The organism is Kribbella sp. ALI-6-A (genome assembly GCF_001984195.1).
GTDB lineage: Bacteria > Actinomycetota > Actinomycetes > Propionibacteriales > Kribbellaceae > Kribbella.
In genome coordinates this window covers 789,937-905,279 of the sequence record NZ_MTQN01000012.1, presented here as the reverse complement: position 1 = coordinate 905,279, position 115,343 = coordinate 789,937, and the positions used below count along the sequence as shown (strand labels likewise).

Sequence of the window (115,343 nt, the reverse complement as noted above, 5' to 3'; positions counted from 1 at the left end):
CACCCGAGCCCCCAGCCCGGCGCGGTGTAGCTCCAGGCGTTGGACACCGTGTGCGAGACCCAGCCCGGCGCGCCGTACATCTCGGCGGCCGTCTTGCTCCCGCTGGCCCGAAGCCCGTCGATCAGTCCGAACAGCGGCTGGTGACACTCGCCGAGGTTGGTGATCTCGGCCGCCCAGTAGTTCTGCTGGGTGTTGATGTCGAGGTGGAAGTCGTTCGTCCAGGGGCCGCCCGAGGCGCGGCCGTCGTTCCACAATCCCTGCAAGGCAAGGGGAAGTGGGGAGTTGGCTCGTGAGCCGGCGATGGTGAGGTACCGCCCGTACTGGAAGTACAGGGCAACCAATTCGGGATCCTCGCCACCCTTCGCGAACAGCTCGCGCCGCTCGTCCGTCGGCAGTTCCCGGACCGCTGGGTCGCTCGAGCCGAGATCCACTCCGACTCTGCCCATCAGTGCCGCGTGGTCTTCCCGATGCTCCTGCTTCAGTACGTCGTAGGCCGGCAGGTCCTCGAGCAACGCCCGCGCCTGTGCGGTCGGGTCTGTCCCGCGCCAATCGGTGCCTACAGCAACAATCGCCGTGACGGTGGTGGCGCCGTTCACCGTCAGCTTGTCCTCGCCGGCCTCGACGTCGCCGTCGGTCAGCACCTTCGCGTGGATCTCGACCGTGCTCCCGACCATGCCGTTGCTGTGCAGGCTCTCGTACGCGTGCCCACGCAGTACCAGCGTCTCGCCCTCCACCGTCACCTCAGCAGGAATCGCATCCGCACTGAAGCCGACCGTGTGCTGCACCGGCGCGCTGCTCCTGATCTGCGCCACCAGCACTCCGGCGACGTTGGTGGCAAACACCTCCCGCTCGAAGCTCACGCCACCCTTGACGAACCGCGACCGCACGATCGCGTCGTCCAGCTCCAGCGACCGCTCGTATCCGCTGATCTCGCCATCGGCCCGGTGCTCGACCACCAGTTCCGGCAACGGAACATTCGTCCCGAACGACGACGGCCGCCCCGGCAGATGCTGATCAGCCAGCGCCTGCGCCTCGGCGTACTCGCCACTCAGCAACAACCGCCGAATCTGCGGAAGGTACTTCAACGCGGTCGAGCTGACGTCGCTGTCCCCCGGCGCCCCGGACCAGGCAGTGGCCGCGGACAACCGAACCCGCTCGGCGTGGTTTCCGGAGAAGACCATCCCTCCGACGTTCCCGTTTCCCACCGGCAGCGCTTCGAACCACCGCTCCGCGGGCGCGTCGTACCACAACCGCCCCGCTCCCCGGCCGCCCGTTTCGTCCTTCTGAACCACCTCACGCTTGAGCACCCGCCAACCCTAGATCCCGGGAACGGCTCAGTGCGAGCCTTTCCTATATCCGAGACGATCTGTCGTCGGCGAAGGCGGACAGCCCGGCCCTGACGGCCGGGCCGCCCACGGTGCTATCGCGTCTCGCAGGGCAGGCCGCCACTCTCGTAGCTGCCGTCGGACTTGTGCCGCCACACCTGGGCGCAGACCTTCGTGCCAGGGGTGGGAATCCGGTTCCAAGTCGTGCGCTTGATCCCGCCGTTCCAGTAGTACGCACCGCTGGAGTCGTGCACTCCCGGGTAGAAGATGTCCATGTGGTAGGTCCCGGAGACGCATCCGGACTGGTGCTGGGTCACCACGCGACCGCCGCCGTCGAAGCCGATCCAGACGCAGCCGTTCGCTCCCGCGGAGGCCGTCGTCGCCGCGGTCAGGGCCGAGGTCGCCACCACTGCACTAGCCAGCGCGGCCCGGAAAAACGTCTTCATCATCTCTGTGCACCCTTCAGTTCACTGGTGATCGTGGAAGTTCACCGCAGAAACTAGGGCGCACTGCGCCTGGGCAGCCATCACTTCCCACCGTTATCGAAGCAACCGAACCGCAAGGCGACCGAGCGGAATCCGTCACAATCAGCTGATCGGTAATTACGGAACGTATGCGAACGTTCTCGTCCAGAGGCCATCGGCTTTTGCGCGCAGCCGGCCGAGGATCAGGGCGCGGCGCTCGCCTGCGTCGATCCCACCGGCGAGGGACCGCGGCTGTTCTTCCAGAGGGTCCCCGAGGGCAAAGGTCGTGAAGAACCGGGTGCATCTCGAGGGCAACGAGTTCTGCCTGGACTGAGCGCTGCGACGCGGTTAATGCAATCTCGTGGGGCGTCGGCGCCCTCGACGCGGGTTGAGCCGGACGTGCACCACTCATCAACCACTCGCTAGGCGCTTGTCGCGAGACGGTTCACGCCTCAGAACAGCTCAAGGCGACGGGTCGGTGAGTGCTGCACGTCCGCCTCCGCGCCGCCCCGGCAACTGCGCGGACGACGTCGACCTTCGCACCGAATCACCTGTCGTCAGCCAGAACGGGCGAGGCCGCCAGCCGTGGGCGAGTCGGCCCGGATCGACGCGCCGGGGCATGGTCCGACTCGCGTACCGCATCCGATCCGGCGCGGCGGGATTTCCTGCAGTCAGTCAGGGCGCTAAGCCCGCACCCCAGGGCGCCAAGCTCGCACCCGGGCGGGTGGGAGCGGACTGCGAAGCCCGCGACGAAGGAGCGGGCGTAGTCGGCCGCGTGGGAGAACTACCCCAGCGGATCGTGCAGGTCAGGCCGTTCCGTCGGTGTGGTGATGTCGACGTCGAGCGGCTGGGGCTTCACCGGTGCCGGGACCTTGCCGGCGGTCACCGGGAGGTTGAGCTTGCTGTGCGCCAGGTCGATGTCGACCGTCGCGCCCGTGTCGTTGGGCGTCGTCCACTCCGTGTCGGACAGGGTGACAGCCAGCCCAAGGGTCCGACCCTTGGGGATGACCTCGTCCTGCGCCCGCAGCGGCACGGTGACGGTGGTCCACTTACCTGGGGTCAGCGGCTTGGGGTGGGCGGGGGAAGAACTGTGAGCAGCGTCGATCCAACCCCGGCTGACAATCCCATGGTCGCTCTTCTCGGTGGTCTTCTCGACCGTGAAGTAGCAGCTGTCGTCGTAGTCGGTGCTGGCACCCTCGCACGTACTCGTGTTGGTCCGACGAACCCCCGAGTACCGCTCCGCCTCGCCGTACTCGATCAGCCGCGCGGTGACCGGAGTCGTCGTGGAGTCCGACTTCACCCGCAGGGTCACCGACGGCGTGCCGCTGATCCGGATCGGCGCCGGCAGCGGCGCCGACAGGAACATCTGCCGCCCGGCGATCTCCTCCGAAGGCGTCGAGACGATGGTGTCCTCGGTCAGCGACGGATCGTCGGTGACGGTCACCGTTCCCTTGCCGTAAGCACCCAACTTCCCCGCGGCCAGCGGCACGCCCACGGTCTTCGACACGGCCGGCCAGGTCGGATAGTCCCGCCACACGTCCGGCGCGACCTCCACCGAAGCCTGCGGCGAGCGCATCACGTTGTTCTGCAAACCCTGCAGCCAGTAGTCGAACCACTCGTGCAGCTCGTCCACCCACGCGTCCCGCCGGAACTCGAACGGATCGACGTGGTCCTCCAGCCCGAGCCAGATCTTGCGCGGGACCCGGTTCTTGGCCAGCGCGTCCCACCACTGGGCGAAGTGGTTGGTCTGCACGTTGTAGTCGCTCAGCCCGTGCGTGACGAACACCGAGGCCTTGATCTTGCGGGCGTCCTTCACGTAGTCACGCTCGGCCCAGAAACGCGTGTAGTCGCCGGTCTCGTCGTCGTCGGACTCGCCGAGGTCGGCCCGTACGGCGTCGCAGGCGGGCGTGTCGTGGCCGACGTACTCGCCGAGCCAGGGCATGTAGTCGATCGAGTACGGCACCCCGCCGGAGCGCGAGTAGTCGTACCACGACGAGATCGCCGAGATCGGCACGATCGTCTTCAGCCCCGGTACGCCGGTCGCGGCGACCGCGTTGGCCAGCGTTCCGTCGTACGACTTGCCGATCATGCCGACGGCGCCGGTCGTCCACGACGCGCGCACGGCGGTTCCGTCGGACGTACGGGCCGTGTTGCGGCCGTTCAGCCAGTCGATCACCGCGACGACCGAGTCGACCTCGTCCTCGCCGCCGACGTCGCCGCAACCGGTGGAGCGGTTGGTGCCGACGATGTCGACGCCGACCACGGCGTAGCCGCGCGGTACGAAGTAGTTGTCGTAGTAGAGCGGCATCTTCTGGATGACGCCGTTGGCGTCGTAGCTCTTCTTCTCGCTCTCGTTGCCGCGACCGCAGCAGGAGTAGTACGGCGAGGCGTCCATGATCACCGGGATCCGGACGCCGTTCGCGTCGGTCTCCCGGGGGCGGACGATGTCGACCGCGATGACGTCGTTCACACCGTCGGAGTCGGTGTCCATCCGCGTGTCGACGTAGACCGACTCGCGGATCGCGCCGGCGTAGTCGTAGACCGGCCGGGTGCTCTTCGTCTGTGCGTCGACGTGGTCCGGCAGGCCGCCGGCCAGGCTCGCCTCGAGCGCGGGGGCAGGTGCCGCGGGGACTGCTACGGGCGAGCCGTCGGGTGCCGGGGCGGCCGTGGCGGTGCCGATCGCGGTGGTCAGGCAGAGCACGGTGGACGAGGCCAGGACGGTCACCCTGGCGCTGACGGTCGTCATGGCTGGGAAGGCTAGTCAACCCGGGCCGCAGAAGCCAGGCTCTGACGACATTGCGTGACTCTTCCCGCACCGCTTCTGCGCCACCTGAAGGTCACTTCCAGGCCACTTGGCCGCCACGCAGCGTGAGCGGCACCACAGGTCCGATAGTGTGACCGCCACCCGGGGGGAGGCAACGGAAGGTGGGTGGCCAGTGAATCTGCGAGCGCCGGTGACATTGCTGGACGTCGCGCAGCGGGCGGGCGTGTCGGTCGCGACCGCCTCCCGCGTGCTGAACGGCGGCGACCGGGTGCCACGCCCGGAGCTGCAGGAGCGCGTCCGCGCGGCGGCCGCCGAGCTCGGCTACACGCCGAACGCGCAGGCCCAGGCGTTGGCCAAGTCGTCCACCAACGTGGTCGGGATCCTGGTGCACGACATCGAGGACCCGTACTTCGCCGCGATCGCGAACGGCGTGATGCGTGCCGCGGACGAGCGCCACCTGCTGGTGATGATGGCCAGTACCTTCCGCGACGCCGAGCGCGAGATCGCCTATCTGTCCTCTTTGCGCGCACAGCGGGCACGCGCCGCGGTGATGATCGGCAGCCGCCGGACCGACGCCGACCAGCTCGCCCGTACGGCGACCGAGATCGAGGCGTTCCTCGCCTCGGGCGCGGGGCTGGCGCTGGTCAGCCAGTCCGGTATGCCGGCGCACACGATCGAGCCGGACAACCGCGCGGGTGCCGCCGACCTGGCCCGCGAGCTGGTCGAGCAGGGCTGGCGCAAGTTCGGCGTACTGGCTGGGCCGGAGGAGCTGGCGACGGCGCGGGACCGGCGGGACGGGTTCGTCGCCGGGCTGGCCGAGGCCGGGCTGGAGCCGGTGGCGGTGCAGGCGGGCGAGTTCACCCGGGACGGTGGGCATGCCGCGGCCGGCGAGTTGCTGGACCGCGAGCCGGGGCTGGACTGCCTGTTCGCGGTGAACGACGTGATGGCGGTCGGCGCGATGTCGGCGCTGCGCGAGCGCGGCATCGACGTACCGGGTCAGCTCGGGGTCGCCGGGTTCGACGACATCGCGACGCTGCGGGACGTATGGCCGGGGCTGACCACGGTGCGGCTCCCGCTGGAGCAGATGGGACGGCGTGCGCTGGAGCTCGCGATCGAGGGCGGTGACCCGCGGACCGAGACCTTCGCCCCCGAGGTCGTGCTGCGCGAGAGCACCAGCAAGCGCTGAGCTCGTCCTGCGCGAGAGCCCCGGCGAGCACTGAAATATGCTCGGCCGGGTGACCGAGTCCGCGAACGTCAGTGAGATCTTCGACCCGTCGGCCTGGAAGGCGGTCGACGGCTTCGACCTGACCGACATCACCTACCACCGCGCGGTGGACGCCGGGGTGGTGCGGATCGCCTTCAACCGGCCCGAGGTGCGCAACGCGTTCCGCCCGCAGACCGTGGACGAGCTGTACCGGGTGCTGGACCACGCGCGGATGTCGAGCGACGTCGGCTGCGTGCTGCTGACCGGCAACGGGCCGTCGCCCAAGGACGGTGGCTGGGCGTTCTGCTCCGGCGGCGACCAGCGGATCCGCGGCAAGGACGGCTACAAGTACGCCGAGGGAACGACCGCGGACACGATCGACCCGGCCAAGGCCGGCCGGCTGCACATCCTCGAGGTGCAGCGGTTGATCCGGTTCATGCCGAAGGTCGTGATCTGCGTCGTTCCGGGCTGGGCCGCCGGGGGTGGGCACAGCCTGCACGTGGTCGCCGACCTGACGCTGGCCTCGGCCGAGCACGCGCGGTTCAAGCAGACCGACGCGGACGTGGCGTCGTTCGACGGCGGGTTCGGTTCGGCGTACCTGGCCCGGCAGGTCGGGCAGAAGTTCGCCCGCGAGATCTTTTTCCTCGGCGACGAGTACTCGGCCGAGGACGCGTTCCGGATGGGCATGGTGAACAAGGTCGTCCCGCATGCCGAGCTGGAGCAGGTGGCGCTGGACTGGGGCCGCAAGATCTGCGCGAAGTCGCCGACCGCCCAGCGGATGCTGAAGTACGCGTTCAACCTGATCGACGACGGGCTGGTCGGTCAGCAGTTGTTCGCGGGTGAGGCGACCCGGCTGGCCTACGGCACCGACGAGGCCGCCGAGGGGCGCGACGCGTTCCTGGAGAAGCGCCCCGCCGATTGGTCGCCGTACCCGTACGCGTTCTGATCTGCCAGGCCTGGCAGATCAGGCCTTGCGCCACTTCTGGCTCGGCGTCCCGTTGCAGGACCGCAGTGTCAAGCGGGCGCCGTTGCCGGTGCCGTCGGCCGTGACGCACTTGTTGGCCTGTGGGTTCACCAGGTCGTGTGAGCCGTTCAGCGTGAACTTCTGCGCCCAGCCGCCGTTGCAGTTCACCAGCTGGATCGCGGTGCCGTCGTCGGTACTGGCCCAGGCCAGATCCATGCACAGGCCGAGCGAGCGGACCGTACCGTCGCTGCTGAACGTCCACTTCTGGTTCGCGCTGCCGGCGCAGTCCCACACCTGCAGGGGCGTGCCGTCCTTGGCCGTGCCGCCCTGAGCGTCCTTCACGTCGACGCAGCGGTTGGAGCCGAAGTTCTGCACCAGGACGCCGGTGGCCCGGGGCGCGTCCTGCACCTGCGGCGGATTGCTGGTCGTGGTGGTTCTCGGCGGCAACTTCGGGGGCGGCGCCTGGGTGCTGTCCGCGCGCGGCTTCTGCGGCTGGGTGGTGGTGCCGGGCTTGGTCGTCCCGCCGCCGCCGGTCCCGGTCCCGGACTTCGTCGTGGTGGTCGTGGTCGTCGTCGCGCCGGGCTTGCCAGGCATCGTCACGACGGCCGGCGGCTGGGTCACGGTCACCCCTGGCCGCTGCACCACCGTCGTACCGGGCTTGCTGATCGGCTGTCCGGGGGGCGTGGTGGTCGGGTTTGCCGATGGCAACTTTTCGCCACCGCCGCTCTTCACTCCAGCGGGGGTGCTGGAGCTGATCGGTGTGCCGGCGGCGACGGTCGTCTGGTCCCCTCCGCCGCCGATCCGCCCGAGCAGCGGCACGCTGAGCGCGATCGCGGCCACGACGGCGGCGGCCACAGCGGTCGTCGCCCACGCCCGTGCGCCCGGAAACCGTGTGATTCTTGGGGTTTCGGGGCGCTTGGCGAAGGTCTCCGCGAAGCGCTTCGCGGGCGCGGACGAGTCGTCGGGGCGGTCGGATCGCACTGCGGCTCCAGTGGACGCGGGACAACGGGCTGCGCCGAGAACGGGCCTCGGTGGGCAGAGGGCAGAACCGAGAATCGCTGCTCGGACCGCCGCAGTCAAACCCGGAAGGCGTTGTGTACATACTGTTCAGGGCTGTGACCCGGCGGTCGGCCGACGTTCACCGAACGTCCGTTGCGACTCGGTGCGGTCTTCAACTAACTTGATCGGCTGTCCCGTTTTCGGTCCGGCCTTCGGCCATGCCATGCCCGGCTGGCCCGAGCTGTGTGAGGTAGTGACATCGACGATTCGCGTGCCCGCCGGTCCCAGGCCATGGACCTGTGCCTGGCCGAGCGGGACAGCCTCCGGCGTTACGTGACCAGCTTGCTCGGTCGTGACGCGCACTCCGCCGAGGACGTCGTGCAAGAGACGTTGCTGCGTGCCTGGCAGCAGGCCGACCGGCTCGACTTCGAGCACCGCCCGGTGCGGATGTGGCTGTTCCGCGTGGCCCGCAACCTCGTCGTCGATCAGCATCGCCGCGACGGCCGGACGATCGCCGTCGGTCTCGGCCCGTCCGACTACGCCGACGCGGTGACCGAGCCCGACCCGGCCGACCGGATCACGGATCGCCGCGTGCTGGTCGACGCGCTCCGGACCCTGCCGACGGCGCAGATCGAGGTGCTCGCCCGGGTGCACCTGCTCGGCCATCCCGGCGAGGTGGTCGCCGACGTGCTCGGCGTACCGGTCGGGACGGTGAAGTCCCGGACACACAAGGGTGTTCGCTCGGCACGGGCCGCGCTGGCTCGCCACGGCTGTGTCGGGGTCGCCGCATGAGGTTGTTCGGTGGCGGCCTGACCAGCTGGCTCGGGTACGCCGGGATCCTGCTGCTGTTCGTTGTCCTGATCCACCTGCTCGTACGGCGTACCGGCGGCTGGAAGCTGTTGTTCCGGCGCATCCGCCGCGAGCTGACCTCGGCCGCGCGCGCCTTCTACGACCCGGTCGCAGCCCGGCTCCGCTACCGCAAGCGGGTCGCTTTCCTCGCCGGACTGCTGCGCTCACCGGGCGCCTGGAGCGATGCGGAGCACGCGATCGGGCACGCCGCGGCGCTGACCGGCAAAGCCGAGCCGTACGGCGTGGTCGTCGCCAAGGACCGCGTCGGCGTACTGGTCGCCGGCGGTACGCCGGACAGCCCGTTGCCCACGCCGTGGCGCCGTGACGACCACGATCCTCGGCTGTGGTGGATCGAGCGCTCCGACCTCGACGGCTACCCCGTCACCACCCGGACCGAGCGCCGGCAGGCACCGCTGCTGGTCTGCGTCGGCATCGACACCACCGGCCGGACGGCAGTCCTGCTGGACCTGCTGGCCGGCCCCACCACCGTCTCCGTGTACGGCGAACCACGCGCCGCGCGCGCCATGGTCCAGTCGATCGCCGCACAGCTCGACGTCCGGCTCCCGGCCGGTGCGGTGGAAGTTGCCGACGGCATCCACAAGGGTCATCCGGGGATGACGCTGCCCGAGGCGGTCAAGCGGCTGGGCGCGTGGTTCGTGATCGGCGCCGAGCAACTGACCGTCCCGCTGCCCGCCGGACTGCGCCTGATCAGCCTCGGCGTCGCCCGCGGCAGCTCACGCCTGCTCGAGGCGCTGCCCGACGGCACCCTGCGGCTGTACGGCGCGGCCGACTGGCTGCGGGTCGATCCGTTGCCCTTGGCAAAGGCCGTCGCGCGGTCGGTCCGCCGGCTGCCGGCCCACGACTTCGACGGCCCGCTGCGAGGCGCGCCCGCCGCGGCCACGTCCGACGACCTCGACGACCTGGACCTCGGGATCACCGCGACCGGCGTGTCCGCCCGGTCGGCGGCCGATGCGGGGACCGACCGGAAGGCGCCCTCGTGGACCTGACCCTGACCACCGTCGACCGGCTCGGCGAACGCACCGACCGGGCGCTGCGGCTGCCCGCCGGCGCGACCGCGGGCGGTCTGGCCGAGAGCCTCACCGGCGCACCGGACGCCTTGTACCTGGGCGAGAAGAAGCTCGACCCCTCGACCCCGCTGGCCGGTTCGGGCCTGCGGGACGGCGGCGTGCTGGGCCTCGGCGCTCCGGTCCACGAGCCGAACCTGATTCAGGCGCTCGACGGTGCCGGTCCGGTCACCGTCGAGGTGCACGCGGTCTCCGGCCCGCAGGCCGGACGAGTCTGGCGGGTCGGTCCGGGCAGTCACGAGATCGGCGCGGACCCGCTCTGCGCGATCCGGCTGACCGGTGCCGACGTACCGGAGCGAGGGCTGTGGCTCACCGTCGGCCCGGACGGTACGGCGACGTGGCACCGGACCGAGGTGGTGCCGGGCTCGACCGCCGGTCACCGGATCGGACCGCCGGCCGAGGACGCCGCGACGGCGGCGATCAAGCACCGCGACGAGGACGAGGACGAACCCGCCGGACGCCGGCAGCGCCGGATCGCCGCGGCCGGTGAGATCGCGCAACTCGTCGTACCGCGGGTGCACGAGTGGCCGGTCGACGAGGACCTCGCGGTCGGTCAGGTGCTGTTGCGGCTGAGCGGGTCCACCGAGACCACCGCGGCGGTGCGTCCGTCCGCGGACGGGTTCGGCATCGACTACAACCGGCCGCCGCGGATCGCGCCGCACCTCGACGACGAGAAGCTCCGCCTGCCACCGCCTCCGGTGCCACAGGGCAAGCGCCCGTTCCCGTGGCCGATGATCCTGGCGCCGGTGGTGCTCGGATTGGTCATGGTCGGCATCTTCCACTCCTACTTCTACCTGGTCTTCACGCTGCTCAGCCCGGTGATGCTGGTGATGAACTGGCACTCCAGCCGCAAGTCCAACCGCAAGCAGCACCTCGAGGCCACCCGCCGGTACGTCGCTCGCAAGGCCGCGCTGGAGGACGAGATCCGGGCCGCGGTCGCCCGCGAGCGCGTCATCCGCAACGTCACCTCCCCGGACCCGGTCCGGGTCGCCCAGCTCGCGATGATGCCCGGCAGCCGGCTGTGGGAGCGGCGCCGGACCGACCCCGACCACCTGCTGCTCCGGCTCGGCACGGCCGACCAGCCGTCGCTGAAGGAGCTCGACGACCAAGGCCGGGAGGAGAACCACCGCACGATCCGCTGGACGATTCCGGACGCGCCGGTGGCCGTCCCGGTGCCGGGGCACGGCGTCCTGGGGGTCGCGGGCAAGGACCCGGCGACGCAGGCGGTCGCGCGCTGGATGACCTTGCAGGCCGCGGTTCTGCACTCGCCGCGGACGCTGCGGATCGTGCTGCTGACCGAGAACGACCGGATGGCGGACTGGGGCTGGGCGCGCTGGTTGCCACACCTGCGGCCGTCCGACGGCCCGGCCTCGGTGCTGATCGCGAACGACGAAGCGTCCACTGCCGCCCGGGTCGGCGAACTGGTCTCGCAGGTGCAGTCCCGGCAACGGCAGCGCGCCGCGTCGGGCAAGCCCGATCTGTCCGACCCCGACATCCTGGTGATCGCCGACGGGTCGCGCCGGTTGCGGGACGTGCCGGGCTTCATCCAGGTTCTGACCGACGGGCCGGCGTACGGGATCTACAGCGTGTGCGTGGACACCGACGAGCGGCTGCTGCCCGAGGAGTGCAGCGGCGTCGTCCTCGTCGAAGGCGACCGGCTGACGGTACGCCGTCCCGGCCTGCCGGATCAGTCGTCGGTCCGCGCCGACCAGGTCGCGCCGGACTGGTGCGAGCAGGTCGCCCGCTCGCTCGCGCCGATCCGCGACGTGAGCCCGGATCACGACGCCGGTCTGCCCAAGCAGGTCAAGCTGCTGGACCTGATCGGCCACCAGACCCCCGACCCGGACAAGCTGGTCGCGGACTGGAAGCGCCGGCCGGCCAGTACGTCGTTCGTGCTGGGCAGCGACTACGACGGCACGTTCTCGGTCGATCTGGTCGGTGACGGCCCGCACGGCCTGATCGCGGGCACCACCGGTTCCGGCAAGTCGGAGCTGCTGCAGACGATGGTCGCGTCGCTCGCGGTCGCGAACCGGCCCGACGAACTCACCTTCGTGCTGGTCGACTACAAGGGCGGCAGCGCGTTCAAGGAGTGCGCGGGGCTGCCGCACACGCTCGGCATGGTGACCGACCTGGACTCGCACCTGGTCGAGCGGGTGCTGGAGTCGCTGGAGGCCGAGCTGCGCCGGCGGGAGCGCGTGCTGGCCGCGGCCGGCGCCAAGGACCTGCCGGACTACCACGCCAAGCGGGCGGTCGACCCGGAGCTGGCCCGGTTGCCGCGACTGCTGCTGGTGATCGACGAGTTCGCCACGATGGTGCGGGAGATCCCGGACTTCGTGCCCGGCCTGATCAGCATCGCGCAGCGCGGCCGGTCGCTCGGCCTGCACCTGATCCTGGCCACCCAGCGACCGGCCGGTGTGGTGACCGGCGACATCCGGGCCAACACCACGCTGCGGATCGCGCTGCGGGTGACCGACCAGTCCGAGAGCCAGGACGTTGTGGACGTCAACGAAGCCGCGTCGATCGCACCCGACCTGCCCGGTCGTGCGCTGATCCGGCGCGGCCCCCGGCTCGCGGACCTGTTCCAGACCGCGTGGGTCGGCGCGGAACGCCGGACCGGCGAACCGGTCGCGGCCGTCGCGGCGCCGGCGAAGATCCAGGTTTCGGATCTTTCGGTGGACGAACTCGGGCGGACGCCGAAGCTCACCGTCGTACCGGATGAGGTCGTCGAGGGACCGGCCGAGCCGGCGGTGACCGACCTGCAGGTGCTGGTCGAGGCGCTGCAGCAGGCCGCTGCGCAGTTGGACGACTTCGTGCCGCAGCCGAGTCCGTGGCAGCCGGCGCTGGGCGACCAGATTCTGCTCGGCGACCTGCCGGACACCAGCGACCGGGAGATGTTCATCCCGTATGCGCTGGAGGACCTGCCGATGCTGCAGCAGCGGCGGGTGGCGGGGGCCGACCTGAACACCTTCGGCCACCTGTACGTGATCGGCGCACCGCGGTCCGGGCGGACGCAGATGCTGCGCACGCTAGCCGGCTCGGCGGCGAGGTACCTGAGCAGCGCGGACCTGCACATCTACGGCATTGACGCCGGTGGTGGCGGGTTGTCGGCGCTGGCCGCGCTGCCGCACTGCGGAGCGATCGTCTCCCGGCACGACATGGAGCGGCTGACGCGGCTGCTGCGCAAGCTGAACGTCGAGCTGACCGAGCGGCAGGACCTGGCCGGGCAGCACAACGCGACCGGTCTGCCAGAGCTGCGCAAGATCCTGCCGAAGGGTGAGCGGCCGGCGCACGTGCTGGTGCTGATCGACGGCTGGGACTCGCTGGCCGGCATCCTCGACGAGCACGACCACGGCCAGCTGCTGCAGGACGTGATGCGGCTGATCCGGGAAGGTGCCGGGCTCGGCATCCACGTCGTCGCGACGTCCGAGCGGTCGTTGCTCGGTGGGCGGCTCGCGTCGCACAACGACCACAAGTTGCTGCTGCGCCAGGCGGACCGGACCGACTACCAGGCGGCCGGACTGCGGCTGCAGAAGGTGCCCGCGACGGTTCAGGCCGGTCGCGGCTGGCACGTGCTGTCGGGGACCGAGACGCAGGTCGCCGTGCTCGCGGCCGGTGGTGGCGCGGAGCAGGTCGAGGCGTTGAAGGCGATCGCAGCGGACGCCCGCACGCGGGACGCGAGGGTGCCGGCCGGGCGTCGCCCGTTCCAGATCGCGGAGCTGCCGACGGCGGTCGAGTTCGCGGAGGTGTACGAGAAGGTCGCGCCGGAGGACCGGCGGCCGCAGTGGGGCCTGATCGGTGTCGGCGGCGACGACGCCGGAGCGGTGGGCGTCGACCTGGCCGCGGCGGGTTCGTCGTTCGCCGTGCTCGGGCCGCCCGGCTCGGGCCGGAGCAACACGCTGGCGTGTCTGGCGGTCTCGCTGCTGGCCGGCGGCTCGTCGCTGGTCGTGATGACGCCGCGGGACTCGCCGTTGCGGGCGCTCGAGCGGCACGCGCAGGCCGTCGTCCTGACCGACACGGATCCGTCCGAGGACCTGCTCCGGGCCTCCCTGGATCGGTTGCCGGGGGCAAAGGTTGTGCTGATCGACGACGCCGACCTGCTGATGTCGCCGGCTGCCGACCGGGTGCTCAAGGAGATCGTGGTGTCGGGCCGGGACAACGGGCTGGGCCTGGTCTTCGCCGCCAGTACGGACGGTTTCCAGTCCGGGATGAGTGGCTGGGCGGCGTCGGCCCGCCGGGCCCGCCGGGGCGTTCTGCTGGAGCCGCGGCAGATCGGCGAGGGCGAGCTGATCGGCGTCCGGCTCGGTCCGAACATCGTCCGGGCCACGCCGCGGGTCGGCCGCGGCTGGACCACCGGACCGGCTGCGACGCCGTCCGCCGTACAGATTCCGCTCACCACGCTGCGCGGCTGATCCGGCGGCACGCAGAAGGCCCCAGGCGGATCGCCTGGGGCCCTTCGCGTGGCAGCGGACCGGACTATTTGGTCTGGTTGAGGCTGTTCTTGATGCCGGCGTCGAACTCCTCGGCGTTCTTCTTGATGCTGTTGAACATGTCGGCGAAGTCCTGGATGCCCTTGACCGCGGACTTCAGCGAGGTGTCGAAGTTGTTGTAGGTGTTGCGGATCACCTCGCTGGACTGCTGGAACACCATGCCGTCGTCGACCAGGTTGTTCACCCGGGTGCGCAGGTTCTCGATCGTCGGGACGATCTGCTCGTGCGCGTTGGTCATCAGCGTGGTGACCTCGAGGATCTTGCCGTAGTCGAGGTTGATGCCGTCGTAGGCCATCGGGGTGCGCTCACTTTCGGGTTGGGTGGGGTGGATCAGATCTTCGCGCCGACGCCGTCGGCCGGGTCGTTGTGCGGTACGTCGCGGGGCGGCCGGTCGTCGCCGCCACCGTCGTCGTTCGGGTTCTTGCTGCCGCTGTCCCAGATCCACTCGGCCGGGCTGCCGTCGGGATTCTTGGGGCCGCGGTGGTAGTTGCTCCACGACCCGTCGCTGCCGCGCGTGTACATGGTGCCGCTGCCGTTGTCGGGATTCAGGTACGTCTCGTTCTTCACCGTGCTGCCGTCGGGGTACGTGGTGTTGGTGACGATGGTGTTGCCGGCGTTGCTGTAGTCGGTGACCGAGTGGTAGGTCTTGCCGTCGTAGGTGACGGTGGACTCCTCGCGGATCACCTTGTCGTTCTCGTCCAGCGTGAGGTGGGTGTGCACCTCGCCCCGGTCGGTCTTGATCACCTGGTCCAGCGGCGGCGGCCCGGGGTCCTTGGCGGAGCAGAAGTCCGGCATCGATCCGTCCGGGCCGGGCACGCACTCGTCCTTGTGGGCCTGGTAGTAGTCCCACTGCTGCTTGTCGTTGAGGTAGTTCTGCAGACCGAGGTTGCTGCCGGTGATGCCCATGCCCTGGGCGATCTCGGAGTCGAACTGCAGGAACGCCTCGCCGACCGAGCCGAACGAGTTGCCCAGCTCGATCAGGCCGTCGTGGGCCCGGCCGAGCGTGTTCCGGGCGTTGCCGTGCAGACCGGTGACGGCGGCGTCGACGTCGGCGCTGCCCAGGATCGCCGAGCTGTCCTGACTGGCCAGCGTGTTGAACAGGCCCTCGTCGAGCATCGGCTTGATGTTGCCCGCCAGCTCGTGCAGGTCCCGCTTCGCGTCGTTGAGGATGTTGTAGTCGATCCTGAGCTTGTCCGGCACGTGGCCTCCTGCCGATGGTCGGTTCCCACCCCGACCACGGCGCAGGCCCCGATCCGGTTCATTCCGGCCCGCGGTGAACCGGATCGGGCGCCCGTGCGTGGTCTGCGCGGAGGGTCTTCACGGTGAGGAGGGTTCGGCATGCCACGCCCCGGTGACTGGGACGCGATCGGGCTGTCGTCCGACCCGACCCCCGGCGACCCCGACACCATCAACCAGCTGGTCGACATCTTCCAGCACCTCGGCGGCAAGGCCCGCGAGATCTACGCCGCGATCGAGGCGGTGATGAACTCCGCCGACGACAGCGTGTTCTCCGGCGAGACCGCCGACGCGCTGCGCGGCAAGGTGGACCAGCGGCTGCGCGGTCACGTCGAGGACGTGGCCTGGGCGTTCGAGAGCGCCGCCGGTGCCCTGCGCGACTGGCACGGCGTGGTGATCGAGCAGCAGGCCCGCGCCGACGCCGCGCTGAACGCCGGCCGCGGCCTGCCCGAGGACGACCCGGAGCGGCAGCGGCAGCAGGACATCGCGCGCCAGGCCGGCGAGTACCAGGCCGAGCAGGGGCGGTCGGTGTCCGGCCGGATCCGCAGTGTCTCCCACATCGCGCTGCCGATCTCGGCCTGCGAGATCTTTTGGGAGGCGTTCGAGTGGCTGGCGATCATCCTGATCATCCCGGCCCTGGTCTTCGGCGGCCCGATCGCGCTGCTCGCCCTCGGGGTGAACCTGACCCTGTTCCTCAAGACCGTGGTCGACTTCGCCAACGGCGACGCGAGCTTCCTGGACCTGTTCCTGGCCGGACTGGGCATGATCGCGCCGACCACGAAGGCACTGCCGATCTTCAGCATCCTGAAGAGCGTCGGCAGCGCGGTGGCCGGTGGTGCGAAGGCGTTCTTCCAGGGGTTCAAGCAGATCTTCAGCCGCGAGTTCCTGTTCTCCAGGCTGCTGCCCGGCCTGTCGCACCTGCCGATGCTGGCCTCGATCGCGATTCGCGAGACCGGCCTGCTGGTGGTGAGCGGGATCAAGAACCTCTCCGGATTCAGCGGCACCGTCCTGAACGCCGGTGGGCTGGCGCTGACCGGCCTCACCCGGCTGCCCGGGGCGATCGCCAAGCTGCCCGGCGCGATCGGCAGCGGTCTCGCGGCCGGCTGGCAGGGAGCGAAGAACTGGTTCCAGATTTCCAAGAACTTCTACACGGTGCACTTCGGGGGCAGCAAGATCTTCCGGATCCTGCTGCCGGTCGACGCCGGTGAGATTCGGGCGTACGGGTTCTGGAACGCCCTGAAGATCGGTGTCTTCAATCGAGGCGTGCTCGGTCAGTACCGGTTCGGCGCGCCACTGCCCGGCACGATCGGCCGGACGATCAGCGCGATCCCGGTCAACCCGGCCGGGGTGCCCACCGGGATCGGCGACGGGTTCACCGGCCTGTCGCACGTGAACCTGCCACCGGCACTCGACCTCGGCGGGATCCGGATCGGCGGCGACCTGGGCTCGGTCAGCTCGTCGGGATTTCAGGCCGCCAAGCAGATCGACAGCCTGGACGGGATCCGGCTCAACGACCTCGTCGACGTCCGGACCGGCGATCTCGGCATCAGCGTCACCGGCGGTACGACGATCAGCGCGTCCGGTCTGCACATTCCGGCGACCGCGGGGACGTCGGTCCCGGTCAACGGCGTGGTCAGCGGGCTCCCGACGCCCGGTCAGACCGGGCTGCACGGTGCCCACGTCTCGGTGCTGCCGACCTCGACTCACTTGCCTGGGGCAAACGTCTTGCCCGCCGGCACGAACTTGCCGGGGGCAACTCCGCTGGCGGGGGCGACGCACCTGCCCGGGACCAACGTCGTCGGCGTCGGTTTCCACGCCGTACCAGGGGAGGGCGTGACCAACCTGGCCGCGCACCTGCCGCCGCCGGCCGCCGCGAGTATCGGAGACCTGATCGCGCCGTCGGTCCGCGGTGCGACGCCGACCGTCTCGCCCGGGACCGGCCTCAAGGTCGGCGAGGGAACGACGCACGGCTTCATCGCCAACCAGATCCGGCAAGGCCTGGACGACCTGAGCCTGCCGAACACCCACCTGTCGACGACGCCGGTCCAGGCGCCGACCGTCGACCGGCTGAACGCCGCGATGCAACTGGTCGACCACAAGCCCGCCGGAGCCCAGTCGCTCACCTCGCCCAACGGGCTGCACACCACCCGGCCCGCTATGCCCGACACCGGCCTGCACACCACGCGTCCGGCGACTCCCGACACCGGTTCGCACGCCGTACCGTCGCCGGGGGAGGCCGGTCGGCCGGCGCCCAACGGGTTCCACGGCGACGAGATCGCCGGGGCCGGGTCGGCCGGTGGGGCTCCGCTGCACACGGTCACGAACCAGCCGGTCAACGTCCCGGTGAAGCCGGTTGATCTACCCGGTCACCAGCCGTTCCCGGCCCACGTCGGCAAGAGCGGACTGCCAGGGGACGCTGGGGTGCCGACCACGCCGGGGCGTACCGCGCAGGCCGACGTTCCGCTGCAGGGTGTTCCAAATCGGCCCGGGCTGTTCGTCCGGGTCGAGGACCACGGGCCCAAGATGTCGACGTACCAGATGTTCGGTGGTGGGCCGAACGGACGGATGGACGTGCTGCCGGGCGACCACGTGCGGTTCACCGACAGCGGGACCGGGCAGACGTTCCGGTTCGACCCCAACGGCAAGCTGGTGGACCAGGGCATCCGGCTGACCCGCGGTGACGGTGTGCTGCGGCTGGACGACCGGGTGGTGGTCGTCCGCCCGGACGGTTCGCACCGGGTCACCACGCTGGCGGGCGACGCCGTACCGGAGAACCTGACAGTCAAGGCGCTGGAGGGTGGTGGTGTCCAGGTCGTCGCCAAGGACGGCGTCAGCTGGAACTACGGCGCGAACGGCCGGCTGGAAGGCCAGTCGGTCGGCGCGACCTGGGAGCAGGACCTCGCCGCCCGCGCTGGAGTGTTTCGCAAGCCGGGCGACACCGACGCGGCCGTGCAGGCGAAGATGGACGACTTCGGTCAGGTCCGCAAGGCCGAGTTCGACCTGGCCAAGGTGCAGCGCGACCTCGACCTCACAGGTCCCGGCGGCCCGTCGTCCAAGCCGCTGGGCGACTCCACCGACCTGAACGTCGGAGCCGCCGAGCGGCACCTGGACGACGTGACCAGCGGCTTCGTCGCCAAGCACGGCACCGACCCCGACCACTACAAGTCGGTGCTCGACGACCTGCTCGCCACGTCGATCCACGACCGGCCGCGGGTCGTCGGCGGAGTCGTCGGCGGAGCCGACGGCGTACGGCGATCCGGCCGGGCGACGCACCAGGCCGACCAGCTGCAGCACCAGCGCGTGTGGAACCAGGACTTCGGGCCTTCGCAGACCCGAGCGGGCGCCACCCACGTGAAGGTCGAGCTCGGTCCCGGCGTCGACACGCCGGGCTTCTACGGCAGCAAGCCGCTGGCCGATCAGAACACGGCGGTCAACGAGCTCAACGCCGTCCAGGCCGGCGGCCACAAGTGGATCAAGGGCCACCTGTGGAACGACAACCTCGGCGGTCCGGGCACCAGCAACAACCTCACGCCGATGACCCACCCCGCCAACATGGCCTACCAGCACGCGGTGGAGCGGCCGCTCAAGGACGCGCTGAACCTGGCCCGGCGGTACCACGAGTTCGGCATCCGCAAGGACGCGGACTTCTGGCTCGGCGTGCGGTTCGAGGCCGAGAAGATTGGGCAGGCGTTCCCGAAGGGCAGTGCCGCCGAGCAGGCGGTGGGCAGCAAGCTGAACATCACCAGTACGTGGGTCAAGCGGCCGCACGACGGCGGACCGGCGGTCGCGCTCAGTGCCGACGACGTCGCCAAGCTGCCGAAGCTGCCGGCCGGGGGCCTGCCCACTTTGCCGAACGGATGGTTCGACCCGGTCACCGGGCGGTGGGAGCCGGCGGCCGCGAGCGTGGTGCCGCCGCCGGCGGTGCCGAGTGGGCTCGGCGACGACATGTCGTCGCTGACCTCGCTGAGCGACGACGCGATGAGCGTCGACGGGGCGCGGGGTGGCCGCGCGCTGTCGGACGTGTCGATGGGGTCGGCGCACTCGGTGGTCGACGACGTGCCGGTGGGATCGGTGCGCGGGCTGGGAGACGACGTGTCCGTCGGGTCGGGGCACTCGATCCAGCAGGCGATGGACGCGGACGTGGCGGCGCACGTCGCGATCTTCCGCCGGTCCGGGGACTCCGACTTCGACGTCCAGGCCCGGATGGACGACTTCGGCACGGTCCAGCGCGCCGCCGACCGCTACATCGACCTGTACAACGACCCGCGCCGACTGGCCGTCCGCGGCGAGGGAAGCTCGACCGCGCTCCCGGTCGGGGACCAGGCGAACCTCGACCTGCACGTCGCCAGGCAGGGGTACGAGAACGCGAAGCAGGCGTTCGAGGACAAGCACGATCTGTCGGTCGACGAGGTCTTCGACGAACTGCGGGAACTGCGCGTCGCCTCGGTCAACGACCGGCCGCGGGGGCTCGGTGCCGGCGGGCCGAAGGTCGGGCAGCTGCCCGACGAGGGAGTCGGCGTCAAGCTGGTCGACAACGCCGACCTGGTCAACGAACCGCCACGGCCGACCGGGCCGTACCGGACGCACGCCGTACCGGGGCACGGTGGGCTCGAGTTCGACCTGCAGCGCGGTGGAGTGGTCACCTTCCGGGGCGCTGACCGCGACCTGTTCACGTCCTCGGCGGCCAACGGCGTACTGACCGTGCAAAAGCTGGCCGACGTGGGCAGCGACGTGGCCGTGCACACGTGGACGTTCAAGATGATGATGGCCAACGGCCTGAAGCCGGTCGACGAGACGTTGACGCTGGCCGGTGGCGCCTTCGGTGGCAGGACCATCACGGTGACCAGTGGAAACGGCGGGCTGACGGGCACCGTCGACGACCTGACCGGGCAGTCCTGGCCGGTCAAGGCCGAGGGCGACACGATCACGGTCGCCACCGTCGACGGGCCCTTGGTCTACTCGCGGACCGGCGACTTCCAGGGGCTCGGTCAGACCTCGACCTCGCAGCTGCCGGCGCCGACCCCACCGGCCGGGCTGGCCGGCGACCAGCTCGCGCGCTGGCAGGCCGCGGTCGACCTGTCCCGCACGCACCTGACCGCGGCGACGCCGGGCAGCAAGGTCTGGCAGCTGATGGACGACATCAAGGCCAGCGGTTTCACCGGCAAGCGCGGGTACGGCGGCTACGTGAACCCGCACGCGATCGCGGACGGCGTACTGGACAAGCTGGCCCGGTTCGACGAGGTCACCAAGGACCTGATGCTGCAGGGCCCCAACGGCCGGACCACCGTGTACCGCGGGGTCGGCCTGGACCCGGCGAGCGCGCAGGCGGACCGGTTCCTGGAGCGGCTGCCGATCTCGACCTCGAACAACCTGGAGTTCCAGCACACCTGGGCCGCGGGCAAGTCCCAGGACAACTGGGTCGTGTTCGAGATCGACGTGCCGCCGGGCCACCCGCAGCTGGCGATGTCGTACCCGCCGGGCTATCACCCGTCGGGCAGCGAGGCCAAGGGCTGGAACCAGGCGCAGTGGGAGGTCACCCTCGGCCCGACGACGCTGGTCCGCACCGACGCGCCGGTGCGGATCGAGAACGGGCTGACGATCATCCCGGTCCGGGCCGAGCAGATCCCGTCCGGCGCGGTCGAGCAGCTGGTCCGCGAGCCGTGGCCGGGCCTGTCGTCGCAGACCGCGTTCGACGACTTCGCGAAGGCGTTCCAGCCGGAGGCGCTGCGCATGTTCCCGGGGCTCGGCGAGGTGGGCGCGCACTCGACGCTCAGCCCGGACGGGCTGGTCAACACCGTACGGGTCGGTCGGCCCGGTTCGGCCGACGAGATGGTCTTCACGGTCACCCGGGATCCCGAAGCCGACTCGGTCCGGGTCACGGTCACCAGCGACGGCGTGACCCGGCTCGACCAGACCTGGAGCGGGACCAGCTTCCGGACCCTGGCCGGGGACCTGCGCGGCGGGACCCTGCACGCCAACGAGACCTTCGACACGCTGGCCGTGCCGAAGGCGTGGGAGCAGCGGTTCACCGCCGAGGACGTGTTCCGTACGCCGGGCGACTCGGCCGCCACGGTCGAGGCCAGGATGCTCGACTGGCAGATCGTGCGGTCGGCCCAGGACGACTTCGCCGCGACCAAGCTGCACCTGGACACCCACGGTGGCCGCACCGACGGGCCGTCGAACGGGTTGTCGGTCGGTGAGCTCGCGCGGCTCGACCACCCCGCCGCGAAGGAGCACCTGGACCTGGCCAAGGACGCTTTCCGGGCCAGGCACGGGCTCGACCCGGACACGGTTTCGGCTCAGCTCGACCACGCGTTCATGGAGTCCCTCAAGGACCGGCCGCGGCTGGTCGGAGGTGCCGGGCGGGACAAGTCGGTCGGCGTACCGGGCAGCGAGACGGTCCGGTTCGAGGTGCAGGGCCGGTCGGTCACGCTGACCGGCGAGGGCGCCGAGCGCTTCACCGCGAACCTGTCCGGTACGACGCTGACCGTGACCGGCACCGTGACCGAACGCTCCTGGAAGTACAGCGTCGGGTTCGGCGGCCGGGTCAACCACGTCGGTGAGTCGTTCCCGTTGGGCGGCGGGGTCTTCGACGGACGCCCGGTCAGCCTCGAAGGCAAGATGGGGCTGTTCGACACCGGCCACGTGCTCGACGGCAACGGCACCCGCTGGCCGGTTCGGGTCGGCGACGACACCCTGACCGTGGCCTCGCCGCAGGGCCCGCTGGTCTACGACAAGGGCACCGGTGCCTTCCAGGCCGCCGATCCCGGAGTGGCCGGGCATCTGCCGGCGCCGGTCCCGCCGCCGGGCCTGAGTGCCACCGACGCGGCGCGCTGGCAGGCGTCGGTCGACCTGTCGCGCACTCACCTGACGGTGGCGGGCACCGACAAGGGTGTCGAGAACCTGATGAAGAGCGTGCTCGGCGGCTCGTTCACGTCCAAGCGCGGGTACGGCGGGTTCGTCAATCCGTCGGCACTGGCCGACGGCAGCCTGCTGAAGAACGTCCGGACCTTCGAGCGGATCACCGGCGAGCTGCGGTTCCAGGGTCCGCTCGACCACGTCACCGTGTACCGCGGGGTCTCGATGGACCCGCTGGCCGCGCAGGCCGACGAGTTCGTCGAGCGGCTGCCGATCTCCACCTCGAACGGGATCGAGTTCCAGCACGAGTGGGCCGCGAACGGTGTCCGGTCGAACCGGGTGGTGTTCGAGATCGACGTACCGCCCGAGCACGGCAAGCTGGCGATGGCCTACCCGCCGAAGTACGAGATCACCGCGAACGACGCCCGGCCGTGGAACCAGGACCAGTGGGAGGTCACGCTCGCGCCGACCACCCTGGTCCGGACCGGGCCGACGCGGGTCGAGGACGGCCTGACGATCATCCCGGTCCGGGCCGAGCAGATCCCGGTGTCGAGCTACGACCAGGTGATCGGCGCGAAGTGGGAGGGTCTGGCGTCGGAGACCGCGTTCGACGACTTCGCGAAGGCGCTGACGACGGACAAGCTGCGGCAGTTCGAGGGGTTGTCGGACGTGTCGGCCCGGGCGGCCCGCAGTGCCGACGGGCTGACCAACACCGTGCACGTCAGCCGGCCGGGTGAGGCCGACCAGCTGGTCATCACGATCACCCGCGACCCGGATGCGGACGCGGTTTCGGTGACGATGACGGCCGACGGCGCGAAGGTGTTCGACCGCAGCTGGAGCAGGACCGGGTTCTCCGGCCTGGCCACCGACCTGCGCGGCGGCGTACTGCACAACAACGACCTGTTCATGTCGCTGCCGGTACCGAAGTCGTGGGCGGCGAAGCAGGCCGTCGGGGACGCCTGGGACTCCGATCTGGCCGCGCGGACGAAGGTCTTCCAGCGGCCCGGCGAGCCGGCGGACGTGGTGGCGGCCCGGATGGACGACTTCACCGACGTCCAGCGCGCCCAGCAGGACTTCGACGCCGCGAAGGCGAACTTCGACCTGAACGGTCAGCGGCTCGACGGTTCGTCCAGCCGTCCGTCGGTCGGCGAGCAGGCGCGGCTGGACCTGCACGCCGCCGAGCAGCAACTGACCGCGGCCAAGCAGGCCTTCGAGGTCAAGCACGGGCTCCAGGTCGACGGACTGCAGCAGCAGCTGGACGACCTGCTCACCACGTCGGTCAACGACCGTCCGCGGCTGGTCGGCGCCGGGCGGCCCAGGACGGCGGACGTGCCGGGCGAGCAGGTCAGGGTCACGCTGAACGACGGGGAGATCAGCTTGGAAGGCGCCGGTGCCGAGAGGTTCCGCGCCGAGCTGACCCCGGACGGCAACGTCGTCGTGCATCGGATGGCTCCTGACGGCGGCGGGGCGGCACAGAGCTGGGTCTTCCAGCCGCTGATGGGCCGCGGCATGCGGCACGTCGGTGACGGCTTCCCGCTGGCCGGCGGCACGTTCGACGGCCGGCCGGTGCTGCTGATGCGCAAGGGCGATGTGCCGGACGCCGGACTCGTCACCGACGCCGCAGGCCGGCAGTGGCCGGCGCGGGTGATCGACAACACCGTCGTGGTCGCGACGCCGCTCGGGCCACAACGGTACGAGCTCAACGGCACCTACCTGGGCCCCGAGCCGACCCGGCAGCTGCCGACCGCCGTGCTGCCGGACAACTTCGCCGGGGACGCACAGCGCTGGCTGAACGCGGCGCACGTGTCGCGACTGCACCTGACCGAGGCGCTGGACAAGACGAACGGCATCCACGCGCTGATCCGCAAGGTTCAGACCGGCAGCTTCACCGGCCATCGCGGGTACGGCGGGTTCGTGAAGAACCCGACCAAGCAGCTGATCGAGGACACCGAGTTCTTCCACCGGGCCACCGGAGACCTGCTGTTCAAGGGCCCGGACGGGCCGATCACGGTGTACCGCAGCGTCGACATGGACAAGGCGTCGGCCGCGGCCAACGACTTCGTCGAACGGCTGCCCAGCTCCACCTCGCAGGACCTGGGCTTCCAGGTCGAGTGGACCCGCAAGGGGCTGCCGGACAACACCTACGTGTTCGAGATCGACGTCCCGGCCGGACACGGCAAGCTGGCGATGTCGTACCCGCCGGGGTACCGCGAGCTGGACACCGCGCCGCCGCCGCTGAACCAGTCGCAGTCGGAGATCACGCTGGCGCCGACCACGCTGGTCCGGACCGGGCCGAACAAGACGATTGTTGTCGACGGCACCGAGTTGCAGGTGATCCCGGTCCGGGCCGAGCAGATCCCGGCGAACCAGCTGAAGCAGTTCGTCAAGGAGCCCTGGCCGGGCCTGCCGATCGAGACGGCGTACGGCGATCTGGTCCGCGCCTTCGACCAGCAGGCGATCGGCAACTGGCACGGGTTCAAGCACGCACAGGTGCGGTCGGCAACGAACGCGGACAACACGGTGACCACGCTGACGGTGACCCGGCCGGGATCGGCCGACGAGCTCACGGTCACGATCAGCCGCGACCCGGTCGGCGACACCGTCTCGGTGAACATCGCCGGTGGCGACCGGGTCCTGACCAAGCGCCCGTGGAAGAGCACGGAGCTCGGCGACCTCGCGGCCCGGCTGCGCGGCACGATCCTGCACGACAGCGACGAGTTCGTCCCGCTGCCCCGGCCGTCGTCCTGGCCGCAGGACCTGATCGACACCCGGCTCCCAGGCGGCCTGATCGTCCGGACCGAGAACGACGGCCTGTCCACCACCCATCAGCTCGTCGATGCCCAGGGCACTCCGGTGCCCGGGCGAACGGTCACGGTGGACGCGGCAACCGGCCGGATCACGGTCGAATGGCGTGGTGGGTTCGAGAAGTTCGCGCACACCGGAGATCTGCTGGAGCAGGGGTTCCGGGTCGTGCGGAACGGGCGGCCGACGCCGTACCTGTATGTCGTCGACCACATCAGCGGGACCTGGTCCAGGACGGGCGACGACGCGACCGGCGCGTTCCTGCACGGAAAGGTGGACGTCGCCGCGCTGGAGAACGGGCGGATCAAGCTGCTCAGCTCGACGGGCAAGCCGGTCGAGGTGTTCGAGCGGCGGCTGTTGCCGGACGGAACCTTGCTGGACAGCTTCCGGCGGACGGACACGCTCGGGTTCGGGCAGTTCGAGCGGAGTTCCACCTGGGCGACGTACGCGCCGGACGGGACGCTGACCGGTTGGGGGCAGCGCCGCTTCGACACCACCGGTTCGGGCTGGCAGGACGTGCAGGGTCAGACCCCGATCCGGGAGTATCGCGAAGGGTTGCAGAAGTACCACTCGTCCACCGGTCACGTGCTCGCCACGAAGAACGGCGACGAGTGGCACTGGTACAAGTTCGATGACCACGGCAACCAGATCGCCGACGGCGTCCGAGTGCGGGAGGCCGTCGGCGACGGCTGGAAGGACACCTACACCCGTAGCGCCGAGGCCGGCGAGGTGACCGAGGTCGCCCAGCAGAAGTGGGGCATGTGGCACCGGACCTCGACGGCCGGCCAGTACCAGGAGTTCACCCTGGTCCGGAACGCCGACGGGGTACTCCAGCGGCCGGGCACGTGGGAGCAGCTGTCGCGCCAGGGCCGTGAGTCCGGTGGCGCCCAGACCGTCGGCGGCAATGGTCTGCTGACGGTTGTCCGCCAGGGTGAGCAGCGGCCGCCGGTCTGGATCCGTGAGAGCCCGATCTACGGCAACGAGCGCCCGGTCGGCGTCGTCGCCCACCTCGGTGACGACCACAGGTTCCAGCTCTTCCGCTGGGAGCAGACCGGCACCAACCCAGGCAGCGGCATGCGGTACGTCGGCGCGGACGGCTCGACCGTCGACGTCGCGCTCGACGGCAGCTTCGTCCGCTCGACCGGCAAGCTGTCCGACGGCACCACGCTCAAGGTCGGCGACCACGCGACGCCGCCGACGGTCCCGCACCCCGACGGCGGTACGCCGTGGGAAGCGGGCTCCACCCGCGGCTGGCGGATCACCCAGGGCGACAGCTGGACCGACGTCACCCACGTGAACGGCAACTGGGCCAAGGTCCGCGAGAGCTTCGCCGGCGGCATCGTGCGCGAGTACCCCGACCACCAGAATCGTTTGATCTGGTTCGACCGCGACGCGCACGGCAACCTGTCCGGACTGTCGTCGAAGGCGCCGGGAACGTCCGGGTCGGCCCAGCGGTACGTCGTCGCCGGCGGCGCGGCCGACTCGGCCCACTGGCGCTGGTACGAGCTCGACGCGCAGGGCGTCGCGATCCCGGGCCGCGAGGGCGATCGGCTGTTCTTCCGCGGCTCGACCGACGAGTCGCTGTCCTGGGACGACTCGTTCCGCGATGTCGATGCCGCCGGCAACTTGGTGCGGGACCGCCGGATGCTCGACGGTGGCCGGTACGTCGAGTCCTGGCAGCTGCCCAACGGGCACTGGCGCAGCGGCGAGTTCGACAAGCTCGGGGTGCGAGTGGCCGGGGACAAGGATCTGGTTCGGCTGTGGAGCACCGGCGACGAGTGGCAGCAGGGCTGGGTCCGCGGCTCCGATCACTTCCGCGACGTTCGGCCGGGAATGGGGACCGCCGGCGACGAGGTGTTCCGCGAGGTGCCGCTGCATCTGAAGGACAGCCCGCTGCGGGTCCGTGAGTACCAGCTCGACGGGACCGGCAAGCCGGCGTACGGGCAGTGGAAGGAGTTCGACCACGGTGCCGTCGTCCGGGAGCGCAAGCTGTCGGGGCAGAACTACCTGGAGACCGACAGTTGGCGCGGGCAGTGGAAGCTGTACGACGCCGACGGTCGCGTGCTCGGGGAGCGCGGGCACGACGGACTGGTCTTCGAGCTGCGCGGCGATCGGCTCACGCTGACGGGAAGCGAGTACGACTTCCGCGGGCCGCTGACCGAGATGCGCGGTTGGGGCCGCCGGCTGCGCGAGCCGCAGCGGGCACCGTGGCTGCACGACGGCGACTGGACCTTCAGTGGCACGACGCTGCTGCCGGACGGCAATCCGGCGCTGCGCGAGGCGGCGTACGCGCCGTACCTGAAGAGCGTGGCGCAGAAGGCGTTGATCGAGTTCGGCCAGGAGTTCCTGCTCGAGTTCACCTCGAACCTGATCGTGAACGCGATCGTCGCCGAGGCCCAGGGCCGCTCGTTCACCGGCAAGGACGCGCTGAAGGCGCTGATGAACGCCGGCGTCTCGTCGACGATCAAGACCGGGCTCGGGACCGCGATCAACGACACCAAGCTGGGCGGCGCGCTGCGCACGTTCCGCCAGGGTCAGGTCAACCTGGACGCCGGCAAGCACTGGAACCGCCGGCCGCTGAACCACGACCGGCTGTGGACCAACGAGTGGACCGGCAACGAGTCGGCCACCCGGTGGCGCGGCGGGACCTACGACTTCGGCTTCAACTTCGGCCCGTCACTGCTGTCCGGCTTCGTGAACGGCACGATGAACGCGTCGATCTTCGGCATCACCACCGCCGACGGGCAGTCGGTCAAGCTGTCCGGCTGGGACGCGGTCGGCGACGGCGGCATCAACGCGCTCGCGTCGCTCACCACCGGCGTCAGTACGGCGCTGGTGAAAACCGTCGCGACCGGGTTCGGCGGCAGCCGGTTCTTCCACCGGCAGGGCTTCGCGGACTTCTGGTTGCAGCTCCCGTTCCGGGTGTTCGAGAAGTCGATCCAGGGGATCTTCCTGACCAGCGCGTACCGGGCCTCGATCAACCCGGACTGGTACGCGTCGAACCAACCCCCGGCCGCGTCGCTGCTGGCGCTGCCACCCGGTGTGACGATCCCGCCGCCGGTACCGCATGCTTCGGGTCTGGTACTACCGGCCGGGACGGGAGGAGCGTCGTGACGACACGGGTGGTCGCTGCGAAGGGACGCGGCACGTACCGCCGGATCGGTGACGCGATCCGCGCGGCCGGTCCCGGTGACGTCGTGATGGTTGCCCCCGGCACGTACGCCGAGCAGGTGCGGCTGGACCGCTCGGTCTCGGTGGTGGCCGAGCACGGCCAGGGCAGCGTCGTGATCACCGGTACGCCGGGCTCCGGCGAGCCGTCGGTGATGGTCGACGGGCTGGAGTGCGCGTTGCGCGGGCTGACGGTCAAGGCGGCCGACGAGAGCGGCACGCCGGCGATCGGGCTCTCCGCCGGTGCGGGCCTGCTGCTGGAGGACTGCGTGGTGTCCGGCGGCCGGATCCATGCCCGCGGCAACGAAGACGGCGGTGGTGGATCCGACCTGGCCGGCTACGGCACCACCACGCTGGTGCTGCGCCGGTCCCGGGTCGAGGGCGCGCGGCTGGCGGCGATCCACCTGTCCGGCCGGGTCCGGGCGCAGGCCGAGGACGTGGTGATCGCGACGATCGACGGGATCGGCGTGGTGCTGTCCGGTGCCGCGTCGCTGGAGGCGACCCGGCTGCGCCTGGAAAGCACGGTCGGGTACGGCATTCGGCTGCGGGGCAACAGCCGGCTGCGGCTGGCGGACTCCGTCGTACGGCGTACCGGGATGGCCGGGTTGCTGCTGGAGGACGGTGCGTCCGGTGCGCTGGAAGACCTGCGGGTCGACGCGGCCGGTGCGGCGGCGATCCACGCGGCCGGGTCGTCGAAGGTCGAGCTGACCGACTGCCGGCTGCAGAACGCCGTGGCGAGCGGTCTTGTCGTCCAGGACGAGGCGGAGGTCGTCGCCAAGGGCTGCGCGATCACCGACGTCGGGGCGAACGGCGTACTGATCACCGACTCGGCCTCGGCGAAGCTGACCGACAGCCGGATCGACCGGTCGGCGTACAGCTCGGTGCACCTGACCGGCCGGGCGACGAGCACGCTAACCGACTGCTTGATCCGCGGCGGCTCGGAGCATGGCGTCCATGCGACGAGCGACTCCGTGGTCGAGCTGGCCGCGTGCGGGATCACGGACACCGGCATGACCGGGTTGTCGGCCGTGGAGAGTGCGACTTTGAAGGCCGAGGGCTGCTGGATCAGCGGGGGTGCCACGGGGATTCACCTGGGGTCGTCGGTGACCGGCACGGTGCTGCAGAGTTCGGTGACCAGCACGAGCGGGACCGGCGTCGAGGTCGCGGGCATCGGCAAGCTCGACGGTCTCCGTGTCAGCCGGACGAAGGCGGCCGGGATCGTGGTCGGCGCAGGCGCTGACGCTGAGATCCTCAGCACGACGGTCGAGCACTGCGAAGGGTCCGGGCTGGTCGTCTGGTCCGGAGCGGCGCCGACCGTCCAGGCGCTGCGGGTCGCCCAGGTGGCGAAGAACGGGATCTACCTGGCCGAGAAGGGCGCGGGGACGTTCACCGACTGCGACCTGGTCGGCACGGAGTACCCGGCGCTGCACCTGAGCAAGGACTCGGCGCCGGTGCTGAAGCACTTGCGGATTCGCGACTGCGCGGGGGCCGCCGGTGAGGACGAAGGGGCGAACCCGGTCTTCGAGGACTGCACCGTGGACGGCGTACCGCTGTCTCCCGCCGTACCGGCTGCCGCGGCCGCGGGGGCGCCGGCCGTCGCTCCGGCGACGGCCACGGGTGCGCTCGACGAGAGCATGCCGCCGGCGGACGAGTCGCTGGAAGACGTGCTCGCCGAGCTGGAGGAGCAGGTCGGCCTCGAGCGGGTGAAGCGGGACGTCCAGTCGATGGTGAAGCTGATGCAGACCGTCCGGATGCGGCAGGAGGCCGGGCTGCCCGCGCCACCGCTCAGCCGGCATCTGGTGTTCGCGGGCAACCCCGGTACCGGTAAGACGACGGTCGCCCGGCTGTACGGCCGGGTGCTGAAGGCGCTCGGCCTGCTCCGCAAGGGTCACCTGATCGAGGTCGACCGGACCGCCCTCGTCGGTGAGTACGTCGGGCACACCGGGCCGAAGACGACGGCCGCGGTCACCCAGGCGCTCGGCGGCGTGCTGTTCATCGACGAGGCGTACTCGCTGGCGCCGGTCGGCATCGGCAACGACTTCGGCGCCGAGGCGGTCGCGACGCTGGTCAAGATGATGGAGGACCACCGCGAGGACCTGGTGGTGATCGTGGCCGGCTACCCGGGCGACATGGGTCGCTTCATCGGCTCCAACCCCGGCCTGTCGTCCCGGTTCACCCGGACGCTGCTGTTCGACGACTACACCCCGGACGAGCTGGTCGCGATCTTCGAGTACCACGCCGGTGAGCACCAGTACCGGCTCAGCCCGGACGCCCGGGCCGCGCTGACACACCTGTTCCAGGTGATGCCCCGCGACGAGGGCTTCGGCAACGGCCGGTCGGCCCGGCAGATGTTCCAGCAGATGACCGAACGCCAGGCGCACCGGCTGGCCGAGCTTCCGGCGCCCAGCGCCGATCAGCTCAGCGTGCTCGAAGCAGCGGACCTCCCGGAGAGTTTCTAACAGAAAATCTTGGGAAGCGAACTGCTGAAAGTGTGAAATAAGGCGTTTAGTCTCACCCGTATGACTCTCACCCGCCGTGGACTGCTCGGCGCGATGCTCGCCGCCGGGGTCGCCCAAGTGCCGATCACCGCCTCCGCCCGCCCTGACACCCTGCGCCACACCAAACGGTTCAAGCTGAGCGCGCCCACCCACGCGCTCTTCCAGCACAAGCCGCTGGCGGACACGACCGTGATGCAGTCGATGGCCTTCGACACCCCGAACCACCGGCTGTTCACCGCGCAGCTGAAGTCCGGGACCGCCGCCAGTACCGGCACGCTGACGCTCAGCCGGCTGGACTTCGCCGGGAACGTGCTCGGCCGCATGTATCTGACCGGCTTCGGTCACGGCGTCTCGATCGGGGCGCAGGGCGTCGGCAGTACGTCGTACCTGTGGACCGAGACCGATGTCGACACCGCCAACGGGCGAGGCCGGCAGATCTGCCGTTTCCCGTGGCAGGACGGCGCGACGCTGACCAAGGACTCGCCGTCGCTGACCAAGTGGAAGCCGGTCGCGGACGGCGCGGTGTTCACTCCGGCCGTCGACCAGCGGTACGGGCGGCTCGGCGTGCGCTACTCGCTGGCCGACGGCATGCACATCAACATCTACTCGCTGGCCGCCGCCCAGAACGGTGACTTCAGCACGGTCCTGGCCAGCTTCAAGCAACCGGCGTTCACCCCCGGCATCGACTTCCAGGGCTGGGCGCTGTACGGCTCGTACGTGTACTTCTGGGAAGGCGAGGCCTATCCCGGCGGCACCCCGGACCCGAGCAAGATCAACTCGAAGCTGTGGTGCTACGACCTCAAGAAAGGCCGGATCGTCGACTCGTTCCTCACTCCGGCCGGTGCGGACCTGATCCACCGCGAGGCCGAGGGCATCGCCGTGTACGGCGGCACCGACGCGACCGCGCGGCTGTGCTTCGGCTTCGCGTCGGGCGTCGCCGGCGACCGCCGGGCCAACTTCTTCTGCAACACCAAGCTGGTCTGAGTCCGGTTACTGGGCGACGCCGTACAGGCGGTCGCCGGCGTCGCCCAGGCCGGGCACGATGTAGCCCTTGTCGTTCAGGTGGGAGTCCATGCCGGCGATCACCAGCGTGCAGGGCACGTTCAGGTCGGCCAGTTCGCGCTCGATCCGCTCGACGCCCTCCGGCGCGGCCAGCAGGCAGATCGCGGTGATGTGGTCGGCGCCGCGGTCGACCAGGAACTGGATCGCCGCCGCCAGCGTGCCGCCGGTGGCCAGCATCGGGTCGAGTACGTAGCACTGCCGGCCGTGCAGGTCCTCGGGCAGCCGTTCGGCGTACGTCGAGGCGGTCAGGGTCTCCTCGTTGCGGATCATGCCGAGGAACCCGACCTCGGCCGTCGGCAGCAGCCGGGTCATGCCCTCGAGCATGCCCAGCCCGGCCCGCAGGATCGGTACGACGAGCGGCTTCGGCGAGGTCAGCTTGATGCCGTCGGCCTCGGCCACCGGCGTCTGGACGGTGATCGGGCCGGTGCGGACGTCGCGGGTCGCCTCGTAGGCCAGCAGCGTGACCAGCTCCTCGGTCAGCCGCCGGAACGTCGGCGAGTCCGTCACCCGGTCCCGCAGCGCGGTGAGCTTGTGGGCGACGAGCGGGTGGTCCACGACGAGGATCTGCATGGCCGGAACGCTACCGTCGGCGATTCCTCTCCCGAAACCTCGCCCGCTGTTACGGTTTTCACGCAGTCGATTTTGGTTCGTACCCGCCCGCCCCAGGGTGTCTACCTCAACCGACCGAACGGACGCGCCCGTGACCGACAACGCCGGCAAGTCGCCCGAACAACTCGACCGCCTGCGCCGCCGCGCCGCCTTCCTGCGCGAACTCGAAGAGGCCAAGGCGCTGCGCGACCGGATCGCTCCTCGGCGCGCGAAGGTCCGGCAGATCCGCGCCGCGATGCGGCGGGCGACGTACCACCACTAACTTTCCGGCCCCCGCGTGCATCTGGCTGAGCAAGGATCCTCCTCGCTCGGAAAGGTGCGGCCATGCGCCGACGTCTCGTAGTACTCCTCGCGGCCGTGATGGTCGCCGTCGCGGTCCCGCCGGTCGCCGCCGCGGCCGCCGAGGACGAGTGTCTCTACAACCAGCCCTCGATCAGCCAGGACCGTTCACCGGTCGAGACGATCGTGCTCAAGGCGTCGGTCCGGGTGCCGATCGAGATGCACCTGTACCGCGACAGCCTCGACTGTGCCGGGATGGTCGCGCACGTGCGCAAGGCCGACGGCTCGAACCAGCAGACGGTCGCGCTGACGGAGCAGGGCGGGCGGGGCATGCCGCCGAGCTGGACCTGGTACGGGTGGCTCCCGCTCACCGCCGCGACCGGCGGCGGCGACTGGGTGGTCACGAAGGTGACGCACGGCGCGAACGAGCTGCAGACCAACCTTCCGTTCCACGTCTACCGGGGCAGCGAGCTCACCCTCGACCAGCCGGCCCGGACCAGCGGGACAGCCCGCACGACGCTGTCCGGTCAGCTGCGGCGGTACTCGAACACCGGCGCGCTCGTCGCGGCGCCCAACACGACCGTTCGGCTCCTGCACCAGACCAAGGACCTGTTGATCGCCACCGCGACGACCGACGCGGCCGGGCGCTTCCGGACGACCGTCGCGTTCACGCAGAACACCACGCTCAGGGCATCCACCGCTGCCAGCGGCAACTACGTCGCGGAGCTCACCGATTACCGCACCGCGCACAAGCTGATCGCGATGAGCTACCTGAGCGCCCTGCCCACGGCATACGTGAACGGCTGGTGGAAGGTCTCCGGGTCGGCGTACCCGGGCAAGCTGCACGCGGATCTGCAGGTGTTCAACGGCACTGCCTGGGTCACCACCCCGTCGTACGGGCCGATCCCGGCCAACGGCGTCTACTCGCGCTACTGGATGCCGACGAAGGCCGGAACCCACCGGCTGCGGGTGTGGGTGCGCGGCGAGCGGGTGGACAACTCGCCGTCGCGCGAGGTCAGCGTCAAGGTGACGGCGCTGCCGAAGTCACCGACGTACTTCGTCGGATCGGTGGTCGCGCCGACCGCCGGCTTGCCGATCCGCCGGGATTCGACGATGTCCACCTTCGGCAACCTCAAGTACCGGCGGGCCGACGGAACACTGGGCCCGGTCGGCAACCAGGTGGTCGAGGTGCACGTCCGGCCGGTCGGGGAGGCCGCGTGGTGGATGGTCGGCGCGGCACGGACGTCCGTCAGCGGGTACTTCTACACCCGGTGGGGAGTACCCGTTCAGCCCGGCCAGAGTTTCCAGGTGATGCTCACCTACCCGACCAAGCTGCCGACGACCGCCAGCAGCGCGACCGGTGTCTTCGGCCCGTTCAGCGTGCAGCCGTAGAGTCCACGGGCCGTTCACCGTGCGGGCCTGAGGAGGTCGCGCGGCGTCGTCGTACGGTAACTGCCGGGGCACCGATACCGGCTCGAGATCGGGGATCCCTCCCACCGGACGCGTGATTCTGCGACGATGAGGCCGTGTCTGATCCCACGGCTGGGCCGATGACGACCACCGAGCTCGACTTCGCGCTCGCGGCTTACATCGAGGACGGGGTCTGGACCGTCACGCCGCTGCCACTGCGCGGCGAGCCCGACCTGTCCTCGCTGGTGTCGGCGCTGCGGCGCTATCCCGGCGACGCGGGGGTGATCGGGATGGTCTCGGTGGACGAGGACTTCTTCATGGTGATCCGGGTGGACGGCGGGCGCGCGCGGCTGCTGCTGTCCGACGTGACCGCCGCCACCGAGTGGCCGCTGGCCAAGCAGGTGATCGACGAGCTGGACATCCCGCTGGCCGAGGACGACGACGACCAGGTCCCGGCCGGCGACCTCGCGATCGTGGCCGACCTGGGCATGAGCGCGATGGACCTCGGCGCGCTGATCGACGACGTCGACCTGTATCCCGAGGAGATGCTCGAGGAGATCGCCGACGCGCTCGGCTTCGGCAACCAGTTCCACGAGGCGATCGAGGCCGTTGGCTGACCCGGCGCGCCGGGCCTGGTCCCGGCTGATGGAACTGGCGCTGGACGAGGCCGAGCAGGCCCGCGGCAGCGCCGACGTACCGATCGGTGCGGTCGTCGTGGACGCCAACGGCGAGGTGATCGGCCGCGGCCACAACGAGCGCGAGGCGACCGGAGACCCGACCGCGCACGCCGAGGTGCTGGCGATCCGGGCGGCGGCCCAGGCGGTCGGGGAGTGGCGGCTGACCGGCTGCACGTTGGTCGTGACGCTGGAGCCCTGCACGATGTGCGCCGGCGCGATCGTGCTGTCCCGGCTGGACCGTCTGGTCTTCGCGGCGTACGACGAAAAAGCGGGCGCGGTCGGGTCGCTGTGGGACGTCGTCCGGGACCGCCGGCTCAACCATCGGCCCGAGGTGATCGGCGGTGTGATGGCCGACGAAGCGGGCGCCCGGCTCCGCGATTTCTTCATTCGGCACAGGTCTTGATAGCCTCTGCGGCGGTGGCGTGTCCGAGCGGCCGAAGGAGCGCGCCTCGAAAGCGCGTGAAGGGTACCCCCCTTCCGAGGGTTCAAATCCCTCCGCCACCGCCAACCACCTTCGGGTGGTAGTAACGCCGAGGACCCTGATGCTGTGTGATGCGTCAGGGTCCTCGTCTTTTCCGGTGCGCCGCGCCCCGGTGAGATGATTCGTTGCCCGAGGCAGGGGTCAATTAAGCTGCAGCCCCCGACCCCGAGGGGCCGAGCCTGTGGACGTGCACGAACTCGACCGGATCTTGCTGGCCGGCGCCGCGGTGCTGCTGGTGGCGATCGTCGCCGTGCGGCTGTCCGGCCGCCTCGGGCTGCCCTCGCTGCTGATCTACCTCGGCATGGGGCTGCTGCTGGGCGAGTCCGCGCTCGGGATCCAGTTCGAGGACGCGCAGCTCGCGCACGCGCTCGGGTTCGCGGCGCTGGTGATCATCCTCACCGAAGGTGGCCTGACCACCCGGTGGAACGAGGTCCGCCCCGTGATGCCGCTCGGCATCGTGCTGGCGACGCTCGGCGTGGGCGTCTCGATCGGCGTCGTCGCCTGTGTGGCGCACTACGTGCTCGGGCTGGACTGGCAGCTCGCCGTACTGCTCGGAGCCGTCACGTCGCCGACGGACGCGGCGGCGGTCTTCTCGGTCCTGCGCAAGGTGCCGATCCGGCCACGGCTGCGCGGCGCGCTGGAGGCGGAGTCCGGGTTGAACGACGCCCCGACCGTTCTGCTGGTCACCCTGGTCAGCACGGGGGCGATCGGCGAGAAGGGTCTGCTGCACTTCAGCGGGCTGGTGCTCTACGAGCTGATCGGCGGGGCCCTGTTCGGCTTCCTGGTCGGCTGGGTGAGCGTCGGCCTGCTCCGCCGGGTCGCGCTCGGATCAGCCGGTCTGTACCCGCTCGCGATCGTGTCGCTCGCCTTCATCTCGTACGCCGGGGGCGCGGTCCTGCTGCACGTCAGCGGGTTCGCCGCCGTGTACGTGACCAGCCTGATCCTCGGCCGCGCCGAGCTGCCGCACCGGATCGCGACCCGGTCGTTCGTCGACGGCGTCGCCTGGCTGGCGCAGATCGGGCTGTTCGTGATGCTCGGCCTGCTCGCGTCACCGGGGCGGATCGGGATGGACGACGTCGGGGTCGCGCTGGTGATCGGGATCGCGGTGACGGTGGTGGGCCGGTTCGCGGCCGTCGGGTTGTCGGCGACGCCGTTCCGGATGCCGTGGAACGAGCAGACCTTCATCGCCTGGGCCGGGCTGCGCGGCGCCGTCCCGATCGTCCTGGCGACGATCCCGCTGGCCGAACACGTTCCCCAGGCCGACCGGATCTTCGACGTCGTGTTCGTCCTGGTCCTGCTGTTCACGCTGCTCCAGGGCCCGTCGCTGCCATGGCTGGCCCGCCGCCTCAACGTGCTCGACGACAACGCCGCTCACGAGGTCGACATCGACGTGGCACCGCTGGAGTCGCTGGGCGCGGACATGCTCCAGGTCCAGATCCCGAGCGAATCCCGCCTGGCGGGCGTCGAGATCGGCGAACTCCGGCTGCCCGCCGGCGTCTCGGTGTCCTTGGTGGTCCGGGCTCACCAGGCCTTCGTCCCCGACCTCCGCACGGTCCTCCGCGCGGGCGACGCGATGCTCGTCGTCACGCCCACTCCCCGCCGCGAGCAAACCATCCGCCGCCTCCGAGCCGTCAGCCGAGCCGGCCGCCTGGCGGGCTGGTTCGGCGAACGAGGCCGCGAACAGGTGTAGGACACGGCGTGTACCAAGACCACGTGTCAGAGCAAACACAAGAGACAAGAGAGCAAAGAAGAGAAGAGAGAGTAGGAAGTGCCTGGCTGACGTCACCTGTTGGTGCGGCGTCCGGTTCCCGACGGGCCGGGAGCGACATGGGAAAACGCGGTTTGCACTCGCACCGAGGGTGTCCACCATCATCACCGGATGACGCCACCGGTCGGCCGATCAACGGCAAGAAGCCCAAGTCTTTTCTGTCTTTGTTCTTTGCTCTGAGCCTTGAAACCCCTGGCTGTTTCTGCTGATCAGTTCGGGTTCTGGCCCGACGGGATCGGCTGCGACGGGCGGACCACCGGCAGGCACACGACGGTGTCGGCCGGGACGGCGATGCTCGGGACGCCCTTGGCGTTGAGTTTGGTGAAGCCGATGCCGAGCACGATGTCGACGGTGTGGTCGGGGCGGGCGTCGGCGACGGTTTTGGCCTTCTGGTTGAGCTGGCCGAGGGCGAGCTTCACCTCGGGGCCGTCGGTGGTGGCGCCGCGGACCTCGACGACGTCGATCTTGTCGCCCTTGGGCTCGTTGGCGATCTTGCCGACGTTGAAGCCGCGCTTCTTCAGTTCCTCGCCGATCCGGGCCGCGCTGCCGGCCCGGGCGCCGCCGTTGTAGATGTTCAGCACGACCTGCTTGGGCACGAGCCGGTTGTTGGGCAGCTTCTGCTCGACGCAGTTCTGTTCGGCGCTGCTGTTGGTCAGCGAGTTCCAGCCCCACCAGAAGCCGCCGAACAGGATGCCGAGCAGCACGACCATGGTGATCGGCGTACGCCAGTGCAGCCGGCGGTGCGATCTCGGCTGCGGGTGCAGGGCGGTCATCTAGTTCACGACCAGGACCCGGGCGTGCAGGACCAGCCGCTGCTGCAGGGCCGCGCGCAGCGCCCGGTGCAGGCCGTCCTCGAGGTAGAGCTCACCCTTGTACTCCACGACGTGGGCGAACAGGTCACCGTAGAAGGTGGAGTCCTCGTCGAGCAGGGCGTTCAGATCCAAGGTGCCCTTGGTGGTGATCAGCTCGTCGAGCCGTATCTGCCGTGGAGGCAGCACGGACCAGTCCTTGGCCTTGTACCCGTGATCGGGGTACGGCCGCTCCTCGCCGACGCGCTTGAAGATCACCCACCGAAGTCTAGCGGGGCCGGAGGTCTCCGGAGAGGTCGGGAATGTCACCGCGAAAGGTCGATACCAAGACTCAACCTTTTGGCGCTGCGAGACGTCCACAGTGCACAGGGACCTATCAGGGGGTAGAGATGAAGGTACTGACCAAGCTGGCGGCGGGGGCGGCCACGATGGTTGTCGCGATCGCGGGAACGACGTTGCCGGCCGACGCACTGACGATCGCCCAGAACAAGGCGGCCCAGACCCGCCTGAACAAGCTCGGCTGCTACGCCGGCCCGGTGGACGGCAAGATCGGCCAGATGACCCAGGCCGCGACGATCCGGTTCCAGGCGGCCAACAAGATGACCCAGAACGGCTCGCTCGCCGGTACGACGTACAGCAGACTGCTGGCCGCCTCGGCCAAGCGCTGCGACGTCCGGGCGGTCCCGGCCAGCGGTGGCGGCAAGCGGATCGTGATCAGCCAGGGCCAGAACTACCTGTGGCTGATCGATGCCGCCGGCAAGGTGGTCCGCCAGGGCGGCATCATCGACAACCCGAGCTATCTCAAGCCCGGGACCTACTCGACCGGCTCCAAGTGCGGCCGGGCGGCCCGGATCAAGCGCAACACCGACGGCGCCAGCCTCTACCTGAACAACTTCGTCCGGTTCGCGCCGTGCGGGATCGGCTTCCACCAGATTCCGACGTACAAGAGCAACGGCGCGCAGATCCACGGCGACTGGCTGCTCGGCACCAACAAGAAGGCCTCGCACGGCTGCATCCGGGTGCAGAAGTCGATGTCCGACGCGATCTGGAACTTCACCACCAGCTCGACCAAGGTCGTCGTCGTCCGCTGACACCGGCCGCGTGCCCCGCCTCCGAGGTTCACCGAACTGCGGAGGCGGGGCACTAGCATGCCGAGCGCAGGGGTAAAACCGTCGCGCGAAAGGCAGCGTCACCATGGCCGAGACACCGGACGTCGTGCAGACCGTCCAGCAGGGGTACGCGTTCGAGGGTCCGGCGATCGAGCTCGGTGCGCTGCTGGTCGACGGTACGCCGAACACCGAGGCGGCGGTGCGGATCCCGCTCTCGATGGTGAACCGGCACGGCCTGGTGGCGGGCGCGACCGGGACCGGCAAGACCAAGACCCTGCAGCTGATGGCCGAGCAGTTGTCCGCCGCGGGCGTCGCGGTGTTCGCCGCCGACATCAAGGGCGACCTGTCCGGCGTCTCGCAGCCCGGTGAGAGCAGCGAGAAGCTGCTGGCCCGGACCAGGACGATCGGCCAGGAGTGGACCGCGACCGGCTTCCCGACCGAGTTCTACGCGCTCGGCGGGCAGGGCGCCGGCGTACCGATCCGGGCCACCATCACGTCGTTCGGGCCGGTGCTGCTGTCGAAGGTGCTCGGACTGAACGACGTCCAGGAGTCCTCGCTCGGCCTGATCTTCCACTACGCCGACAAGCAGGGCCTGACGCTGCTGGACCTCAAGGACCTGCGCGCGGTCATCACGCACCTGACCAGCGACGAGGGCAAGGGCGATCTCAAGGAGCTCGGCGGTCTGTCCGCCGCGACGGCCGGGGTGATCCTGCGGTCGCTGATCGGGTTCGCCGACCAGGGCGCGGAGGCGTTTTTCGGTGAGCCGGAGTTCGACACCGCCGACCTGCTGCAGCAGCGCGACGGCAAGGGCGTCATCTCGCTGCTCGAGCTGCCGAACCTGCAGGACCGGCCGGCCCTGTTCTCCACCTTCCTGATGTGGCTGCTCGCCGACCTGTTCCACGACCTGCCCGAGGTCGGCGACGTGGACAAGCCGAAGCTGGTGTTCTTCTTCGACGAGGCGCACCTGCTGTTCAACGACGCGTCGAAGGCGTTCCTCGACTCGATCGCGCAGACCGTCCGGCTGATCCGGTCCAAGGGCGTCGGCGTCTTCTTCGTCACCCAGACCCCGAAGGACGTGCCGGACGACGTCCTGGCGCAACTCGGCTCCCGGGTCCAGCACCAGCTGCGGGCCCACACCCCGAACGACGCCAAGGCGCTGAAGGCGACCGTCTCGACGTTCCCCAACTCGTCGTACGACCTGGGCGAGGTGCTCACCCAGCTCGGCATCGGCGAGGCGGTCGTGACCGTGATGAACGAAAAGGGTGCGCCGACGCCGGTCGCCTGGACCCGGCTGCGCGCCCCGCAGTCGCTGATGGCGCCCGCGTCGGCCGAGCAGCTGACCGCGACCGTGGCGGCGTCGCCGAACAACGCCAAGTACACCGAGGTGGTGGACCGCGAGTCGGCGTACGAGAAGCTGGCCGCGAAGGTGCAGGCGGGGGCGGAGCAGGCCGAGGCGGAGGCGCAGGCCGAGCAGCCGCAGGCCGAGGCGCCGAAGCCGCGGGCCCAGAAGCAGGAGAAATCCGTGGTGCAGCAGGTGATCGGGTCGTCGGCGTTCAAGCAGTTCGCCCGGTCGGCCGGGCGGGAGATCGTTCGGGGGCTGTTCGGAGCTGCGCGCCGCAAGCGCTGAGCGGACAGCCCTGGCGCCGAGGTGCGAACCCCATTCGATAGTTGATCAAATCCTTACGTCCAGCACGCCGTCGCGGATTGGGACCACGCCGTCACTCGTCGTACTGTGAGAAGCGATGGTTGCGCAGAGTAGGCGAGCGGTACGGAACTGGGCGCTGTGGACCCTGACGGTCCCGGCGTTCGGTCTGGTCGCGCTGGTCGACCTGCTGGCGATCGGGTACGGCGTGCGCTCGTTCGCCGAGCTGCCGTCGTGGCACGGGCTCGACCTCGTCCTCGCGCTGACCGTGTCGGCGCTGATCTCGGTCGAGGGCGCCCGCCGGGTCGAGAGCCGGCGCAAGTCCGGCGGCGCGCTGCACAAGGACCTCGCGCCGGCCTGGATGATCGCGGCGGCCCTCGTCCTGCATCCGGCGCTGGCGATCCTGGTCGCCGTCCTGCTCCGGGTCTGGTGGCGGGTCCGGGCCGGCCGCTGCATCCCGTACCGGTGGGCCTTCAGTACGGCGGTGCACGTGCTCTGTGTCGGGGCGGCGCACGCGACCTTCGTGGGCATCCGCGATCTGACCGGCGACTCCGGGCCCGGCCTGGTCGTCGCGATGGCCGCGGCGGCGTTCGCCTACATGGCGACCGACACGGCGCTCTGCGGGCTGGCGATCACGCTGATCGTGCCCGGCAGCAGCCGGCAGGACGCGATCGGCAGCAAGGACGAGCTGTGTGTCGACGTGACCGCCGCCACGCTCGGCTGCCTGCTCGCGGCGGCGGCGCTGGTCAGCCCGTGGTTCGCGTTGCTGGCGATTCCGATCTCGCTGACCGCCCAGCGGGCGCTGCTGCTCGGCCAGCTGGAGTCCGAGGCGCAGACCGACCCGAAGACCAGTCTCGGCCGGGTCGACTGGTGGCGCCGGCGGACCGAGGAGATGCTGCGCCGGTCGAGGACCCAGCGCGAACCGATGGCCGTGCTGCTGATCGACATCGACCACTTCAAGCAGGTGAACGACCGGCACGGGCACCTGGTCGGCGACGAGGCGCTGCGGGCGGTCGCGACGATCCTGCGCAGCGCGATCCGGGCCAAGGACGTGATCGGGCGGTTCGGCGGCGAGGAGTTCGTGATCGCGCTGCCGGACACCGACCTGGCCGACGCGACCGTGACGGCCGGCCGGTTGCGCACGGCGGTCGCCGCCAGCCCGCTGGCCGCGATGTGCGCCGGCGTCCTGGACGATCCCGAGCTCGATCCCGACACGTTCCACCTGACCGTGTCGATCGGGATCGCGGTCTACCCCTCCGACGGCCAGACCGTCGACGAGCTGCTGTTCCGCGCCGACCGGGCGATGTACGCCGCGAAGGCGGCCGGCCGCGACCGGGTCCGCGCCGCCGCCGACTGCTTCCCGGCGGACCTGGCCCGGCTCACGCTGCCCAGGCCGGTCGTGCAGCCGCACTGACCGAAAGCGCCGGACCGCCGATTCATGCCAAGGGCAACTACCGGAAAACCCCTGCGTTCGTTGAGGAAACCGCGTCCGGAGAGTCCCGCCCGAGGACTCTCCGGACGCGGCCGGGTCAGCAGGCGCCGAACGACCCGGCGCTGACCCACGCCTTCGCGACGTACATGCCGGTGTGCACTCGCAGCCAGACGTTCGAGGTGCCCTGCGATCCCGACACGCTCTGCCCGGTGACCTGGCACTCGACGGTGACCTGCGCGGACTTGCCGGCCATCCCGACCACGGCACCGGTCGAGCTCGGTGTGTTGCGGACGTTCAGGTAGCCCGAGGTGATCGCGACCGTGCCGCGGCCGCCGTCACCGGTCCACAGGTACGTGGTGTCGACCCACGCGTTGTCGGTCAGCGCGAGCGCGTCCCAGAAGGTGCCGTCGGCAAGGTCGATACCGGCCGGGTTGGCGACCGTGCGGCCGAACTGGTCCTTCCCGCCGTTGTAGCCGGTCTGGTACGCCGCCTGGGCTTGCGGCCGGCCCTGCGGCAGGTCCTTCCACATCTCGCGGATCGAGCTCGGGTTCCAGTAGTCGTCCTTGGTGTTCCACGGGCCGACGTCCCAGACCGGTTCGAACGCGCAGCGGATCGTGCCGGTGGTCGTGCACACCTTGACCGAGTAGTTACCCGAGCCGTTGTTCGCGAGTCCGCGCCGCGACGGCAGCGCGACGAAGTGGTCCCGGTTGACGATCACGTGGCCGTTGGCCGTCGTACCGCCGACCAGGCCTTCCCGGGTGGCGAACACGCGCGACTTCAGCGGCGCGGCCTGGATCGCCATCTGGCTGGTCGCCGCCTTGTCTGTCGGCTGGACGCGCAGATCACCGACCCACGGCTTGGCGCCGGTGGGCGGCGCGCTGACGATGATGCGGAGCTGGACCAGGTCGCTCGCGCCGGGCAGCGCGGTCGGCGTACCGGCCTTGGCGGGGGTCCACTCCGACCACCTGTCCTTGACCATCGCGCGGACGTCGACCTCGGCGGTCGAGCCGGCCGGCGTACCGGTGGTGTAGTCGACGACGACCGCGGACGTCGCGGCGGGGAAGCGGACCGGATCGAGGTTGCCGATGCCGGACCGCTGCTTGATCTCGGCCGAGCCCATCCGGGCGGAAGCGTCGCCGAGGATGATCCGGCGGCCGTCGGCCTGGACGTTGGTGGAGCCTTCGGCCGGCCGGGCGGCGACTCCCACGGGGTCGGTGCCGGCGGCCGAACTCGGCAGGACGGCAGCCAGTGGTGCGGCGGCCAGGGCGGTGGCGACGCAGAGTGCGGCCGCGGACCTTCGGGTGATACGCATGGCGATACCTCCGGGGCGGTGAGGACGCTGTCACCGGGTGCGACACCCGGCGCACTGATCGTGACAAACAAACGCCACCCTTGTACAGCGCGTGAATAAATTTCTTCGAAACGGACAGAACCCAACCGGTGACCCAGCGGGTTTGGACCGGTGTGACAGAGGCTGAGGAGAATCGATGACCCGGGCCGCGGACGCCGACTTCGAGCGGTTCGTGATGGCACAGTCGACGCCGTTGCTGCGCTTCGCGGAGATGCTGTGCGGCGATCGGCACACTGCCGAGGACCTCGTCCAGCAGGCGCTGATGCGGTCCTACCCGAAGTGGCACCGGCTGGACGGCGACCGGCTTCGCTACGTCCGGCGGGTGCTGGTCAACCGGTTCCTCTCGCAGGCTCGCCGGCGCTGGTCCAACGAGGTACCCAGCGATCCGGTGGACAACGGCTGGGACGACCGGTCGGTGGCGGACTTCGCCGGTGAGGTGCAGACCCGTGAGGCCGTGCTGTCAGCTCTCGGTGGGCTGACAGTGCGCGAGCGGACCGTGGTCGCCCTGCGCTACTCGCAGGACCTCTCCGAAGCGGAGACCGCCGAGCTTCTCGGCATGGCCCCCGGGACGGTGAAGAGCACCGCGTCCCGGGCGCTGGCCAAGCTGCGTCTGGCACCCGACCTGATCGAAACCGGAGCTGGAGGAACAAGATGAGCAACGAGCAGCGGGTGCGCGACGCGCTCGAGTACGACCTGGAGCCGTGGCAGCCAGACCCGGCCGCCCTGATGCGCCGGGGCCGGCGGTTCGCCTGGATTCGCCGAGGACTGGCCGCGGCCGGCGTGACGGCCGTCGCCGGCACGGTCGCCACGGTGTCGGCCGCGGTCGGTGGACCGTCCGACGTCCGCAACCTGCTGGCCGGTGGCGGCAAGCCCCCGGTCCCGGTCGAGCTCCCGACCGGTACGCCGAGCGCGATCCCGTCGGTCGACCCGACCTGCCTGCCGAAGGTGCCGAGCAAGGTCAAGGTCAAGGTCGAGGCGTCGGTCAAGGTGACGGTCGAGGGCGAACTGCCGAAGGGCAAGCCGTCGCTCCCGCCGGTGCCGACCACGAAGCCGTCGCTGCCGGGCAAGCCCTCCCTGCCGACCGCGAAGCCTTCCCTGCCGGGCAAGCCGTCCCTGCCGACCGCGCTGCCCACGGGCAAGCCGTCGCTGCCGGGCAAGCCGTCCTTGCCGGTGCCGACCACCAAGCCGTCGCTCCCAAGCAAGCCGTCGCTGCCGACTGCGAAGCCGTCCCTTCCGGGTAAGCCCTCGCTGCCACCGGTCCCGACCGCGAAGCCGTCAGTGCCGGGCAAGCCGTCGCTGCCCGCCACGCCGACCCTGCCGCCGTGCGTGACTGACCACGTGCCGACCAAGCCCCCGGTCCACGTGCCGACGACGCTGCCGTCGGTCCCGGGCAAGCCGTCCCTCCCGACCGCCAAGCCGTCCCTGACCGGCAAACCCAGCCTCCCGCCGGTCCCGACGGTGTCGCTGCCGACCGCCAAGCCGTCCCTGCCCGGCAAGCCGTCCCTCCCGCTGCCGACGGGCAAGCCGTCGCTCCCGGCCACGCCGAGCATTCCCCTCCCCACCGAGCGGCCCGCCGCGCTGCCGACTTACCGGTAGTTGCCCTTCCCTTCACTCCGGTGACGGGGTGATTAACAGACCCGGATCCGCGAACCCGAAATCGCGTGATCTGCCAGGGCCGCAGCTGATGCACACCGAGATCAGCTGCGGCCCTTCACTCTCCGGTGCTTCCGTCCGCCAACTCCCGTACGACGTCCAGCTGCCCCACGTGCCGCGCGTACTCCTGCAGCACGTGAAACAAGATCCACCCCAGCGTCGGCTTCACTTCTCCGGCCCGGAACCGCCCGCCCTCCTTCGCCCGAACCGCGAGCGGTCCGACCCCGACCACCCCGACCCCGGTCACGGCAGCCTCCGCGGCGCCCACGCGCGACACGATCTCCCGGGTCTTCTCACCACCCGACCGAAGCGCCGCGAGCAAACTCTCCAGCGAGTCGCCCTGATCCAGCCGCCACCGTTTCTCGGCGTCGCTGTCACCCCACGGCTGCTCGACTTGCTCGGCGGTGAATCCCCAGCGCAACCACCGCCGTTCCATGAACACCAGGTGTTTCAGCAACTCCAGCGGCGACCACCCCGACGGCAGCCGGCTCGTCCGGAGTTCCTCGTCGGAGAGCCCGGTCAGCTTGCGCTCCACCGTGTCCCGGTAGTAGTCGAGCCACGCCAGCGGCAGCTCGACCGGATCGCCGATGGTCTGGTCCGGCAGCATCACAGCTCCTCGAGGAACTCGGCGGTGGCCTCGTCGGCCGGGAAGAACTGCTCGATCATCAGCTCCGACACGGTCACGTCCAGCGGCGTACCGAACGTCGCGATCGTCGTCAGGAACGACAACTCGCGATCCCCGCGCCGCAGCCGCATCGGGACGACGACCTCGTGCGGCGCGGCGGTTTCCGCCCGATCACCCGGTACGCCGTACCCGCGCAGCTCGTCGTACAGGTCCTGCAGGTCCGGGTCGGCGGTGCTCGCGATCTGGCGCTGCAACGTGCTGAGCACGCTCGCGCGGATCTCCGGCAGGTTGCTGATCCGGCGGCCGAGTCCGTCGGGATGCAGGGTGAGGCGCAGCGCGTTGACCGGTGCGGCGAGCAGCTCCGGCGCGACGTCCTCGGTGAACAGCGCGCCGCCGGCGTTGGTCTCGACGATGTTCCACCAGCGGTCGACCACGAGCGCCGGGAACGGTTCGTGGGCCTTGAGCAGGCGGCGCAGCGTCTCGCGGACCGCGAGCATCGCGGGCGAGTGCAGGGAGGCCTCGCTGTAGATCGGGGCGTAACCGCCGGCCAGCAGCAGCTGGTTGCGATCCCGCAGCGGTACGTCGAGATGCTCGGCCAGCCGCAGCAGCATCGCGCGGCTCGGCTTGGACCGGCCGTTCTCGACGAAGCTGACGTGGCGGGTGGACACCTCGACCTGGTTGGCCAGGTCGAGCTGACTGAGCCGCCGGCGCTCACGCCAGCCGCGCAACAGCTCGCCCACCGGCCGCTGGAAGGTCTCCTCGGCGATCATCGTCATGCCCAGACGGTAACCGCCCAGGTGCTCACCCACATGACCTCCGAGGTCATCGCCGGATCGGCCGGCCGGCGGCAGGGTTGTGCTCATCACCACCGATTCCGAGGAGAACCCGATGACGAACACCCTGAACCCGACCGCCCTGGCCGAGCAGTACCTGGCGATCTGGAACGAGACCGACGCCGAACGCCGCGGCGCCGCACTCGAGGCGACCTGGGCGCCGGACGGCACCTTCGTCGACCCGAGCTTCGAGGCCACCGGGTACGAGGAGCTGAGCGCGATGATCGCGACCGCGCAGCAGATGTTCCCCGGGCTGCGGTTCAGGCCGACCGGCACCCCCGACGCGCACCACGACCGGATCCGCTGGACCTGGGAACTGGCCGCCGAGGGCCAGCAGGCAGTTGCCGGAGGCACCGATATCGTCACGGTCGGGCCGGACGGCCGGATCCGTTCGGTGATCGGCTTCCTGGACTTCGCCCCGGCGCACTGACCGCTGGTCGCCCGGACACCGGCCCCGAGCTGCTCGAACGGTTCGACATCGTCACCGCCTGCTAGTCGAGAAAGGCATCCAGCAGCCGTCGGCACCTGACCGGATCCTCGGTCAGGCCGACGCTCAACCCCCACAACCAGTAGCTCACCGTCCGGAACACCACCCAGTCCCGGGCCCGCTGCTCGTCCAGCGCCGCAGCCCGTACGACGGTCTGGAAGCACCGGTGGATCTCGGCGTCGTCCGCCAGCTCGTCGAGCCGGGTCCACAGCACCCGTCCCAGGTCGAACTCGATGTCGCCCCGGTACAGCACCGGGTCGACCACCAGCCACTGCTCCCGCTGCCCGCGCAGCACCTGGGCGGAGTGGAGGTCGCCGTTCACCGCAGCCGTCGCTGTCGACGCCGCCAGCGTCCCGGCGACGTCGAGCGCGGCCACCAGGTAGCGCGGCTCAACTGCCCCGTGCTGCCCCGCCAACTGCCCTTCCAGCTCCGCCACTCGACCGATGACGATCTCCTGTGTGGACAACGCAGCCTCCGGCCCCTCGATGCCCAGCCGCCGCATCAACCCACCCAGCACTTCGGCCGCTTCGCCGATCGGCCTTGCCGACAACGACTCCCCGAGCAGCTCGAGCAGCATCGCCCCGCGAGCGGCGTCGGCGTCGTACAGGCGGACGGTGCCCCGTCCGTCCCACCACCGCAGCGCCCGTGCCTGCTCGTCCACCTCGTCGCCCGGTGGGGACATCCGCAATGCCATCCCGACGCCGTCGCGTTCGACCGGCAGCACCACGGCGTTGGACCCGTGCGCGACCGGGCCCGCGATCGTCAGCCCCCACCGCGAGCACTGCTCCTCCACCGCCGTCGGCAACGCCGCCAACCAGTCGGCGCCCTCGCTCCACCAGCGCGGCATGTACAGAAATGACTGAGGCAGCTCGATCACCCCACGACGGTAGCCGCGAAGCACCTGACCGCCGACTCCTTTTCAGCGCTGACCCCGCGGACCATGATGAGCAGCATGGTGCGGACGGAACGGTCATGAGCAGTCTGGAGTTCGATCCGGAGGTGTCGCGGCAGATCGAGGCCATGTACACGACGCCGGACGTGATCGAGCAGCGGCGAGTGGTACGCACGGCCCTGGCGTTACGGCCGGGGGACCGGGTGCTGGACGTCGGCGTCGGGCCGGGCCTGCTGGCCGCGGAGATGGCCGCCGAGGTCGGACCGGACGGCCGGATCTGCGGCATCGACATCAGCGACAGCATGCTGGCGATCGCGAGCACCCGGGCCGCCGTCCCCGGTGGACCGCGGATCGAGCTCGAGGCCGCGTCCGTCGACCGCCTGCCGTACGGCGCGCAGGACTTCGACGTGGTGGTCTCCACCCAGGTCTTCGAGTACGTCGACGACGTGCCAAGCGCGCTCGCCGAGATCCGCCGCGTCCTCCGCCCGGCCGGCCGCGTCGTGCTGCTCGACACCGACTGGGGCTCGATCGTGTGGCGCTCGAGCGACGACGCGCGGATGGCGAGGGTGCTCACCGCGTTCGAGGACCACCTGCAGGACCCGCACCTGCCCCGCACCCTCGGCGACGCGCTCGACAAGGCCGGGTTCACCCGCACGCACCTGCAGGTCATCCCACTGCTCAACGTCGGCTTCGACCACCGCACCTACAGCGCCGGCCTGATCGACATCGTCGCCGCCTTCGTCCCCGGCCACGCCGGCGTCACCTCCGCCGAAGCCGAAGCCTGGGCCGACGATCTGAGAAGCCAGGGCGACAGCTACTTCTTCAGCCTCAACCGCTACCTGTTCGTGGCTTCAGCCCTCTGAGCCCGGCCACAGCGCAAGCGTCGCGGACTCGACCCGCGGATCGCGGATACGCTGGAAGTTCCTGCCACCGCGGGAGAACGAGTACGCCGCCGCAGCCGGCACGTCGTTCTCGGTAAAGGCTCTCCGGGCCCACTCACACGGGCGGACATGCACCAGATCGGCAGCCACAGCACCGGGCGACGCGTCGTACTCCCAAGGACCGGCGAGGCGCCCGAGCCGGTAGAGACCGTCGGATTCGCGAGTCCAGACGAAGGCGCCGTCGGGGACCTCCGAGAACCGCCGGAGTCGCCGGGCAGTGCGGTCGTCGTACGCCGTTGCCAGACCTTCGACAGCCTCGTCGAGGCTGCGCGGTGGCGGCACGAGCACGCCGCCAACTCCGCAGACGTTCAACTCCAAGGCCCGATCCACAGCGAGCCCGACGGGCACGTCCTCCCGGCGAGACCGCATCGGCGCCCGGTGAACGGGAATCAAAGCCACCTCCTCCCCTGTCTCACCCATGGTCCGAGCAGCGCACAAAGGTCATGGGGCCTCCCGGTCTGGACTGAGGAGGGAGGGAGCGCAGCGACCGACCGACGAGGGAAGACCGGGAACCAAGGCCCCAGGACCCGCCGAGCCGGAGGCGAGGCAAAAAACACAGAGGACGGGCGCACCGTGGGATGCGCCCGTCCTCCTCGGTCGTTCTCCCGCCCCTCAGTGGGAGAACTCGCGGCTCGGTGAGCCTCACCCATGCCCGAATGGGACTGACTGAACCGCGGGACATCTCTACTCGTACCCCACCGCCCCGAGGTCACACCTACTCCGGAGCGAAAACTTTGCGTTCCTCGTACGTACCAACCTGTCACGCTTCTCGCCGCCGCGCGCGCCGGGAACCCCTCGACATCATAGTTGCTCGGGGCAACGACAAGGCCCCACCGGTAGCAGCCGGTGGGGCCTTGATTGGTCCACTACCACCCGGGCACTCCCGGTGCAGCTGTGGAGGTTGGAGAGCGGAACCGGCGCCGATGCAGGGGTCAAGACGCCGGCTCCGCTTGTCTTCGGGTTACCTCGGGCTCGCCGCCCAGGTCTGGGCCTGGTGGAACTCGAGGTGCTGCGTCGCGCCGGGCGATCCGACCGCACCGACGTGCTGCAGCGTGGGGACCACGACCGCCCGGACGTCGGTTCGCTTCGCCTCGTCCAGCAACGCGTTGAACGCGGCGGACTGGGCGGCGTCCCGCTCGGTGTAGACCGTGCCGAGGGTGAACCCCTCGGCACTGGCGAAGGCGGCCAGCGCGTCGGTCGCCGCCGCGAGCTCCTCCGCGCAGCTGAGCGCGTCGGCGCGGACGTAGCCGAGCAACGTCGGGCGGGTGGTCATCGGACCGGGCCGCTGCTGACGAGGGCGGGCTCGTTGGTGACCCGCAGCGAGGCGAACCGCCGCCGCATGGCCTCCTCGTACTGCGCTGCCTGGTCGGCGGTCGCGGTGTGGTCCGCGATCGGGTGAGCGCCGAACCAGACCCGCACGCGGCGCTGCTCTGCGGGGATCTCCAGCGACTCGGTCATGGGGGCGTTTCCTTCGGTGCGTGAGGTGCCGAGTGGACGCTCGGGCGCCTCGAGGGGACGGAACCGTGGGCACGGACCTGGTTGCCGACAGTGAGGAAGCCGGTGATCCATCTCACGTGTCCACGGGTGGTAAGGAAAGAACACCTCATAAAGCGGTGCGCCGGGAATAGACCGGCAGGGACCTTTACAGAGGCCTTACGCCCGCCGCTGACGGCGCAGGAAAACCCCTGGTCAGGCCAGCATGGGACCGGTTCCGGCGACTCGTCCGGGTCGGCCCTGTCAAGATTGTTCGCAGGGATTTACCGATAACGATTCGGCCGCCGGCCGGTCCCATTTCGTGAGCGCTGAATTGTCGGGCGTCCTGGTAACTCAGTGCTATCAGGCGGCCACCGTACGGCGTACCAGATCCGGCGCGCTGACGGCTAGTCCGAGCACCGCGGCGACCAGCGGAACGACGAGCGCCGTACGGAAGTCGGCGATGGTCAACTCGTCCGCCGCGGCCAGTACGGCGGCGACCACCGCGAGCCCGAGCGCCGACCCGAACTGGAACGAAGTGGTCAGCACGCCACTGGCCAGTCCCTGCTCCTCCTCGGCGACTCCGTCGGTCGCGGCGATCGTCAGCGGCCCGTACGCGAGCGAGAACGCCAGCCCCAGCAGGAGAAACGTCGGCAGCATCGCGAGATAGGTCCAGTCCGCGCCGAGCGGCAGGAACAGCGCGTACGCCGCGGCGGCGAACGCGAATCCGCCGAGCACGACCCGCCCATTGCCGAAGCGGTTGACCAGCCACGGGGTCAGCGTCGGCGCCAGGATCGAGTCGATGCCGATCACCATCAGGGCCAGACCGGTCTCCAGTTCCGACCAGTGCCGCAGTTCCTGCAGATAGAGCACGGCCACGAACTGGAACCCGACGAACGACCCGACCAGCAGAACGGCTCCGAGGTTGGCCCGGACGAGCCCGGCGTTGCGCAGGATGCCGAAGCGGATGAGCGGTGCCGGCGTACGACGCTCGATGGCGACGAAGACGACCAGCAGAAGCAGTCCCGCCGCGAGCGTGGCCAGGGTCTGGGCAACGGGTACGTCGGGCGCACGGACGACGGTGGCGACGAGCAGCATCATCGCGGCGGTGAGGGTGAGTGCGCCGCCGAAGTCGAAAACCTTCTTCTGCGGGCTGACCTCCTCGCGCGGCAGCAGGATCAGCGCGGCCGGGAGCAGGATGGCGGACAGCACCACCGGGGCGAAGAACACCCAGCGCCAGTCGATCGCGGTGAGCAGGCCGCCGACCACCATGCCGAGAGAGAAGCCGGCCGCGGCGATCCCGGCGTACACGAGCAGCGCCTTGTTGCGCTGTCTGCCCTCCGGGTAGCTGGTCGTGATGATGGACAGGCCGGCCGGGGTCATGAAGCCGGCCGCGACGCCGGTGACGAAGCGGGCGAGGATCAGCACCCAGCCGTCGTCGGCCAGTCCGCCCAGGCCGGAGAAGACCAGGAAGACGGCCAGCCAGCCGACGAACATCCGGCGCCGGCCGAGCAGGTCCGCCGCCCGGCCGCCGAGCAGCACGAAGCCGCCGTACCCGAGCACGTAGGCGCTGACCACCCACTGCAGCTGGCTGGTGGACAGACCGAGCTCGGCGCGGATGGACGGCAGTGCGACGCCCATCATCGAGATGTCGATGCCTTCCAGGAAGATCGCGCCGCACAGCACCAGCAGCACCGCCCAGGCCTTCGCGCCGAGACGGTCGGGTGCAGCTGTCGTAGACATATCGAGGTTCCCCATCGTTGGGTCGGTTATCTCTTGTAACTGAGACCATCGTGCGGAACCATCAGGAAGTATGGAAGAAGGCACTTCAAAGGAACCGGGTTACTCCTGCTGCACCGAGGACGCGTTCCAGTGGGACACGCGGGAGGACTGCGAGGTGCGGCAGATCCTCGACCGGATCGGCGACAAGTGGTCCTTGCTGGTGATCGCGCTGCTCGACAACCGCAGCCTGCGGTTCACCGAGCTGAAGAAGACCATCGACGGGATCAGCCAGCGGATGCTCACCGTCACGCTGCGCCAGCTGGAGCGCGACGGGCTGGTACGGCGTACCGTCCACCCGGTCGTGCCGCCGCGCGTCGACTACGAGCTCACCCCGCTCGGCGTCACGCTGCACGCGACCATCCAGTCCCTGGTCACCTGGACCGAGACCCACCAGAACGAGATCGCCTCCGCCCGCGCCGCCTACGACACCCGCGCGGCGGTGGAGGGCGCGCCGGTCTGAGGCCGCGGCGCCGGGCTAGGGTCGAGCAATGGGGATCGCCGCGCGGATCGCAGCCGCTCAGTTGTCAGGGCTCACCCGGAGCCGCCGTCAGATCGTGGCCGGTCCGCTGGCCGGGCTGCTGCACGACGAGGACGTCTGGTTCCTGTCCGTCATGGTGGCCGCCGAGCCGGGGAAGCCGTTCGACCCCGACGAGGTGTCGTGGGCACTCGAGACGGTCCGCCAGGCCTTTGCCGCCGAGGGCCGCTGGCTGCACAGCGAGCTGGTCGAGGAAGCCAACCCCGGCCTCGCCGAAGCCCTCACCGAACACGGCATGATCATCCGCTCCCGCCCGCCACTGCTCGCCGTCGAGCCCGCCGATCTGCTGCGGCCTGAGCTTCCCGACGGCATCACCGCGTCGCTTGTCACGACACCCGAGGACCACGCCGAGTCGAACGCGGTCGCCGCCGACGCGTACGAGACCGAAGACGTCGTCACCACCTTCCAGCCCGACCCCGTCAATGGGGGTGCGATCCTGATTCGCGACAACGGAGTCCCGGTGGCCACCGCTTCCTGGACCGCGATCGCCGACGGCGTCACCGAGGTGGCCGGCGTCGGGACCGTGCACTCCCATCGCCGCCGCGGCCTGGGTGCCCTCGCGACGGCGTACGCGACCCAACAGGCGTTCGAGTCGGCCGGCGCTGATCTCGCGTGGCTCACTCCGGGCGACGACGGCGCCGACCGGATCTACCGCCGCCTCGGGTACCTGCCCAAGGCAACCGCCGTCCACCTGGGCGATCCGGGCGGGCACCTGGACGACCTGCGTTAGGGCTGTCTGGTGAGCTGCGCGGGATGACCCGGTACGGCGTACAGGGTGATCGGCGCAGCCAGTACAGCGACCGCGGCGAGCAGGTTGCGGGTGAGCGGGAGATCGGCGACGAGGGTGAGCGCGGGAGCGGTCAGTGCGCCGACCACTGCGGCCAGCGCGTCGACCGCGAAGAAGAGCGCGCCGACCTGGGCGAGCATGGTCGGCGTCGTGACGCGTTGCACGGTCGTCTCGGTGGTGATCAGCAGCACGCTGCCGGGAAGGCCGATCAGTACGGCGGCGGCGATCGCCCAGGGGACGCCGGGCGCGTTCACCAGCGCGAAGAACGCGGCGCCGGTGGCGAGCTGGGTGGTGGCGATCAGGTCACGGATCCCCAACCAGGACAGGGCTTTCACGCTGATCGCGGCACCGAGCAGGTAGCCGGCGCCGAGGCCGGAGAACACGTATCCCACCGTGTATCCCGGCGCGTCGAGCCGCTCGACGATCAGCGGTACGAGCAGCGCGGTCAGTCCGGCGTTCGCGGTCAGGAAGACGCCGTTGCCGGTCAGCAGGCCACGAAGGGGCTTCGACCGTACGGCGTACCGGAGCCCCGCGAGAGGTTGCAGCGGCTGGTGGGGCGCCCGCTCCGGCCGGGTCCTGATCGCGGCAATCGTTGCTGCTGACAACAGATAGCTGACGATGTCGACGACGAGCACGAAGGTGATTCCTGGGCCGGCGAGCAGCAGGGCGCCCAGCGGCGGAGCGCCCAAGCGGGTCACGCTGCCTGCGAACGCCCGCAGCGCGTTCGCGGTCGCCAGCTCCGGTCCGGTTCCGACCACGCTCGGCAGCAACGCCCGGGAGGCAGGCCTGAAGACGGTGGTCGCGGAGTTCTCCACCAGCACGGCCAGATAGATCATCCACAACCGCTCCGGTCGATCCGCGAACAGGATCAGCCCGACCGCCGCCGCGCTCACCAGATCGGCGACCCACATGGCCCGCGACAGATCCCAGCGATCCAGCAATGCGCCGGCCCAGGGCCCCAACAGCAAAGTCGGCAAAGCCTCCAGCGCCAGGGTGAGCCCCGTCGCCGCCGCCGATCCGGTCAGCTGGAACACGTGGAACGGAATCGCCACGACCAGCAACCAGGAGCCGACCCCGGACACCGTCCCGCTGAACCAGACCAGCCGGAAGTCCCGGTTCCCCCAGATGCTCACTCGATCGAGGTTATCTTCACCCCACCCTCACTCGCCTGGCCAACGCCCTGGGCACCACATTGCTCGACCTCACGCGCTGGCCGGAAGGCAGGTGGTCGGGCCCGCCCACTGGGTTAGAAAACAGTTGTCAGGGGCAACCTGATGACCATGGCAGAGGCAATCGAGCGACGCAGCATCGACGTCGTACCGGCGGCGGAGCGGCACGGCACCCCGGTCAGTCAGTTCACCTTGTGGTTCGGTGCGAACATGCAGGTCACCGCCGTGGTCGACGGCGCCCTGGCCGTGGTCTTCGGCGCCGACGCGCTCTGGGCGATCGTCGGTCTGTTGCTGGGCAACGTCTTCGGTGGCATCGTGATGGCCCTGCACGCGGCCCAGGGCCCGCGGCTCGGTCTGCCGCAGATGATCTCCAGCCGCGCCCAGTTCGGCGTGTACGGCGCGGTCGTGCCGCTCGTCCTGGTCGTCGTCATGTACCTCGGCTTCGCCGCCACCGGCACCGTGCTCGCCGGCCAAGCGGTCAACGAGATCCTGCACGTCGACACCGCGGCCGTCGGCATCGTCGTGTTCGGCCTGCTGACCGCGGTGATCGCGATCCTCGGCTACCGCTGGATCCACCTGCTCGGGCGAGTCGCCACGGTCCTCGGCATCCTGGGCTTCACCTACCTCGGTATCCGCCTGCTGGTGACCGAGGACGTCGGCGCCCTGCTCGGCGCGAAACCCTTCGACATCGTCACGTTCCTGCTCGCCGTCTCCCTCGGTGCCGGCTGGCAGCTCACCTTCGGCCCGTACGTCGCCGACTACTCGCGCTACCTGCCGGCCGAGACCCCCGAGCGGACCACGTTCCTCGCGACGTTCCTCGGCAGCGTGATCGGTTCCCAGTGGTCGATGACCCTGGGCGCGCTGGTCGCCGCCGGGGGAGCAGGCTTTCTCGCCGACCAGGTCGGCTACCTCGGCGACCTGGCCGGCCCGGCCGCGATCGCGCTGCTGATCTACCTGGTCATCGTGGTCGGCAAGCTCGCCGTCAACTGCCTCAACGCGTACGGCGGCTCGATGACGCTGCTGACCACGGTCTCGGCCTTCACCCGGGCGGCGCGGATCGGCCCGGCCGCGCGGGCGGCGTACACGGGGTGCTTCCTGCTGGTCTCGGTGCTGATCGCGATCTTCGCCTCGGCCGACTTCCTCGACAACTTCAAGAACTTCGTGCTCGTGCTGCTGATGGTGTTCACGCCGTGGAGCGCGATCAACCTGACCGACTACTACCTGATCTCCCGCGAACGCGTCGACGTCGCGGCGCTCTACGACCCCGACGGCCGCTACGGCCGCTGGAACGTCGTCGCCCTGGTCTCGTACGCCGTCGGCATCGCCGTGCAGATCCCGTTCCTCGCCCAGAAGCTGTACACCGGCCCGATCACCGAGTCCCTCGGCGGCGCCGACATCTCCTGGCTGGTCGGCCTGGCGGTCACCGCGGCGCTGTACTACCCGTGGGCGCGGCGCACCACCCGCCCGTTCACCACCTGATCCGCGGCGCGTGCTGGTGCTGCGCAGCGGGCGAGACCCAACGCCGGTTTCGCGGCCGCCGACGTCCTCGCCCACACATCCCACACATCGGCGACGGCCCGGTACCCAACAATCGAGGGGTACCGGGCCGTCGTCAGTACGTCGTACCGGCGCTCAGCGCACCGTGAAACCAGCCTTGCGGAACGCGTCGGCCAGCGAGCCCTCGTCCATCGGCGTGTCCGCCGGCTTGCTGCCCTGACCTGGGCGTCCGCCGCCCTGACCAGCAGGACCGCGCCCGCCCGGCCCTCGTCCACCCTGACCGGGCCCGCGACCGCCACCCTGACCAGGACCACGCCCGCCCTGACCCGCGCCACGGTTCTGCCCGCCGCCCGAGCGGCCCGACGTCGGCGCGCCGATCTCGTCGTCCAGCCGCAGCGTCAGCGAGATCCGTTGCCGCGGGATGTCGACCTCGAGCACTTTCACCTTGACGATGTCGCCGGGCTTGACGACCTCGCGCGGGTCCTTGACGTAGTTCTTCGACAGCGCCGAGACGTGCGCGAGCCCGTCCTGGTGCACGCCGATGTCGATGAACGCGCCGAACGCGGCCACGTTGGTGACCTGGCCCTCCAGCCGCATGCCCGGCTTCAGGTCGGCGATCTTGTCGACGCCCTCGGCGAACGTCGCGGTCTTGAACGCCGGCCGCGGGTCGCGCCCCGGCTTCTCCAGCTCGGCCAGGATGTCGGTCACCGTCGGCAGACCGAAGGTCTCGTCCACGAAGTCGGCCGCCTTCACCGACCGCAGCGCGGCCGTGTTGCCGATCAGCGTCTTCAGGTCCGAGCCGGTCTTGTCCAGGATGCGCCGGACCACCGGGTACGCCTCCGGGTGCACGCTCGAGGAGTCCAGCGGGTCGTCGCCGCCGGGGATCCGCAGGAAGCCGGCCGCCTGCTCGAACGCCTTCGGGCCGAGCCGCGGCACGTCCTTGAGCGCCGAGCGGGTCGCGAACGGCCCGTGCTGGTCGCGGTGCTGGACGATGTTCTCGGCCAGGCCGGGGGTGATGCCGGAGACGCGGGTGAGCAGCGGCGCGGAGGCCGTGTTCAGGTCGACGCCGACCGCGTTCACACAGTCCTCGACCACCGCGTCGAGCGAGCGGGACAGCGAGTTCTCCGGCAGGTCGTGCTGGTACTGGCCGACGCCGATCGACTTCGGGTCGATCTTCACCAGCTCGGCCAGCGGGTCCTGCAGCCGGCGGGCGATCGACACCGCGCCGCGCAGCGAGACGTCCATGCCGGGCAGCTCCTGGGAGGCGAACGCCGACGCCGAGTACACCGACGCGCCGGCCTCGGACACGACCGCCTTGGTCAGCTTCAGCTCGGGGTGCTTGGCGATCAGCTCGGCGGCCAGCTTGTCGGTCTCGCGCGACGCCGTACCGTTGCCGATGGCAATCAGGTCGACCTGGTGCGCGGCGCACAGCGCGGCCAGCTGGGCGATCGACTTGTCCCACTGGTTCTGCGGGACGTGCGGGTAGATCACGCCGGTGGCGACGACCTTGCCGGTCGCGTCGACGACGGCGACCTTCACGCCGGTCCGGAAGCCCGGGTCGAGGCCCATCGTGGCGCGCGTCCCGGCCGGCGCGGCCAGCAGCAGGTCGCGCAGGTTGGCCGCGAAGACCCGGACCGCCTCGTCCTCGGCGGTCTGCCGCAGCCGCATCCGCAGGTCGATGCCCAGGTGCACCAGGATCTTGGTCCGCCAGGCCCAGCGGACCGTCTCGATCAGCCACTTGTCGCCCGGGCGGCCCTGGTTCTCGATGCCGACCTTGCGGGCGATGGTGGTCTCGTAATCGGTCGGCCCGTCCACCTCGACGCCGGCCGGCAGCGGCTCGACCGTCAGCGAGAGCACGTCCTCCTTCTCGCCGCGGAACATCGCCAGAATCCGGTGCGACGGCATCTTGGTGAACGGCTCGTCGAAGTCGAAGTAGTCGGAGAACTTCGCGCCGTCGGTCTCCTTGCCCTCCCGGACCTTGGAGGCCAGCCGGCCCTGCGTCCACAGCCGCTCGCGCAGCTCGCCGATCAGGTCGGCGTCCTCGGCGAACCGCTCGACCAGGATCGCCCGGGCGCCGTCCAGCGCGGCCTGCGGGTCGGCGACGCCGGCCTCGGGGTTCACGAACACGGCTGCCGCGGCCAGCGGCTCGTACGACGGGTCGGAAAGCAGCCCGTCGGCCAGCGGCTCCAGCCCGGCCTCACGCGCGATCATCGCCTTGGTCCGGCGCTTGGGCTTGAACGGCAGGTAGATGTCCTCGAGCCGCGACTTGGTCTCCGCGGCCAGGATCGAAGCCTTCAGCGCGTCGTCCAGCTTGCCCTGGCTCTCGATCGACTCCAGCACGGTCTGCCGGCGTTCCTCCAGCTCCCGCAGGTAGCGCAACCGCTCCTCGAGCGCGCGCAGCTGCGCGTCGTCGAGCTCCCCGGTGACCTCCTTGCGGTACCGCGCGATGAACGGGACCGTCGAGCCCTCGTCCAGCAGGCCGACAGCCGCCTTCACCTGCCCGACCCCGACCTCCAGCTCGTCGGCGATCCGCTGCTCGATCGACTGCAAAACCACTGTGCCGTTCCCCTCTACGTCCAACTGACTGCCGCCCACATCCTTCCCCATCCCACCGACGAACGGCGACTCCCGCCCCCCAGTCTGTGGACAACCAGCTCGCGCTCGGCGATGATCCGGGCTGACCTGGGGGGATCGATGGGGAATTTCTGGGTGGGGCAGAGCGGGCGGCCGGCGCGCTGGATGCGGGTCTGGGCCGCGCTGATGGGATTGCTGTTCATCGTCTCGCTGATCTTCGATCACGACGATGTGGGGGACTACGTGACAGCGGTGACGCTGTGCGGACTGATGTCCGTCACCGTCTTCGCGCCGCGCGGCCTGTACGACGGACGCTTCGCCGCATGGAGCCGTCGCCACGTCGTCCTCAGCGCGGCTCTGATCGTTGCCGGGATGGCCGGCTGCTCGTTCGTCGTGCTGTCCACTGTCTTCGGTCAGCGGATCGGTGTGCTGGTCGGAGTCCCAGCCGGGATGGCGTTCGGCGCATTCGCCGCCTATCTGGACCGCAAGCGCCACGCATGAGCCGGCCCGCCGCCCGGGTGGACGACGGGCCGGTGAACTCGACGCTCAGGCGGCTTCGAGCACCTCGTCGGTTGCGGGCTCGGTGGCCTCGGTGGACTTCGGCCGCATCAGCGTGCAGGCGATGACGACCGCGGCGGCGACGATGGCGGCGGCGACCGCGAAGGACAGGTGGTAACCGCTGGTCAGAGCGTCCAGGACCGGCTTGCCGGCCGTGGCCAGGGACTCGGTGCGGGTGGCGGACAGCGTCGCCAGGACGGCCAGGCCGAGGGCGGCGCCGACCTCGGCCGTCGTACCGATCAGGCCGGAGGCCAGGCCGGCGTCCTCGGGCTTCACGTCGGCCATCGACAGGCCCATCAGCGCCGGGAAGCAGATGCCGCCGCCGAGGCCCAGCAGGATCAGCACCGGCAGGACGTGCACGACGTAGCTGCCGCCGACCGGCGCCTGGGTGAAGAGCACCAGGCCGATCACGATCAGCAGCAGACCGGCGATCAGCGGCCGGCGCGGGCCGAAGCGCATCACGAGCTTCTCGGAGTACCGGACCGACAGCAGGCCCATCACCAGCGTGGTCGGCAGGAACGCCAGCCCGATCTCCAGCGCGTCGTACCCGAGCACCCGCTGCAGGTAGAGCGAGCCGAGGAAGAAGATGCCGAACATCCCGGACGACGACAGCGCCTGGACCAGGTTCGCCCCGGTCAGCGTGCGGGAGCGGAAGATCCGCAGCGGGACCAGCGGGGTGGCGGCGGTCGACTCGCGAACGACGAAGCAAGCCAGCAGGGTCAGCGTCAGCGCACCGAGCGCGATCGTCCGCGGCGCGGTCCAGCCGAGCTCGGCGGCCGGGCTGACGATGGTGAACACGCCGACCATCAGCGCGGCGGTGATCAGCACGGCACCCGGTACGTCGGTCCCGCGGCCCATGCCGAGGCCCTTGTCCTTCTCGATCAGCCGGATCGCCAGCCAGGCGGTCGCGATGCCGATCGGCAGGTTGATGAAGAAGATCCAGTGCCAGCTGATCGCCTGGGTCAGCACGCCACCGGCGAGCAGACCGATCGAACCACCCGCGGAGGCGACGAACGCGTAGACGCCGATCGCCTTGGCCTGCTCGCGCGGCTCCGGGAACAGCGTCACGATCATGCCCAGGATCACCGCGGAGGTCAGCGCGCCACCGACGCCTTGCAGGAACCGTGCCGCGACCAGCATCTCCTGCGAGCCGGCGAAGCCGCACCACACCGAGGCGGCGGTGAACACGGCCAGTCCGGCGACGAAGATGTTGCGCCGTCCGAGCAGGTCGCCGAGCCGCCCGGCCAGCAGGAGCAGGCCGCCGAAGGCGATCAGGTAGGCGTTGACGACCCACGCGAGCGAGGAGCTGGTGAAGCCCAAGTCGTCCTGGATCGCGGGCAGCGCGACGTTCACGACGGTCACGTCGAGCACGATCATCAGCATGCCCGCGCAGAGCGTGTAGAGAGCGAGCCAGCGGGACCTGCCGCTGCCCTGCACGGCCGGCGTCGTCGCCAGGGATTCGGTGGTCGCGTACATGCTGGTTCTCCTCTGGTCCGTAGGTTGCTTACACCCCTACGTCGAACCAGAGCGGCTCAGATTGACACGCTGCCCGGACTTTTTTCGGCCCGCGTCCGCGGCGGGCGGGAGATCCAGTACGCGATCAGCGCCGGGACCAGTCCGGAGCCGATCACGAACAGCGTCGGGAGCCGCCCGACCAGCAGGAACCAGGTGGCCAGCCCGACCACGCCGCCCGCGACCGGCAGCGATCGCCGGAGCAGGAAGAGGTTCGCCGTACGGAACACGGTGCGGCTGGTCGCATCGTCGTCGGCCTGCGGCAGCACGGCCAGTGCGCTCAGGTACAGCCCGACGATCATCCCGCTGAGCGGAATCAGCACGGCCAGCGCGAAGATACGGATCGGGCCGTTGGTCGAGGCCCAGAAGAACAGGCCGAAGGCGAGCGCCACGCCGCCGAAGTACAGGGCCAGCCCGGCCGGCCAGAACCGGCGGAAGCACCACTTGAACTCGCCCCAGAACCGGCGCAGCAGCGCGGGATGCTCCTGCCCGATCGCGTACGGCAGCACCCGCTGGAGCGCGAACGCGGCCGGGAACAGCGTGACGATGCCGACGCTGAACAGCAGGAAGACCAGCTGCAGCATCAGCAGGTCGCCGACCAGCGAGAGCTTCGACATCACGACGTTGGTCCGGCTGCTGGCCTCGCTCACACCGGTTCCTCCTGGTTCCTCGGCACGCGGATGATCGTATGATCACAAACAATCACAAGCAGATCACAGCGCACAGTGTTGGGGGCCGAGTCGCATGCTTGCACCGGAGCGCCACGAGCTGATCCTGCGGAGCCTGCGCCGGCACGGCCGGCTCCGGGTGGCCGAGCTGGCCGCCGAACTCGGCGTCTCCGCGATCACAGTACGCCGTGATCTGGCCGAACTGGACTCCGCCGGACTGCTCCGCCGGGTGCACGGCGGCGCGGTCGGCACCAGCGTGGCCGGCGCGATCACCACCGGCAGCCAGCTCACGGTCGGCCTGATCGTGCCCAGCTCGACGTTCTACTACACCGACGTGATCCGCGGCGCCGAAGCGATGGCCGACCGGTACGGCGCCCGCCTGGTGCTCGGCGTCTCCGGGTACGACGTCCAGGTCGAGCAGGAGCGGATCGACAAGATCCTCGGCCTCGGCGTCGCCGGCCTGCTGCTGTCCACCGCGCTGGGTGACAGCCACGCCGCCGAGGTGGGCCAACGGCTCGACGCGATCGACGTCCCGGTCGTGCTGATGGAACGCGCCTTCGGCTTCCCCGACGTGGACCGCGAGTACGACCACGTCCGCACCGACCACGCGTACGGCGCGCTGCTCGCGCTGCGGCATCTGGCCGGGCTCGGCCACCGCCGGATCGGCATCAACCTGAACGCCAGCGTCACGGCGTACTGGCTGCGGCAGGGCATCGCCGAGGCGGCGGCGACGCTCGGCGTCGACGTGTTCGTCTCGCCCGTCGCCCTGCCCGCCACCGGCGAGGATCCGGACACGGCCGCACAGCTCGACGCGTTTCTGGCCGAGTGCGAAGCCCACGGCGCCGCGGCGGTCCTCGTGCACTCCGACGAACACGCCGCCGGCCTGGTCGAACGCGCGATGGAACGCGGCCTCCGCGTCCCCGAGGACCTCGCCGTGATCGCCTACAACGACGAGACCGCCGCCCTCGCCGTCGTACCGCTCACCGCTGTCTGCCCGCCCAAACTCCAGCTCGGCGAAACCGCCTGCGAGCTGCTCCTACGCCAACTGAAGGCAGGCCCGGGCCGCCGCTCGGCGACCCAGCACCTGAGCCTGCTGCCCGAGCTGCGCGTGCGGTCCTCGTGCGGCGCGCTGACCGCGCGCCAACGCGTGGCGCCGTAGATTCGGGCCATCGGCGGGCGCTCCGGTTGATCGAATTTGATCATTCGAGCGCCAGGTATTGACGCGGAAAGCCCTTTCCCATACTTTCGCTGCACTCGGTGCATCGGTCGTGACCCGACTGGCGCACACGGCAGCGAAGGAGTTCCCCTGTGAGACGTGGTGCTGGGTTGGCGGTGCTCGTGGCCGCGGTCGGACTGGTCGCGAGTGCCTGTGGCAACGGGGTGATCGACAAGAGTACGGACGGTGTCCCGCCGGCCGAGGCGACCGGGACGCTGCGCGTGCTGCTCCCGTCGTTCCCGGCCAGCAACGAGGGCCGCAAGGAGTTCGCGAAGGTCGCGGCCGATTTCAACAAGAAGTACCCGAAGATGAAGGTCGAGCCGGACTTCGCGACGTACAACAACCTGAACGAGAAGATCTCGACCTCGATCGCGGCCGGCATCCCGTACGACGTGATGGTGACCGGTGTCGGCTGGGTCCAGCCGTTCGCGGCCAAGCGGATCTTCGCCGATCTCGGCGACTTCGGGGTGACGCCGGACGTGATCAAGACCAAGAGCGTCGGGGCGCTGATCCCGGCGGTCTCGTACCAGGACCGGATCTACGCCTACCCGCTGCTGGCCGACGCCCGCGCCGTCGCGTTGCGGATCAGCGCGTTCAAGGAGGCCGGTCTGGACCCGAACGACCCGCCGACCTCGCTGGCCGAGATCAAGGTCGCGGCCGAGAAGCTCACCAAGCGGGACAAGAACGGCAACATCACCCGCAGCGGCTTCGATCTGGCCGGTGCCACCAGTTTCCGGCAGCCGTTCGTCACCTTCCTGGCCTCGACCGGTACGCCGCTGTACGTGAACAACGAGCCCAACTTCAACAACGACAAGGGCCTCGAGGTACTGAACTGGATCAAGTCGATGATCAACAACGTCCAGCCGTACGGGCAGCAGAACGCCGCCCAGCAGCCGCTGGTCTACAGCGGCGAGGCCGCGATGGGCATCGTCGGCGGCGCGATCGACTGCTCCGAGAAGGGGCTCGGTCAGGCCACCTGCGACGACCTGAAGTTCTTCCGGTTCAACAGCGGCAAGGAGATCGAGTACGTCGGTGGTGACCTCGCCTCGATCGGGTCGCGCAGCCGGCACAAGGAGGCGGGCTTCGCGTTCATCGAGTCGCTGACCCGGCCGGGCACCCTGGACGCGATGGCCAAGCTGAACAAGAAGCTGCCGGCCTACAAGGACGCGGCGAACTCGCCGCAGGCCAAGTCGAACCCGCTGAGCAAGTTCGTCGCCGAAGGCCTGCCGTACGCGGCCAACGAGAACAGCCCGCCGTCGAACTGGCTGGAGATGCGGTTCAACTTCGACTCCCAGCTCACCCAGGCGGTCCTCGGTCAGAAGGATCCCGCCAAGGTGCTGGCCAACCTGGCAGGACAGTCCCGATGAGCGCCACTCTCGAACGCCCGGGTCCCGCACTCGCCACGCCCCGTACGGTTGCCCCTGGCAAGGACAGTCGCAGGCTGATCCGCGGCCAGGTCCGGGCCGGCTGGCTGCTGATCGCCCCGGCCCTGCTGCACTCCGGGATCTTCATCGTGATCCCGGTGGTGTTCGCGATCGGACTCAGCTTCACCGACTACAGCTTCGGCGACTCCTGGGCCTGGGTGGGTTTCCAGAACTACGTCGACCTGTACAACGACCAGGACTTCCGTGCCGCACTGGTGAACACGATCCTGTACGCCGTCGTGGTGATCCCGATCTCGATGGCGCTGTCGTTGCTGATCGCGCTCGGGCTGAACCAGAAGATTCGCGGCCTGGGCTTCTTCCGGACCGCGTTCTACATCCCGACTGTCACCGCGACGGTCGCGGTGGCCACGATCTGGCTGTGGATCTACAACCCGGGCTCCGGCCTGGCGAACGGATTCCTGAGCCTGTTCGGGTTCGCCCCGAGCGCCTGGCTGTCCGACCCCGGGACGGCGCTGCCGTCGCTGATGGTGGTGGGGATCTGGCAGGGCCTGGGGACCAAGATCATCATTTATCTGGCCGCGTTGCAGGGTGTTTCGCGGGACCTGGTGGAGTCGGCGTCCCTGGACGGCGCCGGCCGGTGGCAGAGGTTCGCGCACGTCACCTGGCCCGCACTCGGCCCGGTCCAGTTCTTCGTCCTGATCACGTCGATCGTGGGCACCTTCCAGGTGTTCGACCTGGTCTACGTGATGACCAAGGGCGGTCCCGGCACCGAGACCACGGTGCTGGTGCTGGAGATCTACCAGAACGCGTTCCAGGCACTCCGACTCGGCTACGCGTCCGCCGAGACGGTGATCATGATGATCCTGATCGCGATCTTCATCGGCCTCGGACGCCTGCTGCAGAGGGCGGATGTCAATGACTAGCGCAACGGTGTCCGTGGTCGGCCAGACCAAGGAGTCGACGGTTCGGACCGGACGGATCGTGCTGTACGTCGCGCTGACGGTCGGCGCGATCCTGATGATCACGCCGTTCCTGTGGATGGTGCTGACGGCGTTCAAGAGCGAGCTGGAGATCACCAAGTTCTCCTGGTTGCCCGGCGAGCTGCGCTGGAGCAACTTCGTCGAGGCGATGCAGACGGCGCCGTTCCTGCGCTACTTCCGCAACAGCCTGATCATCGCGGTCGGCGAGACCGCGTTCACGCTGGCGGTCTGCACGACGGCCGGTTACGCGCTGGCGAAACTGCCGATCCGGGGCGCGAAGGCCCTGCTCAGCTACTTCATCCTGCTGCTGCTGGTGCCCTTCCAGATCATCTTGGTGCCGCTGTTCCTGATCGTGAAGTCGGTCCCGCTGTTCGGCGGCAACAACATCCTCGGTCAGGGCGGCATCGGCTGGCTGAACTCCTGGTGGGGCCTGATCATCCCGCTCGGCGCGGCGCCGCTGTTCACGTTCCTGGCCCGGCAGTTCTACGTGTCGATCCCGAACGAGCTGGCCCAGGCGGCCCGGGTGGACGGTCTCGGCGAGTTCGGCATCTTCTGGCGGATCATGACGCCGCTGATCAAGCCGGCCCTGATCACCATCTGCGTGTTCCAGATCGAGGCGGCCTGGAACGGGTTCCTCTGGCCGCTGATGATCACCACGTCGGACTCGATGCGACCGCTGCAGCTGGGTCTGGCGATCTTCGCCCAGAACCCGGCGGAGGTGCAGTGGCCCTACCTGATGGCCGGTACCGCGCTGGCGACCCTGCCGATGATCGTGATGTTCGTCTTCGCCCAGAAGCGCTTCGTCGAAGGTATGGCGAACGTGGGCATCAAGGGCTGAGCCCGGACGTGCGAAAGAGCCGCCGTCGACCCACGTGGTCGACGCCGGCTCTTTCGTGGTTCGCTCTCAGGCCCCCCAGAGAGTTCCCCGTTCCCCCCTTGTTACCGCCCCCCATTTCGGCGGGTTCCCCTTCGCAGGTGCTCGCCCCGCCCCGGGCGAGCACCTGCTGGGGCCCCCTCCACAAACCGGTGGTCCCGAAGAAACACCGGAGCGTCCGTCCAGCCCCCCGGCCAGGCCGCTCGAACCCTTTATCGTCCCAAGGTGAGGTGCGTTACACATTTCCTCACCTTTTTCAGAGGAATCCCGAACGATTTCAGTCCGGCCGGGTCAGAAAGGCGAATTTATCGCATTCCGAAAGGGCGCGTTCACACTGTGTGACGATCAGTCGGTGTCCACGCTGACCTGATGACCGGTCCCGTCGGCCTGGGCGGCCGTCAGTACGGCGGACAGCAGACCGGGAAACCTCGCCTCGACGTCGTCGCCACGCAGCGTCACCCAGCAGCGCGTGCCTTCTTTGCGCGTTCTGGTCAGGCCGGCGTCGCGCAGGACGCGCAAATGATGGCTCAGCGTGGACTTCGCGATCGGGGCGCGCAGTTCGCCCCACCCGCGCTCCTCGCCATCGGCCAGGACGCGAACCAGGCCGACCCGGATCGGATCGCTCAGTGCGGCCATCACCTCGGTCAGCCCGATCTCGGTGAGGTCGGGGTGCTCGGCAGCGCGCATGATGTCGATGATAGCTTGTTCGACGTTCTACGAACATCGAACGATTCGCCGGTCTGCGCCGGCGACCAGGAGGGAAGCATCGTGAGTTCTTTCGCCGGCCGGACCGTGATCGTCACCGGAGCGGGATCGGGGATCGGCCGTGCCGCGGCGCAGGCCTTCGCGGCCGCGGGCGCCGCCGTACTGGCTGTTGGTCGCCGGGCGGATGCGCTTCAGGAGACCGTGGACGCCACTGAGGGAGAGATCGCGGCGCTGTCGATCGATCTCTGTGCCGACGGTGCGCCGGCGACGGTGGTCGCCGCGGCCGACGCGCGCTGGGGACGCGTCGATGCCCTGGTCAACAACGCCGGGATCTTCGACCTGATGCCACTCGCCGAGCTGTCCGCCGAGCGCATCGACGCCTTGTTCGCGGTGAACGTCACCGCTCCGAGCCTGCTGGCGCAGGCCGCGCTGCCCCACCTGCGAGCGGGGCAAGGCGCGATCGTCAACGTCTCCAGCACCTTCGGCCACCGCCCGCTCGCCGGCGCGGCCCACTACGCCGCCGCCAAAGCCGCGATCGAGCAACTCACCCGAAGCTGGGCGCTGGAACTCGCCCCCGACCGGATCCGCGTGAACGCCGTCGCGCCCGGCCCGACCGAGTCCGAAGCTCTCGCTGCCGCCGGCCTGCCCGCAGAGCTGGTCGATCAGGTGAAAGCCGACGAGTCCGCCCGTGTCCCCCTCGGACGGCGTGGCACTCCCGACGAGGTGGCCCGCTGGATCCTCCACCTCGCCGACCCGGCCACCAGCTGGCTCACCGGCCAGGTTCTCACCGTCGACGGCGGCCTCGAGCTCACCTGATTGCCGCGGCCCCCGAGCGGGCACGTTGAAACGCGATGCGAATCCTCACCCTGAACGTGCAGAACGACGTGGGCGACCCGCGTCGCTTCGCGCTGATCAACGCCGAGATCCGCCGCCTCGCGCCGGACGTCGTCATGCTGCAGGAGGTCTGCTACCCGTCCGGCGGCCACGACCAGCTGTCCGAGCTGCTCGACGGCACCGATCTGAACCACCGCACCCACCAGTACGACGTACTGCCGGACCTGCCAGACCTGCCCGAGCTGTTCCAGCACGACGGCACGGCGATCGCGACCCGCCGGCCGCACCGCGTCACCGACGTACTGGAGAGCCCGACGACGGACCCGCACTGGTGGACACTCGCGGTCAGCCTCGACCTCGGCGAGCGCGAAGTCCTGGCGATCACCCCCACCACTCCGTGGCGTCTGGACCACGAGTACGCCCGCGAACGCCAGGCCCTCGACATCGCCACCCTGCACGCCCGGCACGATCTCCCGACGATCCTGGCCGGCGACTTCAACGCGACCCCGGACGCGGCGAGCATCCGCTTCCTCTCCGGCCTCCAGTCACTGGACGGCCGAAGCACCCACTTCCACGACGCCTGGACGATCGCGGGCTACGGCCCGGGCCACACCTGGACCACCGACAACCCGCTGGCCCGCGAGGAGATCGCCAAGCTGATCGCCCAGCCCATCCACCACCGCCGCATCGACTACATCTTCGTCGCCTCGGCCACCGTCACGTCAGCCTCCCTGATCGGCGTCGACCCACCCCTGAGCGACCACTACGGCCTGACCGCCGACATCGACTTCAGCTGAGGTGCGCGTCCACGGCGCGAACGACGAAGGCGTCCAACTGACTGTCCTCGAGAATCAGGTCGAGCGTCTTGGTCGCGCGGAGAACCGCCAGACCGTGCAGGTTGGTCCACAGCCCGACAGTGCGCTCAGCCGCATCGGGTACCTCCGGAACAGCGGCGGCCACCACCGAGGTCAACGTCTCGGTCAACGGCAACGTCGTCGCCCGAAGGTTGCCCCCGGCACCTTCCAGCAGATCGTGCCGAAAGATCAGCTCGAACATCGCCGGCCGCTCGGCGGCGAACGCCAGATAACGCCGCCCGAGCTCCACCAGCCGCGCCCGAGGTTCCCCAGTCGCCGGCGCGGTGAGCCGCGCGGCGAGATCAGCCAGCCCGGTCGCCGCAATCGCGGCCAGCAACGAGTTGTGAGTAGGAAAGTACCGCCGCGGCGCACCATGCGAAACGCCGACCCGACGAGTGATCGCCCGCAACGACAACGCCGCCGCCCCGTCCTGCTCGAGCAGCTCGACACCCGCCACCACCAGCCGCTCCCGCAACGGAATCTCGTCCACGCGAGCATTCTCCCGTACGAAGAGCCTGTTTTCCTGCACCTGTTGTGCCGTACGCTTTCCACCGTGACTGCCGGGTCGGCTTCGAGCCAAGTACGAGTTGGGTTCCCGGCCGCGTTCTGAGCGCGGCGAGGGTCGATCGCGGCCCGCCTGTTTTCACTGATCGGCGCGTGAGTTCCGCCGCGCCTTCTGGTCGATCACCTCTCCTCCGTCCCGGACAGATTCCTGCCCGCGCGTCCCCGCGGGCCACTGCGTCATGCCCAGTTTGGCTTGCCCGAAAGGATTTGAATGAACGATTTCACCCAGCAGCTCATCGAGCAGTTCCGCGCCAACAACGGCGTGGTCGGCGGCCCGTTCGAGGGTGCGCGCCTGCTCCTGCTCACCACGACCGGCACACGCTCCGGCCGTCCCCACACGTCCGTGCTCGGCTACTACCCCGACACTGCCGAGCGAGTCCTCGTCGTCGGCTCGGCCGGCGGTGGCTCCAAGAACCCCGACTGGTACTACAACCTCCGCGCCAATCCCCGTGCCACCGTCGAGACCGGCGTCTTCACGTACGAGGCCGAGGCCACGATCCTGGACGGCGACGAGCGCGACCAGATCTTCGCCCGCCTCGTCGAGGCCGACGCAGGCTGGGGCGAGTACCAGCGCAAGACCACCCGGACCATCCCGGTCGTCGCGCTCACCCAGATCGACGGTGGTCCGCCGAACGCCTCCTCCTTCGGCGAGGCGCTCCGCCTGATTCACGGCGTGCTCCGGCGCGAACTGGCCTTGATCCGCAAGGAAATCGCCGCCGCGGCCGACGGTCCGAACGCGATGGTCGGCCTGGGCGCGCAACTCCGGATCAACTGCCTGACGCTCTGCCAAGGCCTGCACTTCCACCACACCGGCGAGAGCAAGGGCATGTTCCCCGCCCTGCTCGATCGCTATCCCGAGCTCACAGCCACGATCGCCGGACTGCAGGCGGACCACGACAAGATCGCCCTGCTGCTCGAGGAGCTCCAGGAACTGGTCAGCACCGGCAGCCCGGCCGTCGTACTGCCCGAGGTCGACCGCCTGATCGACGAGGTCGTCACGCACCTCGACACGGAGGAGGCCGCGCTCATCCCTCTGCTCTGACCTCCCAGCCTTCCGGAGTGGTTGAGAGTCAGCGCAGGAACAGGTACCTGAAGGCGGCCTGGATGGTCGCGGCAGAAGGCACGACCGGCTGGGTCGACGGCGGATAGTCCCAGCCGGTCAAGTAGGTGGTGTAGGTGATCCGGCTCGGGCAGGCCGTGCCGCTGATCTGCACGCGGGTGTTCGACACCAGCCGGCCGGTGCGCAGCTCGTAGACCTTCACCGGGACAGCGATCTTGTGGAACGTCACGTCGGAGACGTTCTGCGGGTTCGACTCGCTGCGGTACGGGCAGGTCCGGGCCGCCGCACCGTCCTCCGCGTCCTCCGTGCAGACGACGATGACGGCGTTGCTGGCGTCGCTCGCCCGCCACGAGGCCGGCAGCCGCTTGGTCATCTCGTCGTCGCCCTCGAACAGCCCCGAGTTGAACCCACGCTGGTACGGCCGGGCGCCGCTGAACTTCGCCGGCGCGTCGCAGTACGCGTTGCGCGCCAGCAGATCGCGCACCTGCGTCAGCTCGATCGCCAGCGTCGCCTGCCGAATCCCGGCCCGCGCCTTCGCCACCCGCGCGTCCTTCGGGTACTGCGAAATCAGCTGCTGGTACGACGACCGCGCGGCCGCCCAGTTCTTCTGGCTCATCAGCCGATCGGCGCACGCCGCGATCGCCGGCGGCGCGGTCTTCGTCACGGCGGCACGGGACTGATCGAGCACGTTGTTGGTCGGTTTGCGCTGCCGAAGCCAGTCGGTCACCCGGACGGTCCGGCACGGGTCCTTCACCGGCAGGTCGTCGAGCCAGCCCTTCAGCGTCACGTCGACGGTCTTCTCGTGCCCCGGCTCGGCCAGCACCGAGCCCAGTACGTCGAACCCGTCCTGCAAAGCGGTGTAGTCACCAGTGAGCCCGATCGCCAGTTCGCCCTTGGCTCGCCCCAGCCGGTCGCACAGCTCGACGTCCTCATCGCCCTGCGCGGTCCCCGGCGCATCGACGACCCGATGCCCGAGCCACACCTCGTCCTGGGTGTTGATGAGCTTCGTGCAGTCCCCGGCCGCCCGCGCCTCGGCGACCTCGCCCGCAGTCCGGCCGGCGTCGTACCGGAGCAGGCCGACCGTCAGCAGTACCGGGATCGTGATCGCGAACGCGACCACCCGCTTGGGCAGGTCGGAGGCTTTGCGCGGCGCGGCGTTCGCGAGGAAGAAGCCGTGCAGGATGCTGATCACCCACCAGGCGACCAGCGCGAGCTCGCACCAGGGTTTCTTCAGCACCAGCAGGAAGATCAGCAGCGCGCCGACCAGCATCAGGTTGAGGATCGCGAAACCCCAGCGCTTCATCAGTACGTACCCGACCCCGAGCAGCGACGCGTTGCCGACCGCGACCGCGAGCGGATCAGGCGTCACCACGGCCGGCGGCTGCGGCGGAGGCGGTGGCTGCCAGGCGTACTGCGGCGTGTAGCTCATCGGTCTCTCTCCCCAGCAGAAGCGATCGTCACTGTCAGTGTGCGCAGTGAACCGGCCTTCAACCCTGGATGTCCGGGACCTGCCACCCGCTGCCGGTGTGACGCCGGACTGACGCCGATCCGAAGCCGCCGAGGAGCCCGGCGCTGATTGCCTGGTGCCATCAAGCTGAACCGTCGAAGAGGGAGTCAGACTATGAGGAAGACCTTGATGGGTGTCGCGGCGATCGGCATGCTCGTCGTACCGGTGGTCGGCACCGGAGCGGCTGCTGCGGCCACCCCGGACGCAGCAGGCAAGACCACCACCAAGGTGGCCCCGGGCCCGAGCAAGGCCGACGGCTACTGGTGTGACCAGAGCGGCCTCGGTACGTCGAACGCCTATGTCACCTGCTACAACCAGACCGACCAGGCCCGGTACGCGCACTTCCACGTCGACTGCTGGGCCCTGGGCGACAACGACACCGACCAGACGAAGTGGGTCGGCCCGTGGGGGTCGGTCAGCTTCCACCACTACTGCTGGTCGCACGCCCAGAGCATCGAGGGCTTCTTCCAGTAGGCAGGGGTTCTCCGAGCGGCCAGGGACACCGTGTCCCTGGCCGTACGGCGTCCCTCGTGCGTGAGTTCCACGGCATAGGCGCGGACGAGTTGGTGAAACTCGAACCGCCGTGCGCCGGCCCGGCAGAGCAGGTGCTGGTCCGCCAGGTCGTCCAGGACCGAGCTCGCCGCGCGGGCCGACGTACCGAGCAGCCCGGCCGCGGCCGACGAGTCGAACTCGTCGTACAGGTACAGCCCGAGCAGCCGGAACGCTCGTGCGACGTCGGGCGCGAGCGTCTGGTACGACCGATCGAACACGGCCCGCAGGTCGCCGCTCTCGTCGCCGACCGCCAACGCTTCCAGCCGGCGCGGCAGATCGCGGAGCTCGTCCACCACGAGTTTCACGCTGTCCTCTGCCCGCTCGGCGGCGATCGACAGGGCCAGCGGCACGTGACCGCACAGGTCGGCGAGCTCGTTGAGAACGTCGTCGTCGCCGGCTTGCTCACTGTGGAGTTTGGCGTGCAGGAGTTCGGTGGACTCTTCGGCCGTCAGTTGGCCGACGTCGATGCGTCGGGCGCCTTCCCGTACGGCGAGGCCGCGCAGCTCGCTGCGACTGGTCACCACCGCGAGCGATTCCGAACCGGGGATCAGGGGGCGCACATGGTCCGCGTCGAGCGCGTTGTCGAGCACGACCAGACAGCGATGACTGGCCAGCATCGTGCGGAGCATCGAGGAGCGGGCTTCGACGTCGTCGGGGATCTGCGCTTCAGGTAGGCCCAGGCTGAGCAGGAGGCTGCGGAGTGCCGCGCTGGTGGTGATCAGGTCGCCGGGGCCGTAGCCCTGCAGGTCGATGAACAGCTGTCCGTCCGGGAACTCGTGCCGGTGTTGGTGCGCCCAGTTGAGCGCCAAGGCCGTCTTGCCGATGCCGCCGAGCCCGTGAAGGACGACGATCGCTTCCTGATCGGCGTCGTCGAGAGCCTGCCGTTCCTTGGGTCGGCCGACGAACAGGCCTGGGGCTGCCGGCAGTTGCTGCGGCACTACGCCTCTCCGGTGACTGAGCTGGTCAAGAGGGCTGTGGCTCTCGGGCTCATCCGGGGCCGGCGTGCCTTCGTTTCGAACGGCCGGGCCTTGCTCGACGGGGTCGTTCTGCAGCAGTTCGCCGTACTGGCGCTTGAGCTCCGGTCCAGGATCAACCCCGAGCTCGTCCGCCAGCATCACCCGGACGCTTTCGTAGCAGCTGAGCGCCTCCGCGCACCGCCCGCTGTGCCGCAACGCCAGCAGCAGCCGCGACCACAGCGCCTCCCGCAACGGGAACCTAGCCGTCAGCTCGCGCAGGTCGGCCACCACCGCGCCGTACCGCCCGACCGCGAGCTCCAGATCGACCCACCGCTCCTGCGCCCCGAGGTAGAGCTCGACCATCCGCTCCGCCTCGACCTCGTCCAGCCACCGCGACCCCACGCCCTCGAACGGCGCCCCGCGCCAAATCGTCAACGCCTCCGCCAGCAGCGACCGCTGCTCTTCGACCTCCGTTTCCGCGGCAACCGCGGAAATCAGCCTTTCGAAACGCACGACGTCGACGTCATCGGGTCGAATGTCGAGCAGATATCCGCCCGGTTCGGTGCGAATCCGGTCAGTGCCCAGCTGCCGCCGCAATCGCATGATCTGCGTCTGCACACTTTTCCGCACATGCACCGGCAGCTCGTCACTCCACACCCCGCGAGCCACCCGCTCCACCGACACCGGCCGCCCAGCCTCCAGCGCCAACACCGCCAGCAGCGCCCGAAGCCGCCCGCCCACGTCGAGTTCTTGTCCGCCCCGCCGTACGACCAACGGCCCCAGCAGACTCACCTGAATCCGATCCGTCCCCTCCATCTGCCCTCCCCGATGCCGGCCCGGGCGGGACCGAGACGTCACTGAACCCTCGTGACGAACGTAGGACTGTCCCGGCACTCAAGCAAACACTTGCATTCACATCGAAAGGGGCGATCCGTTAGCCGGCTCACCTTTTCGAGCACCGACCTGCCCGAAAAGGCAGTTGCTATCCCTTCAACAATTCCGAAGAATTCTCAGCAAATACCGATGGAAATGGTCTCCACCGGTCGGCGGTGGCGCTTGTCCGGGCAGGCCCGGCTGAGCGCGCGCGTGCTACTCCCGGCCGACCCAGGTCGCAACGCAGACCTCATTACCCTCCGCATCAGCCAGCACCCACCACTTCGGCGCGTGCTCCTCGGAGACCAGCCGGCCGCCCGCGGCCAAGGCAGCCGCGACCCGGGCCTCCGCCTGATCGTGCGGGACCGCAACATCAAGATGCATCCGATTCCGCTGCGTCCGCGCCACGTCCATCATCTGCAACCCGAACCCCGGCCCACGCCGCAACGGATCGAACAGGTAGTCGTCCCCGATCTGCCCGTAACCAAGCACCGCCCGCCAGAACGGCAACACCGCGGCGCCGACGAGCGCATCAAGCGTGACGTTCACGACCTGAACAGCGGCCGGGTCTGCGGCAACGCCCAATTGCGCGGCGGCAGCCGAAATCTTCCGAGCGAGTGCGACATCCCGCCGCCCCAACGAAACCGTGACCCCGGCAGCCCGCAGGTCAACACTCACGTACTCCTGCTCGGCAGCCCCGACCAGCTCGCCGATCGCATCGACCAGCGCGATCCCCTCAGCCAACGATCCGGTCCGAAAATGAGCCGACACCAGGTGATAGACCGACCGCCAGTCCTCGACACCATCAGCCGCATGAAACCGCCCCGCCGTGATCTGCTCGGCCATCCCGCGAACCTAACACCACCCTGCCGCCGGACGCCTGCGATCCACGGCCGCACCTGCGCCCTCGTCCCAGCCCTGGACAACGCAGATGGGCCGGTCGCTGTCGCGACCGGCCCATCCGGTGTTCGTCCCCTGCGTGTGACCAGGTCTTGCGCTGACCAGCGGAAACACTGATCGGGTGGCCACCCGGAGAGTGGCGGAGGATACGAGATTCGAACTCGTGAGGGGTTGCCCCCAACACGCTTTCCAAGACCGTCATCCGAAATTCGGGGGTGACCGGCTGCCCTCGTTTAGGTGTGGAGTTCCTGCCGGTCGGACTGTCGCGGACGGTGCTGGACGATGGCGGTTGAGACCCACTTTGAGACCCTCTCGCCGTCGCCACGCCGCCATGTTTCAGCCCGCTCTTCTGCTGGAACACGGGGCAGTTCGGGTCCGCCTGAGTTGGCAGCAGCCGAACCCCAGTGGGACACCTGGGACAGAGGACAAAGCGTGCGGTCCCAGGTGTTTGCGCAGGTCAACGCGAGAACTGGGACAGTAGGACACCTGGGACAGTCGCAGCTTGGGAACACGAATCGGAGACAACTAGCAGCCGTCACGCTGAGGGGCGTCTCGAACCGCCGACCTTCCGCCCCCAGTTTTACAACGCCATACAGTGGCGCCGTCAACAGACGTTATCGACAGAGGAGGCGGCGGGGGTCTTTGCGGCCGCGAGGCGAAGCCTGTCGCATGCGGAGTAATTGGGGAGAACGTGGCTGAGTCGGCTCAAGTGTGCGCCAGGTTAGAGCATCGCTGCGTAGTCGCGAAACCTTTCGAGAGCATCTGTCGGAACGTGCCCCAGATCGGCGTCCATAAGCTGCGCAGCCGTAGCCTCGCCGAATACGTGATCAAGATCTGTAAGTTTCTGGAGCACAGGTAACGATCCCTGATCGACGATAGACTCGGCACAACTGAAGGCGACGGCGAAGGACCCGCTCTCAAGTCCTGCGGCACCAACTTGCATGGCTAAGCGAACGGGTTCAACAGAATCAGTAGTTGTCGACGCCCAGTCCGAAATTGACGACCAGGCGGTGCCGAACTGTTGAGGGTCGAGTCGGACGCAGGCCGCGCCGAGTGCAGCAAGGGATCGTACACTGAGGAGCTCGAAAGCGGGCTCGCGTGCCATCTCGCGAAGCTTGCCAACTACTAGCCCGAACGCATCTCGCTGGCCAAGGCTCAATGCAGTCACGCCAGCTCGTCTCAACCAGGTCGTGAGGCGCTCAACCTTGTATTGGCGAATATCCGCGCCAGCGAGGATAGAGACGAACATCATCGGCGTCTGCTCTTCCGGGCCGGATGCGGCGAGGCATCGATTGAATAGCACATCAGCGGCCTTGCCCACGCCCTCATCGGCGTTCTTTGTCGCGCTAACGATGAGGCTTAAAATATCGCGCAATACCGGACTCAAAGGGTAGAGATCGGCTCGCGTAGCGTCGAACCGTGCGTCATCGTCCTGATTGTATTTGCGCCGGAGTCGCGCCCGTTCAGATCTTGCGCGGAGAATGTGATCCGCAACTATACGACTCGCCTGCTCTGCTATAGCCTCACCGAGGCGGATGTCACCGCCTCCGGCGCTAGTTAGAGCCAGTGAGGCTAATGTGACCGCTTGGGTGCTCACATCCTCAATCGCACCAGCCTCTGCAGGCTTTAACCATCTGCGCAGATCATTCGCCAAAGCTACCGGCAACCGACGCGAGGCTGGCGGACGGACGTAAGCAGTCGTATCACCGGCCGAGACCAATAGCCCGAATGATGAACCGAATTGAATGTAGCCGCCGTCGGCGAATATGTCGTTGGATAGGATCTTCCGGGCGCGCCTACGACTCGGCATCAGCATGCCACGTGTTGGCGCGTGGATCTGCATGACGTCATGCCCCATCATGTGGCGCGTGCCAGTGCCAGTGAATGGCAGAGATTCTATGTCTTTCCATAACCGTGCGCCTCGCCATTGCGTGGCCCCGAACTTGGTGCTAGCGCGAATCCACGCACGAATGTACCGGTCCACGTACGACTTGCATGCCTCGGCAGGATCCGTGCGGTGGAAAATCCTTGTCATCGCACCGGCCATCCAGCCAACCGACATCAGGAGAAGGATCGCCTGAAGGCACGCCCATGTTTTCGGAGTGGGTGACGGTGTATAGACGGTAGCGAACAGCAATGATAACGCCGCCGCATAAGCACCGGCGAGCTGCCAGGGCTGACCTGCTACGCGCGAGACGGACCCCGGCAGTCGCTGCGTTGACAATTGGACCGTAAATACGTTGATTGTCGCAATGAGGGCGACGATCGCGATCGCGCCCTCCAGTGGCATTGCTGCAAGTGGTACGTGCTTCAACCACTCCCAGTCGGACCTACGGAACTCGCTGATTGCTGTGATAACGAGTGCTGGGGCGGGCAGGACGATCGCCACAAGACGGACGCCGGTAGCGACGAATCCGGTCCAGGAGTGAGTACGGCGACCCGATCCTATCGTTGATAGGGCGGGCGCAGTCCGACGTGACGAATCGGCTACATCGGCAAATCGCTCGAACTCCTGCCTGGTCAGCGATAGGCGGCTACTGACGTCGACGAATGAACCGGCGGATTCAGCACCCTTGCTGCGAACACTTCTCGCTAACAGATCGAGTGCATCGGCGCGTTTTGTTCCGCTCAGAGACTTGCACATTTCAGCGAGCTGCATCTCTACCTCTGGACGATTCGCAGCGAGGTTCACGATTGCGGCTGAAGCTGCCGGTCTCCTCGATCTGGAGTCATACGGATCAAGGGGAACGCTCGCTAGGCTCCAGAGCTTCTTGAGGATATCGGTTGCGTGTTTCTCTGGAAGCCCTGGCGCGACTCGTTGAACTTGAAGGATTACGAGGTCGAGTAGATCTCCCCCGAGACCGGCAGGGCCGTCTAGTACCAGGGCCTCATATATTGCATGGGGTAAGTCCTGATTCAATCGTTCCTGATTGATAAGCCACTTAGCTCCAGCGGGCCGGAGTATAACCGGCAGTTCAGCGATGTCTTCGAGAAGTTGGCGCGCAGATCCGTCACGTGATGGACGACCCGACAGGATTCGAAAGGTGAGCCCATTGAAGCCGAGTGCGGCGATCAGAGTAGATTGGTTGCTTCTGTCAAAGGATCCACTTGAAGTGGCTAAGAAGGCCGTCAATCGGTTAACGATGCTCGGCAACGGTCGACGCTCATCACGCGAAATATAGTCGAGGACACCGAGTCCTCTAAGAGAGGCTGCGACGATGTGGCGGCTGACCGACCTCAGGAAGCCGACGGCAGTCCGAGTTAGAAGGGTTCGTCTACTTGTTGAATCGGGAAGCCTCAGAGATGACGCGACGAGGCGGGCATGACCATCATCAGCACTAGACCGCAGGCGGCGCACCACCCCTATCCCCCGATTGAAATACTGGCGACAGCGGGACGCATAAGCTCCATCCCCGGAGAATATAGCGCAGACTTCGGCGCTGGCATTCGTAGCGCTGCTGGATTGAAGGTTTCTTCGAACGTCTTCGCCAAAGCTGTTAATTGTCGCTCAGCCAGAGCATGTGACCTCTCTGGCCAGTCTCCAACCTGCGCACGTGCGCCCGGGGTGTTCTGCATCACTTTCGCCGACAGTAATGTGTGCAGGAATGTTTCCCGAGTGGCCGTAGTGATCACTAATGGTTCGAGGATGCTAAGGCCAAGTGTGGAGCCGATTTGTATGCCGCCCTTCATTGGGAGAATCGGGCTGATTTGATCGCGACCGTGCTCGCGTTCCACTATGACGTAGTCCGAGGTAAGCTCCAATATTTCCTCGGGGCGAATCAGCCAAGGATTCTTGATGGGGACCGACTCCAATGACAGGACCCCCATCCCGCAAACGAATCCGTCTCGGACGGCGTGAGCCGTCAAGGCGGGTATTCCACTGAGTTCCAGCATATCGCGAGTCTTCTGCAAGATCTGCTCAGGGCCGGGTCCAACAATGGTCCAGCCTTGCGTGAGGACGCTTACAATCTTGTCGATTGCGGTGCTTGCGATAGGACTTGCGTTATATACGTGTCGCGTAAGAGGCATCCGCGAGCGAACTTGCTCAGCGTCGAGCAACGGACTTCGATACTCCACGTGTAATGCGAAGCCACTGGCTGCGGCGCGCGAGCGAATCGCACGGCATGCGCTTTGCCAACCGTTATTTCGAATTTCCTCGCTAGTGAGTCGCGTGGTTTCTTCGTCCACGCGCGCCGCTACCTCTGGAATGGAAGCGACTTTCTGTTCGGCGGTCATATCTTGGACGAGAGATTGACGTGCCAGTAACATAGCGAGGGCCGTCAAAGTGGACTCAATTTGTGTTTCTATCGCCGAATTTATGACGCAGGCCCAAACTGACGGCGTGCCCTCGGAGCTGTCATTGGGTGACTGAACTGCCACCCCGGTCCCGTTGAGTATCGAGTCGAGCGCTTCGGGTGTGGTCCAGTCAGCCATTTGCTCGATTGCCCAGTCCATCCCCAGTCTGTCCAAGCCTGGGATGACATGCCGTTCGGCCTCGCCAGATCTAACAGGTAACAGCCAAAATCCGTAGAGTTTGGGGTTTAAGAAGCCCGGCTGCTCGTAATGTCCCACGCGAACGTGCAGATGGCGGTCTGCTTTGCCATCGGCCGCGGAAGTTACTGCGGAACAGAGTTCTGCAAGGAGTGCTGAGGACGCCGAGCGATGTTCGGCCGTGATCTCAGTCGGATCTAAGCGGTCGCCTGGAGTAGGGAGATAAGCCACGATCCAGAGTGTGTCACGACGAGCGGATCTGTGGCTCTAGTTGATTCAGAACCCATTGCCAGCGGAAGTTTGTTGCTACCTGGTCTCCCGTGCCGGATTCGAGCGGATCGACCGACGTCGTCGAGCCGTCGTGCGGGTTGATGACCCTAATGCCCGCATAGCGAAGAACCGCGAGTGATGCTAGCCAAGCGGGGTGCCCGGCCAGGTCGTTTTTCGCGAACGGGACCGCGGCAGTTGGCGTACGGGAGCCAAGCGCAGCGCAGAGCGTCGTAAGCGGATAGGTGTTGGCGTTACCGATCGCCCAGGCGTTGAGGGTGTTGAAGGTCATCGGGACGACGGCAACGGCATCGGCCGGTGGGGTGCGCCGCAGCTGGTTCGGGTTGCGGCTGCCAGTGATGACGGGGGCATCCCCTAGGTCCTGGTCGGCTAGCCACGACATAGCGGCGTCGGTGGGGATGAGGTAGGGGTCCCAGCCGTGTTGGCGGGCGGCTCGTACGCCGTCACCGGCGCGGGAGGCGAGCGGGGCGCCGCAGACGACGATGTAGAGCGTCTTGCTGGTCAATCTAGGACTCCTGCGCGGGTCGCGATGGCGGTTAGGGCTGGGGTGGGTTTGCGGGAGCGGCGGAGGAGCTCGCGGACGATCTCGCGGGCGATGGTGTGGTAGCGGATGGCTTCGGGCGCCACGCGCTCGGCTTGCTGGAGGTGAAGGATCGCTTCCATGTCGTTCTTCGCCTGTGTCTGTGCCCATGCGAGGTCGATGTGGAGGCGGGAGCGGCGGCCCTGGAGGCCCGCCGGTAAGGCGCCGGTATCGATCTCGGTTGCGGCCCGAAGTACGTCGTAGGGGTCGCCGAACTCGGATGCGACCGAGGCGCGGTGGATCTGGACATTGGTGGGTCCGAAGGCGGTCCACCAGTGGTTTCCGTCGTGGCCCAGCAGGTCGGCGAGGTCACCGGCGCTGTTCAGGCGCTCGGAGGCTGTGGCGCGGTCGGTACGGCGGGCAGCGATGACGGACGAGATGAGCCACAACGATCCAGCGAGCGAGACCGTGTCCGGCTTGTCGGAGCCGATCAACGGCATGAGGCCTTCGGCTGAGCGGATGGCGACTCGCTCGGCATCGTCGATTCGCTCGCTGCGCAGTAGCGCAATGACGATCTGGTAGGCGGCCATGCCCTGGGCGGCCTTGGAGTCGGCCGCGATTGCGGCGTGGGTTGCGCGGTCGGCGGCCAGCCAGCCGAGCTGGTGTTCGCCCACCTTCGTGAGGATCTTGGCGGCTGCGACGTAGACCGAGCACCGGGCAAGGTGCGTCTCTCGGTCGTCCCGGCCTTGGTAACCGTCGAGCGCGTCGGCCGCCTCAATCAGCGCGGGCAGCATCTCGGTTGCGCGGTGGTACTCCGCGGCTTGGTAGGCCTGGTGGACCTGCACGGCGCCGATCCGGAGCTGGGGGAGGGGCCACGGAGTTGTCTCCTCGCCCAGCAGGTGGTGATAGCTCGCGAGCTGGCTTCGGATGGCGTCGACGGCGGCCACCTGCTCGGGGGCATCGGGTGCTAGGACCCAGTCGCGGCCGATGAGGTCGGCGACGTCGATGCGTAGGACGGTGGCTAGGTCGTTCAGGGTGGATAGGCGATCTACGCCCCGGACTCCGCGCTCTACCTGGGAGAGCCACGACCGGGACATTCCGACGAGGCCAGCTAGGGCGTCCTGCGACATCCCGCGTCGCTTGCGGTACGCCCCGATGCGCTCACCGATGTGCATCTGCACTTCCCCTCGTTGATCTGGTCCCTCTAGTGAACCGCGTACCCACCCGGGTAATGCGCACAAAAGTGCGCAGCCTTCCAAGTGCACTCCGGTCGCGGATTTCGCCGTGAGGCTGCTGCCATGAACGAACCGACCACTCAGGAACCGGCCCGCTTGGGACCGGGAGGTGCTGGGGGTACGCCCTCGGCGCGCGCCTTCCTGCGGATGTACGCCGACGTGAACGGCGACAGCCGCTCAACCTCGGTAGGGCTCACTCCCGCACGCAGCGCGGTCAATGCCGCCGCCAGTACTGCATGCCGCGCCTCTTCGTGGGCGGATTCGGTCTCTCGATACCTGCTGGTCGCAGCCGAGAGCGCTTCACGTGGGTCAGTCACCAAACCAGTGTATCGAACCTCGCTTGCGCAACTGCATTTGAAGCAATACAGTGTTCCGAAACAAAGTATCGCTTCGAGTTCTGGAACGGCTCACAAGAGCGACGCCCCGGCGGGTGCAACCGCCGAGGCGTCAGGGCCGCACCAGTCCCACTACGAACAGGAGCTATGCCCAATGGACATCATCCACCTGTCAGTGCTCCGGGACGACGAGCCGACCGCTGCCGACCTGGCGGCGATCGAGCTGGAGTGGCCGTTGATCGCGGCCGAGCAGGACCTGTTGGAAGCCGAGATCGCGTTCGACAACGCGGGTGAGAACGTCTCCGACTTCGACCGCCGCCGCATCCGCCGCGCGGAGCGCCGGGTGCAGGACATCGCCCGCGAGTTGGCCATCCCGACCGCTGGTGCGGAGGTCGTGGCATGAGTACGCCGCTTCGTACGTCGTACCCGGTCCCGGTGGAAGACCTGATTCCGGCCGCACGCAGCCTCACTGCCGAGCTGGGCGAGATCCCGTCGCAGAACCGGCTGATGAAACACCTGCGGGTCGGCAAGGACAAGGCCAAGGCCGTCCACGCCGCCCTCACCTCCGAGCACGCCAGCACCCGCCCGGAGAGCCACCTTCACTCCGTCCCGGCCACCGTCGAGACCGCGACCGAGACCGAGCCGACCGAGACGGCTCCCGAGCCCGCTTCGCAGGAGTTTGTGCAGGTCAAGGCGCCCGTAGTCCCGGTTCCGCTGGTTCGGTCGGGCTGGGGAAAGTGGGTCCCGCGGCTTCCGTGGCGCGGGGGCATCTCCCCGGCCGCCGAGACGACCCCGGAGACCGAGCCGGAGCCCGAGTCCGACGTGCGCCCGGTGCGGTCGTGGCCGGTGCTGCTGCTGGCGCTGCCAGCGTTCGTCGCGGTCTGGTCCGGCTGGGTCGGTCTCGGTGAGCTGACCGGGTTCGGCGTCGTGCATCCGCTGCCCGGGATCGCGGACGGCTTCACGATCAACTCAGCGATCACGCTACCCATCGGTGTCGAGACCTACGCCGCGTTCGCGCTGCGAGTGTGGCTGTCCGGCCGCGTCCCGGCCAAGGCCCGCACCTTCGCGAAGGTGTCCGCCCTCGCCTCACTCGCACTCGGAGCGCTGGGGCAGGTCGCCTACCACCTGCTAGAGGCCCAGGGCGTCACGTCGGCCCCGTGGCCCATCACCACCGCCGTTGCCTGCCTGCCCGTTGCCGTACTCGGCATGGGCGCCGCGCTGGCCCACCTGATCACTACCCGCGAGGGGAGCAACCGATGACCGAGCCGATGAACAACGAGCTGCCCGACCCGATCGACCTGGACGCCCACCGCACCCGCCGCGACGACGACTCGCGCACGCCTGACGAGCAGGCCGGCCAAATCGTCCCGCTGTCGCCGCGCGAGGTGGAGTCGATGGACACCGCGTACGAGATCGCTCTGGACGGCGACTCCGACGACGACCCGGCTACCGGCAACGTGCTGGTGCCGGTGGACACGCCCGGCCTCATGCTGCCGGTGCAGGAGGGCGCCCGGCTGCCGATCATCCCGGTGCACCTGCGGCCGGGGAACCTGCGCGGCACGATCCGCCGCGCGCTGATCCGAACGGGCCATGTGACGGCCTTCCACGCCGTCCGGGCGCCTTGGTACGGCGTCAAGTTCGGCTGGTTCGCCGCGCGCGGCCTCGCGCGGCTGGTGCGGAACCAGTTGAACTGGTGGTGGGTGCCGAACTCGTTTGCCCTTGAGCAGAAGGCCGCCGATGCCGGGGAGCTGAAGGAGTGGGAGAAGATCCACCGCCAGCTCAAGGCGACCCGGATGTGGCGCGGTGGCGTGCTGGCCGCGCAGAACCTCGGTCTGCTGATCGGTGCTCCGATCGCCTACGCATCGGCGCCGGGTGCGGCTCTGGTTGCGGCGGGCGCGATCGCGGCTGGTGGGCTGGCGCACTACGGACGCCCGGCCGGACAGACCCTGATCGGGACTGCGGTCGTCGCGCCCCGGTACCGCAAACTCACCTCGGACGTGGTTCTGCGTGCCTACTACGCTGCGGGTTTGGGCAATCCGGACAAGACCGACCAGCAGGTCACCTTCGGCTCGATCATGTCGCGCGACGCCTCCGATACCGGTACTGAGGTCACGATCGATCTGCCCTGGGGCAAGTCCTGGAGCGACGTGCTGAAGTCGCGGGAGAAGATCGCGTCTGGTCTCGACGTGCACGTGCGTCAGGTGTTCCTGACCGAGGACGACACCTCCAGCCGCCGTCACCGGCTATTCGTGGCCGACACGGATCCGCTGGCGGTCCCGGCCGGTCGCACGGATCTGCTGGACGGCAAGCAGCGCTCGATCTGGGAGCCGATGAAGATCGGCCGTGACGAGCGCGACCGTCTCGTTGAGCTGTCGCTGATGTGGTTCTCGCTGCTGATCGGCGCCCAGCCCCGCAAGGGCAAGACGTTCTTTGCCCGGCTGATCGCCCTGCACGCCGCGCTGGACCCGTGGGTCAAGCTGATCGTTGTCGATGGCAAGAAGTCTCCGGACTGGCTCGGGTTCCGCAAGGTCGCGCACCGCATGGTGTTCGGTGAGCTGCCCAACCCGCTGGACGACGACCCGATCACTCACCTTCTGGCCGTGCTGGACGAAGTCCTCGACCACATCGACAAGGTCAACGCTCGTCTCACGTCCCTGCCGGTCGATGAGTGCCCGGACGGCAAGCTCACGCCTGCGTTGTCGCGCGACCGCCGCTACCCGGAGCTTCGGGTGATGGTGCTGGTGATGGAGGAGTTTCAGGTGTACTTCGAGACTGCCTCGCAGGAGGTCAACAAGCAGATCGCGGACAAGCTGTCCAAGATCCTTGCCATTGGCCCTAGTGCCGGTGTGGTCCTCGTGTCGGCCTCGCAGAAGCCGTCGAGTGTGGGCGCGGGTGACGTGCAGCGGCTGTTCAACCGGTTCCGCGACAACCACACCATCCGCTACGCGCTGCGGTGCGGTAATCGTGACGTGTCCATGGCCGTGCTGGGCGGAGACGCTTACCAGGAAGGCTACGACGCGTCGTCGCTGCCGGTGGGGGACAAGTTCCGGGGCATCGGTTACCTGTACGGCGCGGCCGACCAGACGCCAACCGTGCGGTCGTTCCTTGCCGACGGCAAGGACGCGGACAAGATCCTCGACGCCGCCCGCAAGCACCGCGAGCGGCTCGGCACCCTGACCGGGCAGGCGGCCGGGGAGCAGATCGAGCGCGACACCCGCGACGTGCTGGCCGACATCCTGACCGTGCTGGGCGCCGACACCGCCGCGCACTGGGAGGCGATCGCCGGACGGCTCGCGGAGCAGATGCCCGAGCAGTACGACGGCACCACACCCGAGGCGATCTCGGCGCAGGCTCGCGCGCTCAACGTGCCATCGCGGGACGTGAAGCGCGACGGCGTCAACCGCAAGGGCTGCCGCGCAGTGGACATCCGCGCCGCGATCGACCGCCGCAACCCGTAACACACCGTCACTGAAGCGGGTGGGGTGGTGACCGGCCGAAGGTAGCGCGCTGAGCGCTACCGGTAGCGGCACCGCTACCCCACCCCGCTACCTCGAATCTCATAGCTGACCAGGCCGTATCTGCGCAGGTAGCAGGTCGCGGCCACGGCTCCTGACGCCCAAAAACAGCCCGTTGGAGGCTTCCCATGCTGTCCCGCGCCGCTACCTCTACCTTTCCCGCCGCTACCCACGGTAGCGGTCACGCTGATGCTGCCGCTACCCTCACCGCCGCCCTCCACACCGCCGGACAGGTCGCCACCGTGCTACTCGTCGTGACGATCGCCGTGGGGTTCTACCTGCTGAGCTGCCTGATCTGGCCGTTCGGGAAGTGCCGCCGCTGCAAGGGCGCGGGCAAGTTCAAGTCCCCGTTCGGCAAGGCCTACCGCCACTGCGGCAAGTGCGACGGGTCCGGTCTGCGGGTCCGCGTCGGCCGCCACGTCGTGAACCACATCCGCGCCGTACGGGGCGCCGGACAGAACTCCACCAGCAAGGGCAGCAAGTGATGGCCGCCCAACTCGGAGTCAGCCTGCACCCGGCCCGCTCGGTGTGGATCGAGCTGTGGAACGGCAAACACGCCCTCGGCTGGGATTACCACGGGACGCCGGTGTTCCGGTTCGGTTGGGCGCCCGCAGGACTCGCCACCCGCCGCCAGCTCCGCGCGATGCACATGTGCCCAGGCGGACACGAGCCGTACGCCGTCCTCGCGTGGCGCAAGGGCAAGCGCTGGGCATGGCTCTACCGGCTCGATCTCGCCAAGCCATCGCGGCGCGCCACACCCGCCGTGCTCAACGCGCTGGACAAGGCCATGCGCGCCCGCCGGACCTGCGGGCAGTGCCGCCGCGAACAGACCTACTGCATCCCCACCGCGGATGGCCGGTGCAACGACTGCATCGACGCCGCCAACTACTCCTACGCAGCTTGACCCATTCGGAGGAAGGAACTACCGATGAACGACTTGCTGACCGCCGCCCTCACTGCCGCTTCCCACGGCTGGCATGTGTTCCCTCTCGTCCCGGACGGCAAGCGCCCGGCCGTCGACGACTGGGAACACCGCGCCACCACCGACGCGGCCCGGATCGAGCGTTGCTGGTCGGCTGGCCCGTACGGCGTCGGCATCGCCTGCGGGCCGTCCGGTCTGGTCGTGATCGACCTGGACCAGCCCAAGCCCGGCCAGACGGCCCCAGAGGCGTGGGCCAGGCCCGGCATCACTTGCGGAGCTGACGTGCTCGCCGACTGCGCCGACACGGCCGGGGAGCCGTACCCGTGGAACACCCACACCGTTCTGACCGGGCGCGGCGGCGAACACCTGTACTTCGCTTCGCCTGCTGGGATCGAGCTGCGCAACACGCAGGCCCGGCTCGGTTGGCTGATCGACACCCGCGCCCATGGCGGGTACGTCGTCGGAGCTGCGTCCGTGGCCGCTGGACGCCGCTACCGCACCGTCCACGACATTGGCCCCGCGCCGCTTCCCCAGTGGCTCACAGAGGCGCTCAAGCCCGCCCCCGCACCCGTTCAGCAGGCCGCGCCGCTCCAGCTGGCAACTGGTCGCCGGTCGGGCTACCTGGACGCGGCTATCCGGGCCGAAACCGAACGCGTGCTGACCGCAGGGGAAGGGCAGCGGAATCTCTCGCTGTACAAGGCGTCCGTAGCTCTTGGGCAGTTGGTCGCCGGTGGCTCCTTGACTGAGATCGACGTGCGCGCCGTCCTGACCAACGCCGCGTCGGCACAGGTCGCGGCCGGTGCGTACACGGCGTGGGAGGCGGACAAGACGATCTCGTCCGGGCTGCGGGCCGGGGCGAAGCGCCCGCGTCAGGTGGCGGCGTGATGGAGCACGCGTGGGAGCCCGATCCGGACGAGACGTACCGGATGGCAGAGGTGATCTATCCCGACTGGCTGCCGCCGCTCGAGGAACGGTCCGAGCCCGAACCGGCGCGACCGGCGAAGGCCGATCCGTTCGCGAACGCCTGGACGGCCGATCGGCTGATGGCCGAAGAGTTCGCGCCGCCGCGATGGGCCGTTCCCGGGCTGATTCCCGAAGGGTTGTCGCTGCTGGCCGGAGCGCCGAAGGCCGGGAAGTCGTGGCTGTCGCTCAACCTCGCGCTCGGCATCGCCGCCGGTGCGCCCGTGCTCGGAGAGGTGACCGTGGACCCAGGAGACGTGCTGTACCTGGCGTTGGAGGACACGCCGCGTCGGCTGCAGAGCCGTATGGGCAAGATCTTGGGTGACCGTCCGGCACCGGCCGGACTCACGTTGCTGACTGAGTTCCCGACCCTGCCCGACGGCGGCGCTGACGCCATCCGGGGATGGCTGGATAACCGGCCGAACGCCCGCATGGTCGTCATCGACGTGTTCGCCAAGATGCGCGGCGCAACGCCATCCGGAATCTCGCCGTATGACGCTGACTACCTCGCGATGGGGCGCGCGAAGAGCATCGCGGACACCTACGGCATCGCGGTGGTGCTCGTGCATCACCTGCGCAAGATGGCGGCCGATGACTTCACTGCCGAGTTGTCCGGCACGAACGGAATCGTTGGCGCGGCCGACACGATTATGGCGCTCAAGCGGCCTCGTGGTGAGGCAGACGGCGTTCTGCACATCACGGGCCGCGATGTGGATGAGGCCGAACGCGCGATGCGATTCGACGCCAGCACCGGCACGTGGGAGCTGCTGGCCGGGGCAGCGATCGACCACACCTTGCACAGCACCCGCGCCGCGATCCTCACGTACCTCCGACAGTCGCCGGGAGCGACCCCGAAAGCCATCTCCGACGCGCTCGGACAAGACCGGGAAGCAATCCGCAAGACCTGCGGACGGATGGCCGACGACGGCCAGCTACGCCGCCGCGACGGAGGCCGCTACTTCCCACCCGACACCGGGACTGTCCCAGGTGTCCCAGAGTCCCAGCACCTCATCTGACCTGCGCAAACGCCTGGGACAGCCGCCAGCCGGTCCAGTCCCAGATGTCCCACTTAACTCGTTGCACCGAAGGAGATCTCTTCTCATGAGCATCACCGAAGCCTCGATCACCACCGCCGGGCCGCTGCTGCTGACGGTGGAACAGGCCGCGCACCAGCTCGGCATCGGCCGCACGACCGTCTTTGCCTTGCTGAAGTCCGGCGAACTCGAATCGATCCCGCTCGGTCGCCTCCGGCGCATTCCGGCGGAGTGCATCACCGAATACATCGACCGCCTCCGGGCCGCCGCCCGTGAGAACCAGGCTGCCTAGGAAGGAATTCTCAGTGAGCGATGACAAAGGGAAGCGTCACAAGAATCCCGATGGCCGGTCGACCATCTACCTCGGCAAGGATGGCTATTGGCATGGCCGCGTCACGATGGGCGTCAAGGATGACGGGACGCCCGATCGGCCGCACGTGAAGCGCCGGGACAAGGATGATGTTGTCGCGCGGGTCGCGGAACTGGAGAAGCAGCGCGACAGCGGCAAGGTGCGCCGTACCGCGACGAAGAAGTGGACCGTTGCTGAATGGCTCACTCACTGGCTGACAATCGTCCGGCCGAACCTCCGGGACGGTGCCTACGACGCCTACGAAGTTGCGGTCCGGGTGCACCTCATTCCTGGCCTGGGCGCTCACAAGCTCAACAAATTGCTCCCCGAACACCTAGAGCGCTTCTACACGAAGATGCAGGAGAACGGGTCCTCGGCAGGTACCGCGCATCAGGCTCACCGCACCATTCGTACGGCTTTGGGAGAGGCTGAGAAACGTGGGGCGCTGACGGCTGACAACCCAGCGGAGAAAGCGAATGCACCGCGCCTCGACTTGGAGGAAGAGGACGAGGTGGACCCGTACAGCCTGGAGGAGATTCAGGCGATCTTGCTGGAGGCGGGTAAGCGCCGGAATCACGTGCGGTGGGCGATCGCGCTCGCACTCGGATTGCGGCAGGGGGAGGCGCTGGGGCTGAAGTGGTCGGATATCGACCTGGACAGCGGCGTCCTGAAGGTTCGGCGGAGCCTGAATCGTCCGAAGTACAAGCACGGTTGTGATGGTTCCTGCGGGCGCAGCCCGGGACGTTGCAAGGAGCGGCAGCTCTCGCGGTCGCAGACCTCGCCTACCAAGTCGCGCGCTGGCCGACGCACGATCGGACTGCCGTCTGAGCTGACCGAGATTCTTCGTCAGCACAAGGAGGAGCAGGCTGTCGAGCGGGTGACTGCCCGGCAGCTCTGGAAGGAGGAGGGCTGGGTGTTCGCGAAGCGCACCGGTGAGTGTCTGAGCCCGAACATGGACTACCGGGAGTGGAAGGACATCCTGGCGGCTGCCGGTATCCGTGAGGGTCGATTGCACGATGCCCGGCACACTGCCGCGACCGTCCTCCTTCTGCTCGGAGTGCCCGAGCGCGCTGTGATGGACGTCATGGGCTGGTCGTCATCCTCGATGGTGAAGCGCTACCAGCACATCACCGCGCCGGTCCGGATGGACATCGCTGAACGGGTGGGCGGGTTCATCTGGGCCAAGCCGAAGGGCAAGGCCGGGAAGAAGTCAAAGGGGAAGAAGCGGAAAAAGGGACGCGGTGACGACGGCTCGGCTGGGCTTCCGATACCCGCCTGAGAAGTGTCGTTGAGACCCTCGTTGAGACCCTGGGACGAAAAGAGGGGCCGGGCGCTGAGCGTCCGGCCCCTCTGTCGTTCTCGCCTCTAGAGGGGGGAATCACGCTCTGACCTGCGGAAACGTGACTCCTGGAGCCTCTAGGAAGCTGGCGGAGGATACGAGATTCGAACTCGTGAGGGGTTGCCCCCAACACGCTTTCCAAGCGTGCGCCCTAGGCCTCTAGGCGAATCCTCCAAGCGGAGAGGATACGCGAGCTGGCCGGGCGGGGGGAAATCGGGGGTTGGGGGAGGGAAAATCGGAGGCTGGGGGCCGGGGCGGGGTTCTAGGGTCGGGGGCATGGTTGGAGTGCCTGATCCTGATGTTGTTCGGCCGGTGGTGGGGGCGGACCGGGTGGTGTTGCTGAAGCCGCTGGTGCGGTCGGAGTTGATCGAGGTGGGGGACTACTCCTACTACGACGACCCGGACGATCCGGAGGCGTTCGAGACGCGGAACGTGCTGTACCACTACGGGCCGGAGAAGTTGCGGATCGGGAAGTACTGCGCGCTCGGCACCGGTACGACGTTCGTGATGAACGGGGCCAACCACCGGATGGACGGGCCCTCGACGTATCCGTTCCCGATCATGGGTGGGGACTGGGCGGAGCACTTCGACCTGATCACGGGGTTGCCGGGACGTGGCGACACGGTGGTCGGCAACGACGTGTGGTTCGGGTACGGCTCGACCGTGATGCCGGGGGTGCGGATCGGGCACGGTGCGATCATCGCGTCCCGCGCGGTCGTGGTCGACGACGTGTTGGACTACGCGATCGTCGGGGGCAACCCGGCGAAGGTGATCCGGCGCCGGTTCAGTGACGAGGATGTCGAGCGGCTGCTCGCGGTCGCCTGGTGGGACTGGCCGGCGGAACTCGTCACGAAGCACGTCCCGGCGATCATGTCCGGCAGCATCGACGAGCTGGAGGCCGCATGGAACTCCGCCCGATAGAACCGGCGGACGTCGACGCCGTGCAGGCGCTGATCGAGTCCGACCCCGGGTACACCGAGCGCATCACGGGCTACCCACCTGGTCCGGCAGATGCGCAGAGCTTGCTGATGATGCGGCCCGAGATGCTGGCCGAGGAGGCGAAGGTTGTCCTCGGTGGTTTCGAGGGCGACGAACTGGTCGCGCTGGTCGATCTGCTGCGCGGCTACCCGGACCCGTCGTACGCGTTCATCGGGCTGCTCCAGGTGCGGGGTGATCGCCAGGGTTGCGGGATCGGGCGTACGGCGTACCGGCTGGTCGAGCGGTTCGTCGAGAACACCTGGCCCGAGGTACGGCGCCTTCGGCTGGCTGTCGTGGACACGAACGCGAAGCAGGCCGCGCCGTTCTGGTTTCGGCAGGGGTTCGAGCCGACGGGCGAGGCGAAGCCGTACCAGTACGACCAGCTCACCTCGACCGCTCGCCTGTACGAGAAGCCGCTCTGCTGGAGTCACCCGCACCTCGCCGTAGGGGAATCGGGGATCGCGGGGCAGGGGCTGTTCGCCACCGCGCCGATCGCCGCGGGTGAGGTCGTCGCGGTGCTGGCCGGGCGCAAGGTGTCGACCGCCGAACTGAACGAGCTGCTGCAGCATCCGCCGGTCGACACGATCACGCTCGAGGACGACCTGCACCTGGTCCTGCCCGGCGATCCGCGTCCCGTCATTGCTTATGGCAACCACAGCTGCGACCCGAACACCTGGTGGACCGACGCCGTCACCCTGACCGCCCGCCGGGACATCGTGGCCGGCGAGGAGGTCACCAGCGACTACGGTACAAGCACAGGCGTCGAGGACTGGCAGATGAGGTGCTCGTGCGGCTCCGACCTCTGCCGTGGCGTCATCACCGGATCCGACTGGCAGCGCCCGGAACTACAGGACCGGTACGGCGACCACTGGATCCCGGCCCTGCGCGCTCGGCAGAGCGGCTGAGTTCGCTCCTCGACCAGAGGCTGAGTTCGGTCTTCGACCAGAGGCTGAGTTCGGTCCTCGGCCAGTCGGCGAACGCAGCCGCTAAAGCAGCATCGGCGCCAGCGCGCGCCACTGCTCGATCGGCTGCGGCCCGGTCACCCCGGTCAGAATGTTGACGGCGACGTGGTCGGCGCCGGCCTCCAGGTGCTCGCGCAACTGGTCGGCGATCTGCTCCGGCGTGCCCCATGCCGTCAGCGCGTCGACCATGCGATCCGGCAGCTCGGCCAGGTCGCTGTCGCTGAACCCCATCCGCCGGAGGTTTGCCGCGTAGCCGGGCAGCGTGACGAAGAAGCTGATCGGCTCCCGAGCGATGGCGCGCGCTCGCTCGGCGTCGGTCTCCACCACCGTCAGGTGACTCACCGCCAGCAGCTTGTCAGCTCCCAGGATCGCCCGAGCACTTGCCGTGTACTCCGAGGTCACCAGGAACGGGTACGCCCCGGCAGTCCGGTCGCGAGCCAGCTCCAGCATGCGCGGCCCGAGCGCCGCGAGCAGGCGGTGCTCCTCCGGTACGGCGCCCAGCCGGTCGAGGTACTCCCTGACCGTGGCCACGGGCCGAGCCCCGTGCGCTCCACCCAATCCCACGGTGAACCGCCCCGGGGCCTCGGCCTCGAGAGCCGAGTACGTCGCAGCGACGTCGTCCGGCTCGTACGAGTCGACCGACAGGATCCCGCTCACGAACCTGATCCTGTTCGTTGCCTCGACCAGGTCCCGGATCGTCTGCAGTCCCGGCAACGGTCCACCCGACAACCAGATCGCCGGGTAGCCCAACTCTTCAGCTACCCGAGCCGCCTCGATCGACTCCGGCGAACTCGTCAACCCAGTGGTGATCCCGAACGGCCCGAACGAGAGTTTCGTCACGGCGCCCACTTTAGGTCGCGCGTCCTAGCTGGAGGTCGGGTCCCTGTTCGGTCGCGGGGTGCTCGGCGAGCGCGGCAGACGCCGTCCGTCGGCCTGGGGGTCGATTCCCGGTTCCACCCCGCAATCCCGTACACTCTCTGCTGGTTCCCCGCGTGGCGGTATCTCGCCCAACTCCCCCAGGGCCGGAAGGCAGCAAGGGTAAGTGAGCTCTTCCGGGTGCGCGGGGAATCCTTATGTCCGGCCCCGGCCAGTCCGTACGTCGTACGCCGCGTCGGCACAACCGCGTGGGCTGGGCGATCCTGCCGCTGCGCAGCTCCCGGCGCGCCGGTCATGGTCGACTTCAACCCGCCGCCGATGCATAGCTCCCGGAGCGGGCGCCGCTCGTACTTGCGCAGGAACGTGCCTCCTCCCGCGCGGCACTTGGCCGTCCGACACTGCCGTGCCAGGTCACAAGTGCCCGGCCGGCAGCCGCGGCACCGCGTCGCGGCCGCTTGCCGCATCTCGTCCCGCGGGTCGGCGTGAGGGTCGGGGGAATGGGCACCTGATACTGGAGACCAGGATTCGACCGGTGAGGGAGATCGATGAGCGAGGACCGTCGCTATCTGCAGGAACTGATCATCGCTGAGCTCGACGTGTCGCCGTCGTTCGATGCTGATCTGGAGATCGAGCGGCGCGTGGCCTTCCTCGCCGATCGGCTGCGGCTGGCGGGATCGACGGTGTACGTGCTGGGAATCAGCGGTGGCGTCGACTCCAGCGTCGCCGGGCGGCTGTGCCAGCTGGCGGTCGAGCGGGTCCGGGCCGACGGCGGCGACGCGAGGTTCGTTGCGATGCGGCTCCCGTACGGCGTGCAGCACGACGAGGACGACGCCAAGCGGGCGCTCGAGTTCATCAAGCCGGACGAGACGCTGACGGTCGACATCAAGCCCGCGACGGACGCGATGGTTGCCGCGGTCACGCATGCCGGTCTCGGCGAACGGGCGGACTTCCATGCCGGCAACATCAAGGCACGGCAGCGGATGATCGCGCAGTACGCCGTCGCCGGTGCCCGCGGAGGACTGGTCGTTGGCACCGACCACGCGGCTGAGGCCGTGATGGGCTTCTACACCAAGTACGGCGACGGCGCGTGCGACCTGACGCCGCTGTCCGGGCTGAACAAGCGCCGCGTCCGCACGATCGGCGAACGCCTCGGCGCCCCGCCCGAGATCACCGGCAAGGTCCCCACCGCCGACCTCGAGTCCGACCGGCCGGGCATTCCCGACGAAGCCGTTCTGGGTGTCACCTACGACCAGATCGACGACTTCCTCGAAGGCCGCGAGATCGACGCCGAGGCCGCCGAGATCATCATCGCCACGCACCGGCGCACCGCGCACAAGCGAGCCGTTCCCATCGCGGTCTGATCTCAGCTCACCGGAGAAGGAAGTCGCTGACGGCAGCGGCGTACGCCTCGGGTTGCTCGGCGTGGACGAAATGGCCCGCGCCTGTGAAGAGTTGATAGGTGCCGTGGAGAACATCAGTCTGGAAATGGTGAATCTCCTCAGGGCTGGTGACGGGGTCGTGTTCGCCTTTGACGAGCAGGGCCGGCGCGGACAGTTGGTGCAGCAGCGGGAGTAGGGACTCGTTGAAGCCGGCCGTGTGGGTGATGGTCTCCGCGAAGTAGCCCGCGCGGTCCTGGATCTCGTCGGGGAGATCGCCGGACGGAAGCTTGAGGTCATGGGACGCCGGGCCGAGGTAGATCTCCATCCGGCGTTCCCCGAGCTGGTGCAGCAGACTCGTCCGTTCGATCCACATCTCGGTGGTTGCGGGACCCGACCAGCCCAAGAGTTCGTCGGCCGCGTCCCGCAGGCCGAACTCCGTGAGCAGGGGCAGGGCGGACTCGACCAGGGTGCGAGTGGCCAAGACCATGTCCCACGGTGGATTCTCGAAGATCACGTGGCTCACCGACGACGGATGGTTAGCCGCGTAGCGCAGCGCGAGACGGCCGCCGTACGAGTGGCCGAGCACGGCCCATCGCGCGAACCCGAGGTGCTCCCGCAGCGCCTCGAAGTCCGCGATCAGCATGTCCTCGGTGACAGGTCCGTCGATGGGATCGGAGTGCTGGACACCGCGCTGGTCGACGCCGATCAGCCGGAGCCGCTCGGCCAGTCGATCCCCTTGGAAGGCGAGGAAGTCGAACGACCCCGCGCCGGGGCCGCCGTGCAGGTAGAGCAGAGGCAGCGCGTCGGCCGCACCCCGCTGGTCGACGTACAGGCGAGTTCCGCGAATCTCGGTCAGCATGTGATCGAGGCTAGATCGGCCTAGGGTGGCAAAGAAGGAACTCAACAGGCACTCTTCAGGCATTCTTCCGGACGCAGAACGCAGGAGGCGTTGCATGGTCGACTTCTCGCTCACCGAGGAACAGCAGGCGATCCGGGCCACCACTCGCGAGTTCGTCCGGCGGGAGCTGATGCCGCTGGAGAACGACGTCCTGCGGCGGGAGCGAGAGGGCCTGCCCGGCGTCGAGCCCGAGGCCGTAAAAGCCCTGCGGGAGAAGGCGAAAAGCTTCGGGTTCTGGGGGCTGAGCACACCCGAGGAGTACGGCGGGATGAACCTGTCGGCGGTCGACCAGGCGCTGATCACCAGCGAACTCGGCCGGACCTTCGTGCCGTTCTCCTTCGGCGGCGAGGCCGACAACATCCTCTACGAGTGCAACGAGCAGCAGCGCAAGGAGTACCTGCTGCCGACGATCTCCGGCGAGCGCAGGTCCTGCTTCGCGATCACCGAACCGGGCGCGGGGTCGGACACACGGGCGATCCGGACGACGGCCCGGCGCGACGGTGACGAGTGGGTGATCCGCGGCGAAAAGACGTTCATCACCGGCGGCAACGAGGCCGACTTCGCGATCGTGATCGCGGTGACGGACGCGGAGCTGGGGTCGAAAGGCGGGTTCACCGCGTTCCTGGTCGATCGCGATCGCGGCTGGACGTCGGACCCGATCGTGACGATGGGCCAGGCGGTTCCGGCGACGCTCAACTTCGACGACGTGCGAGTGCCGGCCGATCATGTGCTCGGCGAGATCGGCCAGGGGTACGAGCTGGCGATGCGATGGATCATGAAGGGGCGGTTCCTGATTCCCGCGCGCGGCATCGGGGCCTGCGAGCGCCTGCTGGAGCTGGCGATCGAGCACGCGAACAGCCGGGAGACGTTCGGCCGTGCGATCGCCGACAACCAGGCGATCCAGTGGATGATCGCCGACTCGGAGGTCGAGCTGGAGGCGGCCCGCTGGCTCGTCCTGTACGCCGCGTGGGTGGTCGACCAGGGCCGCCACCCGCAGCACGACAGCGCGATCGCCAAGCTCTACGGCACCAACACGGTCAACCGGGTCGCTGACCGGGTCCTGCAGATCCACGGCGGCATGGGGTACACCAAGGAGCTACCGATCGAGCGGTGGTTCCGTGAGGTCCGGTTGTGGCGCATCTTCGAGGGCACCGACGAGATGCAGCGGCTGATCATCTCCCGCGATCTGCTCCGCGGCTACCGCAAGCCGGGGGCGCACTTCCAGTAGGAATCAGGCGGCGCGGGCCAGCTGGCTGAGGCGGTTGGTGAGGCGGCCCAGGCGGACGGCGGCGATTCCCCGGTACGCCGGCCGCAGCACGGCGGCGAGCGGGCCGGACTGGCTGAACCCGTGGGTCACCTCGCCGTCCGGCCCGATCATCCAGCTGGCGGTCTCGTGGAACCCCGGCACCTCCCAGACGAACTCCACCCGGTCCGGCTCGATCACCGTGTACGTCAGCCGGCCGGTGAAGCGCGGACGCACACGCAGCGCGTACGGCGTACCGACGGTCGGCGTGGCCGGTCCGTCGACGGAGACGAAGGCCTCGTTCCATTCGGGCAGCGCGCGTGCGTCGAGCAGCGCGTGCCGGATCGCGGTGCGGGAAGCGGGGATCGTCGAGCTTGCGTACTCCATGACTATTTCTCCTTCACGGTGTCGCGCCGGCGGGCCAGGGCCGCACCGGCGGGAAAGGCCTCGGCGACGGCTCGCAGCGTGCTGATGGTTTCGTCGACGGGCAGTCCGGCGGTCAGCTCCGCGATCCGCCGGTGCAGCCGCTCCTCGGCGGTGACGACGCGCCGGCAGAGCTGACGGCCGCGCGAGGTGAGGCTGAGCGCGAGATAACGCCGGTCGACCTTGTCGATCTCGCGCCGTACGAGTCCTTGGCCGACCAGTCGCTCGACCAGGCGGCTGGGGCTCGTGCCCGTTTCGCAGACCAGCAGACCGCCGAGCGCGTTGAGGGTCAGCGGGCCGTGGTCGCGCAGAACCCGCAGTACTTCGGCCTGGGACGGGGTGATGCCGAGCGGGCGGAGATCGGCGGCGAGCAGGCGATTTCCCTCGCGCTGGATCGCGAGCACCAGGTATCGCAGCTCTTCCGCCGGCTTCACCCGCAATAGATTACACGACACGTATGTTGTGACATCTATCTGACCCGATGGGATGAGTTCCTGAAAAGTGCGTACTGAGTGCCTGATGAGGTCATGGTCAAGGCGCCACTGGAACTGGCACAGTGGGGTCATGAAGGGTCTGATGCAGGACTACCAGCTGTCCCTGGACACCATCTTCCGCCGGGCGGAGCAGTTCTTCCCGGACAAGACCGTGCACACCGGCGGCCCGGCGCCCACGACCATGACGTACGGCGAGTGGGCCGCGCGGACCAGGCGCCTCGGCGGTGTGCTCGACAATCTGGGCATCAGCGCCGACGGTCGCGTCGGCACGTTCGCGTGGAACTCGGGGCGGCACCTCGAGCTGTACTTCGCCGCGCCTTGCACAGGCCGGGTCCTGCACACGCTGAACATCAGGCTCTTCCCCGATCAGGTCGTGTACATCGCCAACCATGCCGAGGACGAGGTCGTCTTCGTGGACCGCTCGCTGCTGGGGCTTTTCCTCCCGCTGCTGGACCGGTTGCCGCTCCTGCGGCATGTGGTCGTGATGGACGACCTGCCGGCCGGCGCTCCGGCCGTGGAGCTTCCGGACGACGACCGGTTCCACGACTACGAGGAGCTGCTGGCGGCCGCGGAGCCGGTCGAGTTCCACGTCGAGGACGAGAACCAGGCGGCCGCGATGTGCTACACGAGCGGGACGACGGGCCATCCCAAGGGCGTCGTCTACTCGCACCGCTCGACCTGGCTGCACTCGATCGGCGTCCTGACGAATGCGGGCCTCGGGTTGCACGAGACCGACACGGTGATGCCCGTGGTCCCGATGTTCCACGCGAATGCGTGGGGGCTGGCGCACGCGGCGCCGATGGCGGGGGCGAATCTGGTGTTCCCGGGGCCGGACATGTCGCCGCAGGGCATCCTGAAACTGCTGCAGGAGCAGGAGGTCACGCTGTCCGCCGGCGTACCGACCATCTGGCAGGGACTGCTGCCGTTGCTCGATGGCGTCGAGTTGCCGAAGCTGCGGCGGATCCCGTGTGGTGGTTCGGCTGTGCCGCTCGCGTTGTCGGAGGCGTTCCGCGAGAAGCTGGGCAAGCCGATCCTGCAGGCGTGGGGCATGACGGAGACCAGCCCGGTTGCGACGGCCTCGCACGTGCCGGTCCGCGATCAGGAGCTACCGGAGGAAGAGCAGGCCAAGCTGCGGGCCCGGCAGGGACTGCCGTTGCCGGGCGTCGAGGTTCGCATCGTGGAGCCGGGATCGATCACACAGTTGCCGTGGGACGACGAGGCGACCGGCGAGCTGCAGGTCCGCGGGCCGTGGATCGCGGCCGAGTACTACCGGCCGGACGCGGGCGTCGAGCTGAACACCGAGGACGGCTGGATGAAGACCGGCGACGTCGCGGCGATCGACCAGTACGGATCGGTGCGGCTGGTCGACCGGACGAAGGATCTGGTGAAGTCCGGTGGCGAGTGGATCAGCTCCGTGGAGCTGGAGAACCTGTTGATGGCCCACCCGGCGGTCAAGGAGGCGGCCGTGATCGGCGTACCGCATCCGAAGTGGGACGAGCGGCCGCTGGCCTGTGTGGTGCTGCAGGAGGGCGAGTCGGTCACGGGTGAGGAGATCCTGGCGTACCTCGAGCCGCTGGTCGCGAAGTGGTGGCTGCCGGATGCGGTCGAGTTCATCGACGAGGTGCCGAAGACGTCGGTCGGCAAGTTCTCGAAGAAGGACCTGCGGACCCGGTTCGCGGAGTATCACATGGAGTGAACGGTGAGCTCTGCCGGCAGTGGACCAGTGCTCGATGTGGCATGGACCGCCAACGTCGGTAAGGTGCGGTCGCATGCGAGGGATCATCCTGGCCGGCGGTTCCGGCACCCGACTGCACCCGATCACGATGGCAGCGAGCAAGCAACTGCTCCCCGTCTACGACAAGCCGATGATCTACTACCCGCTGTCCACGCTGATGCTGGCGAACATCCGCGAGGTACTGGTCATCACCACGCCGGACGACGCGCCGCAGTTCCAGCGGCTGCTCGGGGACGGTTCGCAGTTCGGGATGGAGATCTCGTACGCCGTGCAGCCGAGCCCTGATGGGCTGGCCCAGGCGTTCCTGATCGGCGAGCAGTTCATCAAGGACGAGCCGGTCGCGCTCGCGCTCGGTGACAACATCTTCTACGGGCCCGGGCTCGGGGTGCACCTGCAGACCTTCAACGACGTCGACGGCGGTGTGGTGTTCGCCTACCGGGTCGCGGATCCGACGGCGTACGGGGTGGTCGAGTTCGACGCCGAGGGCCGGGCGCTGAGCATCGAGGAGAAGCCGAAGGAGCCCAAGAGCAACTACGCCGTACCGGGGCTGTATTTCTACTCCGCCGACGTGGTCGACATCGCCAAGGAGATCAAGCCCTCCGCCCGCGGCGAGCTGGAGATCTCCTCGGTGAACGAGGTGTACCTGGACGCCAAGCGCCTGCAGGTCGAGGTGCTGCCGCGCGGTACGGCGTGGCTGGACACCGGGACGTTCGACTCGCTGATGGCGGCCGGGGAGTTCGTCCGGGCGGTCGAGATGCGGCAGGGGCAGAAGATCGGCTGCCCGGAGGAGATCGCCTGGCGGCGCGGGTTCATCGACGACGCGGGCCTGCTGCGGCGTGCCGACACGCTCGCCAAGTCCGGCTACGGCACGTACCTGCACGGGTTGCTGGAAGAGGGCCCGCACGCCTGACGGACGACGGCCCGCAGGGCTGACGGACGAAGGCCCGCAGGGCTGGCGCGCAAGGCCCCAGGGCTGACGGACGAGGGCCCGCCGGGCTGACGGGCACGGGCCGCGGGGCTGGCCGGCTGGTTGGCGGAGAGGGGCTTCCGCGCTGGTCGGCGGCGGCGCGATTTCGCCAGACACGTCGGGGGACCGAAACTACGGTTTCGTGCCATGACAGCAGCCGAGGACATTCTGGACCGGTTCTACCAAGCCGAGGCGGAGTACGTCGCCGCCGGAGGACGTGGGCGGGGCGACTTCGGCCCTGTCGCGGCGGTGCTGCATCCCGACGTCTGCCTCTGGACGCAGCCGGGCCTGCCGTACGGCGGTGTCTGGCGTGGCCGGGAAGGGATCGAGAACTTCCTCGCGAGTTCAGTGCGACCTGGTCGGAGCTGGACATCCTCTCGACGTCGAAGGTCGCCGACGGGGAGCAGGTCGCGGTGCACCTCCAGGTCAGGTTCACGGCGCGGGCCACCGGGCGCGCGCTGGAGACGTCGATCGTGCAGTTGAACCGGGTCCGCGACGGCCTGGTCACGGAGTTCCGCACCTACTACTGGGACTCGGCCGCGATCAGTGCCGTGACCAGCCGGGAGCTGTCGGAGCCGGGGTGGCGGATCGATGAGGTGCTCGTGCCGACCGGTGCGCACGCGCGTGCGTACGGCGTACGAGGTGATGGGGGTCGTGACCTGCTGGGGGCGGTGACCGCTTCGGGACGGGTGGTTGTGGGTTGGGGAGGAAATGTCGGGGCTCGGCGCTAGGGTTGCGGTCGTGGAAGCACCTCTTGCGTTGTACCGCCGGTATCGCCCGGAGACGTTTGCCGAGGTGATCGGGCAGGACCATGTCACGGCACCGCTGCGCAACGCGTTGAGCAACAACCGGGTGAACCACGCCTATCTGTTCTCCGGACCGCGCGGCTGTGGCAAGACCACCAGTGCGCGGATCCTGGCCCGGGCGATCAACTGCGAGAAGGGCCCGATCGCCGAGCCGTGCGGGGTGTGCAAGTCCTGTACCGACCTGGCGCGCGGCGGGCCGGGCAGCATCGACGTGATCGAGATCGACGCCGCCTCGCACGGTGGCGTCGATGACGCGCGCGACCTGCGCGAGCGGGCGTTCTTCGCGCCGGTCGAGAGCCGCTACAAGATCTACATCATCGACGAGGCGCACATGGTCACGACGCAGGGCTTCAACGCCCTGCTGAAGCTGGTCGAGGAGCCGCCGCCGCACCTGAAGTTCATCTTCGCCACCACCGAGCCCGACAAGGTGATCGGGACGATCCGGTCCCGCACCCATCACTACCCGTTCCGCCTGGTCCCGCCGAAGACCCTCGGCGACTACATGGCGACGCTGTGCGAGGCCGAAGGTGTTGCGATCGCCCCGGCCGCTCTGCCGCTGGTGGTGCGAGCCGGTGCGGGGTCGGTGCGTGACTCGCTGAGCGTGCTCGACCAGCTGATCGGCGGCGCGGGGCCGGAGGGCGTGACGTACGAGCTGGCCGTCGCGCTGCTCGGGTTCACGCCGGACTCGCTGCTGGACGCGTGCGTGGACGGATTCGCGGCGCACGACAGCCGAGCCGTGTTCGAGACGATCGAGAAGGTGATCGAGACCGGGCAGGACCCGAAGCGATTCGCGGAGGACCTGCTGCGGCGACTGCGTGACCTGGTGATTCTGTCGGCGGTGCCGAACGCGGTCGCTTCCGGACTGATCGAGGCGGCGGAGGACCAGGGCGAGCGACTGCAGACCCAGGCGGCTGGGATCGGGCCGGCTGAGCTGACGCGTGCCGCTGACATCGTCGCGGCCGGGTTGCTGGAGATGCGGGGAGCGACGGCGCCTCGGCTCCAGCTGGAACTGATCTGCGCAAAGGTACTGCTGCCCGGCGCGGACGACTCGACCAACGGCATTCAGGCTCGGTTGGACCGGATGGAGCGTCGGCTGACGATCGGCGTGCCTGCCGGTACGGCGGACGCGGCGCCTGCGGGTGGAGTGGGCGGTGGTGCGCCTGCGGGTGGTGCGGTTGGTGGAGCTGACGTGGCTGTGGCTGGGCCGGGTGGCGCTGCTGGAGCTGCCGGTGGTGGGCGCGGGCCTGCGGCGGCTGCTGGTGGCGGGGCTCCGGCTGATGGCGGAGCTGGTGAGGCGGAGGGATCCGGCGGCTCGGCCGCGGGTGCGGCGGCTGCTTCTGGTCCGGCAGGTGGCTCAGATACGGCGAGGGCGGCGACTCCGGCGGGTGGAGCCGGCTCCTCCGCTGGCGCAGGCCCTGCAGGTGGAGCAGGCGCTTCGGGTACGGCGGGCTCTGCGGGTGGTTCGTCCGCGGCGACTGGTGCTGGCTCCGGGCGTAGTGCTGGCGCTTCCGGTGGGCAGGCGGGTTCGGGCGGCGCTGGCGGACTGGCGTCCGGTGGTGGCAATCGCACTGGGGCTTGGGCTGATGAGTCCGGTTCGGCGTCAGGTGTGGGTTCGCAGTCGCCGGCGGCTGCTCAGGTGGCTCCGGCTGCTGCGGCGCCGATCTCGACCGGTTCCGTGGGGCTGGCGGATGTTCGGCGGTTGTGGCCTCAGGTGCTGGAGGCCGTGAAGACCAAGCGGCGGTTCGCGTGGATCATGCTGAGCCAGAACGCGCAGGTCATCGCCATTGACGACCAGACGTTGACGCTGGGGCTGGTGAACGCGGGCGCTCGGGAGAGCTTCGCGCGGTCGGGCAGTGACGAGATCCTGCGGCAGGCGATGATCGACACGATCGGGATCAGCCGGCGGGTCGAGGCCGTGGTCGATCCGTCGACCGACCCGGGGGCCGGGACGGGTGCTGCGCCTGCGCCGTCGGCGCCGCCGAGTTCGTCGTGGGATCAGGGGGCTTCGGCGAGCAATCAGCCTGGGGTGTCGAGTGCGAGTGGTTCGTACGGCGGTGGCGCGGGCTCCACGGGCGGGGCGCCGGGTGGTGCTGGGGCGTATGACGCTTCGGGAGGCGCGGCCGGGCAGGGTGGGCCGGGTGGTTCGGGGTACGACGTGGCGGGTTCTGCGGGCCCGGGTGGTCCGGGGTACGACGCGGCAAGTTCTGCGAGCTCGGGTGGTCCGGGGTATGACGCGGCGGGTCCTGCGAGCGGGGCGGCGGGTGTTGCCGGGGGTGTGTCCGGGGCAGGGGTGTCGGGTCCTGGCAGCTCGGGCGGAGCGGGCGCTAGTACAGCGATTGCCGGTGCGGCTGGAAGTGAAGGTGCCGGTGCGGCAGGGCTTGGAGGTCCTGGTGGCGCGGCTGGGCCGGGTGGGGCTGCTGGTTCGGGCTCCGGCGGTGCGGCGGGCTCCGGCGGGGTCGCTGGTTCTGGCGGTGTTGCTGGTTCCGGCGGTGTGGGTGGTCCCGGCGGTTTGACCGGTCCGGCTGGTGCCGGCGGTGGAGTTGGTGCCGGAGCGGGTGGTCCTGGGGCAGGTTCCGCAGCGTCGGGTGTGCACGGCGTTCCGTCGGGAACTTCCGGGTCGGACTGGGGTGATGGAGCGGCTGGTCCGGGGGCGGGCGCCGGAAGTCCTGAGGCTGCTGCTGGTGCAGGGCCGTCCTTCGGTTCCGGCAACGGGCCCGGCGGTGAAATGGATGCATCCACAGGCGCCGGTGGAGCGGCGGTTGCCGTGCAGGATGCGCCGGGTGGCGCGAGTCCGGCGGTTCGCGGGCCGCTTCAGGGGGATCAGCAGGCGGGTGGACCGCCGGCGCCCTCGGCAGCTCCGGAGGTGGATCGGCGCGAGCAGGCTGCCAGCAAGCGGCGAGCGGCTGAGGCCGCCGTCGCGGCGGAGCAGGCGCGGAAGGCCGCGGTGGCACCGACGGTGCAGGAAGCGCCGTTGACGCCCGAGGAAGAAGCCGAGGCGATCGGCGAGGACGACATCGTGCTGGAAGAGGATTCCCGCTCGCACACCGATCTGCTGCGCGAGACACTCGGGGCACAGATCATCACCGAAGAGCCGAACTGATCGACGGCAGTTCTCGGCTGCTGACATTGAAGAAGCCGCCTGTCTGTGGACAGGTGGCTTCGGCATGCCCGGGCCCAGGCGCCACCCGAGGGAGGCACGCGCGGGACGCCGACCGGCACAACACCGCCGGCGGCGGAGAAGACGCCGACCCGGCACGACACCGCCGGCGGCGGAAATGAGAACAGCCGACGCGACCCGAATGGCACGCGTCCGCACCGGTTCGGGCCGCCGTCACGCCGAAGGCGGCGTACAGCAGGCACCCCGGGCTCGGTGACTCGTCCACGTCCGCACCGCTGGTCCCGCAGCCGTCGACTTGCGCGAGGTCGGCGCCGGCCGCGGATGCGGGGTGGCACACCGGTCCGGCCGATGCACCAGACGTGATTGCACAAGCGACCCAGTCAAGGCGGATGGACGGCGTCCCGGCGTACAGCCGACCCTTCAACGACGGATTTCAACAGGTTGTCCACAGCGCCTCTGTGTATTTGTGGACAAAACCCCCGCCGCCGAACCCGCCTAAGTGTGCACATCTTCTCCACATCCTGTGGATAACCCGGGTCCACACCTTGTGGACACCTATCGGTTTCCGCTCGGTGGTTGCCTGCCGCTGGGGTTGTCGGGGAGACCGGCTAGGCTCAGGGGCAAGCGGAACAGTCCGACGGGAGATCTCGGTGTTCGACGGTGGCGGTGGGCAGGGCGGCGGCTTCGACATGTCCGAGCTGCTGGCGCAGGCGCAGGCGATGCAGAACCAGCTGATGGAAGCTCAGGCCAACCTGGAGAACCAGGAGGTCGAGGGCACCGCGGGTGGTGGCCTGGTGACCGCGATGGTGTCGGGGACCGGTGAGTTGCTCAGCCTGACGATCAACCCGAAGGCCGTGGATCCGGACGACACCGAGACGCTGGCCGACCTGATCGTGGCCGCCGTACGGGACGCCTCGGAGAACGCCAAGGAGGTTGCGGCCCGGGCGATGGGTCCGTTGGCCGGTGGTCTGGGTGGAGGTCTGCCCGGACTCGGCGGAGGTCCGGACGCTCTGCCGGGCAACGACCAGGGCCCCATCGGGTTCACCCGGCCGGGCGGTCAGCCCGGTCAGAACCCGGGCTGACGTGTACGAAGGGGCCGTCCAGGACCTCATCGACGAGCTCGGCCGACTGCCCGGCGTCGGTCCGAAGTCCGCGCAGCGCATCGCGTTCCACCTGCTCGCCGCCGACGAGACCGACGTCCGCCGGCTGGCCCACGTGCTGGTGCAGGTCAAGGAGAAGGTCAAGTTCTGCGAGATCTGCGGCAACGTCTCCGAGGAGACGCAGTGCCGGATCTGCCGTGACCCGCGCCGCGACCTCGCGCTGATCTGCGTGGTCGAGGAGGCCAAGGACGTGGTCGCGATCGAGCGGACGCGGGAGTTCCGGGGCCGCTACCACGTGCTCGGCGGGGCGATCTCGCCGATCGAGGGGATCGGACCGGACGAGCTGCGGATCCGTGAACTGATGCAAAGGCTGGCCAGCGGCGAGGTGACGGAGATCATTCTCGCCACCGATCCGAACCTCGAAGGTGAGGCGACCGCCACCTATCTGAGCCGGTTGCTCCGGCCCATGGGGTTGCGCGTCACCCGTTTGGCCAGTGGACTACCTGTAGGCGGTGATCTCGAGTACGCCGACGAGGTCACACTCGGACGGGCGTTTGAAGGGCGACGATCGATCGATGACTGACTCAACCGATATTGCGGAACGCGCGTTGGACACCGACAACGAGGACCTGACCGAGTTCGCCGAACAGATCGCCGACCAGGTGCAGAGCTTCCTGATCTCGGTGCGCGACATCGCGGCGCAGCCGGACGAGGACGGTGTCGACGAGGGTCTCGCCTCGCTGCCGTACCTGCTGCTCGAGGTCAGCCAGTTGCTGCTGGCCGGTGGCCGGCTGGGCGCGTTCGAGGACTTCGTACCGGCCGAGCGTTTCGAGAGCGACGCCGGTCCGGACCCGGACCTGGACGCCATGCGCGACCGGCTGGCGGTGCTGTTCGAAGGGCTCGACGAGTACGCCGAGGTCTTCGACCCGTACGCCGCGCCGCCGGAGATCACCGTCAACCGGCTCTCCGACGACCTGACCGCGATCGCGAACGACCTGGTGCACGGGCTCGCCCACTACCAGTCCGGCCGGATCATCGAGGCGCTGTGGTGGTGGCAGTTCTCCTACGTCTCCACCTGGGGCGCGGCCGCGAGCGCTGTCCTGCGGGCGATCCAGTCGCTCATCGCTCACGACCGGCTGGAGCCGGCGCACGACCCGGAGACCGAGGCGTCTGATCGGGAGCTGGTCGAGGTGGCCGAGGAAGTCGTCCAGCGCCGCTGACCACCAGCACCACCACCCGGCCCGTTGGGGAGCCACGCGGCCGGTGGTGGAGCCGCGGCACCGAACCGGTTGAATGGCCGGGTGTCCGTTCATGAACTCATCGCCCGGCTGCCCGACGTCGCGACCGTCCTGCGGGTGAGCCGCGCGCTCGCGGTGCTCGACCTGATCGTCTGCGAGGACCCGGCCTACCGGTACTACTCGTTCGACGCGCGCTGGTCCGCGACCGAGGAGGCCGCGTTGATGGTCGACGGGACCGGTGACGAGTACTCGCTGGTGTTCTCGCCCGACGGCGTCTTCGCCCGGGGGCTGGCGCACGAGTCGCCGATGTCTCCGTACAGCAACCACGGGGAGTTGTGGCCCGGCCTGCTCGACGGGGTCCCGGCGGAGCTGCACGCGGCGCGCGACGAGCCGGCCTTTCGGGACGACGAGGACGGCGTACTGAATGCGACGGTCTGCTTCTGGCGTACGCCGGCCGACGAGGGCTGGGTCTGTGGGCCGGTCGAGCCGCACGGCGACGACGGCGCCGAGCGCTTGTTCGGGCTGCTGACCGAGGGCCCCGACGCGTATCTCACCTTCGCCGAGGACAACTACGAGGTCGCGCTGGACCTGGACGCGGTCCGGCACGTCTACGCGCTGATGCCGCTCACCGAGTACGTCGTCACCTCGCTCAACCGCAGCCGCCGGCTCGCCGACCTCAAGGACGACATCGCCGAGATCGGCTACCCACGCAGCTGATCCACGTTCTGAACTGATCGATACAAAACCCTGCTAACATCGGTCACATGGCCCGACCGAGAACGTTCGACGAGGACGCCGCGACCGACGCGGCGATGCGTGCCTTCTGGACGAACGGCTACGAGGGGACGTCGACGCAAGATTTGTGCGATGCGACCGGGCTGGGTCGCAGCAGCATCTACAACACGTTCGCGGGCAAGCACGAGCTGTTCGAGCGCTCGCTCGCGCGCTACATCGAGCGGAAGACCGGCAGCACGCTGGAGTTGCTGGCCAGTGACCTTCCGGTGGCGGAGAAGCTCCGCACGATCCTGTACGGCGCTGTCGACCCGCCCGCGGACGAGCCGCCGGGCTGTCTGGTGGTCAACTCCCTGATCGAACTCGGGCCGCACGACGTGGTGATCGCCGCGCAGTTGCGCGCGGACGCGCAGGTGCGCCTGGCCGCGCTGACGACGGCGATCGAGGCCGGTCAACGCGCCGGGGAGATCGCGCCGGACAAGGATGCCGCGAACCTGGCGCAGTTCGTCGTCGCGACGATCAGCGGGCTCCGGGTGCTGGCTCGCGGCGGCGCCGGCCGTACCGAGCTCGCGGCGGTCGCCGACACCGCGCTGACCGCCCTGTCCTGAACCCCCTGTCCTGACCGCCCTGTCCTGACCGCCCTGTTCCGACCTTCCTGAGGAGAAGTTTCGATGCCGCCTGCCGTCTACGTCCTGGGCCTGGCGATTTTCGCGCAGGGAACGTCCGAATTGATGCTCGCCGGCCTGCTGCTCGAGTTGTCAGCCGACCTCGGCGTGTCCGTTCCCACCGCGGGACTGCTGATCTCGGCGTTCGCGATCGGCATGCTGGTGGGCGCTCCGGTGCTCGCGGTCGTGACGCTGCGCTGGCCTCGGCGTACGGCGTTGCTGAGCTTCCTCGCCGTGTTCGTGCTGGCCCACGTGGCCGGGGCTTTGACGCCGAACTACGAAGTCCTGCTCGTGTCCAGGATCGTCGGCGCGTTCGTGTACGCCGGGTTCTGGGCCGTCGCGGCGGTGACCGTCTTGGGTCTGGTGCCCACCGATCGGCGAGGGCGCGCGATGAGCATCCTGGCCGGAGGACTGACCGTGGCGACCATCGTCGGCCTGCCCGCGGGCACGGTGATCGGTCAGCACCTCGGGTGGCGCGCGGCGTTCTGGGTCGTCGCGGCGCTGTCCGCGATCGCGATGACCGGCGTCATCGCGACGGTGCCGGGCGGCCGGTCCGCGGCCGGTGTTCCCCGCCTCGGTGACGAGATCCGCGCAATGGTGAACCCGAAGCTGTGGCTGGCCTACTCGACGACGGCGCTGTCCGTCGGCGCCTTGATCGTCGTCTTCAGCTACCTGGCGCCGCTGCTCGTCGAGGTGTCCGGATTGTCCGCCGAATGGGTGCCGGCCGTGCTCGCCCTGTACGGCGTGGGCGCGCTGGTCGGGATCACGATCGGCGGCCGGACGGCGGACCGGCGACCGTTCGGCACGCTCTTCGCCGGTCTGGCGGCCGTGGTCGTGCTCTGCGTCGCGCTGGCGCTCGGCGCCGGCCAGCCGGTGGTCGCCGTCGTTGCGATCACTCTGCTCGGCGCAGCCGGCTTCGCGACCAACCCGGCGGTGAACACGCGGGTGTTCAGCCTCGCCGGCCGGGCTCCGACGCTCGCGGCGGCGATCAACATCTCCGCCTTCAATGTCGGCATCACGGTCGCGCCGTGGCTCGGTGGACGAGCGATCGACGCCGGTGCGGGATACCGCGCGCTCGGGTGGATCGGCGCGGCGCTCGCGGTGCTCGGCCTGGTGACGGTGGCGGTCGCGTTGGCCGGGACGGGGCGGACCGGCGCCGTACGGGACGAGCTCGAGGATCCCGCGCCGGTGCGCTGATCAGTCCGGCAACATCGGAACGCTGAGGCCCTGGTCGCGGCCGAGCAGGCTGCCCCGGGTGATCGCGTTGGTGCCGAACTTGTCGCGCACGTGGTCGAGGGCGCTGTCCAGCTCGCTGTTGCTCGCCTTGTCGAACGGCAGGGCGAGTTGCACGGTCGACTCGTTCTCCAGGTTGCCGACCGCGATACCGACCAGCGTGACGCCCTGCTTCTCGATCAGCGGCCGGGCTTCGGCCATCAGCGCCCGGGCGGTGATCAGCAGCGTGCGCGTGTGATCTGTTGCCTGGGGCAACGTATGGGACCGGGTCGCGCGGGTGAAGTCGTCGAAGCGCAGGCGCAGCGTCACGGTCCGGCCCGATCGCCCGGCCGACCGCATCCGCCGGGTCACCCGGTCGACGAGGCCGGCCAGTACGGCGTCCAGGGTTTCGGCCGACTTCGGTGAGCGGCCGAGCGCGCGTTGCGAGCCGATCGAGCGACGGCGCCGGCCGACCTCGATCGGGCGCGGATCGCGGTTGTGGGCCAGCGCGTGCAGATGCCGGCCGGACGCGCGGCCGAGCATCGCGATCAGCGCGGCCTCCGGCAGCATCGCGACGTCGCCGACCGTCGTCAGGCCGCGGGACCGGAGCTTGCTCGCCGTCACCTCGCCGACTCCCCACAACTTCTCGACGGCGAGCGGGTGCAGGAACTCGAGCTCCTGGTCGGGCGGCACGACCAGCAGGCCGTCCGGCTTGGCGACGCCGCTGGCCACCTTGGCGAGGAACTTCGTCCGGGCGACGCCGACGGTGATCGGCAGGCCGACCTTGGCGAGCACGTCGGCGCGGAGCCGGCGGGCGATCTCGACCGGCGTACCGGAGATCTTGCGCAGGCCGCCGACGTCGAGGAACGCCTCGTCGATCGACAGGCCCTCGACCAGCGGCGTGGTGTCCTCGAAGACGCGGAAGACGGCCTTGCTGGCTTCGGAGTACGCCGCCATCCGGGGCTGGACGACGATCGCCTGTGGGCACAGGCGCATCGCCTGGCCGCCGTTCATCGCCGTCCGCACGCCGAGGGCCTTGGCCTCGTAGCTGCAGGCGAGCACGACGCCCGCGCCGACGATCACCGGGCGGCCGCGCAGGCGAGGGTCGTCACGCTGCTCGACCGACGCGTAGAACGCGTCCAGGTCGGCGTGCAGGATCGTCGCGCCGGAGTGGGACACGAACACATGTTCGCATACACTGTGACCGTGAGCTAGGGATGTGATTCGTTCCGACTAGGGAGAAATCCGGAGGCGGGGTGTCGGCGTGACAGGACAGAATGCGGTCCATGGACCTGTCGGCGTACCGCGCGCTCTGGAGAACTCGTGGGGTGGCGTCACTGCTGGCGTCGGCCCTGGTGGCCCGGCTGCCGGTGATGGCGTCGATGGTGCCGGTGTCGTTCCTGGCCAAGGACGCGGCGGGCAGCTTCGGCTGGGCCGGCGTCGTCGCGGGCGCGTACTCGATCGGTACGGCGGTGGGCGGGCCGATTTGGTCACGGCTCGCCGATCGCCGAGGTGGCAAGTGGGTCGTCATCTGGACCGGCGTGGCCTGGAGCCTGGCGATGTTCGCGCTAGCCCTCCTGCCGAACGAGTGGTACCGGGCGATGCCCCTGGTCTCCGCGCTCGCCGGCGCGTTCGTGTCGCCGATCACCGCGACCCTGCGCGCGGCCTGGCCGCGGCTGGTCCAGGGATCGCGGTTGCGCGCGGTCTACGCGCTGGACGCGACCGCCCAGGAGGTGCTGTTCGCGATCGGGCCGATGCTCGGCGCGCTGGTGGTCAGCTTCGTCAGCCCGCGGGCCGGCGTCCTGTCGGCCGCGGCCGTCGCGTTGGTGTCGGTCTGGTGGTACGGCATGCAGCAGCAGCCGGCGAGGCGGCACGACGAGTCCGTCCAGCGATTGACCGCGCCGCAGCTGCTCTGGCATCGGTATCGGTTGCCGCTGATCCTGGCGTTCGCGTTCTGCGTCACGGCGTTCGCGTCGGTGTCGCTGGGAATCGTGGCGTTCGCCGACGACCACGGGAACCGGTTGATCGCCGGCGTACTGGAGACGGTCTGGGCGGTCGGCAGCCTGCTCGGCGGGCTGATCGTCGGGACGCTGCCCGGCCGGCGCAACTCGTTCGTCTGGCGGCGGGCGCTGCTGGTCTCGGTCGGGATGCTGGCGTGCGTGTTCGCGACCTGGTCGCCGGTGTCGCTGGGGATCGCGTTGCTGCTGTCGGGGTGCGTGCTGGCGCCGACCGTCGGTGCGCTGTACGAGCGGCTCGGCGCGATGACGCCGGACTCGGTCCGCACCGAGATCTTCGGCTGGATGGGCAGCGGCGCGATGATCGGCGGGGCGCTGGGCTCGGCGCTCGCGGGAGTGGTCGTCGAGACCTTCGGCGTGAAGTACGTCTGGTTGCTCGCCGCAGTCCTGACGCTGATGGCGACGCTGTCGCTGCTGCACATCCCACCCCACCGCCCGGCCGACGACGAGATCACCGTCGAAGAGGTCGCCGTCGCCTGACCGGTGGTCCGCCGCCGGCGGCTTCCGCCTGTACGCCGAACGCCCTCTGGGCTGGGATCAGTCGCGGGGTGGCGGGTCGTTGCCGTCTTCGGCGGCCTGGTACGCGGCGATCTTCCAGTCGATCACCTCGAGGTCAGCTTCCAGCTGGGCCAGGTCCATGGCGACGCGTTCGCGGTGAGCTCGGAGCAGCGCGAGGCGGCCGGCGCGGAGGTGGTCGCCGGCGCGGACGTGTTCGGCGAACTCGCGGACCTGTTCGACCGGCATGCCGGTACGGCGGAGGCGCAGCAGGATGTCGAGCAGGCCGAGTGCGTCGGGGGTGAAACGACGGCGGCCGCCGGAGTCGCGGGGGAGATCGCCGAACAGGCCCTCCCGGTCGTAGTACCGCAAGGTCTCCACCGGGAGGCCGGAGACTCGTGAGGCCTCGCCGATGGTGACGGCTTCTGCCAGTTCCTCCTGCATCATGCGGTCAGCTTGCTACCTGGAGTGCGCTCCAGGTCAAGCTTTTTCCAGCAGTTCCGTCCAGAGTGGTTGCAGGTGGAGCTGCGCGTCGGCCCAGGAGATTGCCGCGGGATCGCGACCGGCGAGGAGCTCGGTGAGGCGGTTGAGGAAGTCTTCCCAGCCGTAGCCGTACTGGACCGCTGTTGCCGCCGTCGTGCGGGAGTGGGTGAGGGTGAGTTCGGTGGTCGTGCCGGTGGGCTCCAGGAGGAGTTCGACGGTGGAGTCGGGTTCGTCTGGCCAGGTCCAGCGGGCTCGGACCTGAGTGGGTGGAACGCACGCGGTGATGTGGAGGGTGGCGACGTCCTGGTCCGGTGGGGACATCGTCAGCTGGACGACGCCGCCGACCTGTGGCGTGCCGGTGAGATCGCCGAGCCAGCGGCTGAGCCGGGACGGCGTGGTCCACGCCGACCAGACGTCCTGGATGTCGGCGTCGTAGCTCCGGCGCAGTACGACGGAGTACGTGTCGGCGGGCGCCGAGCCGCCCGAGCGTGTGTCGTGGTCCGTCGTCGGCATGCGCGTGATGCTCCGCGCAGTCGAGCCGAGCACCAGATCGAGGTCAGGCATCAGGAGTCTCCCGGGTAGCAGCGCGGCGACCTCGGCGCAGTTCCGTGTCGAGGGCGTCCAAGCGATTCGTCCAGAACTTGCGGTAGCGGTCCAGCCACGCGTCGATCTCCCGCAGCGGCTCCGTGTCGACGGCGTACAAACGCCGGGTCCCGTCGACGGTCACGGTGGCGAAACCGTTGTCGCGCAGCACGCGCAGGTGCTGGGAGACGGCCGGCTGGCTGATGCCGAACTCGCTCCCGATCGTGGCCGCGATCTGCCCGGCCGGGAGCTGACCGTCGGCGAGCAACTCCAGGATCCGGCGCCGGACCGGGTCGCCGAGAATGTCGAAGGCGTGCATGACCCCAGTATTTCAGTGATGACTTATATAAACAAGTGGCCGGTCGCCCGGAAGGTCTTCGGCGCCGGCCCGCCGGGACCCGTGTTCCTGCGCGCGGCGCGGCCGGCCGCCGAACGGGTCGCCCAGGTCCTGGTCAGGCAGGAGACAACGACTTGGTCACGGCTAGAATGAGGCGAACGAACACGCCTGGTGCAGCGCCGCACGGCGTACCGCAACCAGTGTTGCTCGCTGGGGACCAAGCTTTGAGGAGACACAGCTGTGGGACGCGTCGTGCACAAGTACGGCGGTTCTTCGGTCGCTGACGCCGATTGCATCAAGCGTGTGGCCCAACGGATCGTCGCGACGAAGAAGGCCGGGAACGACGTGGTGGTGGTCATCTCCGCCATGGGCGACACCACCGACGAACTGATGGACCTGGCCCAGCAGGTCTCTCCGCTGCCGCCACCGCGCGAGCTCGACATGCTGCTCACCTCGGGTGAGCGGATCTCGGCCGCCCTGCTGGCGATGGCGATCGCGAACCTGGGCTACGAGGCCCGGTCGTTCACCGGTTCGCAGGCCGGCGTGATCACCACCTCGGCGCACGGCAACGCCCGGATCATCGACATCACGCCGAGCCGGATCGAGGACGCGCTGGCCGAGGGCCACGTCGCGATCGTGGCCGGCTTCCAGGGCGTCGCCCAGGACACCAAGGACGTCACCACGATGGGCCGCGGTGCCTCCGACACCACCGCGGTGGCGCTGGCCGCCGCGCTCGAGGCGGACTACTGCGAGATCTACACCGACGTGGACGGCATCTTCACCGCGGACCCGCGGATCGTGCCGGCCGCCCAGCAGATCCCGAAGATCTCCTACGAGGAGATGCTCGAGATGGCCGCCTGTGGCGCCAAGGTCCTGCACCTGCGTTGCGTGGAGTACGCGCGGCGCTACAACGTCCCCGTCCACGTGCGCTCCTCCTTCTCCCAGAAGGAAGGCACCTGGGTCGTCGATGCGAAGGAACTGAATCAGATGGAACAGGCGATCATCTCCGGCGTGGTCCAGGACCGCAACGAGGCCAAGATCACCGTGGTCGGCGTACCCGACAAGCCCGGTGAGGCGGCCCGGATCTTCGAGACGGTGGCCGGTGCCGAGACCAACATCGACATGATCGTGCAGAACGTGTCGGCGGTGGCGACCAACCGCACCGACATCTCCTTCACGCTGCCCCGCGTCGACGGCGCCCGGGCGATGTCGGCCCTGGCCCGGATGAAGGACGCGGTGGGCTACGAGCAGTTGCTGTACGACGACCAGATCGGCAAGGTCTCGGTGGTCGGTGTCGGAATGCGCTCGCACCCGGGCGTGTCCGCGAAATTCTTCTCCGCGCTCGCCGACGCCGGCGTGAACATCGAGATGATCTCCACCTCGGAGATCCGGATCTCGGTGGTCGTGGACGAGAACCTGGTGGACGTCGCCGTGACCGCGGCGCACACCGCATTCGACCTTGACGACGAGCACACCCAGGCCGTCGTCTACGGAGGAACAGGACGGTGACCCCGGTGAACGCTGCGGACGGCACGATCGACGAGCGGGCGGGCCTGCCCACGCTGGCGGTGGTCGGGGCGACCGGCGCCGTCGGCACGGTGATGCTCACCCTGCTCTCCACCCGGCAGAACGTCTGGGGTGAGATCCGGCTGATCGCGTCCGAGCGTTCCGCGGGCAAGCGGCTCAAGGTCCGTGGCGAGGAGGTCGAGGTGGTCGCGATCTCCGAGGCCGCCTTCGACGGCATCGACGTGGCGATGTTCGACGTCCCGGACGAGATCTCCGCGCAGTGGGCGCCGATCGCGGCCGCCAAGGGCGCGGTCGTGGTGGACAACTCCGGCGCGTTCCGGATGGACCCCGACGTCCCGCTGGTGGTGCCGGAGGTGAACGCCGAGGCGGCCCGCAACCGCCCGAAGGGCATCATCTCCAACCCGAACTGCACGACGCTGTCGATGATCGTCGCGATGGGCGCGCTGCACCACCGCTACGAGCTGGAGCAGCTGGTCGTCGCGTCGTACCAGGCGGCCTCGGGCGCTGGCCAGGAAGGCATCGACGCGCTGTACGACCAGCTGATGAAGGTGGCCGGCAATCGCGAACTCGGTACGACGCCCGGCGACGTACGCCGGGTGATCGGCAACGCGCTCGGCCCGTTCCCGGCGCCGCTGGTGATGAACGTCGTGCCGTGGGCCGGTTCGCTCAAGGAGGACGGCTGGTCGTCCGAGGAGCTGAAGGTCCGCAACGAGTCGCGCAAGATCCTCAACCTGCCCGATCTGAAGGTGTCCGCGACCTGTGTCCGGGTGCCGGTGATCACCACGCACTCGCTGTCGGTGCACGCGCGGTTCGCTCGTGAGGTGGACGTCGACGAGGCGCGCGAGGTGCTGCGGGACGCGCCGGGCGTGATCCTGTTCGACAACCCGGCCGAGGGCGAGTTCCCGACCCCGGCCGATGTGGTCGGCACCGATCCGACCTGGGTCGGCCGGCTCCGCAAGTCGCTGGACGACCCGCAGGCGCTGGAACTGTTCGTCTGCGGCGACAACCTGCGCAAGGGCGCCGCGCTGAACACCGCGCAGATTGCCGAGGTCGTCGCCAAGGAGTTCGCCGCTTGAGCGAGCCGGTCGTGATCCGGCCGGTCGAACCGGCCGACCTGACCGCTTGGCGGCCCTTGTGGGACGGCTACAACGCCTTCTACGGCAGGGCCGGCGCCACGGCCCTGCCGGAGCAGAACACCGCCGCGACCTGGTCGCGGTTCTTCGATCCGGCAGAGCCGGTGCATGGTCTCGTCGCGGACAGCGAGCGCGGCCTGCTCGGCCTGGCGCACTACCTGTTCCACCGCAACACCATCCAGCTCGCACCGACCTGCTACCTGCAGGACCTGTTCACCACCGAGGATGCTCGGGGGCGCGGGGTCGGGCGGGCGCTGATCTACGCGGTGCGGGAGCGTGCGGCCGAGGCGGGCGCGGAAGGCCTGTACTGGCACACTCATGAGACCAATCGCGCCGCCCGGCTCCTGTACGACAAGGTCGCGGTGGACACCGGCTTCGT

General features: G+C 69.1%; 97 protein-coding genes, 2 tRNA genes and 1 other RNA gene (2 of these 100 only partly in view). 61 read left to right on the top strand and 39 right to left on the bottom strand.

Translation table 11 applies throughout. The annotated features are described in order from the left end of the window. The 3 genes from BWI15_RS30755 to BWI15_RS30745 all read right to left on the bottom strand — a co-directional run. A protein-coding gene (locus tag BWI15_RS30755) for a glycoside hydrolase family 95 protein (protein WP_143465995.1) crosses the window boundary here: on the bottom strand, window positions 1-1,307 show its 5' portion. The gene continues 1,015 nt to the left of window position 1, outside the view; the window shows 1,307 of its 2,322 coding nt (coding positions 1-1,307); the start codon lies at window positions 1,305-1,307; its stop codon lies beyond the left edge, outside the window. A 113-nt stretch (window positions 1,308-1,420) separates the two neighbouring features. Next, a complete protein-coding gene (locus BWI15_RS30750; RefSeq protein WP_143465993.1) occupies window positions 1,421-1,774 on the bottom strand; it encodes a hypothetical protein in 354 nt (117 codons plus the stop codon). 799 nt (window positions 1,775-2,573) lie between these two features. Continuing rightward, window positions 2,574-4,535: a Xaa-Pro dipeptidyl-peptidase gene (locus BWI15_RS30745; RefSeq protein WP_077018030.1), complete on the bottom strand. Its 1,962-nt coding sequence runs from the start codon at window positions 4,533-4,535 to the stop codon at window positions 2,574-2,576. Between the two features lie 190 nt (window positions 4,536-4,725). Here BWI15_RS30745 and BWI15_RS30740 point away from each other — a divergent pair, with 190 nt between their 5' ends. After that, entirely contained in the window at window positions 4,726-5,739 is a 1,014-nt protein-coding gene (locus BWI15_RS30740) for a LacI family DNA-binding transcriptional regulator (protein ID WP_077018029.1), read from the top strand. A 49-nt stretch (window positions 5,740-5,788) separates the two neighbouring features. Continuing rightward, window positions 5,789-6,703: a 1,4-dihydroxy-2-naphthoyl-CoA synthase gene (locus BWI15_RS30735; protein ID WP_202817771.1), complete on the top strand. Its 915-nt coding sequence runs from the start codon at window positions 5,789-5,791 to the stop codon at window positions 6,701-6,703. An 18-nt stretch (window positions 6,704-6,721) separates the two neighbouring features. Here BWI15_RS30735 and BWI15_RS39880 read toward each other — a convergent pair whose 3' ends face one another. Beyond that, window positions 6,722-7,702 carry an RICIN domain-containing protein gene (locus BWI15_RS39880; RefSeq protein ID WP_202817770.1) on the bottom strand — a complete coding sequence of 327 codons (981 nt, stop codon included), beginning with the start codon at window positions 7,700-7,702 and terminating at the stop codon, window positions 6,722-6,724. Between the two features lie 309 nt (window positions 7,703-8,011). Here BWI15_RS39880 and BWI15_RS30725 point away from each other — a divergent pair, with 309 nt between their 5' ends. Genes BWI15_RS30725 through BWI15_RS30715 form a run of 3 tightly spaced genes read left to right on the top strand, consistent with a single transcriptional unit; the run spans window position 8,012 to window position 14,063 of the window. Beyond that, window positions 8,012-8,512 carry a sigma-70 family RNA polymerase sigma factor gene (locus BWI15_RS30725; RefSeq protein ID WP_077018026.1) on the top strand — a complete coding sequence of 167 codons (501 nt, stop codon included), beginning with the start codon at window positions 8,012-8,014 and terminating at the stop codon, window positions 8,510-8,512. Further along, complete coding sequence (locus BWI15_RS30720; protein WP_143465991.1) at window positions 8,509-9,576, top strand: hypothetical protein; 1,068 nt, start codon at window positions 8,509-8,511, stop codon at window positions 9,574-9,576. The genes BWI15_RS30725 and BWI15_RS30720 overlap by 4 nt, the downstream gene beginning before the upstream one ends. Continuing rightward, entirely contained in the window at window positions 9,567-14,063 is a 4,497-nt protein-coding gene (locus tag BWI15_RS30715; RefSeq protein ID WP_077018024.1) for an FtsK/SpoIIIE domain-containing protein, read from the top strand. The genes BWI15_RS30720 and BWI15_RS30715 overlap by 10 nt, the downstream gene beginning before the upstream one ends. A gap of 64 nt (window positions 14,064-14,127) precedes the next feature. Here the strand turns inward: BWI15_RS30715 and BWI15_RS30710 are convergent, their stop codons facing one another. Together BWI15_RS30710 and BWI15_RS30705 are read right to left on the bottom strand one after the other, a co-directional pair. Beyond that, window positions 14,128-14,436 (bottom strand): hypothetical protein, encoded by a 309-nt coding sequence (locus BWI15_RS30710; RefSeq protein ID WP_077018023.1) that lies wholly within the window; start codon window positions 14,434-14,436, stop codon window positions 14,128-14,130. A 35-nt stretch (window positions 14,437-14,471) separates the two neighbouring features. Then, complete coding sequence (locus BWI15_RS30705; protein ID WP_077018022.1) at window positions 14,472-15,341, bottom strand: hypothetical protein; 870 nt, start codon at window positions 15,339-15,341, stop codon at window positions 14,472-14,474. 138 nt (window positions 15,342-15,479) lie between these two features. Here BWI15_RS30705 and BWI15_RS30700 point away from each other — a divergent pair, with 138 nt between their 5' ends. Genes BWI15_RS30700 through BWI15_RS30690 form a run of 3 tightly spaced genes read left to right on the top strand, consistent with a single transcriptional unit; the run spans window position 15,480 to window position 31,687 of the window. After that, window positions 15,480-28,151, top strand: coding sequence for a hypothetical protein (locus BWI15_RS30700; RefSeq protein ID WP_077018021.1), 12,672 nt, complete (start codon window positions 15,480-15,482; stop codon window positions 28,149-28,151). Then, window positions 28,148-30,664, top strand: a complete 2,517-nt coding sequence (locus BWI15_RS30695; RefSeq protein ID WP_077018020.1) for a right-handed parallel beta-helix repeat-containing protein — start codon at window positions 28,148-28,150, stop codon at window positions 30,662-30,664. The genes BWI15_RS30700 and BWI15_RS30695 overlap by 4 nt, the downstream gene beginning before the upstream one ends. A 60-nt stretch (window positions 30,665-30,724) precedes the next feature. Continuing rightward, the gene (locus tag BWI15_RS30690) at window positions 30,725-31,687 is read left to right on the top strand and encodes a phage baseplate protein (RefSeq protein WP_077018019.1); all 963 of its coding nucleotides are present in this window, start codon (window positions 30,725-30,727) and stop codon (window positions 31,685-31,687) included. Window positions 31,688-31,693: 6 nt separating this feature from the next. On the opposite strand, the gene upp is transcribed toward BWI15_RS30690, so the two are convergent. Next, on the bottom strand, window positions 31,694-32,335 hold the full coding sequence (gene upp / locus BWI15_RS30685) for a uracil phosphoribosyltransferase (RefSeq protein ID WP_077018018.1): 642 nt from the start codon (window positions 32,333-32,335) through the stop codon (window positions 31,694-31,696). A gap of 130 nt (window positions 32,336-32,465) precedes the next feature. Here upp and BWI15_RS30680 point away from each other — a divergent pair, with 130 nt between their 5' ends. The 6 genes from BWI15_RS30680 to BWI15_RS30655 all read left to right on the top strand — a co-directional run bounded on the left by BWI15_RS30680 (window position 32,466) and on the right by BWI15_RS30655 (window position 36,911). Next, window positions 32,466-32,636, top strand: coding sequence for a hypothetical protein (locus tag BWI15_RS30680; protein ID WP_193432205.1), 171 nt, complete (start codon window positions 32,466-32,468; stop codon window positions 32,634-32,636). Between the two features lie 62 nt (window positions 32,637-32,698). Then, on the top strand, window positions 32,699-34,045 hold the full coding sequence (locus tag BWI15_RS30675; RefSeq protein WP_077018016.1) for a hypothetical protein: 1,347 nt from the start codon (window positions 32,699-32,701) through the stop codon (window positions 34,043-34,045). A 134-nt stretch (window positions 34,046-34,179) separates the two neighbouring features. Further along, window positions 34,180-34,680, top strand: coding sequence for a tRNA adenosine deaminase-associated protein (locus BWI15_RS30670; RefSeq protein WP_330359542.1), 501 nt, complete (start codon window positions 34,180-34,182; stop codon window positions 34,678-34,680). Window positions 34,681-34,708: 28 nt separating this feature from the next. Then, window positions 34,709-35,143: a tRNA adenosine(34) deaminase TadA gene (gene tadA, locus BWI15_RS30665; protein ID WP_077018014.1), complete on the top strand. Its 435-nt coding sequence runs from the start codon at window positions 34,709-34,711 to the stop codon at window positions 35,141-35,143. Window positions 35,144-35,156: 13 nt separating this feature from the next. Then, a tRNA-Ser gene (locus BWI15_RS30660) sits at window positions 35,157-35,247 on the top strand. Window positions 35,248-35,402: 155 nt separating this feature from the next. Further along, window positions 35,403-36,911 carry a potassium/proton antiporter gene (locus tag BWI15_RS30655; RefSeq protein WP_077018013.1) on the top strand — a complete coding sequence of 503 codons (1,509 nt, stop codon included), beginning with the start codon at window positions 35,403-35,405 and terminating at the stop codon, window positions 36,909-36,911. Between the two features lie 287 nt (window positions 36,912-37,198). On the opposite strand, the gene BWI15_RS30650 is transcribed toward BWI15_RS30655, so the two are convergent. Next, complete coding sequence (locus tag BWI15_RS30650) at window positions 37,199-37,762, bottom strand: LytR C-terminal domain-containing protein (RefSeq protein WP_077018012.1); 564 nt, start codon at window positions 37,760-37,762, stop codon at window positions 37,199-37,201. After that, the gene (locus BWI15_RS30645; protein ID WP_077018011.1) at window positions 37,763-38,056 is read right to left on the bottom strand and encodes a type II toxin-antitoxin system VapB family antitoxin; all 294 of its coding nucleotides are present in this window, start codon (window positions 38,054-38,056) and stop codon (window positions 37,763-37,765) included. It abuts the gene before it with no gap. Between the two features lie 131 nt (window positions 38,057-38,187). On the opposite strand from BWI15_RS30645, the gene BWI15_RS30640 reads away from it, so the two are divergent. The 3 genes from BWI15_RS30640 to BWI15_RS30630 all read left to right on the top strand — a co-directional run bounded on the left by BWI15_RS30640 (window position 38,188) and on the right by BWI15_RS30630 (window position 41,963). Beyond that, on the top strand, window positions 38,188-38,889 hold the full coding sequence (locus BWI15_RS30640) for a L,D-transpeptidase family protein (RefSeq protein WP_077018010.1): 702 nt from the start codon (window positions 38,188-38,190) through the stop codon (window positions 38,887-38,889). Between the two features lie 103 nt (window positions 38,890-38,992). Beyond that, window positions 38,993-40,534 carry a helicase HerA-like domain-containing protein gene (locus BWI15_RS30635; RefSeq protein ID WP_077018009.1) on the top strand — a complete coding sequence of 514 codons (1,542 nt, stop codon included), beginning with the start codon at window positions 38,993-38,995 and terminating at the stop codon, window positions 40,532-40,534. Between the two features lie 115 nt (window positions 40,535-40,649). Beyond that, complete coding sequence (locus tag BWI15_RS30630; RefSeq protein WP_083751112.1) at window positions 40,650-41,963, top strand: GGDEF domain-containing protein; 1,314 nt, start codon at window positions 40,650-40,652, stop codon at window positions 41,961-41,963. Window positions 41,964-42,078: 115 nt separating this feature from the next. Here the strand turns inward: BWI15_RS30630 and BWI15_RS30625 are convergent, their stop codons facing one another. Continuing rightward, window positions 42,079-43,293, bottom strand: a complete 1,215-nt coding sequence (locus BWI15_RS30625) for a hypothetical protein (RefSeq protein WP_077018008.1) — start codon at window positions 43,291-43,293, stop codon at window positions 42,079-42,081. Between the two features lie 175 nt (window positions 43,294-43,468). Here BWI15_RS30625 and BWI15_RS30620 point away from each other — a divergent pair, with 175 nt between their 5' ends. Both BWI15_RS30620 and BWI15_RS30615 read left to right on the top strand, forming a co-directional pair. Beyond that, window positions 43,469-43,987, top strand: coding sequence for a SigE family RNA polymerase sigma factor (locus BWI15_RS30620; RefSeq protein ID WP_077018007.1), 519 nt, complete (start codon window positions 43,469-43,471; stop codon window positions 43,985-43,987). After that, entirely contained in the window at window positions 43,984-44,928 is a 945-nt protein-coding gene (locus BWI15_RS30615; RefSeq protein WP_077018006.1) for a hypothetical protein, read from the top strand. Before BWI15_RS30620 ends, BWI15_RS30615 begins: the two co-directional genes overlap by 4 nt. A gap of 115 nt (window positions 44,929-45,043) precedes the next feature. Here BWI15_RS30615 and BWI15_RS30610 read toward each other — a convergent pair whose 3' ends face one another. After that, window positions 45,044-45,592, bottom strand: coding sequence for a DinB family protein (locus BWI15_RS30610; protein ID WP_077018005.1), 549 nt, complete (start codon window positions 45,590-45,592; stop codon window positions 45,044-45,046). Next, window positions 45,592-46,386, bottom strand: a complete 795-nt coding sequence (locus BWI15_RS30605) for a helix-turn-helix domain-containing protein (protein ID WP_077019408.1) — start codon at window positions 46,384-46,386, stop codon at window positions 45,592-45,594. Before BWI15_RS30605 ends, BWI15_RS30610 begins: the two co-directional genes overlap by 1 nt. A gap of 112 nt (window positions 46,387-46,498) precedes the next feature. Here BWI15_RS30605 and BWI15_RS30600 point away from each other — a divergent pair, with 112 nt between their 5' ends. Further along, window positions 46,499-46,873: a nuclear transport factor 2 family protein gene (locus BWI15_RS30600; RefSeq protein WP_077019407.1), complete on the top strand. Its 375-nt coding sequence runs from the start codon at window positions 46,499-46,501 to the stop codon at window positions 46,871-46,873. Between the two features lie 61 nt (window positions 46,874-46,934). Here BWI15_RS30600 and BWI15_RS30595 read toward each other — a convergent pair whose 3' ends face one another. Beyond that, entirely contained in the window at window positions 46,935-47,777 is an 843-nt protein-coding gene (locus tag BWI15_RS30595; RefSeq protein ID WP_237771530.1) for an aminoglycoside phosphotransferase family protein, read from the bottom strand. Window positions 47,778-47,902: 125 nt separating this feature from the next. Between BWI15_RS30595 and BWI15_RS30590 the strand changes: the two genes are divergently transcribed. After that, window positions 47,903-48,685, top strand: a complete 783-nt coding sequence (locus tag BWI15_RS30590; protein ID WP_077018003.1) for a methyltransferase domain-containing protein — start codon at window positions 47,903-47,905, stop codon at window positions 48,683-48,685. Here BWI15_RS30590 and BWI15_RS30585 read toward each other — a convergent pair. The 4 genes from BWI15_RS30585 to BWI15_RS30570 form a co-directional block, all read right to left on the bottom strand. Then, the gene (locus BWI15_RS30585) at window positions 48,674-49,111 is read right to left on the bottom strand and encodes a GAF domain-containing protein (RefSeq protein WP_237771529.1); all 438 of its coding nucleotides are present in this window, start codon (window positions 49,109-49,111) and stop codon (window positions 48,674-48,676) included. The two genes, BWI15_RS30590 and BWI15_RS30585, sit on opposite strands and share 12 nt — an antisense overlap. A 613-nt stretch (window positions 49,112-49,724) precedes the next feature. After that, the gene (locus tag BWI15_RS30580; RefSeq protein WP_077018001.1) at window positions 49,725-50,036 is read right to left on the bottom strand and encodes a hypothetical protein; all 312 of its coding nucleotides are present in this window, start codon (window positions 50,034-50,036) and stop codon (window positions 49,725-49,727) included. Beyond that, window positions 50,033-50,221 carry a hypothetical protein gene (locus tag BWI15_RS30575; RefSeq protein ID WP_077018000.1) on the bottom strand — a complete coding sequence of 63 codons (189 nt, stop codon included), beginning with the start codon at window positions 50,219-50,221 and terminating at the stop codon, window positions 50,033-50,035. Before BWI15_RS30575 ends, BWI15_RS30580 begins: the two co-directional genes overlap by 4 nt. Window positions 50,222-50,599: 378 nt before the next feature. Continuing rightward, entirely contained in the window at window positions 50,600-51,979 is a 1,380-nt protein-coding gene (locus BWI15_RS30570; protein ID WP_077017999.1) for an MFS transporter, read from the bottom strand. 70 nt (window positions 51,980-52,049) lie between these two features. Here BWI15_RS30570 and BWI15_RS30565 point away from each other — a divergent pair, with 70 nt between their 5' ends. Both BWI15_RS30565 and BWI15_RS30560 read left to right on the top strand, forming a co-directional pair. Next, entirely contained in the window at window positions 52,050-52,478 is a 429-nt protein-coding gene (locus tag BWI15_RS30565) for a winged helix-turn-helix transcriptional regulator (protein WP_077017998.1), read from the top strand. 28 nt (window positions 52,479-52,506) lie between these two features. Then, window positions 52,507-53,283, top strand: coding sequence for a GNAT family N-acetyltransferase (locus tag BWI15_RS30560; RefSeq protein ID WP_077017997.1), 777 nt, complete (start codon window positions 52,507-52,509; stop codon window positions 53,281-53,283). On the opposite strand, the gene BWI15_RS30555 is transcribed toward BWI15_RS30560, so the two are convergent. Further along, window positions 53,280-54,473, bottom strand: a complete 1,194-nt coding sequence (locus BWI15_RS30555) for an MFS transporter (protein ID WP_077017996.1) — start codon at window positions 54,471-54,473, stop codon at window positions 53,280-53,282. The two genes, BWI15_RS30560 and BWI15_RS30555, sit on opposite strands and share 4 nt — an antisense overlap. A gap of 147 nt (window positions 54,474-54,620) precedes the next feature. Between BWI15_RS30555 and BWI15_RS30550 the strand changes: the two genes are divergently transcribed. After that, window positions 54,621-55,988, top strand: coding sequence for a purine-cytosine permease family protein (locus BWI15_RS30550; RefSeq protein WP_202817769.1), 1,368 nt, complete (start codon window positions 54,621-54,623; stop codon window positions 55,986-55,988). Window positions 55,989-56,141: 153 nt separating this feature from the next. On the opposite strand, the gene BWI15_RS30545 is transcribed toward BWI15_RS30550, so the two are convergent. After that, window positions 56,142-58,562 carry a Tex family protein gene (locus BWI15_RS30545; RefSeq protein ID WP_077017994.1) on the bottom strand — a complete coding sequence of 807 codons (2,421 nt, stop codon included), beginning with the start codon at window positions 58,560-58,562 and terminating at the stop codon, window positions 56,142-56,144. A gap of 111 nt (window positions 58,563-58,673) precedes the next feature. On the opposite strand from BWI15_RS30545, the gene BWI15_RS30540 reads away from it, so the two are divergent. After that, window positions 58,674-59,081 carry a hypothetical protein gene (locus BWI15_RS30540; protein ID WP_143465987.1) on the top strand — a complete coding sequence of 136 codons (408 nt, stop codon included), beginning with the start codon at window positions 58,674-58,676 and terminating at the stop codon, window positions 59,079-59,081. Window positions 59,082-59,126: 45 nt separating this feature from the next. On the opposite strand, the gene BWI15_RS30535 is transcribed toward BWI15_RS30540, so the two are convergent. After that, complete coding sequence (locus BWI15_RS30535; protein ID WP_077017992.1) at window positions 59,127-60,614, bottom strand: MFS transporter; 1,488 nt, start codon at window positions 60,612-60,614, stop codon at window positions 59,127-59,129. Between the two features lie 56 nt (window positions 60,615-60,670). Then, window positions 60,671-61,300: a DUF624 domain-containing protein gene (locus BWI15_RS30530; RefSeq protein WP_077017991.1), complete on the bottom strand. Its 630-nt coding sequence runs from the start codon at window positions 61,298-61,300 to the stop codon at window positions 60,671-60,673. A 94-nt stretch (window positions 61,301-61,394) separates the two neighbouring features. Here BWI15_RS30530 and BWI15_RS30525 point away from each other — a divergent pair, with 94 nt between their 5' ends. From BWI15_RS30525 to BWI15_RS30510, 4 genes are all read left to right on the top strand, one after another. Further along, window positions 61,395-62,477 carry a LacI family DNA-binding transcriptional regulator gene (locus tag BWI15_RS30525; RefSeq protein WP_077017990.1) on the top strand — a complete coding sequence of 361 codons (1,083 nt, stop codon included), beginning with the start codon at window positions 61,395-61,397 and terminating at the stop codon, window positions 62,475-62,477. A gap of 149 nt (window positions 62,478-62,626) precedes the next feature. Beyond that, window positions 62,627-63,901, top strand: a complete 1,275-nt coding sequence (locus BWI15_RS30520) for an extracellular solute-binding protein (protein ID WP_077017989.1) — start codon at window positions 62,627-62,629, stop codon at window positions 63,899-63,901. Beyond that, on the top strand, window positions 63,898-64,842 hold the full coding sequence (locus BWI15_RS30515) for a carbohydrate ABC transporter permease (protein WP_077017988.1): 945 nt from the start codon (window positions 63,898-63,900) through the stop codon (window positions 64,840-64,842). The genes BWI15_RS30520 and BWI15_RS30515 overlap by 4 nt, the downstream gene beginning before the upstream one ends. Beyond that, window positions 64,835-65,737: a carbohydrate ABC transporter permease gene (locus BWI15_RS30510; protein ID WP_077017987.1), complete on the top strand. Its 903-nt coding sequence runs from the start codon at window positions 64,835-64,837 to the stop codon at window positions 65,735-65,737. The genes BWI15_RS30515 and BWI15_RS30510 overlap by 8 nt, the downstream gene beginning before the upstream one ends. Before the next feature lie 381 nt (window positions 65,738-66,118). Here BWI15_RS30510 and BWI15_RS30505 read toward each other — a convergent pair whose 3' ends face one another. Continuing rightward, window positions 66,119-66,460, bottom strand: a complete 342-nt coding sequence (locus BWI15_RS30505) for an ArsR/SmtB family transcription factor (RefSeq protein WP_077017986.1) — start codon at window positions 66,458-66,460, stop codon at window positions 66,119-66,121. Window positions 66,461-66,541: 81 nt separating this feature from the next. Here BWI15_RS30505 and BWI15_RS30500 point away from each other — a divergent pair, with 81 nt between their 5' ends. Together BWI15_RS30500 and BWI15_RS30495 are read left to right on the top strand one after the other, a co-directional pair. Beyond that, window positions 66,542-67,294 (top strand): SDR family NAD(P)-dependent oxidoreductase, encoded by a 753-nt coding sequence (locus BWI15_RS30500; RefSeq protein WP_202817768.1) that lies wholly within the window; start codon window positions 66,542-66,544, stop codon window positions 67,292-67,294. Window positions 67,295-67,329: 35 nt separating this feature from the next. Then, window positions 67,330-68,109, top strand: a complete 780-nt coding sequence (locus BWI15_RS30495) for an endonuclease/exonuclease/phosphatase family protein (RefSeq protein ID WP_077017985.1) — start codon at window positions 67,330-67,332, stop codon at window positions 68,107-68,109. Here BWI15_RS30495 and BWI15_RS30490 read toward each other — a convergent pair. Beyond that, window positions 68,102-68,656 carry a TetR/AcrR family transcriptional regulator gene (locus BWI15_RS30490; RefSeq protein WP_077017984.1) on the bottom strand — a complete coding sequence of 185 codons (555 nt, stop codon included), beginning with the start codon at window positions 68,654-68,656 and terminating at the stop codon, window positions 68,102-68,104. The two genes, BWI15_RS30495 and BWI15_RS30490, sit on opposite strands and share 8 nt — an antisense overlap. Window positions 68,657-68,941: 285 nt before the next feature. On the opposite strand from BWI15_RS30490, the gene BWI15_RS30485 reads away from it, so the two are divergent. Then, window positions 68,942-69,772 (top strand): nitroreductase/quinone reductase family protein, encoded by an 831-nt coding sequence (locus tag BWI15_RS30485; RefSeq protein ID WP_077017983.1) that lies wholly within the window; start codon window positions 68,942-68,944, stop codon window positions 69,770-69,772. Window positions 69,773-69,800: 28 nt separating this feature from the next. On the opposite strand, the gene BWI15_RS30480 is transcribed toward BWI15_RS30485, so the two are convergent. Then, the gene (locus BWI15_RS30480; protein ID WP_077017982.1) at window positions 69,801-71,219 is read right to left on the bottom strand and encodes a tetratricopeptide repeat protein; all 1,419 of its coding nucleotides are present in this window, start codon (window positions 71,217-71,219) and stop codon (window positions 69,801-69,803) included. A 192-nt stretch (window positions 71,220-71,411) separates the two neighbouring features. On the opposite strand from BWI15_RS30480, the gene BWI15_RS30475 reads away from it, so the two are divergent. Next, window positions 71,412-71,771 (top strand): hypothetical protein, encoded by a 360-nt coding sequence (locus tag BWI15_RS30475; RefSeq protein ID WP_143465983.1) that lies wholly within the window; start codon window positions 71,412-71,414, stop codon window positions 71,769-71,771. Here BWI15_RS30475 and BWI15_RS30470 read toward each other — a convergent pair. The 6 genes from BWI15_RS30470 to BWI15_RS30455 form a co-directional block, all read right to left on the bottom strand. Then, on the bottom strand, window positions 71,726-73,621 hold the full coding sequence (locus BWI15_RS30470) for an AfsR/SARP family transcriptional regulator (protein ID WP_077017980.1): 1,896 nt from the start codon (window positions 73,619-73,621) through the stop codon (window positions 71,726-71,728). The two genes, BWI15_RS30475 and BWI15_RS30470, sit on opposite strands and share 46 nt — an antisense overlap. A gap of 273 nt (window positions 73,622-73,894) precedes the next feature. Continuing rightward, window positions 73,895-74,524, bottom strand: a complete 630-nt coding sequence (locus BWI15_RS30465) for a VOC family protein (RefSeq protein WP_077017979.1) — start codon at window positions 74,522-74,524, stop codon at window positions 73,895-73,897. 775 nt (window positions 74,525-75,299) lie between these two features. Then, window positions 75,300-77,237, bottom strand: coding sequence for a hypothetical protein (locus tag BWI15_RS39030; protein WP_143465981.1), 1,938 nt, complete (start codon window positions 77,235-77,237; stop codon window positions 75,300-75,302). Between the two features lie 704 nt (window positions 77,238-77,941). Next, on the bottom strand, window positions 77,942-79,300 hold the full coding sequence (locus BWI15_RS39025; protein ID WP_143465979.1) for a hypothetical protein: 1,359 nt from the start codon (window positions 79,298-79,300) through the stop codon (window positions 77,942-77,944). Between the two features lie 13 nt (window positions 79,301-79,313). After that, complete coding sequence (locus tag BWI15_RS30460; RefSeq protein WP_077017978.1) at window positions 79,314-79,862, bottom strand: flavoprotein; 549 nt, start codon at window positions 79,860-79,862, stop codon at window positions 79,314-79,316. After that, a complete protein-coding gene (locus tag BWI15_RS30455; RefSeq protein WP_077019405.1) occupies window positions 79,859-81,052 on the bottom strand; it encodes a helix-turn-helix domain-containing protein in 1,194 nt (397 codons plus the stop codon). Before BWI15_RS30455 ends, BWI15_RS30460 begins: the two co-directional genes overlap by 4 nt. Window positions 81,053-81,601: 549 nt before the next feature. Between BWI15_RS30455 and BWI15_RS30450 the strand changes: the two genes are divergently transcribed. From BWI15_RS30450 to BWI15_RS30410, 9 genes are all read left to right on the top strand, one after another. Next, entirely contained in the window at window positions 81,602-81,850 is a 249-nt protein-coding gene (locus BWI15_RS30450) for a DUF6284 family protein (protein ID WP_077017977.1), read from the top strand. Continuing rightward, window positions 81,847-82,707, top strand: a complete 861-nt coding sequence (locus tag BWI15_RS30445) for an ABC transporter permease (protein WP_077017976.1) — start codon at window positions 81,847-81,849, stop codon at window positions 82,705-82,707. Before BWI15_RS30450 ends, BWI15_RS30445 begins: the two co-directional genes overlap by 4 nt. After that, the gene (locus BWI15_RS30440) at window positions 82,704-84,905 is read left to right on the top strand and encodes a cell division protein FtsK (protein ID WP_077017975.1); all 2,202 of its coding nucleotides are present in this window, start codon (window positions 82,704-82,706) and stop codon (window positions 84,903-84,905) included. Before BWI15_RS30445 ends, BWI15_RS30440 begins: the two co-directional genes overlap by 4 nt. Window positions 84,906-85,216: 311 nt before the next feature. Next, the gene (locus BWI15_RS40295) at window positions 85,217-85,447 is read left to right on the top strand and encodes a hypothetical protein (protein ID WP_237771528.1); all 231 of its coding nucleotides are present in this window, start codon (window positions 85,217-85,219) and stop codon (window positions 85,445-85,447) included. After that, window positions 85,447-85,866: an RRQRL motif-containing zinc-binding protein gene (locus BWI15_RS30430; RefSeq protein ID WP_083751109.1), complete on the top strand. Its 420-nt coding sequence runs from the start codon at window positions 85,447-85,449 to the stop codon at window positions 85,864-85,866. Before BWI15_RS40295 ends, BWI15_RS30430 begins: the two co-directional genes overlap by 1 nt. A gap of 24 nt (window positions 85,867-85,890) precedes the next feature. Continuing rightward, entirely contained in the window at window positions 85,891-86,769 is an 879-nt protein-coding gene (locus BWI15_RS30425) for a bifunctional DNA primase/polymerase (protein ID WP_077017973.1), read from the top strand. Further along, the gene (locus BWI15_RS30420) at window positions 86,769-87,860 is read left to right on the top strand and encodes an AAA family ATPase (RefSeq protein WP_237771639.1); all 1,092 of its coding nucleotides are present in this window, start codon (window positions 86,769-86,771) and stop codon (window positions 87,858-87,860) included. Before BWI15_RS30425 ends, BWI15_RS30420 begins: the two co-directional genes overlap by 1 nt. Window positions 87,861-87,945: 85 nt before the next feature. Further along, complete coding sequence (locus BWI15_RS30415; RefSeq protein WP_077017972.1) at window positions 87,946-88,170, top strand: helix-turn-helix domain-containing protein; 225 nt, start codon at window positions 87,946-87,948, stop codon at window positions 88,168-88,170. Window positions 88,171-88,183: 13 nt separating this feature from the next. After that, on the top strand, window positions 88,184-89,506 hold the full coding sequence (locus tag BWI15_RS30410; protein ID WP_083751108.1) for a tyrosine-type recombinase/integrase: 1,323 nt from the start codon (window positions 88,184-88,186) through the stop codon (window positions 89,504-89,506). 146 nt (window positions 89,507-89,652) lie between these two features. Here BWI15_RS30410 and BWI15_RS30405 read toward each other — a convergent pair. After that, a tRNA-Ser gene (locus BWI15_RS30405) sits at window positions 89,653-89,740 on the bottom strand. 102 nt (window positions 89,741-89,842) lie between these two features. On the opposite strand from BWI15_RS30405, the gene BWI15_RS30400 reads away from it, so the two are divergent. After that, a complete protein-coding gene (locus BWI15_RS30400) occupies window positions 89,843-90,487 on the top strand; it encodes a CatB-related O-acetyltransferase (RefSeq protein WP_077017971.1) in 645 nt (214 codons plus the stop codon). After that, window positions 90,469-91,449 carry a GNAT family N-acetyltransferase gene (locus BWI15_RS30395; RefSeq protein WP_077017970.1) on the top strand — a complete coding sequence of 327 codons (981 nt, stop codon included), beginning with the start codon at window positions 90,469-90,471 and terminating at the stop codon, window positions 91,447-91,449. The genes BWI15_RS30400 and BWI15_RS30395 overlap by 19 nt, the downstream gene beginning before the upstream one ends. Window positions 91,450-91,530: 81 nt before the next feature. Here BWI15_RS30395 and BWI15_RS30390 read toward each other — a convergent pair whose 3' ends face one another. Further along, the gene (locus tag BWI15_RS30390) at window positions 91,531-92,346 is read right to left on the bottom strand and encodes a TIGR03620 family F420-dependent LLM class oxidoreductase (RefSeq protein ID WP_077019402.1); all 816 of its coding nucleotides are present in this window, start codon (window positions 92,344-92,346) and stop codon (window positions 91,531-91,533) included. A gap of 139 nt (window positions 92,347-92,485) precedes the next feature. Between BWI15_RS30390 and ffs the strand changes: the two genes are divergently transcribed. Both ffs and nadE read left to right on the top strand, forming a co-directional pair. Continuing rightward, window positions 92,486-92,582: signal recognition particle sRNA small type (gene ffs / locus BWI15_RS30385), an RNA gene on the top strand. 345 nt (window positions 92,583-92,927) lie between these two features. Further along, complete coding sequence (nadE, locus tag BWI15_RS30380; RefSeq protein WP_077017969.1) at window positions 92,928-93,743, top strand: ammonia-dependent NAD(+) synthetase; 816 nt, start codon at window positions 92,928-92,930, stop codon at window positions 93,741-93,743. 7 nt (window positions 93,744-93,750) lie between these two features. On the opposite strand, the gene BWI15_RS30375 is transcribed toward nadE, so the two are convergent. Next, window positions 93,751-94,620: an alpha/beta fold hydrolase gene (locus BWI15_RS30375; protein WP_077017968.1), complete on the bottom strand. Its 870-nt coding sequence runs from the start codon at window positions 94,618-94,620 to the stop codon at window positions 93,751-93,753. A 94-nt stretch (window positions 94,621-94,714) separates the two neighbouring features. On the opposite strand from BWI15_RS30375, the gene BWI15_RS30370 reads away from it, so the two are divergent. Beyond that, window positions 94,715-95,887 (top strand): acyl-CoA dehydrogenase family protein, encoded by a 1,173-nt coding sequence (locus tag BWI15_RS30370; protein ID WP_077017967.1) that lies wholly within the window; start codon window positions 94,715-94,717, stop codon window positions 95,885-95,887. A 3-nt stretch (window positions 95,888-95,890) separates the two neighbouring features. On the opposite strand, the gene BWI15_RS30365 is transcribed toward BWI15_RS30370, so the two are convergent. Further along, on the bottom strand, window positions 95,891-96,289 hold the full coding sequence (locus BWI15_RS30365; protein ID WP_077017966.1) for a hypothetical protein: 399 nt from the start codon (window positions 96,287-96,289) through the stop codon (window positions 95,891-95,893). Between the two features lie 2 nt (window positions 96,290-96,291). Beyond that, on the bottom strand, window positions 96,292-96,759 hold the full coding sequence (locus BWI15_RS30360) for a MarR family winged helix-turn-helix transcriptional regulator (RefSeq protein WP_077017965.1): 468 nt from the start codon (window positions 96,757-96,759) through the stop codon (window positions 96,292-96,294). Between the two features lie 130 nt (window positions 96,760-96,889). On the opposite strand from BWI15_RS30360, the gene BWI15_RS30355 reads away from it, so the two are divergent. The 10 genes from BWI15_RS30355 to BWI15_RS30310 all read left to right on the top strand — a co-directional run bounded on the left by BWI15_RS30355 (window position 96,890) and on the right by BWI15_RS30310 (window position 108,377). Next, window positions 96,890-98,515 (top strand): long-chain fatty acid--CoA ligase, encoded by a 1,626-nt coding sequence (locus BWI15_RS30355; protein ID WP_077017964.1) that lies wholly within the window; start codon window positions 96,890-96,892, stop codon window positions 98,513-98,515. A gap of 73 nt (window positions 98,516-98,588) precedes the next feature. Beyond that, the gene (rfbA, locus tag BWI15_RS30350; protein WP_077017963.1) at window positions 98,589-99,464 is read left to right on the top strand and encodes a glucose-1-phosphate thymidylyltransferase RfbA; all 876 of its coding nucleotides are present in this window, start codon (window positions 98,589-98,591) and stop codon (window positions 99,462-99,464) included. 470 nt (window positions 99,465-99,934) lie between these two features. Next, window positions 99,935-100,252 (top strand): hypothetical protein, encoded by a 318-nt coding sequence (locus tag BWI15_RS39750; protein ID WP_077017962.1) that lies wholly within the window; start codon window positions 99,935-99,937, stop codon window positions 100,250-100,252. A gap of 10 nt (window positions 100,253-100,262) precedes the next feature. Continuing rightward, on the top strand, window positions 100,263-103,427 hold the full coding sequence (locus tag BWI15_RS30340; RefSeq protein WP_237771527.1) for a DNA polymerase III subunit gamma and tau: 3,165 nt from the start codon (window positions 100,263-100,265) through the stop codon (window positions 103,425-103,427). 707 nt (window positions 103,428-104,134) lie between these two features. After that, complete coding sequence (locus BWI15_RS30335) at window positions 104,135-104,527, top strand: YbaB/EbfC family nucleoid-associated protein (RefSeq protein ID WP_237771638.1); 393 nt, start codon at window positions 104,135-104,137, stop codon at window positions 104,525-104,527. A 1-nt stretch (window position 104,528) separates the two neighbouring features. After that, window positions 104,529-105,128, top strand: a complete 600-nt coding sequence (recR, locus tag BWI15_RS30330; protein ID WP_077017959.1) for a recombination mediator RecR — start codon at window positions 104,529-104,531, stop codon at window positions 105,126-105,128. Continuing rightward, the gene (locus BWI15_RS30325) at window positions 105,121-105,765 is read left to right on the top strand and encodes a DUF5063 domain-containing protein (RefSeq protein WP_077017958.1); all 645 of its coding nucleotides are present in this window, start codon (window positions 105,121-105,123) and stop codon (window positions 105,763-105,765) included. Before recR ends, BWI15_RS30325 begins: the two co-directional genes overlap by 8 nt. Window positions 105,766-105,846: 81 nt before the next feature. Further along, a complete protein-coding gene (locus tag BWI15_RS30320; protein ID WP_077017957.1) occupies window positions 105,847-106,500 on the top strand; it encodes a hypothetical protein in 654 nt (217 codons plus the stop codon). Window positions 106,501-106,547: 47 nt separating this feature from the next. Beyond that, complete coding sequence (locus BWI15_RS30315) at window positions 106,548-107,123, top strand: TetR/AcrR family transcriptional regulator (protein ID WP_077017956.1); 576 nt, start codon at window positions 106,548-106,550, stop codon at window positions 107,121-107,123. 63 nt (window positions 107,124-107,186) lie between these two features. Further along, a complete protein-coding gene (locus BWI15_RS30310) occupies window positions 107,187-108,377 on the top strand; it encodes a Cmx/CmrA family chloramphenicol efflux MFS transporter (protein WP_077017955.1) in 1,191 nt (396 codons plus the stop codon). Here BWI15_RS30310 and dinB read toward each other — a convergent pair whose 3' ends face one another. Beyond that, window positions 108,378-109,571, bottom strand: a complete 1,194-nt coding sequence (gene dinB / locus BWI15_RS30305; protein WP_330359541.1) for a DNA polymerase IV — start codon at window positions 109,569-109,571, stop codon at window positions 108,378-108,380. Between the two features lie 107 nt (window positions 109,572-109,678). Here dinB and BWI15_RS30300 point away from each other — a divergent pair, with 107 nt between their 5' ends. Then, a complete protein-coding gene (locus tag BWI15_RS30300) occupies window positions 109,679-110,887 on the top strand; it encodes an MFS transporter (RefSeq protein WP_237771526.1) in 1,209 nt (402 codons plus the stop codon). Between the two features lie 57 nt (window positions 110,888-110,944). Here the strand turns inward: BWI15_RS30300 and BWI15_RS30295 are convergent, their stop codons facing one another. The 3 genes from BWI15_RS30295 to BWI15_RS30285 are packed head-to-tail and all read right to left on the bottom strand — an operon-like array spanning window position 110,945 to window position 112,286. Beyond that, on the bottom strand, window positions 110,945-111,349 hold the full coding sequence (locus tag BWI15_RS30295) for a MerR family transcriptional regulator (protein WP_077017952.1): 405 nt from the start codon (window positions 111,347-111,349) through the stop codon (window positions 110,945-110,947). Window positions 111,350-111,382: 33 nt separating this feature from the next. Beyond that, entirely contained in the window at window positions 111,383-111,949 is a 567-nt protein-coding gene (locus BWI15_RS30290) for an SRPBCC domain-containing protein (protein ID WP_077017951.1), read from the bottom strand. Next, a complete protein-coding gene (locus tag BWI15_RS30285) occupies window positions 111,942-112,286 on the bottom strand; it encodes an ArsR/SmtB family transcription factor (protein ID WP_077017950.1) in 345 nt (114 codons plus the stop codon). The genes BWI15_RS30290 and BWI15_RS30285 overlap by 8 nt, the downstream gene beginning before the upstream one ends. Before the next feature lie 258 nt (window positions 112,287-112,544). Here BWI15_RS30285 and BWI15_RS30280 point away from each other — a divergent pair, with 258 nt between their 5' ends. The 3 genes in view from BWI15_RS30280 to BWI15_RS30270 are tightly spaced (each overlapping or abutting the next) and all read left to right on the top strand, a layout consistent with a single transcriptional unit that may run on beyond the window. Beyond that, window positions 112,545-113,813: an aspartate kinase gene (locus BWI15_RS30280; protein WP_077017949.1), complete on the top strand. Its 1,269-nt coding sequence runs from the start codon at window positions 112,545-112,547 to the stop codon at window positions 113,811-113,813. After that, window positions 113,810-114,907: an aspartate-semialdehyde dehydrogenase gene (locus BWI15_RS30275; RefSeq protein ID WP_077017948.1), complete on the top strand. Its 1,098-nt coding sequence runs from the start codon at window positions 113,810-113,812 to the stop codon at window positions 114,905-114,907. The genes BWI15_RS30280 and BWI15_RS30275 overlap by 4 nt, the downstream gene beginning before the upstream one ends. After that, window positions 114,904-115,343, top strand: partial view of a GNAT family N-acetyltransferase gene (locus BWI15_RS30270; protein WP_077017947.1) — the 5' portion only. 22 nt of this gene lie beyond the right edge of the window; the window shows 440 of its 462 coding nt (coding positions 1-440); the start codon lies at window positions 114,904-114,906; the stop codon falls past the right edge of the window. The genes BWI15_RS30275 and BWI15_RS30270 overlap by 4 nt, the downstream gene beginning before the upstream one ends.

Coding starts and splice junctions, on each gene's coding strand:
- BWI15_RS30750 (WP_143465993.1), bottom strand. CDS start 1,774: ATGATGAAGACGTTTTTCCGGGCCGCGCTGGCTAGTGCAGTGGTGGCG.
- BWI15_RS30745 (WP_077018030.1), bottom strand. CDS start 4,535: ATGACGACCGTCAGCGCCAGGGTGACCGTCCTGGCCTCGTCCACCGTG.
- BWI15_RS30725 (WP_077018026.1), top strand. CDS start 8,012: ATGGACCTGTGCCTGGCCGAGCGGGACAGCCTCCGGCGTTACGTGACC.
- BWI15_RS30720 (WP_143465991.1), top strand. CDS start 8,509: ATGAGGTTGTTCGGTGGCGGCCTGACCAGCTGGCTCGGGTACGCCGGG.
- BWI15_RS30710 (WP_077018023.1), bottom strand. CDS start 14,436: ATGGCCTACGACGGCATCAACCTCGACTACGGCAAGATCCTCGAGGTC.
- BWI15_RS30700 (WP_077018021.1), top strand. CDS start 15,480: ATGCCACGCCCCGGTGACTGGGACGCGATCGGGCTGTCGTCCGACCCG.
- BWI15_RS30690 (WP_077018019.1), top strand. CDS start 30,725: ATGACTCTCACCCGCCGTGGACTGCTCGGCGCGATGCTCGCCGCCGGG.
- upp (WP_077018018.1), bottom strand. CDS start 32,335: ATGCAGATCCTCGTCGTGGACCACCCGCTCGTCGCCCACAAGCTCACC.
- BWI15_RS30675 (WP_077018016.1), top strand. CDS start 32,699: ATGCGCCGACGTCTCGTAGTACTCCTCGCGGCCGTGATGGTCGCCGTC.
- tadA (WP_077018014.1), top strand. CDS start 34,709: ATGGAACTGGCGCTGGACGAGGCCGAGCAGGCCCGCGGCAGCGCCGAC.
- BWI15_RS30650 (WP_077018012.1), bottom strand. CDS start 37,762: ATGACCGCCCTGCACCCGCAGCCGAGATCGCACCGCCGGCTGCACTGG.
- BWI15_RS30640 (WP_077018010.1), top strand. CDS start 38,188: ATGAAGGTACTGACCAAGCTGGCGGCGGGGGCGGCCACGATGGTTGTC.
- BWI15_RS30635 (WP_077018009.1), top strand. CDS start 38,993: ATGGCCGAGACACCGGACGTCGTGCAGACCGTCCAGCAGGGGTACGCG.
- BWI15_RS30630 (WP_083751112.1), top strand. CDS start 40,650: ATGGTTGCGCAGAGTAGGCGAGCGGTACGGAACTGGGCGCTGTGGACC.
- BWI15_RS30625 (WP_077018008.1), bottom strand. CDS start 43,293: ATGCGTATCACCCGAAGGTCCGCGGCCGCACTCTGCGTCGCCACCGCC.
- BWI15_RS30620 (WP_077018007.1), top strand. CDS start 43,469: ATGACCCGGGCCGCGGACGCCGACTTCGAGCGGTTCGTGATGGCACAG.
- BWI15_RS30615 (WP_077018006.1), top strand. CDS start 43,984: ATGAGCAACGAGCAGCGGGTGCGCGACGCGCTCGAGTACGACCTGGAG.
- BWI15_RS30610 (WP_077018005.1), bottom strand. CDS start 45,592: ATGCTGCCGGACCAGACCATCGGCGATCCGGTCGAGCTGCCGCTGGCG.
- BWI15_RS30605 (WP_077019408.1), bottom strand. CDS start 46,386: ATGACGATGATCGCCGAGGAGACCTTCCAGCGGCCGGTGGGCGAGCTG.
- BWI15_RS30600 (WP_077019407.1), top strand. CDS start 46,499: ATGACGAACACCCTGAACCCGACCGCCCTGGCCGAGCAGTACCTGGCG.
- BWI15_RS30595 (WP_237771530.1), bottom strand. CDS start 47,777: ATGCCGCGCTGGTGGAGCGAGGGCGCCGACTGGTTGGCGGCGTTGCCG.
- BWI15_RS30590 (WP_077018003.1), top strand. CDS start 47,903: ATGAGCAGTCTGGAGTTCGATCCGGAGGTGTCGCGGCAGATCGAGGCC.
- BWI15_RS30580 (WP_077018001.1), bottom strand. CDS start 50,036: ATGACCACCCGCCCGACGTTGCTCGGCTACGTCCGCGCCGACGCGCTC.
- BWI15_RS30575 (WP_077018000.1), bottom strand. CDS start 50,221: ATGACCGAGTCGCTGGAGATCCCCGCAGAGCAGCGCCGCGTGCGGGTC.
- BWI15_RS30570 (WP_077017999.1), bottom strand. CDS start 51,979: ATGTCTACGACAGCTGCACCCGACCGTCTCGGCGCGAAGGCCTGGGCG.
- BWI15_RS30565 (WP_077017998.1), top strand. CDS start 52,050: ATGGAAGAAGGCACTTCAAAGGAACCGGGTTACTCCTGCTGCACCGAG.
- BWI15_RS30560 (WP_077017997.1), top strand. CDS start 52,507: ATGGGGATCGCCGCGCGGATCGCAGCCGCTCAGTTGTCAGGGCTCACC.
- BWI15_RS30550 (WP_202817769.1), top strand. CDS start 54,621: ATGGCAGAGGCAATCGAGCGACGCAGCATCGACGTCGTACCGGCGGCG.
- BWI15_RS30540 (WP_143465987.1), top strand. CDS start 58,674: ATGATCCGGGCTGACCTGGGGGGATCGATGGGGAATTTCTGGGTGGGG.
- BWI15_RS30535 (WP_077017992.1), bottom strand. CDS start 60,614: ATGTACGCGACCACCGAATCCCTGGCGACGACGCCGGCCGTGCAGGGC.
- BWI15_RS30525 (WP_077017990.1), top strand. CDS start 61,395: ATGCTTGCACCGGAGCGCCACGAGCTGATCCTGCGGAGCCTGCGCCGG.
- BWI15_RS30515 (WP_077017988.1), top strand. CDS start 63,898: ATGAGCGCCACTCTCGAACGCCCGGGTCCCGCACTCGCCACGCCCCGT.
- BWI15_RS30510 (WP_077017987.1), top strand. CDS start 64,835: ATGACTAGCGCAACGGTGTCCGTGGTCGGCCAGACCAAGGAGTCGACG.
- BWI15_RS30505 (WP_077017986.1), bottom strand. CDS start 66,460: ATGCGCGCTGCCGAGCACCCCGACCTCACCGAGATCGGGCTGACCGAG.
- BWI15_RS30495 (WP_077017985.1), top strand. CDS start 67,330: ATGCGAATCCTCACCCTGAACGTGCAGAACGACGTGGGCGACCCGCGT.
- BWI15_RS30485 (WP_077017983.1), top strand. CDS start 68,942: ATGAACGATTTCACCCAGCAGCTCATCGAGCAGTTCCGCGCCAACAAC.
- BWI15_RS30480 (WP_077017982.1), bottom strand. CDS start 71,219: ATGAGCTACACGCCGCAGTACGCCTGGCAGCCACCGCCTCCGCCGCAG.
- BWI15_RS30475 (WP_143465983.1), top strand. CDS start 71,412: ATGAGGAAGACCTTGATGGGTGTCGCGGCGATCGGCATGCTCGTCGTA.
- BWI15_RS30470 (WP_077017980.1), bottom strand. CDS start 73,621: ATGGAGGGGACGGATCGGATTCAGGTGAGTCTGCTGGGGCCGTTGGTC.
- BWI15_RS30465 (WP_077017979.1), bottom strand. CDS start 74,524: ATGGCCGAGCAGATCACGGCGGGGCGGTTTCATGCGGCTGATGGTGTC.
- BWI15_RS39030 (WP_143465981.1), bottom strand. CDS start 77,237: ATGCAGCTCGCTGAAATGTGCAAGTCTCTGAGCGGAACAAAACGCGCC.
- BWI15_RS30455 (WP_077019405.1), bottom strand. CDS start 81,052: ATGCACATCGGTGAGCGCATCGGGGCGTACCGCAAGCGACGCGGGATG.
- BWI15_RS30450 (WP_077017977.1), top strand. CDS start 81,602: ATGGACATCATCCACCTGTCAGTGCTCCGGGACGACGAGCCGACCGCT.
- BWI15_RS30445 (WP_077017976.1), top strand. CDS start 81,847: ATGAGTACGCCGCTTCGTACGTCGTACCCGGTCCCGGTGGAAGACCTG.
- BWI15_RS30440 (WP_077017975.1), top strand. CDS start 82,704: ATGACCGAGCCGATGAACAACGAGCTGCCCGACCCGATCGACCTGGAC.
- BWI15_RS30430 (WP_083751109.1), top strand. CDS start 85,447: ATGGCCGCCCAACTCGGAGTCAGCCTGCACCCGGCCCGCTCGGTGTGG.
- BWI15_RS30425 (WP_077017973.1), top strand. CDS start 85,891: ATGAACGACTTGCTGACCGCCGCCCTCACTGCCGCTTCCCACGGCTGG.
- BWI15_RS30420 (WP_237771639.1), top strand. CDS start 86,769: ATGGAGCACGCGTGGGAGCCCGATCCGGACGAGACGTACCGGATGGCA.
- BWI15_RS30415 (WP_077017972.1), top strand. CDS start 87,946: ATGAGCATCACCGAAGCCTCGATCACCACCGCCGGGCCGCTGCTGCTG.
- BWI15_RS30400 (WP_077017971.1), top strand. CDS start 89,843: ATGGTTGGAGTGCCTGATCCTGATGTTGTTCGGCCGGTGGTGGGGGCG.
- BWI15_RS30395 (WP_077017970.1), top strand. CDS start 90,469: ATGGAACTCCGCCCGATAGAACCGGCGGACGTCGACGCCGTGCAGGCG.
- nadE (WP_077017969.1), top strand. CDS start 92,928: ATGAGCGAGGACCGTCGCTATCTGCAGGAACTGATCATCGCTGAGCTC.
- BWI15_RS30375 (WP_077017968.1), bottom strand. CDS start 94,620: ATGCTGACCGAGATTCGCGGAACTCGCCTGTACGTCGACCAGCGGGGT.
- BWI15_RS30370 (WP_077017967.1), top strand. CDS start 94,715: ATGGTCGACTTCTCGCTCACCGAGGAACAGCAGGCGATCCGGGCCACC.
- BWI15_RS30365 (WP_077017966.1), bottom strand. CDS start 96,289: ATGGAGTACGCAAGCTCGACGATCCCCGCTTCCCGCACCGCGATCCGG.
- BWI15_RS30355 (WP_077017964.1), top strand. CDS start 96,890: ATGAAGGGTCTGATGCAGGACTACCAGCTGTCCCTGGACACCATCTTC.
- rfbA (WP_077017963.1), top strand. CDS start 98,589: ATGCGAGGGATCATCCTGGCCGGCGGTTCCGGCACCCGACTGCACCCG.
- BWI15_RS30335 (WP_237771638.1), top strand. CDS start 104,135: ATGTCCGAGCTGCTGGCGCAGGCGCAGGCGATGCAGAACCAGCTGATG.
- BWI15_RS30325 (WP_077017958.1), top strand. CDS start 105,121: ATGACTGACTCAACCGATATTGCGGAACGCGCGTTGGACACCGACAAC.
- BWI15_RS30315 (WP_077017956.1), top strand. CDS start 106,548: ATGGCCCGACCGAGAACGTTCGACGAGGACGCCGCGACCGACGCGGCG.
- BWI15_RS30310 (WP_077017955.1), top strand. CDS start 107,187: ATGCCGCCTGCCGTCTACGTCCTGGGCCTGGCGATTTTCGCGCAGGGA.
- BWI15_RS30300 (WP_237771526.1), top strand. CDS start 109,679: ATGGACCTGTCGGCGTACCGCGCGCTCTGGAGAACTCGTGGGGTGGCG.
- BWI15_RS30295 (WP_077017952.1), bottom strand. CDS start 111,349: ATGATGCAGGAGGAACTGGCAGAAGCCGTCACCATCGGCGAGGCCTCA.
- BWI15_RS30290 (WP_077017951.1), bottom strand. CDS start 111,949: ATGCCTGACCTCGATCTGGTGCTCGGCTCGACTGCGCGGAGCATCACG.
- BWI15_RS30285 (WP_077017950.1), bottom strand. CDS start 112,286: ATGCACGCCTTCGACATTCTCGGCGACCCGGTCCGGCGCCGGATCCTG.